The 115,343-nt window shown below is 40.5% G+C and carries 94 protein-coding genes (2 of these 94 only partly in view); 42 read left to right on the top strand and 52 right to left on the bottom strand.

Annotation, left to right across the window (positions count from 1 at the left end; all coding sequences use genetic code 11):
- Positions 1-1,710 carry the 5' portion of a RecQ family ATP-dependent DNA helicase gene (locus ACFI4Z_RS05025; protein WP_462669608.1) on the bottom strand. The gene continues 228 nt to the left of window position 1, outside the view, so 1,710 of the gene's 1,938 nt are visible here — the first part of the coding sequence; the start codon lies at positions 1,708-1,710; its stop codon lies off the left edge, out of view.
- Positions 1,711-1,933: 223 nt separating this feature from the next.
- Here ACFI4Z_RS05025 and ACFI4Z_RS05020 point away from each other — a divergent pair, with 223 nt between their 5' ends.
- The 3 genes from ACFI4Z_RS05020 (at position 1,934) to ACFI4Z_RS05010 (ending at position 5,840) form a co-directional block, all read left to right on the top strand.
- Complete coding sequence (locus ACFI4Z_RS05020) at positions 1,934-3,238, top strand: NAD(P)/FAD-dependent oxidoreductase (protein WP_462669607.1); 1,305 nt, start codon at positions 1,934-1,936, stop codon at positions 3,236-3,238.
- Positions 3,239-3,703: 465 nt separating this feature from the next.
- Complete coding sequence (locus ACFI4Z_RS05015) at positions 3,704-4,480, top strand: EAL domain-containing protein (RefSeq protein WP_462669606.1); 777 nt, start codon at positions 3,704-3,706, stop codon at positions 4,478-4,480.
- A gap of 469 nt (positions 4,481-4,949) precedes the next feature.
- Positions 4,950-5,840, top strand: coding sequence for a tetratricopeptide repeat protein (locus ACFI4Z_RS05010; RefSeq protein ID WP_462669605.1), 891 nt, complete (start codon positions 4,950-4,952; stop codon positions 5,838-5,840).
- Here ACFI4Z_RS05010 and ACFI4Z_RS05005 read toward each other — a convergent pair.
- The 3 genes from ACFI4Z_RS05005 to ACFI4Z_RS04995 form a co-directional block, all read right to left on the bottom strand.
- Positions 5,837-6,157, bottom strand: a complete 321-nt coding sequence (locus tag ACFI4Z_RS05005; protein ID WP_462669604.1) for a hypothetical protein — start codon at positions 6,155-6,157, stop codon at positions 5,837-5,839. The genes ACFI4Z_RS05010 and ACFI4Z_RS05005 overlap by 4 nt on opposite strands.
- A 160-nt stretch (positions 6,158-6,317) precedes the next feature.
- Positions 6,318-7,091 carry a nuclear transport factor 2 family protein gene (locus ACFI4Z_RS05000; RefSeq protein WP_462669603.1) on the bottom strand — a complete coding sequence of 258 codons (774 nt, stop codon included), beginning with the start codon at positions 7,089-7,091 and terminating at the stop codon, positions 6,318-6,320.
- Between the two features lie 80 nt (positions 7,092-7,171).
- On the bottom strand, positions 7,172-7,912 hold the full coding sequence (locus ACFI4Z_RS04995) for a ferredoxin--NADP reductase (protein WP_462669602.1): 741 nt from the start codon (positions 7,910-7,912) through the stop codon (positions 7,172-7,174).
- Positions 7,913-8,229: 317 nt separating this feature from the next.
- Here ACFI4Z_RS04995 and ACFI4Z_RS04990 point away from each other — a divergent pair, with 317 nt between their 5' ends.
- Genes ACFI4Z_RS04990 through ACFI4Z_RS04980 form a run of 3 tightly spaced genes read left to right on the top strand, consistent with a single transcriptional unit; the run spans position 8,230 to position 10,513 of the window.
- Positions 8,230-8,574, top strand: a complete 345-nt coding sequence (locus ACFI4Z_RS04990) for a hypothetical protein (protein WP_462669601.1) — start codon at positions 8,230-8,232, stop codon at positions 8,572-8,574.
- Positions 8,571-10,181, top strand: a complete 1,611-nt coding sequence (locus tag ACFI4Z_RS04985; RefSeq protein WP_462669600.1) for a PepSY-associated TM helix domain-containing protein — start codon at positions 8,571-8,573, stop codon at positions 10,179-10,181. The genes ACFI4Z_RS04990 and ACFI4Z_RS04985 overlap by 4 nt, the downstream gene beginning before the upstream one ends.
- Entirely contained in the window at positions 10,178-10,513 is a 336-nt protein-coding gene (locus tag ACFI4Z_RS04980) for a DUF3325 domain-containing protein (RefSeq protein ID WP_462669599.1), read from the top strand. Before ACFI4Z_RS04985 ends, ACFI4Z_RS04980 begins: the two co-directional genes overlap by 4 nt.
- A gap of 221 nt (positions 10,514-10,734) precedes the next feature.
- On the opposite strand, the gene ACFI4Z_RS04975 is transcribed toward ACFI4Z_RS04980, so the two are convergent.
- Positions 10,735-11,265 (bottom strand): lipocalin family protein, encoded by a 531-nt coding sequence (locus ACFI4Z_RS04975; protein ID WP_462669598.1) that lies wholly within the window; start codon positions 11,263-11,265, stop codon positions 10,735-10,737.
- A 151-nt stretch (positions 11,266-11,416) separates the two neighbouring features.
- Here ACFI4Z_RS04975 and ACFI4Z_RS04970 point away from each other — a divergent pair, with 151 nt between their 5' ends.
- The 4 genes from ACFI4Z_RS04970 (at position 11,417) to ACFI4Z_RS04955 (ending at position 13,757) form a co-directional block, all read left to right on the top strand.
- A complete protein-coding gene (locus tag ACFI4Z_RS04970) occupies positions 11,417-11,866 on the top strand; it encodes a YaiI/YqxD family protein (protein ID WP_099293062.1) in 450 nt (149 codons plus the stop codon).
- Positions 11,863-12,405, top strand: coding sequence for a DUF6942 family protein (locus ACFI4Z_RS04965; RefSeq protein ID WP_462669597.1), 543 nt, complete (start codon positions 11,863-11,865; stop codon positions 12,403-12,405). The genes ACFI4Z_RS04970 and ACFI4Z_RS04965 overlap by 4 nt, the downstream gene beginning before the upstream one ends.
- A gap of 35 nt (positions 12,406-12,440) precedes the next feature.
- Entirely contained in the window at positions 12,441-12,827 is a 387-nt protein-coding gene (locus ACFI4Z_RS04960) for a response regulator (protein WP_462669596.1), read from the top strand.
- A gap of 105 nt (positions 12,828-12,932) precedes the next feature.
- Positions 12,933-13,757, top strand: coding sequence for a substrate-binding periplasmic protein (locus ACFI4Z_RS04955; RefSeq protein WP_462669595.1), 825 nt, complete (start codon positions 12,933-12,935; stop codon positions 13,755-13,757).
- A gap of 4 nt (positions 13,758-13,761) precedes the next feature.
- Here ACFI4Z_RS04955 and ACFI4Z_RS04950 read toward each other — a convergent pair whose 3' ends face one another.
- The 4 genes from ACFI4Z_RS04950 to ACFI4Z_RS04935 form a co-directional block, all read right to left on the bottom strand.
- On the bottom strand, positions 13,762-14,850 hold the full coding sequence (locus ACFI4Z_RS04950; RefSeq protein WP_462669594.1) for a hypothetical protein: 1,089 nt from the start codon (positions 14,848-14,850) through the stop codon (positions 13,762-13,764).
- Between the two features lie 134 nt (positions 14,851-14,984).
- Positions 14,985-16,868: an AMP-binding protein gene (locus ACFI4Z_RS04945; protein ID WP_462669593.1), complete on the bottom strand. Its 1,884-nt coding sequence runs from the start codon at positions 16,866-16,868 to the stop codon at positions 14,985-14,987.
- A gap of 205 nt (positions 16,869-17,073) precedes the next feature.
- Complete coding sequence (locus tag ACFI4Z_RS04940; protein WP_462669592.1) at positions 17,074-17,922, bottom strand: MBL fold metallo-hydrolase; 849 nt, start codon at positions 17,920-17,922, stop codon at positions 17,074-17,076.
- A 99-nt stretch (positions 17,923-18,021) separates the two neighbouring features.
- A complete protein-coding gene (locus tag ACFI4Z_RS04935) occupies positions 18,022-18,759 on the bottom strand; it encodes a hypothetical protein (RefSeq protein ID WP_462669591.1) in 738 nt (245 codons plus the stop codon).
- Positions 18,760-20,050: 1,291 nt separating this feature from the next.
- Between ACFI4Z_RS04935 and ACFI4Z_RS04930 the strand changes: the two genes are divergently transcribed.
- On the top strand, positions 20,051-21,583 hold the full coding sequence (locus ACFI4Z_RS04930) for a DNA cytosine methyltransferase (RefSeq protein WP_462669590.1): 1,533 nt from the start codon (positions 20,051-20,053) through the stop codon (positions 21,581-21,583).
- Here the strand turns inward: ACFI4Z_RS04930 and ACFI4Z_RS04925 are convergent.
- The 8 genes from ACFI4Z_RS04925 to ACFI4Z_RS04890 form a co-directional block, all read right to left on the bottom strand.
- Positions 21,569-23,428: an ATP-binding protein gene (locus ACFI4Z_RS04925; RefSeq protein WP_462669589.1), complete on the bottom strand. Its 1,860-nt coding sequence runs from the start codon at positions 23,426-23,428 to the stop codon at positions 21,569-21,571. The two genes, ACFI4Z_RS04930 and ACFI4Z_RS04925, sit on opposite strands and share 15 nt — an antisense overlap.
- A gap of 440 nt (positions 23,429-23,868) precedes the next feature.
- Complete coding sequence (locus ACFI4Z_RS04920) at positions 23,869-25,008, bottom strand: HNH endonuclease (protein ID WP_462669588.1); 1,140 nt, start codon at positions 25,006-25,008, stop codon at positions 23,869-23,871.
- A complete protein-coding gene (locus tag ACFI4Z_RS04915) occupies positions 25,008-25,712 on the bottom strand; it encodes an OmpA family protein (protein ID WP_462669587.1) in 705 nt (234 codons plus the stop codon). Before ACFI4Z_RS04915 ends, ACFI4Z_RS04920 begins: the two co-directional genes overlap by 1 nt.
- On the bottom strand, positions 25,712-27,478 hold the full coding sequence (locus tag ACFI4Z_RS04910) for a hypothetical protein (RefSeq protein WP_462669586.1): 1,767 nt from the start codon (positions 27,476-27,478) through the stop codon (positions 25,712-25,714). Before ACFI4Z_RS04910 ends, ACFI4Z_RS04915 begins: the two co-directional genes overlap by 1 nt.
- Positions 27,479-28,052: 574 nt before the next feature.
- The gene (locus ACFI4Z_RS04905) at positions 28,053-29,150 is read right to left on the bottom strand and encodes an HNH endonuclease (protein WP_462669585.1); all 1,098 of its coding nucleotides are present in this window, start codon (positions 29,148-29,150) and stop codon (positions 28,053-28,055) included.
- The gene (locus tag ACFI4Z_RS04900; protein ID WP_462669584.1) at positions 29,147-29,746 is read right to left on the bottom strand and encodes a class I SAM-dependent methyltransferase; all 600 of its coding nucleotides are present in this window, start codon (positions 29,744-29,746) and stop codon (positions 29,147-29,149) included. Before ACFI4Z_RS04900 ends, ACFI4Z_RS04905 begins: the two co-directional genes overlap by 4 nt.
- 1,002 nt (positions 29,747-30,748) lie before the next feature.
- The gene (locus ACFI4Z_RS04895) at positions 30,749-31,240 is read right to left on the bottom strand and encodes a DUF417 family protein (protein ID WP_462669583.1); all 492 of its coding nucleotides are present in this window, start codon (positions 31,238-31,240) and stop codon (positions 30,749-30,751) included.
- 206 nt (positions 31,241-31,446) lie between these two features.
- A complete protein-coding gene (locus ACFI4Z_RS04890; RefSeq protein WP_462669582.1) occupies positions 31,447-32,004 on the bottom strand; it encodes a TetR/AcrR family transcriptional regulator in 558 nt (185 codons plus the stop codon).
- Positions 32,005-32,482: 478 nt separating this feature from the next.
- Here ACFI4Z_RS04890 and ACFI4Z_RS04885 point away from each other — a divergent pair, with 478 nt between their 5' ends.
- On the top strand, positions 32,483-33,988 hold the full coding sequence (locus ACFI4Z_RS04885) for a phospholipase effector Tle1 domain-containing protein (RefSeq protein WP_462669581.1): 1,506 nt from the start codon (positions 32,483-32,485) through the stop codon (positions 33,986-33,988).
- Positions 33,989-33,992: 4 nt separating this feature from the next.
- Here the strand turns inward: ACFI4Z_RS04885 and ACFI4Z_RS04880 are convergent, their stop codons facing one another.
- The 9 genes from ACFI4Z_RS04880 to ACFI4Z_RS04840 form a co-directional block, all read right to left on the bottom strand.
- Positions 33,993-34,709, bottom strand: a complete 717-nt coding sequence (locus ACFI4Z_RS04880; RefSeq protein WP_462669580.1) for a substrate-binding periplasmic protein — start codon at positions 34,707-34,709, stop codon at positions 33,993-33,995.
- Positions 34,710-34,877: 168 nt separating this feature from the next.
- On the bottom strand, positions 34,878-37,511 hold the full coding sequence (locus tag ACFI4Z_RS04875) for a glycosyl hydrolase family 18 protein (RefSeq protein WP_462669579.1): 2,634 nt from the start codon (positions 37,509-37,511) through the stop codon (positions 34,878-34,880).
- 65 nt (positions 37,512-37,576) lie between these two features.
- Positions 37,577-39,181, bottom strand: a complete 1,605-nt coding sequence (locus ACFI4Z_RS04870) for a lytic polysaccharide monooxygenase (RefSeq protein ID WP_462669578.1) — start codon at positions 39,179-39,181, stop codon at positions 37,577-37,579.
- 66 nt (positions 39,182-39,247) lie between these two features.
- Positions 39,248-42,424, bottom strand: a complete 3,177-nt coding sequence (locus ACFI4Z_RS04865) for a glycosyl hydrolase family 18 protein (RefSeq protein ID WP_462669577.1) — start codon at positions 42,422-42,424, stop codon at positions 39,248-39,250.
- Between the two features lie 422 nt (positions 42,425-42,846).
- Complete coding sequence (locus ACFI4Z_RS04860) at positions 42,847-43,035, bottom strand: alternative ribosome-rescue factor A (RefSeq protein ID WP_462669576.1); 189 nt, start codon at positions 43,033-43,035, stop codon at positions 42,847-42,849.
- Positions 43,036-43,199: 164 nt separating this feature from the next.
- Positions 43,200-45,737, bottom strand: coding sequence for a TonB-dependent receptor plug domain-containing protein (locus ACFI4Z_RS04855; RefSeq protein ID WP_462669575.1), 2,538 nt, complete (start codon positions 45,735-45,737; stop codon positions 43,200-43,202).
- Positions 45,738-46,022: 285 nt separating this feature from the next.
- A complete protein-coding gene (locus ACFI4Z_RS04850) occupies positions 46,023-46,673 on the bottom strand; it encodes a UPF0149 family protein (protein ID WP_462669574.1) in 651 nt (216 codons plus the stop codon).
- A gap of 115 nt (positions 46,674-46,788) precedes the next feature.
- A complete protein-coding gene (locus ACFI4Z_RS04845) occupies positions 46,789-47,742 on the bottom strand; it encodes a sensor histidine kinase (protein ID WP_462669573.1) in 954 nt (317 codons plus the stop codon).
- The gene (locus ACFI4Z_RS04840; protein ID WP_462669572.1) at positions 47,732-48,292 is read right to left on the bottom strand and encodes a heme NO-binding domain-containing protein; all 561 of its coding nucleotides are present in this window, start codon (positions 48,290-48,292) and stop codon (positions 47,732-47,734) included. The genes ACFI4Z_RS04845 and ACFI4Z_RS04840 overlap by 11 nt, the downstream gene beginning before the upstream one ends.
- A gap of 301 nt (positions 48,293-48,593) precedes the next feature.
- On the opposite strand from ACFI4Z_RS04840, the gene nosR reads away from it, so the two are divergent.
- Together nosR and hemH are read left to right on the top strand one after the other, a co-directional pair.
- Positions 48,594-49,871 (top strand): response regulator c-di-GMP phosphodiesterase, NosR family, encoded by a 1,278-nt coding sequence (gene nosR, locus ACFI4Z_RS04835; protein WP_462669755.1) that lies wholly within the window; start codon positions 48,594-48,596, stop codon positions 49,869-49,871.
- Between the two features lie 80 nt (positions 49,872-49,951).
- Positions 49,952-50,971: a ferrochelatase gene (gene hemH / locus ACFI4Z_RS04830; protein WP_462669571.1), complete on the top strand. Its 1,020-nt coding sequence runs from the start codon at positions 49,952-49,954 to the stop codon at positions 50,969-50,971.
- Positions 50,972-51,049: 78 nt separating this feature from the next.
- On the opposite strand, the gene arfB is transcribed toward hemH, so the two are convergent.
- Positions 51,050-51,463 carry an alternative ribosome rescue aminoacyl-tRNA hydrolase ArfB gene (gene arfB, locus ACFI4Z_RS04825; RefSeq protein WP_462669570.1) on the bottom strand — a complete coding sequence of 138 codons (414 nt, stop codon included), beginning with the start codon at positions 51,461-51,463 and terminating at the stop codon, positions 51,050-51,052.
- Between the two features lie 107 nt (positions 51,464-51,570).
- Here arfB and ACFI4Z_RS04820 point away from each other — a divergent pair, with 107 nt between their 5' ends.
- Positions 51,571-52,131 carry a short-chain dehydrogenase gene (locus ACFI4Z_RS04820; RefSeq protein WP_462669569.1) on the top strand — a complete coding sequence of 187 codons (561 nt, stop codon included), beginning with the start codon at positions 51,571-51,573 and terminating at the stop codon, positions 52,129-52,131.
- Between the two features lie 105 nt (positions 52,132-52,236).
- Positions 52,237-56,280 (top strand): DEAD/DEAH box helicase, encoded by a 4,044-nt coding sequence (locus tag ACFI4Z_RS04815; protein ID WP_462669568.1) that lies wholly within the window; start codon positions 52,237-52,239, stop codon positions 56,278-56,280.
- A gap of 3 nt (positions 56,281-56,283) precedes the next feature.
- On the opposite strand, the gene ACFI4Z_RS04810 is transcribed toward ACFI4Z_RS04815, so the two are convergent.
- The 3 genes from ACFI4Z_RS04810 to ACFI4Z_RS04800 form a co-directional block, all read right to left on the bottom strand.
- On the bottom strand, positions 56,284-57,036 hold the full coding sequence (locus tag ACFI4Z_RS04810; protein ID WP_462669567.1) for a phytanoyl-CoA dioxygenase family protein: 753 nt from the start codon (positions 57,034-57,036) through the stop codon (positions 56,284-56,286).
- Positions 57,033-57,587, bottom strand: coding sequence for a uracil-DNA glycosylase family protein (locus tag ACFI4Z_RS04805; protein WP_462669566.1), 555 nt, complete (start codon positions 57,585-57,587; stop codon positions 57,033-57,035). Before ACFI4Z_RS04805 ends, ACFI4Z_RS04810 begins: the two co-directional genes overlap by 4 nt.
- A 212-nt stretch (positions 57,588-57,799) precedes the next feature.
- Positions 57,800-58,162 (bottom strand): VOC family protein, encoded by a 363-nt coding sequence (locus ACFI4Z_RS04800; protein WP_462669565.1) that lies wholly within the window; start codon positions 58,160-58,162, stop codon positions 57,800-57,802.
- A 209-nt stretch (positions 58,163-58,371) separates the two neighbouring features.
- On the opposite strand from ACFI4Z_RS04800, the gene ACFI4Z_RS04795 reads away from it, so the two are divergent.
- From ACFI4Z_RS04795 to ACFI4Z_RS04760, 8 genes are all read left to right on the top strand, one after another.
- Entirely contained in the window at positions 58,372-58,992 is a 621-nt protein-coding gene (locus ACFI4Z_RS04795) for a fused MFS/spermidine synthase (protein ID WP_462669564.1), read from the top strand.
- The gene (locus tag ACFI4Z_RS04790) at positions 58,985-59,878 is read left to right on the top strand and encodes a spermidine synthase (protein ID WP_462669563.1); all 894 of its coding nucleotides are present in this window, start codon (positions 58,985-58,987) and stop codon (positions 59,876-59,878) included. Before ACFI4Z_RS04795 ends, ACFI4Z_RS04790 begins: the two co-directional genes overlap by 8 nt.
- A gap of 218 nt (positions 59,879-60,096) precedes the next feature.
- The gene (locus ACFI4Z_RS04785; protein WP_462669562.1) at positions 60,097-60,999 is read left to right on the top strand and encodes an ABC transporter ATP-binding protein; all 903 of its coding nucleotides are present in this window, start codon (positions 60,097-60,099) and stop codon (positions 60,997-60,999) included.
- Entirely contained in the window at positions 60,999-62,519 is a 1,521-nt protein-coding gene (locus tag ACFI4Z_RS04780; protein WP_462669561.1) for a hypothetical protein, read from the top strand. Before ACFI4Z_RS04785 ends, ACFI4Z_RS04780 begins: the two co-directional genes overlap by 1 nt.
- A 214-nt stretch (positions 62,520-62,733) precedes the next feature.
- Entirely contained in the window at positions 62,734-63,495 is a 762-nt protein-coding gene (locus tag ACFI4Z_RS04775; RefSeq protein WP_462669560.1) for an ABC transporter ATP-binding protein, read from the top strand.
- A 17-nt stretch (positions 63,496-63,512) separates the two neighbouring features.
- On the top strand, positions 63,513-65,513 hold the full coding sequence (locus ACFI4Z_RS04770) for a TonB-dependent receptor (protein WP_462669559.1): 2,001 nt from the start codon (positions 63,513-63,515) through the stop codon (positions 65,511-65,513).
- A 12-nt stretch (positions 65,514-65,525) separates the two neighbouring features.
- A complete protein-coding gene (locus tag ACFI4Z_RS04765; RefSeq protein WP_462669558.1) occupies positions 65,526-66,968 on the top strand; it encodes an ABC transporter permease in 1,443 nt (480 codons plus the stop codon).
- Positions 66,961-68,322, top strand: a complete 1,362-nt coding sequence (locus ACFI4Z_RS04760; RefSeq protein WP_462669557.1) for a DUF3526 domain-containing protein — start codon at positions 66,961-66,963, stop codon at positions 68,320-68,322. Before ACFI4Z_RS04765 ends, ACFI4Z_RS04760 begins: the two co-directional genes overlap by 8 nt.
- A gap of 53 nt (positions 68,323-68,375) precedes the next feature.
- Here ACFI4Z_RS04760 and ACFI4Z_RS04755 read toward each other — a convergent pair whose 3' ends face one another.
- Both ACFI4Z_RS04755 and ACFI4Z_RS04750 read right to left on the bottom strand, forming a co-directional pair.
- Positions 68,376-69,533: a benzoate/H(+) symporter BenE family transporter gene (locus ACFI4Z_RS04755; RefSeq protein ID WP_462669556.1), complete on the bottom strand. Its 1,158-nt coding sequence runs from the start codon at positions 69,531-69,533 to the stop codon at positions 68,376-68,378.
- A 204-nt stretch (positions 69,534-69,737) separates the two neighbouring features.
- Positions 69,738-70,943, bottom strand: a complete 1,206-nt coding sequence (locus ACFI4Z_RS04750; RefSeq protein WP_462669555.1) for an alkaline phosphatase family protein — start codon at positions 70,941-70,943, stop codon at positions 69,738-69,740.
- Between the two features lie 118 nt (positions 70,944-71,061).
- On the opposite strand from ACFI4Z_RS04750, the gene dgt reads away from it, so the two are divergent.
- Positions 71,062-72,528, top strand: coding sequence for a dGTPase (gene dgt, locus ACFI4Z_RS04745; protein ID WP_462669754.1), 1,467 nt, complete (start codon positions 71,062-71,064; stop codon positions 72,526-72,528).
- 117 nt (positions 72,529-72,645) lie between these two features.
- A complete protein-coding gene (locus tag ACFI4Z_RS04740; protein WP_462669554.1) occupies positions 72,646-74,217 on the top strand; it encodes a hypothetical protein in 1,572 nt (523 codons plus the stop codon).
- Between the two features lie 293 nt (positions 74,218-74,510).
- On the opposite strand, the gene deoD is transcribed toward ACFI4Z_RS04740, so the two are convergent.
- Both deoD and ACFI4Z_RS04730 read right to left on the bottom strand, forming a co-directional pair.
- Positions 74,511-75,218 (bottom strand): purine-nucleoside phosphorylase, encoded by a 708-nt coding sequence (gene deoD, locus ACFI4Z_RS04735; protein WP_462669553.1) that lies wholly within the window; start codon positions 75,216-75,218, stop codon positions 74,511-74,513.
- Complete coding sequence (locus ACFI4Z_RS04730) at positions 75,218-76,450, bottom strand: phosphopentomutase (RefSeq protein ID WP_462669552.1); 1,233 nt, start codon at positions 76,448-76,450, stop codon at positions 75,218-75,220. Before ACFI4Z_RS04730 ends, deoD begins: the two co-directional genes overlap by 1 nt.
- A gap of 191 nt (positions 76,451-76,641) precedes the next feature.
- On the opposite strand from ACFI4Z_RS04730, the gene udk reads away from it, so the two are divergent.
- From udk to ACFI4Z_RS04715, 3 genes are all read left to right on the top strand, one after another.
- Positions 76,642-77,271: a uridine kinase gene (gene udk, locus ACFI4Z_RS04725; RefSeq protein WP_099293154.1), complete on the top strand. Its 630-nt coding sequence runs from the start codon at positions 76,642-76,644 to the stop codon at positions 77,269-77,271.
- 19 nt (positions 77,272-77,290) lie between these two features.
- Positions 77,291-78,514, top strand: coding sequence for a NupC/NupG family nucleoside CNT transporter (locus ACFI4Z_RS04720; RefSeq protein WP_099293156.1), 1,224 nt, complete (start codon positions 77,291-77,293; stop codon positions 78,512-78,514).
- A 186-nt stretch (positions 78,515-78,700) separates the two neighbouring features.
- Entirely contained in the window at positions 78,701-79,420 is a 720-nt protein-coding gene (locus ACFI4Z_RS04715) for a substrate-binding periplasmic protein (protein WP_462669551.1), read from the top strand.
- Here the strand turns inward: ACFI4Z_RS04715 and ACFI4Z_RS04710 are convergent.
- The 7 genes from ACFI4Z_RS04710 to ACFI4Z_RS04680 form a co-directional block, all read right to left on the bottom strand.
- Positions 79,417-80,220 (bottom strand): substrate-binding periplasmic protein, encoded by an 804-nt coding sequence (locus ACFI4Z_RS04710; RefSeq protein WP_462669550.1) that lies wholly within the window; start codon positions 80,218-80,220, stop codon positions 79,417-79,419. The genes ACFI4Z_RS04715 and ACFI4Z_RS04710 overlap by 4 nt on opposite strands.
- Positions 80,221-80,298: 78 nt before the next feature.
- A complete protein-coding gene (locus ACFI4Z_RS04705; protein WP_058559473.1) occupies positions 80,299-80,508 on the bottom strand; it encodes a cold-shock protein in 210 nt (69 codons plus the stop codon).
- A gap of 333 nt (positions 80,509-80,841) precedes the next feature.
- Positions 80,842-81,897, bottom strand: a complete 1,056-nt coding sequence (locus tag ACFI4Z_RS04700; RefSeq protein WP_462669549.1) for a hemin-degrading factor — start codon at positions 81,895-81,897, stop codon at positions 80,842-80,844.
- A gap of 102 nt (positions 81,898-81,999) precedes the next feature.
- Complete coding sequence (locus tag ACFI4Z_RS04695) at positions 82,000-84,099, bottom strand: TonB-dependent receptor domain-containing protein (protein WP_462669548.1); 2,100 nt, start codon at positions 84,097-84,099, stop codon at positions 82,000-82,002.
- A gap of 123 nt (positions 84,100-84,222) precedes the next feature.
- Positions 84,223-84,639, bottom strand: a complete 417-nt coding sequence (locus ACFI4Z_RS04690; RefSeq protein ID WP_462669547.1) for a biopolymer transporter ExbD — start codon at positions 84,637-84,639, stop codon at positions 84,223-84,225.
- Entirely contained in the window at positions 84,632-85,177 is a 546-nt protein-coding gene (locus ACFI4Z_RS04685) for a MotA/TolQ/ExbB proton channel family protein (RefSeq protein ID WP_462669546.1), read from the bottom strand. Before ACFI4Z_RS04685 ends, ACFI4Z_RS04690 begins: the two co-directional genes overlap by 8 nt.
- A gap of 24 nt (positions 85,178-85,201) precedes the next feature.
- A complete protein-coding gene (locus ACFI4Z_RS04680; protein ID WP_462669545.1) occupies positions 85,202-85,933 on the bottom strand; it encodes an energy transducer TonB in 732 nt (243 codons plus the stop codon).
- Positions 85,934-85,997: 64 nt separating this feature from the next.
- On the opposite strand from ACFI4Z_RS04680, the gene ACFI4Z_RS04675 reads away from it, so the two are divergent.
- Genes ACFI4Z_RS04675 through ACFI4Z_RS04665 form a run of 3 tightly spaced genes read left to right on the top strand, consistent with a single transcriptional unit; the run spans position 85,998 to position 88,775 of the window.
- Entirely contained in the window at positions 85,998-86,924 is a 927-nt protein-coding gene (locus tag ACFI4Z_RS04675; protein ID WP_462669544.1) for a heme/hemin ABC transporter substrate-binding protein, read from the top strand.
- A 2-nt stretch (positions 86,925-86,926) separates the two neighbouring features.
- A complete protein-coding gene (locus ACFI4Z_RS04670; protein ID WP_462669543.1) occupies positions 86,927-87,979 on the top strand; it encodes a FecCD family ABC transporter permease in 1,053 nt (350 codons plus the stop codon).
- Between the two features lies 1 nt (position 87,980).
- The gene (locus ACFI4Z_RS04665; RefSeq protein ID WP_462669542.1) at positions 87,981-88,775 is read left to right on the top strand and encodes a heme ABC transporter ATP-binding protein; all 795 of its coding nucleotides are present in this window, start codon (positions 87,981-87,983) and stop codon (positions 88,773-88,775) included.
- A gap of 156 nt (positions 88,776-88,931) precedes the next feature.
- On the opposite strand, the gene ACFI4Z_RS04660 is transcribed toward ACFI4Z_RS04665, so the two are convergent.
- A complete protein-coding gene (locus ACFI4Z_RS04660; RefSeq protein WP_462669541.1) occupies positions 88,932-90,410 on the bottom strand; it encodes a diguanylate cyclase in 1,479 nt (492 codons plus the stop codon).
- 526 nt (positions 90,411-90,936) lie between these two features.
- On the opposite strand from ACFI4Z_RS04660, the gene ACFI4Z_RS04655 reads away from it, so the two are divergent.
- From ACFI4Z_RS04655 to ACFI4Z_RS04645, 3 genes are all read left to right on the top strand, one after another.
- Positions 90,937-92,742: a glycoside hydrolase family 3 protein gene (locus ACFI4Z_RS04655; RefSeq protein ID WP_462669753.1), complete on the top strand. Its 1,806-nt coding sequence runs from the start codon at positions 90,937-90,939 to the stop codon at positions 92,740-92,742.
- 8 nt (positions 92,743-92,750) lie between these two features.
- The gene (locus ACFI4Z_RS04650) at positions 92,751-93,548 is read left to right on the top strand and encodes a putative hydro-lyase (protein WP_462669540.1); all 798 of its coding nucleotides are present in this window, start codon (positions 92,751-92,753) and stop codon (positions 93,546-93,548) included.
- An 80-nt stretch (positions 93,549-93,628) separates the two neighbouring features.
- A complete protein-coding gene (locus ACFI4Z_RS04645) occupies positions 93,629-94,366 on the top strand; it encodes a 5-oxoprolinase subunit PxpA (protein ID WP_462669539.1) in 738 nt (245 codons plus the stop codon).
- A gap of 169 nt (positions 94,367-94,535) precedes the next feature.
- On the opposite strand, the gene ACFI4Z_RS04640 is transcribed toward ACFI4Z_RS04645, so the two are convergent.
- The 5 genes from ACFI4Z_RS04640 to ACFI4Z_RS04620 all read right to left on the bottom strand — a co-directional run bounded on the left by ACFI4Z_RS04640 (position 94,536) and on the right by ACFI4Z_RS04620 (position 97,558).
- Entirely contained in the window at positions 94,536-95,528 is a 993-nt protein-coding gene (locus ACFI4Z_RS04640) for a WD40 repeat domain-containing protein (protein WP_462669538.1), read from the bottom strand.
- Between the two features lie 47 nt (positions 95,529-95,575).
- The gene (locus ACFI4Z_RS04635) at positions 95,576-96,148 is read right to left on the bottom strand and encodes an NAD(P)H-dependent oxidoreductase (protein ID WP_462669537.1); all 573 of its coding nucleotides are present in this window, start codon (positions 96,146-96,148) and stop codon (positions 95,576-95,578) included.
- A 62-nt stretch (positions 96,149-96,210) separates the two neighbouring features.
- On the bottom strand, positions 96,211-96,570 hold the full coding sequence (locus ACFI4Z_RS04630; protein ID WP_462669536.1) for a MerR family DNA-binding transcriptional regulator: 360 nt from the start codon (positions 96,568-96,570) through the stop codon (positions 96,211-96,213).
- Positions 96,571-96,572: 2 nt separating this feature from the next.
- Positions 96,573-97,124 carry a polysaccharide deacetylase family protein gene (locus tag ACFI4Z_RS04625; RefSeq protein WP_462669535.1) on the bottom strand — a complete coding sequence of 184 codons (552 nt, stop codon included), beginning with the start codon at positions 97,122-97,124 and terminating at the stop codon, positions 96,573-96,575.
- A gap of 53 nt (positions 97,125-97,177) precedes the next feature.
- The gene (locus ACFI4Z_RS04620; RefSeq protein WP_462669534.1) at positions 97,178-97,558 is read right to left on the bottom strand and encodes a VOC family protein; all 381 of its coding nucleotides are present in this window, start codon (positions 97,556-97,558) and stop codon (positions 97,178-97,180) included.
- Positions 97,559-97,696: 138 nt separating this feature from the next.
- Here ACFI4Z_RS04620 and ACFI4Z_RS04615 point away from each other — a divergent pair, with 138 nt between their 5' ends.
- Positions 97,697-99,721, top strand: coding sequence for a S9 family peptidase (locus ACFI4Z_RS04615; protein WP_462669533.1), 2,025 nt, complete (start codon positions 97,697-97,699; stop codon positions 99,719-99,721).
- Between the two features lie 615 nt (positions 99,722-100,336).
- Here ACFI4Z_RS04615 and ACFI4Z_RS04610 read toward each other — a convergent pair.
- Positions 100,337-101,938, bottom strand: a complete 1,602-nt coding sequence (locus tag ACFI4Z_RS04610) for an isocitrate lyase (protein WP_462669532.1) — start codon at positions 101,936-101,938, stop codon at positions 100,337-100,339.
- A 238-nt stretch (positions 101,939-102,176) separates the two neighbouring features.
- On the opposite strand from ACFI4Z_RS04610, the gene ACFI4Z_RS04605 reads away from it, so the two are divergent.
- Positions 102,177-104,360 (top strand): malate synthase G, encoded by a 2,184-nt coding sequence (locus ACFI4Z_RS04605; RefSeq protein ID WP_462669531.1) that lies wholly within the window; start codon positions 102,177-102,179, stop codon positions 104,358-104,360.
- Between the two features lie 310 nt (positions 104,361-104,670).
- On the opposite strand, the gene ACFI4Z_RS04600 is transcribed toward ACFI4Z_RS04605, so the two are convergent.
- The 4 genes from ACFI4Z_RS04600 to ACFI4Z_RS04585 form a co-directional block, all read right to left on the bottom strand.
- Complete coding sequence (locus tag ACFI4Z_RS04600; RefSeq protein ID WP_462669530.1) at positions 104,671-105,396, bottom strand: YebC/PmpR family DNA-binding transcriptional regulator; 726 nt, start codon at positions 105,394-105,396, stop codon at positions 104,671-104,673.
- Between the two features lie 160 nt (positions 105,397-105,556).
- Entirely contained in the window at positions 105,557-106,180 is a 624-nt protein-coding gene (locus ACFI4Z_RS04595; protein ID WP_462669529.1) for an HAD family hydrolase, read from the bottom strand.
- Between the two features lie 167 nt (positions 106,181-106,347).
- Positions 106,348-106,866: a DUF6702 family protein gene (locus ACFI4Z_RS04590; RefSeq protein WP_462669528.1), complete on the bottom strand. Its 519-nt coding sequence runs from the start codon at positions 106,864-106,866 to the stop codon at positions 106,348-106,350.
- Positions 106,866-109,307, bottom strand: coding sequence for a M1 family metallopeptidase (locus ACFI4Z_RS04585; protein ID WP_462669527.1), 2,442 nt, complete (start codon positions 109,305-109,307; stop codon positions 106,866-106,868). Before ACFI4Z_RS04585 ends, ACFI4Z_RS04590 begins: the two co-directional genes overlap by 1 nt.
- A 438-nt stretch (positions 109,308-109,745) precedes the next feature.
- Between ACFI4Z_RS04585 and ACFI4Z_RS04580 the strand changes: the two genes are divergently transcribed.
- From ACFI4Z_RS04580 to ACFI4Z_RS04560, 5 genes are all read left to right on the top strand, one after another.
- The gene (locus ACFI4Z_RS04580) at positions 109,746-109,988 is read left to right on the top strand and encodes a hypothetical protein (RefSeq protein ID WP_462669526.1); all 243 of its coding nucleotides are present in this window, start codon (positions 109,746-109,748) and stop codon (positions 109,986-109,988) included.
- Between the two features lie 129 nt (positions 109,989-110,117).
- Entirely contained in the window at positions 110,118-110,357 is a 240-nt protein-coding gene (locus ACFI4Z_RS04575; RefSeq protein ID WP_394189484.1) for a hypothetical protein, read from the top strand.
- Between the two features lie 76 nt (positions 110,358-110,433).
- Positions 110,434-111,681, top strand: coding sequence for an exonuclease SbcCD subunit D C-terminal domain-containing protein (locus ACFI4Z_RS04570; protein ID WP_462669525.1), 1,248 nt, complete (start codon positions 110,434-110,436; stop codon positions 111,679-111,681).
- Positions 111,678-115,328: an SbcC/MukB-like Walker B domain-containing protein gene (locus tag ACFI4Z_RS04565; protein WP_462669524.1), complete on the top strand. Its 3,651-nt coding sequence runs from the start codon at positions 111,678-111,680 to the stop codon at positions 115,326-115,328. Before ACFI4Z_RS04570 ends, ACFI4Z_RS04565 begins: the two co-directional genes overlap by 4 nt.
- A gap of 12 nt (positions 115,329-115,340) precedes the next feature.
- Positions 115,341-115,343 carry the 5' end (the start) of a class I SAM-dependent methyltransferase gene (locus tag ACFI4Z_RS04560; RefSeq protein ID WP_462669523.1) on the top strand. 663 nt of this gene lie beyond the right edge of the window, so only the first 3 of its 666 coding nucleotides appear in the window; it begins with the start codon at positions 115,341-115,343; its stop codon lies beyond the right edge, outside the window.

Raw genomic sequence — 115,343 nt, 5'->3', positions numbered from 1 at the left:
TAATGAATACTCAAGTGTGACAGCTTGGCCTCGGCACACAGAGCAATGGCCGCATTGCTGCGGTGCTTGGTTGTCATCAAAGTAACGCGCAAGGTTATAGCTCAAACATGTTTTAAGCTCGAAAAAGCGGATAAGTGCTGCAATACGTTTAATTTCAGCCTGCTCTTTATCAACAAAGTAATCATGTAACTGCTGTGCTAATCCAGGGTTATTAATAACACCGCTATGTACTTGGTACACCTGGGTAATACGTTTGGTTTCGAGTGTAATTAAATTCTTTTCGGCTAAGTAATCCAACGCTGCCACAACCCGTTTACGGTCTACTTGTGCTGCTTGTGTTAAGCTATCGAAATTAAGCGTGCCCCATATTTTTTTAAACTGAGTATGGCTAAATATTTGGTTTAAAAAAGCTTGCCTATCGGCATCAAACTGCGAAAGTAACTGTGACTTTTCAACCAAAAATTTATATTTAAAGTCAGCATAATAGGCATAGAGCGGAGTTATCGCACCTTGCATTTCTAATTGCACTAATAAGGTTTTAAGTGCTAGCTGGCGAATATTACTATCACTAGAGAGGCTATATTCTTGCATTTCCCATTGCTGATTAGCACTAGTATGCTGGTGAATATCCTGTATTACATGTTCGATACCGCTAAGCTCTGGGGTATCGCCGTAAACAAAATTTTCAACCGTGTTTAAGCCATCTAAATTAGCTAAGGTATAGCATTGCGATGGTTGCCCGTCTCGCCCCGCACGGCCAATCTCTTGGCTGTAGTTTTCAATCGATTTAGGTAAGTCATAATGAATAACAAAGCGGATATCTGATTTATCAATACCCATACCAAAGGCAATCGTGGCCACGACCACATTGATTTTCCCTGCCATAAAATCATCTTGAATACCGTAGCGAAGAGTGTCTTCAAGCCCCGCATGATAAGCTACGGCACTTAAGCCTTGTTGGCTAAGTGTTTGAGCAACTTGCTCAGCACTGTGCTGCAAGGTTACATACACAATACCTGGGCCTTGTTGCTGCCTTACAATATCGCCCAGCATTGTGTCTTTATCGGCACTTTTAACACTGAGCACCGACAAATCTAAATTGCTACGATAAAACCCTGTTTGCACAATACACTCAGGGGCGATAGCAAAGCGTTCGCTCATATCGCGTTTTACTTTTTTTGTTGCCGTGGCTGTTAATAACAATACCAAAGGGATATTTAACTCTTCGCGGTAGCGCGGTAACTTTAAGTAATCAGGCCTAAAATTATGGCCCCACTCTGAAATACAGTGCGCTTCATCTACCACCAGCATCGAAATTGCCACTTGATTAATAAACTCTCGGAAACGCTCGTTTTTAAAGCGTTCAACCGACACCATCAATATTTTTACTTTACCGGTACGAACATCTGCCATAACCGTGTGACTTTGCTCACTGGTTTGGCTTGAGTCTAAACTTGCAGCGTAAATGCCTTTACTATTTAAAAAGCTGATTTGATCTTTCATCAAAGCCAATAATGGCGATACCACCAAAGTTAAATTAGGTAAATGCAAAGCGGTTAATTGATAACACAATGATTTGCCTGAGCCTGTTGGAAAGATAGCCAACGATGATTGATTATTTAACAACTGCTCTATGGTTTGCTGCTGACCAGGGCGAAAATGATTAAAACCAAAGTGCTGCTCAAGTGAGGAAAGTAACTGTTCACTCATAATATTCCCTTGCATTAAATTCCCTAATAAAGGAAATAGTAGTCGTAAATTTAATTACCTGCCATGTTACCTTTTTTGCCGCTTGTTTTCTTTGCCTTTATTACTGACAAAGCTGTTTAAAAGGCGCACAATAAAACCGTTGCCAAGGTATTGCCCTACTGGGCGCTATACCTAAGTAGTTTGCCCAGACTATTTAGGTATTCTACTTTTTGAGGGCAACGTAATGATAACAACACATCCTAAAATCGTGATTATCGGTGGGGGCGCTGGCGGCTTAGAGCTTGCAACCCAATTAGGACACAAACTAGGGAAGAAAAAACACGCAGATATTCTACTCATAGATAAAAACCGCACTCACATATGGAAGCCGTTACTTCATGAAGTAGCAACGGGCTCTATTGATGCGGATTTAGATGGTGTTGTTTATTCAGCCCATGCAGCAAAACACCATTACCAATTTCAACTAGGCAGTTTTTGCGGCCTAAATAATGCCACAAAAACCCTCACTTTAAGTCCACTACATGACGAGCTGGGCCATCAAATACTACCACAGCGCATCGTTCACTATGATTATTTGGTTATTGCCATCGGCAGCGTTAGTAACGATTTCAACACCCCTGGTATCAAAGAACATTGCTTTTACCTTGATTCAAACCAGCAAGCTGAACGCTTTCAACATGCCCTGCTCGATAATTTTACCCGCTTACACCAAGATGAAGACCCACAACATGCGTTAACCATCGCTATTGTAGGCGGCGGCGCAACGGGTGTCGAACTTTCAGCAGAGCTTTATCATGTATCAGATTTATTAAAAATCTATGGCCTAACCAACATGACAGCTAAACGATTACACATACATTTAATTGAAGCCGGGCCACGCATACTGCCAGCACTTTCTGAACGTATTGCAAATTCGGCAAAGCGAGAGTTACTAAAATTAGGCGTGACTGTTCGCGAAAATACCCAAGTTAAACAAGCGAATGAGCAAGGCTTTATTACCCAAGATGACCAGCAAATCAGTGCTGATATCATGCTCTGGGCTGCCGGTGTAAAAGCGCCTAACTTTATTAAAGAACTCGGTATATTTGAGCTAACCCGCAATAATCAAATTAAGGTCAATGATTACCTGCAAAGTAACGCTGATGAGCACATTTATGTATTAGGCGACTGCTGCGCGTTTACTCAACAAAACGGACAACAAGTACCACCGCGAGCCCAATCAGCTCACCAAATGGCGCAATGTATTGAGAAAAACCTTATCGCAACGCTACGCCAACAATCACTGAAAAAATTTGAATACAACGACCATGGTTCATTAGTAAACCTCTCACGTTACAGCACAGTCGGCAGCTTGATGGGCAACCTCACAAGTAACAGCTTTTTCATTGAAGGACGTATTGCACGGTTTATGTATATTTCGCTTTATCGTATGCATCAACGTGCTATACACGGCAGTGCCAAGACATTTGCTTTGTGGATCAGCGAAAAAGTATTGCGTGTAGTGAGGCCAAAAATGAAGCTGCATTGATGCTACGTTAACTTTTTATCCCTTTCGCCTTACTTACCGCAGCTAATTATGTGCGGTAAGTTAATTACAATAAAAGTACGTTCTGCAATATTTTGTTTCTAAATCAGTACTGTAACTATCAACTTTAATAAGCGAATAACAAGCATGACAGCTGTGTTTTTGATAGAGTATATACTTTAACAAATTTTAAATGTGTTTTTTGCATTTAAACACGCTTTTTAGAAAGCGCTAAAACACATTATTTAGCATTGATAATCAGCGCGTTAAATTAACTTAATTAAAAATAACGGTGTAGTAAAGAATCTACTTTTACCTTTTAAAAGTAAGCAACCTTGTCTACGCTTAAATATTTGGTGTAACAAACACTTATTAATAGATTTATATAAAATCTCTTTAAGTGCATGAAATGCTATCGAAACAATGGACTGTAATAAAAATACAATTTGAACACTTTAAGGTGAAATAATGAGTTCTAAACCAGCTAACTGTGAAAAGTTAACTTGTAACCAATGCGCAGATGAAGACCAATTAGATTTTGATTTCACTATGGCTTTTCAACCGATTGTAGATTGCGATAATCGTCGTGTATTTGGCTATGAAGCGCTGGTACGCGGCATTAATAACGAATCAGCTTTCAGTGTTATTTCTCAAGTGAATGAGCACAATAGATATACCTTTGACCAACAATGTCGTATTAGAGCCATCGCCTTAGCAGCAAAGCTTAAACTTGAGTCTGTATTAAGTATTAATTTTTTGCCAAATGCAATTTATAAGCCTGAGCGCTGTATTCGCACAACATTGGAAGCTGCAAAAAAGTATAATTTCCCCACTGAAAAAATCATGTTTGAATTCACCGAAGTCGAAAAAATTGACGACACCCAACATATAAAACGCGTTGTTGAATACTATCAATCTCTTGGTTTTACAACTGCCACTGATGACTTTGGTTCAGGGTATTCAGGGTTAAATTTATTGGCTGACTTTCAAACTGACATTGTTAAGTTTGACATGGAACTAGTTCGTAATATTCACCTAAACAAAGCACGCCAATTGATAGTAAAACATAATATTGCCATGCTAAAAGAAATGAATATTACACCGCTTGCTGAAGGCATCGAAACCGTCGAGGAATATCAATGGCTCCACAATGCAGGCATTAGCTTGATGCAGGGATATTTATTTGCAAAACCGGGGTTCGAGTCGCTACCCGAAGTAGATTTTACAGCGCTGGATTCTCTTTAGTCTTTTTTATATTCCTAGCACTTTTTATTCACAGTGACTAAAAAGTTAATCGTTTTTTAATAAAATTAGTAATCACATTGATCGATTCGTTTTTAACCCGCGTAATGATATGTGAAGGGTATGGAAGTGGGCACCGCGGTGTCGCACAATTTAGTCACCTTCACCATAATTGTATTTTTAGCACAGATATAAAAGCGTATTGTTAAGCCCAATACGCTTTTTTCTTTTTTCATTTCCTCACATCCTTACGATTAAGTAATTGTTCAGGTTAATTTCGTTAATGTACCCACTCACTCCTGTTGATACCCCTAACGACATATTTGTTGTTTAAGCAGTTTAACCAGCTCATCTTAGAGCTGGTTTTTTTTTGCCTAGTTACTCATAAGCAGTCATGTTAAAGTTCGCATAATTTGCTGGGTATCATCTTTTGTACCCATTGTTGGTTTGAATTTAATTACTAGGCAGCACTATGCGTCAACACTTTAAACTTATTACACTTCTTTTAGCGTTTGTTTGCTCATTGCATAGCAATGCAGAAGAATCACGCCCTGCCCCAACAGAGCAACAACAAGAGCAAGCTTTATCGCAAGTGCAAAAACCGATGTTTCAGCCATTGATGGAGCGCTACATTCTTGATGAACTCAAAGCCGTGCGTCAAGACCAACAAAAGCTTCGCGAAGATGTAACAAAACAAGTGACTCACGCGCAACTGGATACCGCAGATAGAGCGCTCACATACACAACAGATACAATTAACAACGTATTTTTTATTATTACCGCAACTGCATCCATCTTAGTACTCGTAGGTTGGAACTCATTGCGCGACGTTAAAAATAAAGTAGAAGATATCGTAAATACGCGTGTAAGCGTTATAACCAACGAGTATGAAGCGCGCTTAAATACCTTTGAAGAAAAGCTGCGTGAACGCTCTGAAGAAATACTGAAAAACCAAGAAAAAATATCAGTTACTAATGAGGTTCATTCATTATGGATGCGTGCGAATTTAGAAAGCGACGTATCAAATAAAATCGAAATATTTGATGAGATCCTTAATCGTAAACCAGAAGATGTTGAGGCAATTGCATACAAAGCAGATGCTTTATTAGAACTAAACGAAACCAAACAAGCGATTGAGTTGTGTAATCAAGCAATTGATATCGACAGTGACTACGGCTACGCCTATTGGCAACGAGCTTGTGCGTATGCGCTAACTCACAAACACGCTGATGCATTAGCAGACATTAAAATGGCGCTGGATTACTCACCAAATCTACGTAACGAACTATTACACGAAAGTGCATTTGCCAGCTTGCATGACAATACAAGCTTTAATATTATTTTATCAGGTGAAAACGTTTAACGGTTTAGAAATCGTTCAATAGTTTCAGTGAGCAGTTCATCGAGCTGCTCTTCAAAATCATTAATACTTGTTTTAAAGTGACCAAGATACGCTTGAGCTTGCTGCTCTGAAAGTGATCTTTGATTAATGCTGTACTGGCGTTCTGGCTTTGTTTTGTCAAAACGTGGCACAAAATGATAGCTGGCAAAATGGGGCGGAGCAATTTGCTCATTTGCGTATTCACAAAAACGCTCAATAGTGTCTGCACCTGTAGGGCCTAAACAACCCGGCTCAACACGATAAAGTAAATGCAGTTTTTTATCATCCGCTAATTCCATGCCCTTCCTCCTATACTTTTTAATTATGTAGTAAAGCCAAGTCTAAAAATCACAAATTTGGTTATAAAGCATTTAACTCATACATTTAAACATAACGTATATATTGAATTAGCACTGTGATGTAACGGCCACTAATTCAACATGCTTTATTTGGTTGGTATTATCTAAAAAATAATACTTTGGTTACTTTGCCATTTTCAACTTTGTAACTTGATACGAATTCAGAGCGCTTATCAACAATGCTTGGATCCGTTGAACAGGTCTCTGACAGTTCATGGTCAATAACAATATTGCCAGTCACAATACGTTTAATTGGTGACGATTTAACACACTTTAACTTTTTAAACATAATACCATAACGGGCAATCAGCTTTTCTTTACCTTTAAATAGCAGCTCATTTGGAAACACATAAAACTCAACATCCTCTGAGTACATATTGACAAATGCATCAATGTTACGGGCGTTATATGCCTTAATTAACTTTTCAACAACCGCTAATGCTTCTCGAGATTGTTTGGCTTTTTCTTGCTGCTTTTGAGTGAGGGTCTCTTTGGCTTTTTCAACAACTTGCGCAGCTTTTGCGATTGCTTGTTTTTTTTCTTGCTCGGTTTTTGGTGCATCAATTGGCTTAACTTTTTGCGTTCCTAACACCTTGCTGCTATCAACAACATCAACCATATTTGCCGTACTTGGGTCGCTTACAATAGGTTGCGTAGGTTCAATATCAGTTTCGGCTTCTACTGCTTTTTTCTCTGGCGTCAAGGTAATAACAGCAGGACTATCCTCTAACGATTTTTGCTGTTCAACTGTGTCGCTCTTTTTAATCTCAGTCTTTTTTTGAGGCGCTTTAGTAGGCTCTGTACTTTGCTCTGCCTCAACAGCTAATAGTGACCCTGAAGAGAATAAACTGATTGCAAAAAATAACGATTTCATACTGTTCCTGAATAATTGAAGAAACAATAAAATAGCAAAAATTGTGCCTTCAAGATAGTGGTTATCATTGTACGGCTCATTTACCAATATTGTTCAACTGTAATATTTCCAGGTTCTTTGCGGCGGTTTCGGCTGTAGCCTTGCTCAATCAGCAGCGCTGAAGTGTCTTTCACCATGTTAGGATTGCCGCAAATCATAAACTGCGCCGAGTCTGGCGTAGGTGTTAAATCAACATGCGAAAACAAAGACTGTGCTTTAATATGATCAGTGATCCGCCCGTGTAATCCCATATCGGGGTGTTCACGGCTCACCACTGGCACATACTTTAATCCTGAGAATTTTTGCTGTAAGGCAGCAATCGTATTTTGATAACTTAAATCGCTGTTCAACCGCACTCCATGCACTAGAATCACCTGCTCAAATTGCTGCCATACATCACCATGTTCAAGCATCGACAAGAAAGGGCCTATCGCAGTACCTGTACTGAGCATCCATAACTGTTCACTTTCTGGGACTTCATCCAAGGTAAAGAATCCACTTGCGCGGCGCTCTATCATCACCGTATCACCTGGCTGAAGCTTGGCTAATTGCTGCGACAGCAAACCATCTTGAACGTTAATTAAGTAAAACTCTAAATCAGCTGAACTCGGTGCATTTACATAAGAGTAGGCACGCGCAATACGTTTATCACCCTGCATTATCGACAACTTAGTAAATTGGCCAGCCTTAAAAGGCTCAACGTCAGCATTAACAACTAAGCTAAATAAAGTATCACTGTACCAAACAACATCTTTGACGCATGCATCAACCCAGTTAGACATAACAAACCCCTTTGGCATAGAATTCAAAAAGTTTTACGTTATGTAACAGTGGCAAGGGAATAGAATGGTGTCAATTTTAACCAACCAGAACTTAAAACAAATAAATTCACCCTCGTCATTAATAACCCAGATACAAACCTAATGCTGCCAACAACCCTCAGATCACTATTTTACTAAGTTGTAAAAAACGTCTAATTTAAGGCTTGTAGTCTTTTACAATACATAAAGTAACACAAATGCGAATCACTCACTTTTACGTACCTTAATAATGTAGTATCCTATGCCTCCATTCTTTCACTCGGGTCAAAGGATTACCTATGTATGCCCAACAAGTAAATAAAGTGCCAACTCGTAACCCATTACTTAAGCTTAAAATGGCCTGCAAAGCCAATGTTTATGCATTGTGTGTAGTTGCTCGCTTTAGCGCGGCCATTGTTGGTGGCTATATTTTCACTGCTGTATTTACTTCATTATTGAGCCTCATTTTACCGCTAACAAAATCCGATGCAGTTCTTTTGAGCATTAGCCTGACAATTTTAGTTTATAGCTGTGTGTTTATTTGGGCGTTTGCGGTTAAGTCTTTAAAAACCGTTTGGATCACTATTTTACTAACATCATCAGCATGCGGATTGAGCATTGCCTTATTAAAGGGTTGGTTATGAAAGAGAGTTTTTTCCGCTCCATGACATGGATGCATACTTGGGTTGGCTTGCTAGTATGCTGGTTACTGTATTTAATATTTTTTGCTGGCACTATAAGCTTTTTTCGTGACGAAGTTACCTTATGGAATCAACCCGCATTGCACAGCCTACAAGCACCCGCAGAGCGTGTTGCACTACAACGAGAGCAAATTATTGCAGGTGTTGATTACTTAAAAGCAACCGCACCAGAATCAGGCCGTTGGGGGATTTATTTACCTACAGAGCGTGAGCCACAACTCAATTATGCCTACGAAAAGCCACGCCCAGAAGGAAAACGCTTTGGGGGTTGGCAAGACCATTATATAAATCCAAAAACTGGTGAATCATTACAACAACCCAGAGAAACCAAAGGCGGTAACTTTTTTTATCGGCTGCATTTTGACCTACATTATATCGATGTACGAACAGCACGGTGGATAGTCTGCTTTGCTAGCTTATTTATGTTGGTGGCGCTGATTTCGGGTGTTGTTATTCACAAGCGTATTTTTAAAGATATGTTTAGCTTTAGAAAAAACAAAGGCAGCCGCAGTTGGCTTGATGGCCACAATGTGTCGTCAGTATTAGCGTTACCTTTTCATATCATGATAACGTATACAGGATTAATCACTTTAATATTTATGTTATTTCCATACCCTGCTATGACCGCTTATGATGACGGAGTTCGGGGCTTATTTAACGACGTTACTCCAACAAACGTGCGTACTAAATCAAGTGATGTAGCAGCCCCATTAACGGCAATTGATAGTGTGTTAGATCAAATTTATACTAACTGGCCTAATGCAGACCTCACCCGATTTTCAATTAAAGACCCAAATAAAGCGTCTGCAACAATAACCGTACGTGCCTCAACAGGCACACTCGTTCGCGACCAAACCCTGACCATGCTTTTTAATGGTGTTGATGGCAGTTTAATTGCAAAAAGCGCTGATGAATATAGCAGTACAGAAGTGTTTTATGATTCACTCACAGCTTTGCATACCGGACGTTTAGCAAACCCATTACTGCGTTGGCTATACTTTTTATGCGGCGTTGCTGGCTGCATTATGATAGCAACAGGCTGCATTATGTGGGCGAAACGTATTCGCGAGCGAATGAAAAAAGACCAAAAAGCATCGTTTGGGCTCAAGCTTGTTGAAGGCTTAAACCTTACCACTCTCATGGGTTTACCATTAGCAACTTGTGCCTTTTTTATTGCTAACCGATTGCTACCCGTTGGCATAACTCAACGAGCCGACAAAGAAATACTGGCGTTCTTTATTACGTGGCTAGCTATTGCTTTGTTTAGTCTTTTTAAACGAGCAAAAATGCAGTGGTACTTGTTAGCGTGGGTCAATGCAGTAGCTTGTATTAGCGTGCCGCTGATCAACGCACTCACCACCAAAGGCAACATTGTTAGTTATTTACTTAACTCACAATGGGCATTGTTTAGTTTTGATTTAGTGTGCTTAGTGTGCGCCCTGCTATTTGCACTACAAGCCAAAAAAATACGTACTCAACTGCACACACCCACGCCAACAACACGTTCAAATCGCGTAATTAAAAACAGCCTTGTGGAGCAAAAAGCATGACCGAACTTTTGCAATTTAGCCTGTGTTTGCTGGCATTTAACTGTTTTGCGCTAGCAAAATTTAATCATTACCGTGACGTATTTAAAACACGACCAAGCCAAAAGCAAAGTAAGCAGTTTTTGATCGCTGCATGGATCAGTATTTTACTAAGTTTATTGCTGTGTGTGATAAAGCATCAAGGATATGGTGGACTACTATTTTGCGGCTATATGGCCTTAAGTGTTTTATTATTAATGATTTTTTATAGCTTTAAGCCTTCATGGGTAAAACACATGAGTGTACTCAATGTTGTTTTACTACTGCTAAGTGGCAGCTATTTTGTCGTTTATTAGGCTTAGTTAGTAAAAATGTGATCTGAACAAAACAGAGGTCTTTATTACCACTAATCTAGCAAAAAAAAAGGCAAGCTAAAAAGCTTGCCTGAAATTACTAATAAAGGGGATACGCATGTCAACATCAAGGTAATTAGACCTTAAATGGTAGGGTTAGCATGATAAACCTTAACCATTACAGTTTTATGACAACCTACAAGTACATAACATAAAACCCTTTTTTAGCGTGTATGCGCAACCCAAATAAGTGAATTGGTATCAAAACCATGCTTTTTAGCCGTGGCAACAAAATCATCTTTAACAGCTTGGCTAACCGTAGGCGTACGCGATAACAACCACAAATAATCAGTATTAAAACCCGATACAAACGCATACTGATAATCTTGCTGATCCATTTTAAACACCACATAAGAGCTATAAAACGGGCCAAAAAATGACACCTCCAAGTGCCCCACATCACTGGCACCGACAAACTTGGCTTTACCCTCAGCTTCGCTCCACTGGCCTTCTTCGTCATTAAAGCCTTTATTTATCACTTTCACAGAGCCATCATCATTTAAGCTGTAAGTGGCCGTTACATTTGATAAGCCACGCTCAAAAGAGTGGTCTAATCGGGCAACTTCATACCAGGTTCCTTGGTAACGCGTGAGAGAAAAATCATCAACAGGTTTTACGCCGTCAGGCAAGCCACTGCAACCAACAAAAAACACACTACACAGCGTGATAAGCGCGGCCAAAAAGTATTTATTCATTAAGCTATATCCTTATCATTAAAAGAACCATTATCTTAGCGGCTTTTAAGCAAAGTTTAACGTAATTTAATGGTAAAAAAATCAGTAAACACTGGTTGTTGATGAACGGGTAGGTTAGGATCAATTTTTTACTAACAAGATGTATAAATAAATGAAGATTTGGGTTGATGCTGACGCCTGTCCTGTGGTGATCAAAGACATTTTATTTCGCGCCGCCGATCGCACACACACCGACACTATTTTAGTCGCTAACCACGCTATGCGCATACCGCCTTCTAAATACATTAGCCGGGTGCAAGTATCATCTGGATTTGATGTAGCTGATGATGAAATAGTAAAGCGTGTATCAGCCAACGATTTAGTAATCACCGGTGACATTCCTCTTGCTGCTGAAGTCATTGAAAAAGGCGCACAAGCACTGAATCCTCGAGGTGAGTTATACACGTCAGAAAACATCCGCTCATTACTTAATGTACGTGACTTTATGGATACCATGCGCTCAAGTGGCGTAGAAATGAACGGCGGTCCACCGCCACTTAGTCAAACTGACCGACAAAACTTTGCCAACAACCTTGACCGCATTTTAGCGCAAAATAAATGATAAACACTGCGACTAACCAAGGCATAGGTGATACTCACTTTAACGTGGCGGTGTACATTGCTAAAGCGCCACCTATGCCAGAATACCAAGATTTAACAAACCTCACCCCACTAAACAAAGGCCAAATAAATACCATAAACCAAACCTGTGGCAATGGTTGGCGCAAAGTGTTTAATGTGTATGCCAAAGTATTATTTGCACTGCCCAGCGAGCACTATCGTTTTGCCAAACAAGCCGCTACGTGGCAAATCTATCGCGATGAATTGCTATTACAAAAAGACAGTAAAACGGCTTTATTGTTTAGCCCACCCAAATTAAACGATAAAAACACTTTGCATATCATTGCCGGGCGCACCCATGCTAAAAACCTCATAAACCAAGGTTTGCTCGATATAACTTTAGATTGGCTCGATGACGAGTTTGCTATTAATGAGCAATATAAGCTAATTGTATGCCCATACTTTGATTACCGACAATTAAGTAATATGAAAATAGCCCGATTAAGCCAATTAATAGCTAATTGTTCGAAAAGTAGCTAGTCTTAGAATTAACTAATTTTTATACTGCGTATAATATGAAAGTACTTGTTGTCGATGATATGCCACTTATGCGTCACGTGTTAATTAACATGTTGCGCAAACTTAATTTTCAGCAGATTACTGAGGCCACGGATGGAAAACAAGCCTTAGCGTTAATGCAAAAGCAAGCGTTTGATTTAGTAATAACCGACTTACACATGCCTAAAATGGATGGTAAAACGTTATTAACACGAATTCGCGAAGACCTAATTTTAAGTGATACCCCGGTGTTAATGGTCACCTGCGAAGACAACAAAAAATCAATTAAAGAAATCATCGCGGCTAAAGTTACTGGGTTTATCATTAAACCGTTTAATTTAAACACACTTGAAAACCAATTAAAAAAAATAAACAAAGTACCAGAGCCTAAACCAGATTGTTGATATAACGCACTGCAATAAAAGCCTCATAATCATATTATCGGTATATAACATAAAAAAAATAATGTATGCTATTTTTTAAGCATTCAATGAGGGAACGAGTTTCTGTTGGTCAAATTACGCCAGTATTTAGCAAACTTATGCGCTGTGATATTACTTTTTATAAGCTACAGTGGCGATGCCGTGCCTTCTTTTGCAGCGAGCAAAGTAAACACCATTGAAATTTGCGCAGGCGAATGGCCTCCTTTTTTAAGTGAATCACTGCCTGAGCAAGGTGTAATTGCCCACCTTATTCGCGATGTATTTGCACAAGCCAATATCAAAGTTAACTTTACCTTTTTACCGTGGGGACGTGCCTACCACGATACACAAAAACAAAAATACGCCGCCACAGCCGTGTGGATGTTTGAACAAGAACGTACCAACCATTTTTTGTTCAGTGACGCTGTACTCAATGAGCGGTTTGTGTTTTTTCACCTTAAAAAACGCCCTTTTGATTGGCAATCAGTTAATGATTTAAAAGGCCTTATACTTGGTGGTGGCCTTGCCTATAGCTATGGCGCTGAATTTGATAACGCACTCAATAATGGGTTATTTGAAATCTCACGCGTAAACAGTAGCGTGCAAAACTTTAAGCGCCTCTCTATGAACAGAATCGACGTTTTCGCAGAAGAGCAAAGCGTTGGTTATCATATTCTAAACAACGATCTTGCTGATATCGCAAATACAATAACTCACCACCCAAAGCCGCTATTGATCAATCAAAGCTTTTTACTATTCCCTAAAGAAGGGGGAAAAAGCCAACAGCTATTAAAAATTTTTAACCAGCAATTAGCACAGTTTAAAAAAGATGGCCGCTACCAAAGCTACTTTAATGGCCTCGACAGAGGAGACTATCGCCCCGCCCAAACTCAGAGTAATGACGAGTCCTAAACACTTAAAAAATAGGCACAAATTCAGCTTTGGTATGAAAGTAAGTTTTACTCCAATTATTAAACGCTTCTTCGTACCGTGGGTAGTAATCTATTAGCGTATGAATAACCTGTTCAGCGCTCAATTTCTCACACACATTCGTCGCTTCGTGTTGCAGTAATGCTTTTAACACCTGCTTACCACGGTTACTTTGCATTAAAAACCCAACCCACAACGCCGAGTTTCTATACATTCGTAATGTATCTGCGCCCTGCCAGCTGCCTTCTGAATCAATTAATACCGACAACATAAACAGGCGCTCTTTAAAATATCGGCTGGGTACATTAATGACTTTCTCACTGTCAAAATAAAGCGTATTTTCAAACACTTCGGCCAATCCCTCGTTTAACCACTTTGGCATATTACCAATCAGGCGATAATTAAATACATGCATTGCCTCATGCACTGCGGTAGTTAAACTTTGCTCAGGGTAACTGCTGTTATATTTAACAAAGGCCGTGTTACTCGCGCCAAAATAAACACCGATATTGGTGGAGGAGGAAGAACCAAACTGCGATATGTAATCCCGATAATAACGCGGTGGCAACACCACTAAGTTAATTTTATAGGGCACAGGCGCACTCACTTGAAAGAAACGCCGATATTGAGTGTAAGCAGTACTTAAACGCGTTTTTAAAGTTTGATGATAATCATCGCTCAATTTAGGTGTAATTAAATTAACCGTCGCATAATTACTTAGCCTAAATTGTGACTTTTCAAATTCGAGGTTGTCATCCAACAACGATAAACGCTCTTTAGCATCAGCCACCGCCTCTTTATCATGCCAATTTAATTGGCATGAGTCTTCTACTTTGGACTCTGTAGGTTTTGCTTTTTTATATGTGGGAGCTGCACGTACTTGCCGTTCGGGCGGGCGCTGCTCTTTTACACGCTTAACGGGTTGATCGGCTGGTTTTTCGACCACTTGAAATGGGGCTTGTACAGGGTTAAGCCACTGCATTACAGCATCAACCCAACCTAAACGAAAAGCAATAAAGCCTAACAACACAACTAAAATAATCAGGGTTGGAAACGACGATGGCTTTTGCTGCATTACTCACCTCAAAAATTAAAGGATCAGTGTAGCGACTTTAGCTACAATAAAGAATAATTATGAGGTCTAAACAGTTTATAAAACATAAAAATATGGTTAAAGCCAGCCAAGCTATGGCTGGCTAAACTTGCAGGTTAGCTTGCCACTAAAGTGGACTTTATCTCGTCAAAAATACTGGCATCGTCAACCGTTGAAGGTACGTTAAGCTCTTCGCCATCCACCAGCTGACGAAGGTTTTTGCGTAAGATTTTGCCTGAGCGAGTTTTTGGCAAACGCGCAACATGTACGATGGTTTTTAAGCAGGCAATCGCCCCTATTTGCTCTCTTACCAGCTTAACGAGCTGCTGCTCAACAAGGCAGGCTTCATCGGTGTAATCGTCTTTTAATACAATCATCGCCATGGGTAGCTGGCCTTTGAGTGAGTCGTTTACACCAAATACCGCGCATTCAGCAACGGCATCGTGAGAGGCAACAATTTCTTCCATTTCGCCAGTTGATAAACGATGCCCAGCCACATTAATTACATCGTCTGTGCGGCCCATAATAAACAAGTAGCCATCGTCGTCGATATAACCGCCATCACCTGACAAGTAGTAACCGGGGTATTCGTTTAAGTAACCCGCTTTAAAACGTTCGTTATTTTGCCAAATAGTAGGTAAGCAACCCGGCGGCAGTGGCAGTTTAATCACCACGGCTCCACTTTCGTTGGGGGCACATTGCTCACCTTCCATATTTAATATTTGCACATCAAACCCCGGCGTTGGCACTGTGGCGCTGCCAGGTTTTGTTTCAAGAGTTTCTATTCCAATAGGGTTACACGCAATAGCCCAGCCGGTTTCGGTTTGCCACCAATGATCAAGTACTGGCAACTGCGTATGCTCTTTAAGCCAGTTGTAAGTAGGAGGATCTAATCGTTCACCTGCCAAAAATAACCGTTTTAGTGATGAAGTATCGTATTGCTTAAAGCCCAGCGCTTTTGGGTCTTCTTTTTTGATGGCTCTAAATGCGGTGGGCGCGCTAAACAAGGCATTTACTTTATGCTCAGCCACGACCCGCCAAAAGGCACTGGCATCAGGCGTGCGCACTGGTTTTCCTTCATACAACACCGTTGTGCAGCGATAAATAAGCGGGGCATACACAATATACGAATGCCCAACAACCCAGCCAATATCAGAGGCCGCCCAAAATACTTCACCGGGCTTCATACCGTATACTGTTTCCATGCTGTAATGCATAGCCACTGCATGACCGGCATTTTCTCTTACTACTCCTTTTGGCGTGCCCGTGGTGCCCGAGGTATACAAAATGTATAACGGGTGATCTCCTTGCAAGGCAACAGGGGCAACGGGCTGGGCTGTTTGCATTGCCTCTGCCCAATTAATATCACGCCCAGGTATAAGCTTTGCCGTAACGTATTCACGTTGATGAATAACACAGTGGTCTATTTTATGGCTTGCAAGCGCAATCGCATTATCAATCAGCGACTTGTATTCAATAACCGTATTTACCTCAACCCCACAAGATGCACTGAGCAATAACTTAGGTTTTGCATCGTCAATTCTGACCGCCAGTTCATGCGCTGCAAAGCCACCAAATACCACAGAGTGAACAGCACCAATGCGCGCACACGCTAACATACCAATCACCGCTTCTGGGATCATGGGCATATAAATTACTACACAATCGCCTTGCTCTACCCCTAAATCGCGCATAGCACCTGCAAACTTAGCCACTTCCTGTTGTAGCTCAAAGTAGCTATATTGCTTTTGAGTATTGGTAACAGGCGAGTCGTAAATAAGCGCCGTTTGTTCACCAAAGCCCGCATCAACATGCTGATCAAGCGCTAAATAACAGGTATTGAGTTGCCCATCGGCAAACCAATGGTGAAAATCATTTTCATCTTGAGTATACGCCGTTGAAGGAGGTGTAAACCAAGGGATTCGTTTACTTTGCGCTAACCAGAATTGAGCCGGATCATTTAAAAACTGTTTATATTGTTGTTGGTATTGGCCTGACATAAAGGGCTCCAAAACTATAAATGTGTGAGAGACCCTATAAAATGTAGGTGCTTTGTTGAACAATTTATATGCGACCTTGGTCGGCATACTATGGCAAAAAACGCGATAATCCTTTAATGCATGGCTTGTGGTTGAACGCGTGCAATAAAAAAGCTGAGCAATTGCTCAGCTTTTATCAATACAGACCACACTTAGCATGGGTTAATTACTTTAAACTACGATAAAACAAGGTGGTTACTTTTTCTTTTGGTAACCAATTAGCATATTTAAGACCCAGCTGTGAGAGTGGATCCGCCTCTAGTACTTGCTCAAGCGTAGCGTTGTTTTGCATGGCTGTGAGCATTAAATCTTTCGCTTTTTGCACCAGTTCGCGGTATTTCATCAACCCTGTTCGGTCGCTCATAGGGCCGTGGCCTGGGATGATTTGGGTATTGGCATCGCTCTTTTTAATAACATCGTCAACGGCTGCTAGTACCCCATCAACACTGCCACCACTATCTACATCTACAAAAGGTAAGCTACCAAAGTTAAAGTAAATATCGCCCATATGTACAATATTGTCGTTGCTGAAAAAGATCACTGAATCGCCATCTGTGTGCGCGTGTGCGTAATGCAGCACATGAGCGTGCTCATCATTAAAATGCAACTTTAAATCATGTCCAAAGCTAATACGCGGTAAATAATCAGACCCTTCACCGTGCTTTTCTTTTAAGCGTTTATGTACGTTGTCGTGGGCAATCACATGCGCCCCCGCTTTGGCAAAGTTTTCGTTGCCGCCAGTATGATCCCCATGATGGTGCGTATTAATAACAAACTCAGCACTGCCAGGTTTTAAATCGCTGATGGTTTTTTTAATGTCATCGGAGAGCTTAGCAAACTGATCGTCAATAATATAAATGCCATCTTCACCCACGCTTGCTGCAATATTGCCACCTTGACCATACAACACATACACACTGTCGCTCAGTTTAGTGGCCGTAACCGGGTTTTTATCAGCCATGGCGTGGTTACTTAAAAATAAACTGGTGATGACTACGGTTAATATTTTTTTCATTATTGTTATCGCTCTTATAAATAAATTATGATTATTGAACGTGATGACTCATATTTTAGTTCACTCTTTAAATAAGGCTAATTAACCCGAACGCACGGTTTAATTTTTAAACCAGCGATACAAACCAAAGACAAGCAAAAGAGCAAAACAGGCCACAGCCAATAAACGCCAAGCACTATAACTTTGCTCTTCTTTGTTTGGCGCAATAGCGACTAATCGGGTATCTGCTTTTGATACTGGAGTTAACGTCATCGAATTTGCTTTACCTATAGTAGCTGGCGGAAACGCTACGGATGGTGTTCTACTTTGTAGCTTTTGCGCTGTTATAGCCACTGATTTATTAGCCCGCTTATTTAATTCGACTTTTGATTGCCACTGCGCTTCAAATGTTGCTCTTTGCTCCGCCCTATTTTCACTACACCAGACAAAGTCAGTTTGTTCCATATGTTTAGCACGACAACGCCCAGGAAGCTGATAAAAACGCCCCCATTCAAGTCGTTTATCATCACTGTTATAGGTTTTACCAAATACTGTTGAGTCATGAACTTTTTTATTTAATAACTCATTAGTAGGAGGAGGCACGTAGGTATCTGCATAAACACGTCGGCTGTAGCCCTTAGTTGGACGTTTGCAATGATTACCTAGCTTTTTAAATAACTCAGTAGCACGCCGACGTAACCGCTCACCTTGCTGTGATGTATAGCTGGAGCGCATTCTGTCTCTAATTTTTTCTCGCTCTGCTTCTATTTGATTACATCGGGTTTGTGAGTATTGCTCTGCAGCCACCATGTCAGCGCTAAAAACCAAGCACGCAGCTAATAAAGTCCTTTTAATCATGTTTACACCACTTACGTTAAATTAGTATTAGCGTATCATTTTTTACACTCACAGTAAGGCGATCTATTAGAGATTTTCGAGGCTATTATTAGCCTCATTGAGATATGTTAAATTTGGAAAGTGAATTTACGAGTTAAAACAAAAAACGTAGCAGCGATTTTATATCGCGTTAGATTTTATATCGCGTTAGATTTTATATCGCGTTCATAAACGCGATTCATTTGTGATTATTGCAACTAATTTTACTACCGACTACACCAAGAAGAAGAGTTATGGCTTCGTGCGGCGGGCGATGAGCTGCGGATTGGTCCTAGCACATAGTCATTTCCCTAGAGCCTAGGCCCTTTTTATTGCCTCTAAAGCGCAGCGTCTCTTAATCTCTTTGTAAATAAATCACTTAAAAACCATTTTGCACAAAGAGAAGACAATGAGGGTAAATGAGTTAACAAAAGCAGCGGGCCACGAGTCGCGGGCTTCGGCTTATACACCGTAGGCGTTAAGCTTGCTGACGCGTTTTACTTGATCACACCTTGTAGGTCGTCATTTATGACGACAATGGCTAATACTGAAAATTGACGCGCTAAAGCACGACCTACTTTAGAGCCTTAGTGTTTTTCCTCTAAAGCGCAGCGCCTCTCAACCTCTTTGTGAATAAATCACTTAAAACCTTTTTGCACAAAGAGAAAACAATGAGGGTAAATGAGGTAACAAAGCAGCGGGCCACGAGTCGCGGGCTTCGGCTTATACACCGTAGGCGTTAAGCTTGCTGACGCGAAAAGCGCAGCTTTTAAATGTAGGCGGAAGTTTATCTCGCGCTTTGGTTTTTAATTGCAAATTTTAGTTGTGTCGCGTTGGGGGCGGCAACCAAGGGGCGTACGGTTTTCAAAGTTGACTCTGCTGCAAGTAATTCATCCCTGAAGCTGGGTTCCTGTCAGCATCCATGCTTCCACTTCCTCGCGCTGCGAAACTTCGTTTCGGTCACTCGTCACCCACGGCGCCCCGAGGATCACACTACTTCCTCAATTCAGTTTAATGATATGAACGTAACCAGCATAGATAAGCCATCCGCGGCTAAGCTACGTTTTTTAATAGCATCCATGCTGTAAATTACTCATCGTTAATTTAATTTCGGGCGTGATCACGGGGGAATTGTCTTAGCATTGGCCTTTAATTCATAATTGTTAGCTGTTATTTTGGGCAGTTGTTCAACTTTTCCTATATAAAACTTTATAGGAAATAGAAGGCCTGGTATGATTCTCTGTCTTTTTATTTTGTAGTTGCTTAGTTAGTTATGGAAAACGGTGAAATTCTTGTTATTGATTTATTTGCAGGCCCAGGTGGGCTTGGCGAAGGAATTTCCGCGGCTAAAACAGAAGATGGCAAATCACCTTTTCAAATAGGTATCTCTGTTGAGAAAGATGTAAATGCACATCAAACCTTAACTACTCGTGCCTTTTTCAGATTACTTAAAACTAAGTCCCAACCATTAGATAATTACTACGATTACCTACATGGGAAAATTACACGTAATGAGCTATTTGATCTTCATCCTGATATTGCAACAGAAGCCAACCAAGAAACTTTAAATGGCGCTAAAGAACTGGGCAAAGACAATAAGCTTATTCATAAGCGCATAAAAGAACTCGTAAAACAACACAAAGGTCCGAAAGTTTTAATCGGTGGCCCTCCTTGCCAAGCATATTCATTAGCTGGCCGCTCACGTAATGCCGGAAATAAAAGCTATATTGCAGAAGATGATGCTCGTCACTTTTTATACAAAGAATACTTACAGGTAATAAGCCTAGCTAAACCAGATATTTTTGTAATGGAGAATGTTCGCGGAATCCTCACAGCAAAAGTAAACGGCCAAGTCATGTTTCCACAAATATTAGAAGACTTGCGTAATCCAGGCTCCGTAACTAAACAAAAAAAGATTCCAAAATATAAAATTTATTCATTAGTGGTTGATGCCGAGAACCCAAAAGACCCGCAATACAAGGACTCTGCCGATTTCTTAATTCGCTGTGAGCAATACGGTATACCTCAAGCAAGGCATCGTGTGATTTTACTTGGTGTGCATGAGGATATTAAAGCCATTCCAGAAACTTTAAGCATATGCGAACATCAAGTTACTGTAAAACAAGCTATTGATGATTTACCTAATTTACGCAGTGGCTTTTCAAAACAAAAAGACAATACAAAAGATTGGGAATCAGCTGTTACTAAAAATGCAGCTAAATTAAAGCGGATTCTGAAAAAACAATTTAATGCAGAATCAGCCAATTCATTAAGCCTTAAGCCAAAAATCGGTTTGTCTAGAATAGAAACTGCATTAAGCGACAAAACCCCAGCTATGACAGAGCCACTAAAAGCTTGGTATCTAGACCCTAATTTAGACGTAGTGCTAAACCATGAAACCAGAGGGCATATGGTTGATGATTTACTTCGCTACGCTTACTGTGCCGCTTATGCGCAAATAGAAGGCTCATCGCCTAAGTCTCGTCACTTTCCAAAAGAGTTAGCTCCAGCCCATGCAAATTGGAATACAGGAACACACGCAGACCGTTTTAGAGTTCAAGTAGCAGATAAGTACGCTACTACCGTAACAAGCCATATTTCAAAAGATGGCCACTATTTCGTACATTACGATCCGCAACAATGTAGAAGTTTGAGTGTTCGAGAAGCTGCACGCTTACAAACGTTTCCTGATAACTATATTTTTGAAGGAACTAGAACGAATCAATATGTGCAGGTAGGAAATGCTGTGCCACCGTATTTAGCACAGCAGATTGGGAAAGTATTAATCAGACTACTTATTATGTAAGTCATATGTCTCAATAAACTCTTTATGATACTCTTTTGATTGCTCCAGTAATTCTCTATAAGTTTTTACAAAAACCTCACCTGTTTCGGAATATGTTTTCTCTTTCGATTTAAAACGCCTCTCAGCGGATTTTTGACCCCCAACCACATAACATACCACTCTCGAAAAACCAGTAGCTGAAGCATATTTTGCTTCTAAGAAAGATGCATAATCGTAGGCTTGCTCTAATGCATTATAGTCAACCGTATAAGTACTTCTTTTAATTTCTATAACATATAGAATTTCTCCTAATGCGTTGCTGCATAAAAAATCAATCCTTCTATCTGTTTCATTGAGTTTATCTTCAGGATAGCTTTCTTTTAGGAGATTTGAATATGTGACCTCATCTCTAAACTCTAAAATTCTTGGGTCAAGTAACCAAGAGAATTTTTTTAAAAAGTTATGGAGAGTTGGTACTTCTTTTGTGTTTGTTTCAAGGTAATGTTCAAATTGCTTGATGACCTCAACGCGAGAAGTTGCTAGATCTCGATATTGTTTAGATTCGATAGCTTTCCAGTCATCCATCAGCTCTAGTAATTTAGGAATATCTTCATCACTTGTAGATATCTGTGCAATTTTATCTGCATACTCTTTATAAGCTTGATTATTAAACTTACCAATTACACTATCTATTATTCTCGCAGACTCAGCTATATCAATATTAGAATTTTCTAAAATCGGATTTATTATTTTATCACTCAAGTCTCTTTCAAAGGTTGGTAAATTTGATTTCCAATTGTCTATTCCAATATTATGAGAAGTTTCAACTAACCTTTTCTTTTCAAGACCCCTCTTTTTCTTCCATTCAACACCAACTTTTCGAATGATTTTTTGTAAGTACTCTTGGAGTAAGCGGGTTTCCTCGTGCTCCCAGTTGAGTGAATGCCTATCTGTTGATATCACGTCATCATCAAAATCATCTATAAAATCTACTTGAAGATACCCTGTAACATAACTATGAAACTGATCGTTATCACGTGCACCATAAAAGCTGGCAACATTGACAATCTTCCCTCTAGATGTGAGGTATATTCCCCTCATTTCAGTATCTTTAACCGGTGTTTTCAAGGTAATTATAGAACCCTGTACTTGTTCCCAATGAATATATTTTTCATCATATTTTTTATTTGGGAAGTTCCACTCAAACTCTGTATTTAAAGTGTTAAATTTAAGTTCATCTGTAATTTCTACCTGAGAATCGCCATCACTGTTTCTTGTTAAACTTGCCTTCATTTCACTAAAGATAATAAACTTCTTCGATAGACTAAGTGCTATTTCATTTAAATCGAAATTACTTTTTCTTCTAATTTTCTTAAGTTTGATAACCGTACCTGAAGCTGCTGTAGTAGTTTCATTGTGAGATATCAAATCAGGTGAGTACTCATTGTCACGACTTTTTTTTATTGCTTCTAAGTTCATCGTAAAATGGTTTTTTAAGCCATTCTTTATAGATGTCACTTCTATTTCGTCACAAATACCAAATACAGATAACTTTCCAAGCCCTTTTTTACCAATTACAGGGCGGCCCTTAGCGCTTTTTTGTCTTTGTGTATCTTCTCTTCTATTGCGGCCAATGACTAAGTATTTATCGTTTAACTCATCAAACGTCATTCCTTCGCCATCATCTTCATAAGTAATTTCTTTATTATCACCATTTTCAATAAAATCAATTTCAACATTATCTGCATCTGCATCCCAAGAGTTACTAATTAGCTCTGAAAGTACACTTGGAAGTTTTGAATACAATGAAACACCTAAGTGCTCTATTGTATTTGGATCAAACTTCAATACCAAAGATTCACTCATATTTAATCCTTTATTCTTTAATTTATATTGTTGATTTATTACATTAACTTAATTAGCCCGAAATAGGACGAAAGCGTAAAGTAACGACACCAATCTACCAACACACTCCAGCTCCCCGTGATCACACCCGAAAGTTATAAATTGATGAGTAATCACTTGCATGGAGGCAAGTTAAGCCGTGACTGGCACATGGATGTGCCTTAAACGGCGCTTACGTTCACATCAATTTTTAACTTGAGGATACATTGTGATCCTCGGGGCGCCGTGGGGTTCCAAGGGGCGGTCGGCGGCAGCCGCCCTTTGGTTGCCATCGCCAACGCGATAAAACCTCGAATAGAGGTTATTAAATCCCGCTCCCAAAACCATGTAAAAATCACGGCTAAAGTCAGTTCCTTCAAAAAAAATTTAAAAGCTTCACGCTAAACAAACCTATATATTATTTAGCGTATCATTTGTTGCATACTGGCAAAATTATTAAGGCAATCACTCGCTAAATAAGCCGTCCAGCCCTGTGTCCTCAGAAGTTGTATTTGATCTTTTTCAATAACTACTGCGAACTTTTTTCTCGGCCATGCTAAGTCAATAGAAACAAAGTTGTCTCCATTCCTTACACTGATACCTAACTCGGGAGAAGGTAAATTGTACTTTTTGCATTTGAGTAACAAACCTTCGAGTGCTGAGTCTGCGTAAAGCAATACCTCTTGATAATCACTACAATCGAATTTGCCTTGCTCTTTTCTAAGTTGATTAATGAGCAGGCGATCATCATGAAGGACATGCATATGGTCGTGATTAGGTTGCTTAGAATGGCAATCTGCGCATAAAGCTTTTAAGTTATTTAATGAATTATCTGTTTTTACGCAATTAATATGATGGGTGTGTAACAGTTTTTTATACCTTGTTAGCACTACACCACATTGCTCACAAGTATAGTTTTGCTGCTGCCGATACCTTTCAGATATTTTGTTCCAATCTTGAGTATAACTACCAATCGTTTTTGATCGCATGGGGTAGTGTTTAAAATAAGAGCTATAAGTACTAAACAGCTCTGAAAGTTTAAGTTCTAAAAACACCTTTTGCTTGGCATCACCTTTGAGATCAGCGTAACCTTTGTAATTTAAAACCCTTAGGCAGTTTTTGCATACACCGAGCTCTGCTTTACTTTCAATCCACTCTCCTCGATAATGCTGTCGACCGGCTACCGGATAGCTACCGCTAATATCGTTAGTTACTTGGTAACGATCAAAGAAACCCTTATTTCTCATATCTTCAATTGTACCGCACTCTGCAACGTGTAAACGACGAGCTTCTTTTATCTTGCCATTTTTTATGACTTCTTCTATGTTACTCCTTTGCTCTGGGATATAGAGCATTATTTGTCGTCCTTTATAAGACAAAAGACTATTAATATTCTCAATTTCAGAAAGCTGTAAATCTTCACCTAATACCAAGCCTTCGCCTAACCCGCTGTCTATTGCGCTTAATTGACTAAGGGTAGAGTCGAGCTTAGTTTGCTTATTCGACGCCCCCATTTTTATGGCTGCAGATTGCAGAGTATTGAAATCTATTTCAAGTTTCATTACTCTTGTGCCTCTAAAATACGCTTAATCTGTATGTGGGCGTTTGTAATAGCTCTGAAACTTACACGTCTTGATCTCTCTGTATCTTCAATGCCTTGCTCAGTCATAATTAAGCGTGATGATGAAAATCCAACCGCTGCGATATTACGTTTTATCCATGGTGTTTCTTCTGGCACAAGTGAATATAAATAAGAAAGTACAGAACGAGTTCTGCCTTGTGAAAGTCTCATATTTTTGAAGTAAGCTTCTTCATCGCTACTATCCTTATTCCACTCACTGCTGGTATGCCCTTCAATTCGAACTTCGTCAATAGAACTTCTAAATGGTTTAAGTACCTTTAAATAACGCGGGAAAAAATCATCTAGAATACCTGCAAAAGCAGGTTTAATATCAATATCACCATTATCAAATAAAACATCTGGTGATTTAAAATTAAAAGCCAAAGTTTCCCTATCTATTTCAGCACCCCACTTTTCTAAATCTTCATCAAACTCTTTTATCAAAGACTCATATATAGCGACTTGTTTCTCTTGGTAGGCAACAGCTATACTTTTAATTTTTTCATTTTCTTTCATTGTGTGGCGCATAAAAACAATGGCAATAAATAAAAACACCATCATCAGACCAGCCATTAAATCTGAAATAGATAACCAATGCTCACCACCTTCCTCTGGCTGATTACGTTTACCAAAAATATGCTCCATTAAACCGTTGCTCCTTGTTCAACGACTTTTCTCATTTGTTGTGTTAGCACTTGATAATCTTCAGCAAATTTACCTGAAATTTGGCCTAATGAATTAGCCATAAGCTGTAGTGCACGAGTTAGCTCTTCTTGCATTGATTGGTCAATCATTTTTAATTGGTGCTCTACAGTTTCATGTGTTTTAGTTAATTGTTGTTTAGCCGACTCTTCAATAGCTACAAAAGTACGCTGTGTTTGCTGCATTTGTTCTTGGGAAGCTTGCTCAATTACCCGCTTTATTTGGTCTCTTACTTCTGAATTTGTTGACAAGAAAAGATCTCTAGCTTGTTTAGTACCTTGAGATAATTCACTATTTGCATCCCTAAAAGTAGTGCTCATTGTGCGCGCTTCGGCAACAACCTTCTCTATAAGATCTCTCATATTGTTATTTAAATCTGAAACAGTATCTGATACGTGCTGTTTCATCTTATCACTACCATCCGCTAAATAATCTGAGCTTGATTGCAAACTTTCATTTGTTCTAGAAGCATTATTAGTAAACTCAGTACTAGCTAAATCTAATGCTTTACCCATGTTTTCAGAGCTATTTATTAACTTATTACCTACTGCATCAATACCTTGCTCAGTAGTATTCACAAATTTATCCAACAAAGCTTCTGAGCTTGCAATATACTTGTTAATGTACTCATCAGAGTCGGTTAATAAAGACGTGTAATGTGTACTTGCAGCTTCTACTGCAGCACCTATATCTTTTACTGTATTCTCAACATGTTGTTGTATTTGAGGTACTGCTTCAACAGCTTTATCCCGCATTTGTTCGAATGCTTCTAAATGTCGTTCAAGCTCTGCTAATTGATGTTGGTTAACTTCCATAACTTCAGTTAAGGTATCCATTGACTGTGGAATAGACTTAGCATGCTCATTAATACTTGCCACTGACCCTTCAGTTTTAATAATAGCTTCTACACCATGACTATATTGAGCTTTCATTTCCTCTAGTTGAATGCGGTAGTTTTCTTGCCACTCTACTAATTTAAAAACTGCCTCATTTAGGTCTTCAAAGTTTTTGCCAAATTGTTCGGTAAGCTTTTGATTAAAATCAGCTATTACATTATTTAAGGCTGCAATAATTTCTTCGGTTGCGGATTTAGATAACGTATCGGCAAAGTCTTGTAATTTAATCCAAAGTTTGTCAGCAAATTCATCTTGTTTTTCAAGCTTCTTGTTGAACTGTTCTACACTAAGGTTATGTGCTTTTTTTGAATTAGTATTAATGTCTGAACGTAATAATTTTAACTGGCTTAGGAGTGTATTGTCCCCATCACCAACAATCGCAACTTGTAGCTCACTAGTAGCATTCGCCTGAGCCTTTATTGCAGCTAAAATGTTTTCAGGTGATGCATCCTCATTACTAATTACTTCTTCACATATAAAAGTAGTTGTTTGTAATATCTTAAATACAATTGATAGCATCAAGCCAATAAGACTAGTTATAAATGCTGTTTTCAAACCTAGTAATAATTCAGTGATACTTTCATCTATCTTTGTATGATCAAAATAGAATAAGCCAATCACAATGCCTAAAAATGTACCAAATATACCTGCCGTCGTTAAAAGTGTCGGCACATAATTGACAAAAGGAGTATTATTATTTTTTATCGCTTGCTTGTAACCAATACCGAAAATAAGTAACAAAACGCCTATAAAAATTAAAGTTAATATTCCCGTAGAAGACGAAGTAAAAAATGGCAGTACATTTGATAACACGATGTTTAATCCTTTTTAGTCAAGTTCTATAATTTTAATACTAAAACACATTCAAATATTTTTATGTTTTTGAAAAATATATTTATTTACCAATTCTCAGTCTACCAACACACTCCAACTCCCCGTGATCACACCCGAAAGTTATAAATTGGTGAGTAATCACTTGCATGGCGGAATTTTGTTCCCGACAAATTCCAAGTACCTAAATCCCTTTAGGCAATTTAAGTTAAGCCGTGACTTCGCCATGGATGGCGAATACACGGCGCTTACGTTCACATCAATTTTTAATTTGAGGACATAGTGTGATCCTCGGGTGCGCCGTGGGATTCCAAAGGGCGGTCGGCGGCAGCCGCCCTTTGGTTGCCATCGCCAACGCGATAAAACCTCGAATAGAGGTTTTTAATCCCTTTTCCCAAAACCATATAAAATCACGGCTGAAGCCTGTTCCCACATAACCAGTAAATTACATTGATGCGCTAAAGCATGACCTACAATTAAAAGCTGCGCTTTTCGCGCGAGCAAGCTCTGCGCCTACGAGTTAAAGCGCGATTTAAAATCGCGCCTACGCCGCGATCTACGCGTCATACCTCGGTTTACCTTCCGCCACTAAACTAAGCTTTGTATCTCTATTAAGATATAACCTCACACCAGCGGCTTGTTCAAAGCTGTCTTTCGCTAACCACAACTTAGCGCTGTTTGCCTGCGCCACCTGATAAGCCCAATCACTTACCGAGCGTGACTTATCTGCATCACAATTAAAATAATCACTCAGCTCACGGGTTATTTGCTGGCTATTCAAAACCAAATTTTGTTCTTGCCAGCGTTCGCGGTGCAACTGCGCGGCTAAAAAGTCGCGTTTGCTGTTATTACACGTACTGTGCGCCGCCACGAAATTGTGGCCTAAATCGTTTGCGTAGCGGGCGTACGGAATAAAATGATCAACCTCGGTTTTATTATTCAACGGCTTTTGGCAATAAAAGCAATTGCCGTGTTGCAGCTCAATTAACACCGGTTTGGCTTTGCTAAGTACGTTACGGTCAAAGCCGAATAAAAAATCGTACAGTTGGCTTTGCGGGCCAATTAACGTTTGGTTATGTTTAATATTTTGAATTTTTTGCAGCCACGCATTTTTTGCTAAATACACCACCAAATCATAAAAGCGCCGAAAACAACTGGCGATGCCCGCATTGAGGGTAATGTATTGTGTGCTATTGGTATGCAGGTATAAAAAGCATTCGGCTTGTTTTGCTAATATTTGCAAACGCCACAACGGCCCAGTTTTAAGTGTGGCCATAGCGGCGTTAAAAGTTGGCTTATAGAGCGAGCTTTGTTTTAACGCGCGTAAATTGCGTATATTGTTTTGTTGGCATTCATACAGCACTGAAATCACTTTAGATTGCGCGCCGCTGTTTTGCTTTAATAACGCACTTTCGCCTGTTTGCTCTGAGGCAAACGGCACTGCATGATGCCAATATAAAACAATGAGTTTATCGGCCAAGGTAGCTAAGTCAATTTTCAGCTCTGCTTGGTCTGATACCAGGGGTTGCTCAACACATACATCAGCCAACGCATGTAACAACGCAAACTTGTACGTTGCACTAAAATCACCTTCCACCAGCATGCGCTGAATGTAGGCGATAAAGTCGAGTTGCTGCTGCATTGCACCAATCATAAAACGGGCACTGCTTTAATTAGCGCATTGAGCCACACTTCACTTTCGCGCTCTGGCCGTTGGTCAACACTTTGCCATTGTTTTATTATTTTAAGCTCGGTGTGCTGAGTAATAAGCGCGGTTAAGCCATCTTCATTTAAATCGGTAAACTCACGACCATTGTGTTCCCGCTCACTGTCGCCGTATTTAAACGACACATATAAAACACCGTTTGGTTTGAGCGCATTTTGCAGGTTTAAAAATACCTGTGGTAACTCTACTTTTGGCACGTGCAATAAGCTGGCGCAACACCAAATACCATCGTATTGGTTGCTGCACTCAAGCTGCTGAAAGGTGTTAACTTGAACGGGTTGTTGTAAGTAATCACTTGCTAACCTTGCAAGTTCTGCGCTTGCATCAAATGCACTAACAGTAAAACCTTGCTGCTTAAAATACGCGGCATCGCGGGCACTGCCGCAGCCAGCATCTAAAATATGGCCGTGTTTAGGGATAAGCGGTAAAAACTCACTATAAAGCGTCGACATATCAACATGAAGCGTTGAGTCGCTAAAGCTTTGTGCGTGTTGGTTATAGTAACTGAGTGTTTTATTTGGCACTAAATCTACCGCTCCGTGGTTAATTTTGGTACTTAATGATTAAAGCATTAAGCTCTTATTAAGTTTAACCCTAACCTAACATAAAAATGTATTAAAAACATAGAGTTTTACGATGGGTAGCAAGTACATAGCTACTAATTAGCAAAATTAAGAATTTAGTCTTGGTGAGATTTAGGCACTAGGTTCTAGGGAAGTGACTAGGTGCTAGGATCATACGAAGCCCGCCGCTTTTGTCTTCGCTTTGTGCAAATGGTTTAAGTGATTTATTCACAAAGAGGCTAAGAGGCGCTGCGCTGAATAAGTTACAAACAGGGATTAGGTGCTAGGATTAGCCTGCAGCCCGTCGCTCGTAGCTCAAAACCCGTGGCTTTATTGTCTTCTCTGTGTAGCGCAGCGCCTCTGTGCCCTCGGTGGTAAAACTGGTTTAAAGCAATCACAGCTAAAGCTTGTTCCTACGTGAAATATTAAGCCAGCAGCTCGAAACCCGTGACTTTTGTCTTCTCATTTACCCTCATTCTTTGCTCTTTGTGAAAATGCCTTTAAGTGATTTATTTACCACAGAGGCTAAGAGGCACTGTGCTGAAATAACGAAAAGGGGCTAGGTTTTAGGGAAGTGACTAGGTTCTAAATGTGTTCGCAGCTCGCAGCCCACCGCACGAAGCCATAACTTTTCTTCTCGGTGAGCTCGGTGGTAAATTTGGTTTTAAACAATCACAGCTAAAGCTCGTTCCTACGGTTGAAAAGGCACTAGGTTCTAGGGTTAATTCGAAGCCCGAAGCCCGCGGCTTTCTTTTCTCTTTGTGCAAAATGGTTTTAAGTGATTTATTCACCACAACACAAAGAGGCTAAGAGGCGCTGTGCTGAAGAGGAAAAACACAAGTACTCTAATGTAGATCGTGCTTTAGCGCGTCAATTTTTAACACTTCACATTGTTAGTTTAATTTTACACGCCTATAAAAAAAGGCCCCGTGGGGCCTTTAGGTAACATCACTTACCTTTAACTTAAGCTGATTTAGCAACCAATGCCTTTAAGCTGTTGCCTGCTACAAATAATGACGCTGCAAATAAGCCTATGTCTTTTAGTAAAAACTCACCCACAAAGCTCAGTACTGGGAAGCCCGCATCGCTTGTGATGCCTGGTAAAAATACCATCATACTGATTGTGACTGTAAATAATGCCATCGACAGTACACCGCCAATCACTGACAACGCAGGATTCACAAAGCGGCCAATAAATAATAAACCAATGATGATCTCAAGACTGCCTAGAAAGTTGACCATGCCCTGCTTTGAAAAAATAGCGTACATCCACGATACCAGTGGGTTATTAGCAATCATGCCATACATGCCCTCGGCTTGTCCGGCACTAAACTTAATGCCGCCAAACCAAATATAAATAACGCCAAGGGAAATATAGATTAACGGTAAGCCTGCTTTTTCAAGTTTGTTACCTAGGGTTGCTAATGTGTTTAATTGTGTTGTTGTTAGGCTCATAACGGGCTCCGGTGTATTTTGCAATTACAAACCTACTAGTAGGTAGGTTTATTGGTTAAAATTTTTAGTACTTCTTTGTACCCGGTTAGTTTTGCTGTTAGCGCAACTAACCGAGAGTGTATTAACAACACCTGTTTTAGCTTACTGTACTTTACAGGTATTTATAATCTGTTTGCTGGCACAATTAATGGCTTTTTTACTCAGCGTTAAGCCACGAGCATGCTTATACTTGCCTCGCAAGTTTGCTCAAATAACCCGTGATGTTGCCCTCGGTTAAGCATAAGTGCCCCTTTTATGGCACAACAAATAATGACGGCTTGTTGGTAAGGTGTTGCCTTAAACAAAAACTCACCGTTTTGCTTACCTTGTTCTAAAATACGTGAAAGTATTTGTAACTCTATACCTGCCAATTTATTTACTTGCTTTTGCAGTGGCTCGCTCATCAATTGTAAATCTGTTTGCATGGCGTAAATACCACACATTTGCTGTTGCTCTGCGCAGCTTTCAAAAATCGCAAAGTAACCTTTTAGTTGGTCTACCGCGTGCTGCTTAGTTTTAAGTTGTGAGTCTAGCTGCGCCAGTGCATCACATTTTTGTTGGCAATACGCTAAACCCAAATCAGCTTTTGCAGGAAAGTGATGATGAATACTGGCTTTGGTAATGCCCAATGTTTTTGATAAATCTGCATAGCTAAAACCGTTAAAGCCCTTGAGTTGAATTAACTCGTTCGCATGATGCAAGATAGTGTTGTATGTTGTGTTCATGCAGCTATATTACCTACCAGTAGGTAGGCTGGCAAGTTATTTTTTAACCTTAGGCAAAAAAAAGATCTCCTTAATCGTTTAAGATCTTGTTATTTATCGTTAAATTAATAAGCGTATCGTCACGTAGCAAATGCCTTTCGCTACCCTGTCATCAGATTTTTAATGCATCACTTTGCCTGTTTTATATAAACACTTTGTTTATAAACTGCACTTTATCTGCCATATATGGCCTTTTGCGCGTTAACGCTGCGTTGCTACAGCTAGTGTTTGTTTGTAAAGTGCGGCGGGCGGTTTGTATCTATTAATCGGTCGTGATCTGCATTTTGTAATGACGTTAGGCGTTTTATACGCTTATTTTTGGCTCGCCATGACGCGCAGTACTGAGACAAAAAAATAATTCATCACAGTGTTTAAAAAATGTCTTCAAAGCTTAATAAAAAGGCTATATTTTGTATCAAACCACTTAAGGACTGATGCTATGACGGTTAAAACGCTGATTTTCAATTTTGATGGGACAGGGAACGAACCCCGTGATGCGGAGCAGTTTAGTTCTGAACACTTTAAAGAAGATGCCAGTATTTCTAATATCCTCAAGCTGCATTTACTACTAGGTGGCACACTTAATAACGAACCCACAACTCAATTAGATAACCAACTTAGCTTTTACTACCAAGGTATAGGCACACAAGGCAGTCGTTTAAAGCGCTTATTAAATCAAACATTAGCCCCGCGTGATGATGATGTTGCCAGTATTTTAAACCACGCCATGGGTGACTTTAAAGCGTATTATCAACCAGGTGATTGTGTTTTATTAACCGGCTTTAGCCGTGGTGCAGCGCTGGCTCGTCGGTTTGCCAAATGCCTTGAACCCTTTATAACCGATCAGGTTTATCTGTGTGTGTTTGATACCGTGGCCTCCATTGGCCTATCTAAAGTCACCAAGGCAACCCGTGGTGCCGAACATGTTATTTTTGAAAACCATACTCTTGCTAACAATGTAAATGCTGCCTTGCATTGCGTGTCACTTGATGAAAAACGCCGTGCATTTGAGCCTACTCTTATTAATCATCAAGCTAATGTTGATGAAGTGTGGTTTGCCGGGGCACACTCCGATGTAGGTGGCGGGTATTACCGTGATGGCCTTGCCGATATTTGTTTGCGTTTTGCTATTGAGTGGTTGCTTGAAAAATCCTTGCCTGTGAGCTTTATTACCAGCCATGACATTGATTATGAGTTGCTCTTTCCAAGCGTTAAAAATGCATTGATCGCCCAAGACGATATGACCGTGACACCAGACCCATTAGCGCTTAGCCACCAGCAAAATTACTTTTGGTTTAACCCATTTTTTAAACTTGTTGATCGGGAGTGCTGTGTATTGGTAAATGAACAACAAAGTGATTTACCGCCTTTAGTTCATCACAGTGTGGCAAAACGAATTCATCATTTAACCAGCTATCGGCCTGAATCATTAAAAAGCTTAAGCTACCAACTTTTATACAGCGATAACACGACACTTAAATTTACCGGGTTAAGTGCCCATATTGGACTGATGAATCAAAATATGGCGGTGTTAAAAATAGACCAAAGTCACGATGTGTTGGTGTTTGCGTCTGAGCAATATAATGCGACGGGCTTAATGCTTGAGCAAGGCGCAACTTATCGCTTTACTCCCTACCCTGATCAATACTGGTTTGATGATGGCGTAAAATGTACTGCTGCTGGCTGGCACCGTGATAACGTTAAACTAGGGGTGAAAGAAATTCCTATGGCGCTGCTCGAACCCTTTAGACGTTTGCCACAATCGCCTTGGTTTGCTCTTGTTGGCGCAATTGATTTCACCGATGACGACGCTTTCGAGGTTGCGGTTGGCGGCGAGTTTAAAATGCTGCATTCAGGAGAGTTTACGCCTTTTGCCAATGACTTAATGCGTTTTTATGGTGCTAATGCAGGTAAAATAAAAGTAAAAGTAACGCGTTTAGGGTAAGCCTTTACTGCGTGTAGTTATCAATAATTTCTGTAATAGGTGTTTCGAGCTGCTTAATTGCATCATCAATTTTTTGGCTTTGTGCAGTGTTAACCGTTTTATTGCTAAACATAAAGTGAATGGGGTTGTCGTTTACAATATAGGGGTGCAGTGAAATGCCCGTAATATTTTTTTCCGCCATTAAATATAAGCCGGATACTTCGTCGTCTATCATAAAGTCGACTCGTTTTGCTTTAAGCATTAAGAGCCGTTGGTTAATCATTTTTACTGGCACGATGAGGTTTTTATAGTTTGTTTGTTGGCTTAACTGTGCAAACTCCTCGCCGTAAAATCCTCCGCTGTTAATCACAAAGGTTTTGCTACTTTGCATTAAGTGTTGCAGGTCATGTTTTATAAAAGCGCTATTTTCATACCAAAACAGGCGCATGCGTTCTCGCCTATAGGGCAGTGAAAAGTGGCTGTACTTTGCTCTTTCGTCGCTATAACTGGCTGCAGGTAACACATCAACTGTGCCTTTTTTTAGTTCGACTAACCCTCTGATTGATGAAGGTAAAAGTACAAACTGACTACAAAAGCCCGCCTTTTTTAACACTAACCGGGTTATGTCTATATCAATACCACTGAGCGTTCTCTCCCCTTTGAATACATAAGGAGGCCACGGTTGACCTATACCCACTTTGAGTGTTTGTTCACACGCAAAGCTTGCATTGGCAACTAACATAATAATAAGGCATAGGTATTTAATAACGAACTCTCTGCATTGCGTCGTCTATTGTATAAGTATGCAGCAATCTGAAGGAAACACAAAAAAAGCAGCTAAAAAGCTGCTTCGAATGAGTGAGTCACTTAAATTGCCACCTGAGAGTAGGTCAGGTGGCGTTTGTTTAAATTAAAGTAACTTCCATACGTCAGCTGAGCCTGGCTCATTTCCTTGAGTCCACCACTTAGCTTGGTATTTGTTGCCGTTGTGAGACACTTCATCACCACTGTTATACACAGCTGATGATTGCCAAACAACACTGCCAGAACCATCTACAGGTTGCGTTGTTGCTTCCCATACACCGCCTAAATCAGGACGATTACCTTGAGTCCACCATTTTGCTTTATATTCAACGCCGTTATAAGTCACTAAATCGCCACCTACGTAAATCGCAGCCGCATCCCAGCTACCTGTTGGTGGTACTGTTGTATCAGTGTTTGTTACTGTAACTGTAAAGCTTTGTGTTGTGCTTAGCTCACCATCGCTCACAGCGACCGATACGGTTAGATTTGTATCAGCATCAACATTACCTGCCTCTAAACTAACGTTTGCGCCGCTGCCTACAAGGGTTAAACCTGCTGGCACTGTCCATGTGTATGAAAGTGCATCGTTTTGCGCATCAGTTGCAACAACTGATACGTTAGCAGATGCGCCTTCTTCTACACTTACATTGGCAATTGCATCAACACTTGGTGCGGTGTTATCACCACCACCTGTGGTAGGTGCAATAACGTTTACAGTTACGTCACGGCTTACTGTTGCTTCGCCATCAGATACACTAACTGTCACTACGTATTGCGTGTCAACCGTAACAGCAGGTGCGGTGATCACAAGTGAAGCACTGTTTTGGCCTGATACAGCTAGGGCGCTGTCTGCTGTCCAGCTAAAGCTTAGTGGGTCATTGTCAGCATCGGTTGCAGATGCGGCTACAGTTACACTTTCACCTGCGTTTACAGACACTGTTGAAGACACTGAAAGCACTGGTTTTTTGTTACTTGGTGGATTAACTACACCGCCTAAACCATCGTGCATAGCGTTAAGGATATCGCCATTATCGGCATCGATTTCCCATGCAAATAAACCACCTAGGTTGTACTGCTTAACATACGCACCTTTAGCAAGTACCGAGCGGCGGTTATCATAGGTGATCAACTTACCACTACTACGGTTCCATACATAAGCGGCTTCTGCCATTTCGTCGTAACCCGCTTCAAAACCATTAACGCCTTGCTCATCAGCACCTAGCATATAAGTTTTAATGCCTTTGTAGTCAATTACGCCGTCTTCCCATACACCCTGAGCAGTAGAGCCTTTTAGCTTACCATTACCTGGTGCGGTCATTGGGTTACCATCAATAGTAGTATTTTGTGGGTAAACACCTTCCCAACCACGGCCGTACATGGCTGCGCCTACTACAATTTTTTTCGACGGTACATTTTGCGCTAGTAATAGCTGTATTGCATTGTCTGTGGTGTACGCAGGGCCTTTACGTGGCTCGCCATTTTCATCTAATCCCGTACCATTACATTGGCCTACACTCATGTGTTCACCACAGTAAAGTGCCGTTTGGTGACCTGTTACGCCGCTCCATGCACCGTAAAAATCGTATGTCATGGCGAAAATATAGTCCATGTGCTGGCTAGCTGCTTGGTAGTCAACGTCTTCAATTTTGTCGTAACCTGCACCAATAGCCGACGTTAGCTCATATGTACGGCCTGTTTCTGCTTCAAGTTTATCAAGCATGGCACGTAACTCTTGCATTAGCGCCACATAAGCTGGACCGTCGTTTACTGGGTCGCCAATGTCTGGGTTAGGGCCGTCACCACCTGGGAATTCCCAATCGATATCAACACCGTCGTAGAATTTCCATGTTCTTAAAAACTCTTCCATTGAGGCAATAAACGTGTCGCGGTTAGCTTTATTGGTAAAGCCACCAAATGGGTCTGATAATGTCCAACCACCTACAGATGGTAAAATTTTCAAATCTGGGTAGCGTTGTTTAAGTGCCATTAATTGTGAGTAAGTACCACGAATCGGGTCTTTTGCATCAACGCCTGGCAACGCTTTTTGTACTGCCGCCCATGGGTCGTGAATTACCACTTCGTAATCTGAAGAGCCCGCACAAGCAGTATCTAGTGCACGCTTTGGACCACCTGTTAATGAGTCATTAGGGCCACAAATTGGAATAAAGCCGTATAGAATGTGGCTTAAGTTTTGTGCTGGCATATTAGTTACATCGTAATCGCGGCCATAAATACCCCACTCAACAAAGTAAGCGCCTGTTACTAGGCCTTCTTTGGTGCCAATGTCGCGGTTATTTGGATCTACATCCATCGGCAATGGCGCTAAGTGGCCACCGTCAGTATCAGCAATAACAATGGGTTTGCCTGCACTGCGTGCACACGTTGTGCCGCCTTCACATAGCTCAACATACATTGTATGACGGCCTGCTTTATTATATGGGAATGTGATAGTGCCTTTTTTGCTGCCTGCTGCAAGTGCGCCTTCATTTACTAGCATCTCATCAAAATAGACTTTGTAGCTGTCGCCACCGTCGCCACTCCAGGCACTCCACTCAATATTGATAGTTACTTCATCAACGCGCGAAACAAGTTGCTTATATGAGCCTGTGCCCTCTAAATCAACTTGTACAAATGAGTACTGTTGTGGTTCCCAGTTAATGCTTGGTGTAGAGGGTGCTGCCGCTGCGGTACTTGCAAATAAAGCAACACCAATGGCTGCGCTTAGTTGTTTGATATTCATAGGTCTCTCTTATCCATTATTTATGTAATTATTTAATAAGTTTGAACTGCAAAACTTAGGCTTTATTAAAGTTTGGTCCATACATTGGCTTGCCCTGGCGTATCGCCCTGGGTCCACCATTTAGCGCGATAGCGCTGTCCTTGATACGTTACTTCTGCGCCAGCTTGGTAGGCTTTGCTGGTATTCCAAGTAGCCGTTGTGCCAGCTTGTGAGGTTGATTCCCATGCCGCTGAGCTATCTGGTTGTTGGCCTTTGTTCCACCATTTAGCGGTGTAAATAACGTTAGCAAAACGGGCTTTGTCGTTTGCTTGATAGATCTGAGTGCTGTCCCATTCAGGGACTGTTGGATCAACAGGATCTACAACAGGTACATCGTTAACCGTGACACTAAAACTGGTTTGGGTACTTAATTGACCATCCGATACAGATACTGCAATGGTATAATCGGTGTTTGCTGATACCTCTGCAGTGGTTAAGTTGATGTTGGCACCAGAGCCTGTAAAGCTTAGCGGTGTAGGCACTGTCCAGCTGTAAGTTAGCTCACTTTGCTCATCATCAAAGGCGTGTAAATGAATTGCAGTTGTGGTGTTTTCATCAACTACGAGGTTATCTGGAGTATGTACAATGGGTGCTGTGTTTGTTGGCGCACCTTGCACACTCAAGGCGTACGTATAATTTGCATCGCTGCTGTACACTTGGTTAATCAACACATCGGTTGCATCAAATGTAATGTCGCCCGCTTGGTTTTGCACCCCAATTTGCACTAAGTGTGCGTAATCAAGGTTAAGCTGCTCTGCCAATGCTTGTTGCCAATTTGCTTGGTTGTCGGCATTGATTTTAAGCTGTTGATTGATCACCTCTTGGCCTGTTTCGTCAAATAAACGCACCCATACGGTGTCGCCTGCAATGGCGTTTTGTCCTTGGCGAACAAAGTAACCGACGCTAGTCCATGCATTTGGATCCGTCGGGCCTGCGTCATTTACTATGTTGATGTCGCTACAGTTATAAAAACCTTCACCAACCACATCATTACGTTGCCAACGGCTATATAGAATGGCCTCGCCGCTGCGGTCTTGTGGAATTGCAACATTCATTTCGTAGTAACGTTTACCGTCGGGGTCTTTAACAACCTCAATATTGTCGTGCTCTTGCACTAGCTGTAAGTCTTGCCAAGTTAGTACATCAGTTGCGCTATTGAAGCTTGGCTTGGTGATGTAAAACTGCCAAAAGCTTGGGTTGTGCGGGGTTGATGCAAGGTAACGTATTTGAATATCACCATTGGCGTTGGGCACTACATCGCTACGCTGAAAGTGTGGTGAGGGTAAATCCATACCGCGTTTTGCGTTATCACCACCTGCACATAAAAGCCCATTCGGTACTTTTACCTCGACGGCGGCTTGGTTTAGGTAATCAGGAGTATTCACTGAAAACTCAATTTCTTGTACAAACTGTACGGTGCCTGATTCTAAATAAGCAGCACGACATGCTAAGTTTGGAATACTGCTGCCATCTACTGGCCACCAATAACCGCCATCTGCTTGGCAAAATGCTTGGCGGGCTTTGGGGCTGTCCATGTAACCATGCGCATTAACATGTGCAGGCGCTATGCTCAGTAGCACAGTACTGGCAATTGCCGAGAGCGACAATGTGTTTAATTTGATTGATGTCATTGTGTTGTCCTCAAAAAGACTATATTTAAGGGTGAGTGAATGCTCACCCTCTTTTATTGTTATTGTTTACAGGCTACAGCTTTTGCTCCAATCGGCAGTGCCTGGCTCTGAGCTGGTCCACCATTTGGCTTTATACACTGCATTGTTATGCACCATTAGATCGCCGCCAGCAGCATGGCTAGGGTTGCCTGCCCAGTCGGTTTGGGGGAAGTTTGGATAAACCGCAATATCAGCAATTGCTACACCCTCACATGTACCTGATGTGTCACCGCCTCCATTACCGCCGCCTGTGTCACCACCGCCATTGCCTAAAGTGGCATCAGGGAGCATTGGGTACTCAGCTTTGAATGCGTAAGTTTTGCCATCTTTTTCAATGGTGAAGTTGCTAGGCCCTGTGATTGGCATGTAGTACATCACTTGCGCATTAACAGTTGCACCAGCACTAAAGTCTTTTGGTTGACCGCCCCATTCATTGTTCAGTGTGATTGAGAAACGGTGGAACTCGTTCTCAAAACCGCCAATATTATTACCCGCTGCGTTCGATCCATTTACTTCTACTGCCATGCCCAATTTTTCTTGCGCATTCCAGTTAGATTTAAAAATAGCTGAGGTTGATACCGGCACATCAAATGAGATTTTTGCACCACTTAAATCAAGGCTTGAGTTGTTAGTAAATGCAAATGTTGGGCTGATTGGGTAGTTATCATCGCCAATTGGGAAGTCTTTTGCAGTAAATGTTACATCTACTGCTTCAGCAGGCACTGTGAAGTTTGGATTTCCACCATGTACATCATATGCAACGCCGCTTTGATTAAACTTATCGTATGCAAGTGAAGTTAGCGTTGACCCCATGAAGTACTCGCCTTTGGCTGAGTCATAGTCAAAGTCACCAGCCAGCTCCCAGAACATAATACCGCCAAGGCCATTGTTGATAACGTAATCAACTTTTGTTGCCATCGACTCTTCATCTTCAATTGAAAGGAATACTTTTTTATCTGCGTTCCATAACCACGGTGCAACGGCAACGCTGTCATAGTGACGAGTATAAGTACCTGTTAAGCGGTCATCGGCGTCGGTATCAGGTGTTAAGCCATACACGCCTAAATACGAACCAACAATCCCATTTTCAAGGTTTTTAACATGCCATAATGGGTTTGAACCTGCTGGCATTTCCTGACCTGCATCGTTCTTATCATGCCAAAGGTTATCAATGCCTAACGCACCATTACCGCATTTGTTTTTCTCACCTACGCCAGTACCTTTAGCGCAATCAGCTTGGTTTGGTAATGCCGCTTGGCCCCATAAACCGTTTGTTCCGCCTGATACATCTTTGAAGCCACGGGTATAATAAGGTAAACCAATATTGATACGACCCGCTGACATCGCACCACGGAAGTAACGCACTGCCCAATCAGTATTTAAATAACCAATGCCTTCAAACTCTTTGGTGCCGTATACATTCCATTGCGCAAGCTCTGAGTCTAAGCCAGTATCAAATAATGCCGCGTTATGGCCTACGTGTGAGTTCCATGCGCCGTGTAAGTCGTACGACATGATGTTAACGTAATCAAGGTATTTAACAGTTTGGAATGTTTCCATACCGCGTAGCAAATAACCTGAAGATGGCGATGCAATCGTGAGTAAATAATGTTTACCCGCAGCCTCACCTGCACGGTCTAACGCCTCACGTACTTTTTTCATTAGCACTTGGTATGAGGCATTTAAACCACCACGACGTGCGTTTGAAATTGGGAAGTCATCAGGATGGCCTGAGTCATTCATTGATGATGGATATTCGTAATCGATATCAACCCCATCAAAACCATATTTTTCAATAAACTCAACTGCACTTTGCGCAAATGCATTGATACCTGCATGGTTAACTGAACCATCAGCATTGGTGGTCATGGTGTAAAAACCACCGCTTGCAACACGGCCTGTTTCATCAAAGTAACCGCCGGTTTCAGCCCAACCGCCCACAGATATGAGTGTTTTTACATCTGGGTGTTGTTTTTTGTATTTGTTTAACAGGTTAAAGTGACCTTTGTAGTTAAACTCTGGGTCCATTTCTGCGCCAACTACGCCCGGCCATTCCATATTAGTGGCAGGGTTATTTACTGACGCAGGATCGCCAATTGATACTTTGTTGTTTGCATCAACATGGGCAAATGCATAGTTGATGTGGGTGATTTTATCCCACGGAATATCGTTCACTAAATAGCTGGGTTGACCATTAGCGCCATTACGCCAGCTAGTAAAGTATCCAATTACACGGCGTGGATGATCTGGGCCCATGATCTCACGACCATCTGCATCATAGATTGTACAGTAAGGCGTATTTACACCGGGTGTTTGATACAAACCTTGGGGACGACAATCACTGCCCGTAACTGGGCCGGTATTTTCGTCAACAACCGTTAATACTTTTGTTACTTGCGCTGTTGCACCGTCGTTATCGGTCACCGTTAGAGTAAAAGTTGCCTGACCAAGTGCCGTTGCTTGCCATGCAAAACTGCTCTGTGGTGAGTTTGATTGATGAACATCCACCCCGTTTGCTGCAAAGCTTAGACCCGTTACTTGGCCATCACTATCAGTACCAGAAAGTGCAAACACCACCTGCGAACCAACAACCAGTTGATCCGGTAGCGTGCTAAATGAAATAGCGGCAACGGGTGCTTGATTTACAGGGTCAACTACAACGGCATCGCTCACACTAATTGTTTGTGTAATTTGTGGTGATTTTGCGCCTTGATCATCTGTTGCAACCGCACTAATTTGATGTGAACCAGGGGTAGCCTGCCAATTTGCACTAAACGGTGCAGTGGTATCAACCAGTACTGACGTACCATCAACAAAAAACTCAACATTGGCGACTGTGCCATCAGCATCTGTTGCTGATGCCAAAATGACAACGCTGTCTTTATCGGCAAATTGAGATCCATCAGCTGGGCTTAAGCTTGAAATCGATGGGCTTTCATTTTCAGTGACAGCGCTGTCACATTGACCCAACAATTTCCATTCTTGCCAGTCACCTGCATTCTCCACAGGGTTAGACTGCGTCCACCACTTGGCTTCATACGCGCTTCCTTGTGACTGCACTTGACTTGCGCCTGTGTGTGTTTGACCTGATTGCCATGAAGTTAGCGCACTACAGTCAACTGCTGCATGCGCACTTAGACCAATAACGCTAAGTGATAGGGCACTTAACTTAAAGGCATTTATTAATATATTACGTGAGCTCATCTGCTCCTCCGCCCAGGGGTTAAAAATAACATTTACTTTACAACTGAACTCAAAATTAACACAGTTTACACATACGTCAACTTAATTTTCGAAAATAAAGGTACAAATACAGACCAAAAACAAATAAAAAAGGACTTACAACTTTTTATTTTATAATCTTAAAGTATTAATTAAGTGATTAATTAACTTATATTTGAGGTAATGTGACATACCTTAACTGAACACAAAATTAACATTAAATTAACCTAACTTCATGAGTATTTGCGCGGGCTTGAGCTGAGGTTTACGCTAACGTAAAAAGAACATTCCGGGGATAAATTGTGCTTTATATAACCAAAAAGCCCCACATTAGAAAAAAGTTATCTAAGCGGGGCTTCATTTTATTATAATTTGGCAAAAAGCCTTATTTGATTACTGCTTCTTTAAGCAGCCATTAAATAAGACTCTCGTCCTACGTGTTTGTTGTTGCGGCTGTAAGAACCTTTGCCTTTTTTAGCTTTTACAACTTGTGGCTTAAACACTTTTGATGTGACCAATGCTGCTAACGCGTTGTCACGAATAACGCCACGACCGGTGTCTAGTTTACTGTTTGTTTTTACCTTTTTGCTCATATCTGACCTTTAAATTTAGAAAGTATTTTGTGCATATGCACATAAATTGAAATGGCGATTGTATGCGTAAATTTCAACAGCGCAAGCATTTTAAATACATTTTAGCGGTTTATGTTCGAAAAAAAGCGCAGTAGACACTGCGCTTAAAAATATGTAGTGAGCGATTAAAAGCTAAAACTCATTTTTGCATAATAGGTCATGCCATCAAAACCATAAGGCAAAGCTCTTACAGGGTATTTGAACGCTTGGTTAGTTATAAAATCAAGTACTTCATCTTGACCTAACTCATCAGGCGTTACATCAAATAAGTTATCTATTCCCATGTTTATGGTGAGTGACTCACTTAACTCATAGCCAACATTTACATCAACTAACACCGCCGATTCCACAATACTGGTGGCTTTAAACTCACCCGTAGGTGATAACTCATTAGGTAAACCAATGTGATCATTACCAAAGTACTTCACATCAGTCTCACCATAGTAGTTGAAACGCAACATGGCACTTGCTGCATCTCGCTCATAATCAAATGTTAAAGTGCCTCGTTCACCTGGCTGACCATCCGTTAAAAAACTACGTTGAATATCATCTAAGGCAATACTTTGTGGTATGCCAGTAGGCGCATTAACATTATCGATTTCAGTTGTGTTTAAGTTACCTGCGAACGTTACTGAAAAATTACCGTCGTATAAATCTGTACGGTATGAGGCAATAATATCAACCCCTTTGGTGGTTGAGTCTACTGAGTTTGAGAAGTAAGCAGCTTGATCGGCACCTGTTTTAGCTAATGCAGCTACAGCCGCAGGGCTAAAGGCAACATCGCTTGCTGATAAGAAGCTACCCAATGTAATACGGTCTTGTATAGCGGTGTGGTAAAAATCAACGGTTAATGACAACTCGCTGCTTACATCATAAACAAAACCAAAGCTGATATTTTCAGAGCTTTCTAACGCTAAACTCTCCACCCCTAATGCTGCTGGAAATTCAGAGCCAGCAGTGGCAATAAACGATTGCTCAAGTACCCCGCCAGCACCTAAATTCGTGGTGTAAGCGGTGTATGCACTTTGCTGCAATGACGGTGCTCTAAAGCCAGTCGAAAGCGCGCCACGCACGGCAAAGTCATCTGAAAATTCATAGCGTGAGGCTATTTTACCAATTAAGTCATCACCCGCATCTGAAAAGTCTTCATAGCGTAATGCTGCACTGATATTCCACTCATCTGTTAGCATTGTTTCAGCATCAATATAGATGGCATAACTTTCACGCCCTTGCTTATTTGATGCTTCAGGACGAAGCCCGTTGTATGCTTGGAAGCCACACTCTGCAAATTGACTTGAATCGTTTACCGCAGGGTATGAAGTGTCCATGTTTGCCAAACCACAGGCATAGGATGCTTCAGCCCCAGGCACTATTTGGTAGTTCTCTTCTCGGTATTCTGCACCTACAGCTAAATATATTGGCTCGCTTGTGCCAATATCAATAACGCCAGTAAGGTCTGCATTGATAGTGGTTTGATCAAACCTAAAGCCACCTGAATACCCTCCATTTGGGCCTGAATTTGCAGCGATATCTGCATCACTTGCATTGGGGTTGTTAAATAGGTATTCAGCCGCGTAAGAGGCATTTAATGTATTACGTGATGTAAAATCGTATTGGTTTTCACCATACACAGCGGATACGTCGTAGCTGTAATCCGTATTTAAGTCGCCTTTGACCCCTAGCGCAACTGACATATCCTGCGCTTCATTATAAATGCGTGGTAAAAACCCATCGCTGTAGACTTGAGTTACGTTTTTAGCTGCGGCATCAAAATTACGGTAAAAACCATTGCCTAATGCGGTGCGCTCGGAGTAACCACCAAATGAATAAAGTTCAACATCGCCCATTGGTAGCGCCATGTTATAAAACAATGATGTGAATTCACTATCAGCATTACCTTGCCCCCAGCGTACATCATCGGATAAGGTTCCGTATGGCACATCTGATGAACCGCCAATGTCACGTTGTGCGCGGTTAGTACCGTCAGCATCACGATATTCTGCGGAGAAGTTGATGAAACCACCTGCATCTGAAATATCAAAACCACGGTTCAAACCAATGGTTAACGTATCACCATCACCTTCTTTGGTGCTGCCCATTTGGACATAACCTTTGGTAATACCTGTTGAATCATTTAATGAGAGGTTTATTACCCCTGCAATGGCGTCAGAGCCATACTGAGCTGCAGCCCCATCACGTAAAACCTCAACTCCTTTTAATGCGGATAATGGAATCGCGTTCATGTCTGTTCCGGCTGCACCTGCTCCTACGGTGCCAACCAATCCAAATATTGATTGGTTATGGCGACGTTTTCCATTAACTAAAACAAGGGTTTGATCAGGCTGCAAACCGCGAAGTGTTGCAGGACGAAATAGATCCGAGCCATCCGATACCTGCGTACGTGAAAAGTTAAACGAAGGCGCCGTAGCTTGTAAGCTTTGACCTAACTCTGTGAATCCACCTTTGTTTAGCGTATCCGCATCGATTAAATCAATTGGCGAAGAAGACTCGGTAACTGTGCGGTTTGATACACGAGAACCCAATACGGAGATTTGTTCTATATTTTTTTCTGCTTGAACTGGCTGTTCTTGCGCTATTACAGCCGGGGCGCTCATTGCAAAGGCAACTGCCACTGCTAGTGAGCTAAAACGAAATGTTGTCATACTGTGTTCGACCCTGTAATTCACTAACTCATGGATTGCGGCACGAGTGAGCTAATTTAAATTATTGGTTTAGTTCATCATTTAGTCACGCTAAATGCGTAACTTAAAAAATGCCTTACCAAGCATCCTAGCAATATCTGTCTCTAAAAAGAAACACATTTAGCTACGACAATGGTCGAAATATGCAATTTTTATCTAAATTTTATAATAAAAAATTAATTTGATTGAATTTCACTCAAAAAAAAGCATGATTATTCAAATCATGCTTTATTCAACTGTTAAAAATTAACCTTCTTCTTCTAACAAGGCTAGTTTTTCGTCTTCGAGCATTAAGGCCATTGAGGCAATTGAGACTAAACTTTCATCTAAACCTGCAAACAGAGTGGTAAACCCAGCGCTAAGAGTTGTTGGATCTGTGTGCTCTGCTAATGCTTTATCCCACATTGCAAAAGTAGCGAGTAAATTTAGGCTTGCTTGAAAATTATCAACAAACAGCTGGCCATCTTCTTTTGGCTTGGCTTGCTGCTTATCTACATTAAGTAAGAAATTAAAATCTTGCTGCCATACTTCTTGGTTGAGCATGTATGCTGCTAAATACCCTGTACACCAATTTTGTAATGCAACACTGGGAGCTTGTGTATTCTCTGCTGGGGCATAAAGTATTTTTAAAATATGTTTTTGGGCAATTTGCGCTTCAGTCAAGCCGTCTAGCAAACTGTTCATTGCGTCGCGCTCTTTTGAATCGTTCATCAATGTATTGAACACAGCTTCATTATCACCTGCAATATAACTGGCTATTTCTGATTCACCATAAAACTCTGAACACGCAAGTAATCCACTGATAAAACCCACTACATGGTCAGTGCTTAATTTATTTGACTCAGAATGTTGTTGCAATAAACTTGCAAGCAGATTCAAGCTGTCTTCGTTGATCATAATTTTCCCTAAAATTTTACGGCACTCAATACTATTTATAAATACAGTAGAGGGTTAAGCTAATTTATTCAAATATTTTAACAAATTAACAGAGGTTAGATTTTATATAGTCACCCTATAGGTTGACCACTGGGAAGAAACAACTCACTTTTGTCCCTTGATTCTCTGTACTGTCTATTTCAATTGTTCCTAAGTGGTCCGTCACCATGGTATACACTAATGACATACCCATTCCAGTTCCTGTTCCAACTGCTTTTGTGGTGAAAAAAGGATTAAAAATTTGCGCCTTTACATCATCGCTCATTCCACAGCCATTATCAGTCACTGATATGACTATTTTTTCATTCTCAAAACCAGTATGTACATGAATATGCCCATCTCGCTCGCCCACTGCATCACACGCATGCTTGGCATTAATCAATAAGTTAACTACAACTTGGTTAATAGTTGATAAGTTGCACATGCTCAGTGGTAACGTATTAATACTCGTGGTGATGTTGTAATTATTAAGCTGATTTTTTAATAACTTTAAAGCGTTTTTGACACCATCAGCCATATCAGAAAGTTCTTTTTCATTATTTGATGGCCGTGAAAAGTCCAGCAAATTGCTCACAATAGTATTGATTCGTCTAAGACCTTCGTCACAGTCTTCAATGAGTTCTTTGATCTCTGTGCCTATTTCAATAAACGACTGTGATGTTCGTAATTTTTTTAATGCGCTTTTGAATGTCTCTTGCTCTAGTTTTCCAGATACGAACTGTTCATTTAATAGAAGTATTTTATCTATTGTTAAGCGTGTTTGTAGTAGGTACTCATTATTACTCATTACATATGCAAGTGGGTTGTTTATTTCATGTGCAACACCTGCCGCTAAGGTGCCAAGCGTAGACATTTTTTCTGCTTGAATAAATAATTGCTGCTGAACCTCAAGATCAGCCACTTTTTTTATTAACTCTTGATTAAGCGCATGCAGAACTTGGCTTTTGTCTTCAATTAATTGCTCAGCTTTAATTCGAGCCGCTCGCTCTTGATAATATGCTTGCTCAAAATCGTTGCTTTTAGCCGTCATTTTCTTCCAATCGTGTGTAATAAACATTTAAAATACATGATTCAGCGCCTCGGTGTTGGCACAGCGGATGTGTTATTTTGACCGACATATCAAAATGATCACCAGCTCCATAAATTAAGCCTTCTGCTAAGATGCATAATTTGCGCGGTGAATTGTAATGGATTTCAATATGCCCAGATGTGATCATTATACAACGCATGGTGGGTAAATTAGCTCCACGATGCAGCTTGTTTACTTCTTTGTGGATCACATTGTTTATGTTTAAAATAAGGGCTTCAAAATGGGCAAAGCGACTAACAACGACTTCATAATGCTGCATTAAATGCGCGAATAAATGACGCCCAAATAAGGCCAACACTTCATCACGAACGATTTGCAGTGTCTCGCAAATATCTGCAACCATTGCATAGAGCTCTGTATCGGGGTAATCATTCACAGCAACGTAACAGCGCCCTTCAGCCGCATATTTATCTTGTAGCTTATCCCAATAAGACTCATCTGTATGCTGTACAACCATCGTTTTTAAAGCACAAAAAATACTCCCCTTCATCGTACTTTACAGCCACAGTGACGCATATGTACTGTTGATGGCCTAGAATAAATGTCCTTTATTGCCACAGCTAAAAATATTAAATAAATAATAGTGAATCATCTCCAATGAGTTAAATAAATGAGTGAGGTTCACTTACTATAATAGTGGCACAATACATTTTGATGTCTTTGCATTACTTATATTTATAAAATTAGCACAATTTATTTTTTTCACACGTTTATAAACTGGGTTTCACGCGCTATGTTTAAAGTGTATAAAAATAAAGGAGTTGTTTGTGGAGACGTCAGCTATTCAAATAATGTGTGTAGACGATGATGAAATCGTGCTGCGGTCTTTATCAAGGCTGTTGAAAAGTCAGCACGAAAATGTGTTAACTTTTACAAATCCACTTTTAGCGCTAGAGCAAATCAAACAGCACGAGTTTGCAGTAATCATCAGTGACATGCGTATGCCGCAGATAAACGGCGCTGATCTGTTTAATCAGGCTCAGGCGATTTCCCCAGATTCTCAACGAATCTTGGTGACTGGCTTTACCGATATAGATACCACCCTAGATGCTGTAAATAAGGGCAAAATACATGGGTTTATTCAAAAACCTTGGCAAAATAGCTTGCTGTTGAGCACAGTGGCTGACAGCGTCGAAAAATATAAATTAAAAAAACAAAACCAACGACTGCAACAAAAAATAACAGAGCAGAATAAGCAACTTAAAGAGCTTAACAATTCGCTAGAGCAACGTGTTGAGAAGCGCACTAAACAAATTAAGCTGGTTTTAAAAAAGTTAGAAATCGCCAATGCGCACGAGGTTGACGAGCATCAGAGCACTGTTGAGGTTTTGTATAACTTTATTAACGCCAACCCATACCTAGATGGTACTAAAGCGCAAAATATTTCTAATACCTGCACTGAAATCGCCAAACAGTTAAAACTCCAGCCAAAAAATATTGAAATGGCATCAATGGCGGGTTATTTAGCACAAATAGGCTTGCTTGCTATGGACCCTGATCTGTATAAAAAACCTGTCAATGAATTAACGGATCAACAACGTAAAAACTTTTACACGCACCCAAGTACTGCACAATTAATGCTCATGCCCGCAACTCATTTACATGAGGTTTCTGAGGCTATTTATCATCAATATGAATATTATAACGGCAATGGCATTCCCAAAGGTATAAAAGGAAATGAAATCCCCCTCAGTGCAATGATTTTGGCTGTTGCTCGAGATTATTGGAACGCTTACGAAAACAACAACTTAGAACTTAGCAAGCGCCACCAGCATGCAATTGATGTGATAACTCGCTACAGTGGAAATTTTTATCATCCTAAAATTGTATCTGCGCTTGAACAATGCCAGCTAACATTTATAAAACAGCAGTCTCAAGTGGGCTCAATGAAAATAATAAGCGCAAAGGAATTACAAGTAGGTATGGTTTTAGGTCATGCGTTGCAAAGTCATGCTGGTATCATGCTTTTACCAAAAGATCATACGTTTAGTGCTAAGTCCATTGAGAAGTTACAACAACTAGAAGCTAAAAAACCATCACCATTTAGGATCATGATCAAATCATCGTGATTTAGTGATCTTTATTAGCCTTTTCTTCGTTACAATAGCATAATAATATATCTAATTACTGTCTATTTTAGGAGCAGTGCGTGTCGCGATTTTCAGCCGTTACCGATAACCCTCATGATCAGCGTTTTAATCAAAAAACCGGAATTTTACTCACCAATTTAGGTAGCCCAGATGCCCCCACAGCGAAAGCTTTGCGTATTTATTTAAGAGAGTTTTTATCTGACCCTCGTATCGTTGAGATCCCTAGGCTTATTTGGATGATTATCCTCCACGGTATTATTTTACGTATTAGACCTAAGCGCTCTGCAAAGCTATACGAAAGTATTTGGACGGAAAATGGCTCGCCATTAACACATATTACTCGCCAGCAACGCGATAAGCTTGATGCCTACATTAAAGCTCAAGGTTACACCAATACTGAAGTAGTGATGGCAATGCGTTATGGTAACCCATCTATTGAAGCGGGCCTTGAGCAACTTAGAGACAAAGGCCTAACGCGTATTGTGGTTTTTCCTTTGTATCCTCAATACTCAAGCCCAACAACAGGCTCAACTTTTGATGCTGTTGCCAAAGTACTACAAAAGTGGCGCTGGGTACCTGAACTTCATTTTATTAATGGTTACCACAAAAACGAACGGTACATAGAATCTCTTGCCAATAGCGTAAGTGAAGACTTACAAGCCAACGGTATTCCACAGAAGTTAGTTTTTTCGTACCACGGTATGCCGAAGCAGTTTTTAGATAATGGTGACCCTTATCATTGCTTGTGCTTGCAAACCACGCGTCTTGTTGTTGAAAAACTAGGCCTTGATAAAGACTTAGTAATTAGCACTTTTCAAAGCCGATTTGGTAAAGCTGAATGGTTAAAACCATACACTGACGCCACTCTTGAATCGTTACCGGGTGAAGGTATTAAAGACATCGCTATTATCAGCCCTGCATTTAGTGCTGATTGCCTTGAAACGCTCGAGGAGTTGGAAAGCGAAAATCGTGAAATATTTGAGCATGCAGGCGGTGAAAAGTATCGTTACATTGCAGCGCTGAACGACAGAGATGATCACATTAATGCATTATTTAATGTACTAAAACCTATGCTTTAACTAAAGCAGCTATTTTCAAGGCTGAGTTTTCACCCACATATAGAACTTAGTATGTGGGCGCTCCCCAATAAAAAGGCTCTAAAGCTTTATATTGCCGCGCAGCGCTTTGGTTTGTCCGTGCTTGGTTTTTTTATCCATGCGCTTGCGCTGCGAACTTCTGCTTGGTTTTGTTGCACGGCGAGCGCGTTGTAGTTTAGTAGCTGACACAATCAAATCTTTTAAGCGCTTTAATGCATCTTCTCTGTTGAGTTCTTGTGTTCGATGGCTTTGCGCTTTTAAAACAATCACTCCCTCTTTTGTTATCCTATTGTCATTAAGTTGCAGCAGTCGCTGCTTGTAAAAGTCAGGCAGTTTAGAGCGTTTAATATCAAAGCGAAGGTGAATAGCACTGGCCACTTTATTCACATTTTGCCCGCCAGCCCCTTGCGCTCTAATTGCAGTAAGTTCTACTTCCCACTCATCGATTGTTACTGTATTTGAGATAATTAACATTAGGTTCAGATAGTTTTGTCAAAATGAAAGTGTAACATTTGTTAGTAGTTGAGCCCACATATTGGCGCTTTGCTTAATCAAGTAGACTATTTTATAAGGAATTTAACATGAAAAAACTAGTGATGGCACTGAGCTTAATGGCAATGAGTTTTTCAAGCTATGCTAAAGATATGACTGAAAATGAGCTAAAAAGTTACATCCAAGCCCTTCCCGCAGTTGTTGACTGGTCAAATGAGCAAGATGCACTTAAAAGTGCTAATTTAAAAAGCTTACTTAGCAGTTCAGATAGCAATAACAATGCGTTAGCATTAAGCGCACTGGGTACGATTAAAGATAATGATTTATATAAAGAATTTGCGACACTTACCAACCAGTATGGTTTTACACCAGAGCAGTTGCTTAGCGTAGGCACTGAAGTATCAATGGCCTATTTTGAGACTATTAAAAGTGATTTATCACCCAAGAATAAAGAAAAAGTGAATCAGCTTATGGGTGGACTACAAAGTATGGGTGCGACTAAAGATAAAGGCGCAACTTCAATGATGGGCATGGTAGGTAACTCTGCAAGTGCAAACAGTAGTGAGGCACCTTTAGTAAGTGCTCATAACCTTGAGCTTGTTAAAGAATATATGCCGCAATTAAAACGATTATATGCTGCTTTGCAATAAGCATTATATAAAAATAAACAAGCGACCTTAGTGTCGCTTTTTTATTGCTTGTTAGAATGGCATCTTTATACTGAACACAATCTATGATCGGACTTTAATAAATTTATGCCGCGGAATATTCTACCAAGCGTACAAACACCAGACGAACAAAAATCCCTCTGCGCTTTACTTGCGCACCTGTTAAGCGCCTCGTCGTATGGTTTTCAACATTCAGTTCAGCAAATCACTCAGCGGCTATTTCGTCAAATAAAACCCGGCTATTCATTTTCTAAAACTGAGCTAGACACACTAACAACTCAGTTGGTAGAACAAAATTTACTGTTGAAGCTCCCTTTTGGCCCTCATTATAAAGTAACTACAGATGCAGTCCCCTTTATAGTCATTAATCTCAAGCAACACCAAACAAGCTTAATTGCGCCATTATTGACTGAAATCAGCCATGTTTATCATCAGCAAGACAAAGCACTAAACTTTATTACCTTATTACTACTGCATTTTGATAACCCAAAAAAACACTTTGTTGTTAATGCTGAATTTGATCTAGGCGAACAGTTTGTACATTTACTTGGCCAATCTCAATTTGCTAATCAGCTTTGGGAAATACTACCAAAACAATGGCAGCAAGAATGCCTGATTCACTTCGCTCACGCACAATTTTTTAATTTAATGGCACCAAAACCTTGGCCTGCATTAGTAAACTCGTGTGATGGGATGAGTGAGCACACGCGTTATTATTTTAATGAAAACCTTGCAGTATTATTACAAGACAATCAATACGATGAGTTACTCGATAGCCAAGCAGATTGGCAACACGCATTTTTTTTAGAGGCAAATACCCTTGCTATTAAGGGCGATGCACCAGAAACAGCAATAACTCACTACAAAAGTGCACTCACCCGTTTTAGAAAAAGATTTGGTAAGGGCTATTATCCCGCACAAATGACAGGGCTGCTTTACACGCTCTGTTTGCTAATTAATGGCAGTGCTGCTGATATAAAGCAATTAACCACGTGTAAAAATTGGTACTACAAACACTTTGGTGAAGACGCTTACACCAGTATGGCCGTTGATTATTTGCTTGATAATGATCCTATTTCACAGTTTCCTAGTTATCGGCTCATCAACAGATTAAACAACTTGATGATTAACCCTAACGCAGTTGCGGCTTTATTTTGTTTTTTAATTGCATTGGTGAAATATGCCAACGATGAACAAATAGATGAATTACGGGGTCAATCGGCGCTACTTAAACAGTTATTAGATACGCTTGCTGATCATTCACATTGGTTAGGCGAACAGTGTTTACACTTAGCCAAGTGGCTCAGCAATGATACAGCACTGCCTAACGAAGGTATTTTGCAATACTTTTCGCGAGTACCGCAATGGCAACGATGGCTCGATGAAGTTAGCCAAATCAACGAGCAAAAAAACACTATGCGTGTAATTTGGCAACTTGATCTTACCCACCTTGACTTGCCGCTTGTACAAGCAAAAGTACAACAACTTAATGCAAAAAATGAGTGGACTAAAGGCCGTAAAGTGGCCATTCACGATCTTGAAAATGAGCAATATCAGCCAGCCTTAACTGGAGCCGATATCAATTTAATACACGTTATTTATAATCATGCCGGCTTTGGTTATCAAGAAGTACAAGCAACTGCGAAAGTGCTGCAAGCCTTGATTGACTTTAATAGCTTAGAAGATCATCGTGGCGATCCACTTACCTTAATACAAGGTGAGTTTATTATTGAAATAGCCAAAGATAAAAACGACTGTTATAAGCTGGTATTAAAGCCAACAATCGATGATTATGATGGTGATTTTTTACTCACTCATAGCCATGGCAATAGCTACCAAGTATTCGCAGTAGGTGAAAAACAACAAAAATTACAGCAGTTATTTGAGCAGCAACCTAATAACCTGACCGAAGAGCGCCTACCGCAACTTAACGCAGCACTTAAAGCCTTAGCCAATGATCATCATATAAGTAGCCAACGCAGTGAGTTTGCCGAAGTGAATAATGTGCGCCTAGGTGATTGCGAGTTCAGTGCCGTCATTAAGCTCACGCATATGGGTATAGACGTCAACTTTTATGTTATGCCCTATACTGTTGATGGTCCGTGGTTAGAGCCTGGTGAAGGAGCAACCAGTATAGTTTATAACGACGATACTCAGAGCAATAGTGTTGTAGTTAAGCGTGATCTGAAAGCAGAAAAACGCACATTCAAAAAACTGCTAAAAAATCTTAACGGTGTGTTTGTAGATAAAAATCATCAGCTCAACTCATCGCTGCAGCAATTTTTTATACCAGAAGATATAAGCCAAGCAATAGAAACCCTCGAACAGGCCAACAAAAGTAAAGCCTTGGTACTTAGCTGGGATGAAAGCAGTCAGGGTATGAAGCTTGCGAGCAGTAAACACCTCTCACTAAATCTTAATGACGATAGCGATTGGCTAAGTGTTAGTGGTGATGTTTCACTACCTAGTGGCGATATTTACACACTACAAACACTACTCAAAGCGCCGCGCCGTGGCAGTATTATCAATTTAGATAATGAGCAATCGCTGATCCTAGATCAGCGTTTGACTAACTTACTCAATCGTCTAGAAGGCATGCAACACGATAACGAAGATATTGAACAGTTGCGTATCGCTAACGCACGCGCGTTGCCATTGCATCAAACACTGGCTGATTTAGGGGATGTTACATTTGGTGAAAACTGGAAAACACGATTAGCTCAATTTAATCAAACAGTCGAGCCAGTTTTACCTGCTCATTTGGTTAACGTGTTACGTGATTATCAAATCATAGGCGTTAAATGGTTAATGCAACTTGCTAATTGGGGGCTCAATGCCTGTTTAGCCGATGACATGGGCTTAGGTAAAACACTTCAAACACTCAGTGTATTACAAATGCGTAGCCACCTTGGCGCAAGCTTAGTGGTTGCACCTAAATCGGTGTGCCATAACTGGCAAGCAGAAGTCGAACGCTTTGCCCCTACATTAAATATAAAAACCATTGCTAACGCCACTATCTGTGAGGAAGTATTAAGCACTGCAAGCGCAAATGATTTAGTTATTGTCAGTTATGGGTTATTACCATTAATTGGGGAGCAACTTAGTGAGTTTGAATTTTCTAATATTGTGTTTGATGAAGCACAAGCAATTAAAAATCCATTAAGTTTGCGTTCAAAAGCCGCATTCGCCCTCAACGGACACTTTAAAATTGCCCTTTCTGGCACGCCTATCGAAAACCATTTAGGAGAGCTTTGGAGCTTATTCAACTTTTTAATGCCTGGTTTTTTACACACGTTGCCGATGTTTAAAAAACGTTTTGGTAATGCCGATAAAAACCAACAGCAAGCTGATACCCTTAAAACCTTAATTGCCCCGTTTATATTGCGCCGTACTAAGCAAACAGTGCTTACTGAACTGCCAGAAAAAACCGAAATAAACTTAACCTTTGCATTGTCTGAAAAAGAACAAGCACTTTACGAAGCAACGCGTTTAAATGCTTTAGAACAAGCCAATCAAGAAGATAGTCAGTATATTACCATTTTGGCATCATTAACTAAGTTACGCCGCGCTTGTATAGCACCACAGTTATTGCTTGAAAACAGTAAAATGCCTTCAAGTAAACTCGATACCGCCGAAGCAATTATTACCGAACTGCTTGAGAATAATCATCAGGCCCTCATTTTCAGCCAATTTGTAGATGTACTGAAACTCGTAGAGCAACGATTACAAAAACGAGGCGTTGATTACTGCTATTTAGATGGCAGCATGAGCACCAACAAACGTAAGCAACAAGTTGAAAAGTTTCAAGCAGGTAAGGCCCCGCTGTTTTTGATAAGTCTAAAAGCCGGCGGAACAGGGCTTAATTTAACCGCCGCAGATTATGTATTGCACCTTGACCCATGGTGGAATCCTGCTGTTGAACAACAAGCATCAGATAGAGCGCATAGGCTTGGCCAAACTCGCCCTGTTACTGTATATCGATTGATAGCTAAAAATACAATTGAAGAAAAAATTCTTCAATTGCATGAGCATAAACAAGCGTTAGCTGACAAACTGTTGGCTGGTAGTGGTGACGTTGGTCAATTATCAAAAGACCAATTACTGGCTCTTTTAGCTCATCAGGCAGAGTAAAGGCTACTGGTGTGCCAGTGTTACTGTAAAGGGGCTGGCATCTTCTAACTCGTCAAGCATTTCAGGGCTAGGTAGGCAAATATCCTGAACAAAATGCAGTACATCTGGCTGTGGCTCACCAAATAGTATGTCGAGCGCTAAACGATCTTTTCCGTAAAGGCCGCGGTGAATCATGTTGGCTGAAAAGATAAGTAAATCACCCGCCTGCATTTCTATCGTGTGCCCCGTGGCAAGGTCGTCGTGTGTATTGCTATCATCTGTAGCTAGACGTGTTGCCAACTCTTGGGGTGTATCCCAGCGTCGATGTGTGCCAGGGACAAGTTCAATACCGGGCTCATCTTCCAAGGCGACACGACAATGAATAACTTCAGGTCCAGTTAACGCAGCTTGCTGTTCTTTTATATCTAAGTGATATTGCATATCCCGGTGCCAATAATTCTCTTGCTCTGGGTTCACCGGATTAAAGAACAATTGGGTATTCATAAAAGCAGCACGCGTTAAAATAGAATCAACCTGAGCCATTAATTTAAAGCTGGCAATAAATTTAAATAACACCATTCGCTGCGCGTCATTTAGATAAGTATTTGCCGTTAAGTAGGCGCTATTAACCGCCTTGCTTTTGTAAAAGTAGTGGTTGTCGGGGATCCATTGCTGATGAAAACACTTTACAACATCGCGCACTTCGCAAAGCTCTGCTTCAGTATAAAAACCGGGAATATGAAAAAAACCAGTGCTACAAAATTGTGTGTTGATCATTTATCACCTTGGGACTGTAAAATAGTACCAACCTGCTGCTGAAGTGCGGGTAATACATCCGCTTCAAACCAACGATTCTTACTCAACCAACTATTATTTCGTGGGCTTGGGTGCGGTAACACTATTTTACTAGGCCAATGCTCACGCCATGATTTTACTAACTCAGTTAGCGGTGTGTTCTTATGTTGCGGCAAATGATATGCCTGTGCGTACTTACCCAAAACAATCGTTAACTTTATGTCAGGTAATGCATTTAATAAAGCTTCACGCCACGCAGGAGCGCATTCCTTTCGTGGAGGTAAATCACCTGAACGGCCTTTGCCTGGGTAACAAAAGCCCATTGGCAATATCGCTATTTTAGTTGCATCATAAAACGCTTGTTTATTTATACCCAACCATTGACGTAATCGTTCACCGCTCGCGTCATCAAACGGTTTACCTGTTTGATGCACTTTAAGCCCAGGTGCTTGACCAGCAATTAAAATGCGCGCTTTTGCATTAAATTGAATCACTGGGCGCACGCCTAATGGCAGTTTAGATTCGCAGATCATGCAATTACTAACTTGTTCGACTAAATTACCTTGCCTCACTGGATTGCTCAATTTACTAATGCACAGTTAATAAGCAAACTCCACTAACAGCCCTATTACAAAGCAATGCTTCAATCTGGGCTTTATACATAGTGGCTGCGTTAAATACTTTACTGCGTGCTTTTGTCATAAAAATTGCTCTAGTTAGTAAAAAAATGATCTATCACATATCGTTATACTTTTTCAGACCACACAGCAAACTCATTGCCACACGGGTCTGAAAAATGAAATCGGCAGCCACCAGGAAAGTTAAAAACAGGTTTGGTTATTTCTCCCCCATGTTGTTGAACTTTAGCCTGCGTTGCCGTTATATCATTACTGTAAAACACCAACAGTGGAGCACCATTTAACGCGTTCGCAGACAAAGGAGCTTGGTAAAAACCGCCATCAAGCCCTGCATGCTCTTTGCTAAAAGCGGTGTACTCAGGGCCATAGTCCGTAAACTGCCAATTAAATACAGCACTGAAGAACGCTTTTGTTTGTTCTAAATCTTTTGCTGCAAACTCAACATAATTGAGTTGTTCATGATTTGCCAAAATCTAATCCTTAATAACTAGTTAACGTTGGTTGACCTGTGCTTTTTTCTGTATTAAGAATACAAGCAGTTAAAAAAAATAGCGAATTATTCGATAAGATCATTCTGATTAAAAAAATAAGTTGCGTAAATAAACATATATAACTGTGTAGCGAAGCTATGCTCATCACGTTAAGATGGGTTAAATATAACAACAATAAGAAACTACAAATGTTTAATAAAACGAACGCATTAATTTACTTTTTAGCCTTCAGTAGTGGCTTTAGTATTATGGGAATCGAGTTGCTAGGCGGGCGGATTTTGGCGCCATTTTTTGGTAGTAGCGTACATATTTGGGGCAGTATTATTACCGTGTTTATGCTGAGCCTGTCATTTGGGTATTTACTTGGCGGTAAAATGTCGATTCGCAATCCATCGTTAACAAAATATGGACTGATTTTTTTAGTCGCAAGTATCATGGTGCTACCAATCGCATTGTTTGCACAGCCTATAATGGCGTTTATTTTCAGTCATATAGAAGATAGCCGTTATGGCTCTTTACTCGCCTCTACCGCATTATTTTTCATTCCAACCATTATCCTCGGCATGATTTCACCCTACTCTGTTAGATTACTCGTGACTGACCGTGAAAGAAGCGGCCAAGTTGCTGGCGGGTTGTACTTTGTAAGCACCTTGGGAAGCGCTTTAGGCACTATAATTACCTCTTTTTATATGGTGCTCGCATTTGATGTTAATAGCATCATCATTGGCTTTGCGACTTTAATAGGCAGCCTTGGGTTACTGGCGATAGTCGTTGATTCGTTAGCAAAAAAAGAGGTGGTTTATGCATAAACTCGCTGCTTTATATTTAGTTGCAATAGCCTTATTTACCTCCCAAACAAGCGCAGAAGTCATCCATAGTGAGCGCTCTTTATACAGAAATATATTAGTAGAAGAAAACGGCGATTTACGGTGTTTAAAGTTTGACGAAAAAACCCGTATGAGTAGTCAAAGCTGTATGTACATAAGTAAACCGAAGCAACTTGTTTTTAACTACACAAAACTCACTTTTGCGAGTTTATTAATGATTGACGACCCTAAAAATGTGCTCATTATTGGTTTAGGTGGAGGAACACTGTCTAATGTAATACACGAACTCTACCCTAAAGCCACAATTGAAAACGTAGAAATTGACCCAGCCGTGATTAAAGTAGCCAGAGATTACTTTGCTTTTGTAGAAAACGATAAAGTTACATCAAAAGTACAAGATGGCCGTATTTTTATTAAACGTGCCGCGATAAAAAAACAACAATATGATTGGGTTATTCTTGATGCTTTTAATGGCGATTATATTCCTGAGCATTTGTTAACTAAAGAGTTTTTCGAAGAAATTAAAAGTGTGCTTGCACCCAATGGAATTGTGGCTGCAAATACATTTTCATCAAGTAAATTATACCAGCATGAATCAGCGACATATCATGCGGTGTTTGGCGATTTTATTAATGTCTCTACCACTGAAAATAGTAATCGCATCATACTTGCAGGGTTTAAGCACATGCCCACACAGCAGCAACTTGCCAGTCGAATAAAAAAACTAAGCCCACAACTATCACCTTATGGTATCGACTTGACTGCAATCAGTGAAGGAATGGCCTCGACCAAAGACAATCAAGATTGGCCTGCAAATACTAAGGTATTAACCGACCAATACTCGCCAGCGAACCTACTTAACTTTTAGCCCGCTTTATCGCCGACCAACGTCGGCGACAGCACAACACTTACCCCTTACTATTGAGTAGGTATTTGATTGACGCTTTTCACTATTATTTAGCGAAAGTGGTGATTAACTGCGTTTTAAACAATCAAGCTTAACATTAAGTTATTGATAATTATAAGTTATAAAAACGGCCCAATCATTGCTGAGTAAATAAACTTCATAACAAGAGACATTCACCAATGTTAGATATTCAATCATTGAGCCATCAATATAAAAAAGGTAAAGACAAACAACGGGCTATTAATGATCTGTCTTTGCACGTTAAACCAGGCATTTTAGCGTTGCTTGGCCCTAACGGAGCGGGTAAATCGAGTTTAATGAGAATTCTAGCCACCATCACAAAACCTACACAAGGGACTATTTTGTATAAAGGCCAGGATATTGTTAAAGCGCCCCAATTATTACGTAAAGAGCTGGGCTATTTGCCTCAATATTTTGGCGTGTATGACCAGCTCTCTGGTGTTGAGTTTTTGCAATATATGGCAGGATTAAAAGGGCTTGGCAACGCCCAAAGCAAAAACGTTATTGACGACTTACTTAATAAGCTAAATTTAACCCACGCAGCAAACAAACCTTTAAAAGGGTATTCCGGCGGTATGAAGCAGCGAATAGGTATTGCTCAAGCTTTATTAAACGATCCCCAATTACTTATTATTGACGAACCTACCGTAGGCCTTGACCCACATGAACGTTCGAATTTCAGGCAATTGTTAACAGAGCTCTCTACTGACCGTTGTATTATATTCTCAACGCATATTGTCTCTGATGTTGAATCAATTGCTGACCATGTTGCGATTATGAAAAATAGCCATCTTATTCGCTCATCCACCGCTGCACAATTGCAACAAGAAATAGCGGATAAGTGTTGGACACTGAGCGTTGAGCACAACGAATTTAAGCGCTTTCAGGATGAGTTTATTGTTAGCCATAGTGTAAAACGAGCAAACAAACTGGCGCTTAATATTGTTTCCCCATCTAGCCCTAGTGAAAAAGCAACACTTAGAGAAGCCACGTTAGAAGATGCATATTTGTATTTTACCCGTGATCACGTTGCGCCTACGTGTAAGCAAAGAGCAAGCTAATGAAACAAATATGGCAATGTATTATCGCTGACTTTAAGCAGCGCACACGACAACAGCGCTTTATTGTAACTTTGCTATTAATGTCGGTATTAACGTTATTGTACTTTCCACCACCTGATGCGCAATATCAAACGCTGGTCATTAATGGCTATCGCGGTGTTTACAATAGCGCCTGGATTGGGCTTTGTCTTGCCATGCTCAATGTGATGTTTTTACCTATTATTTGTTTTTATTTAGTTAAAAATGCGCTTGAATTAGACCGACAATCAAACACCTGTGAGTTAATTGCTGCCACCCCCATCAACACACACGCATTTGTATTTGCTAAGTGGACGGTCAATCTATTTATTTTGCTGATTATCGTTTTGGTTATGTTACTCACGAGTCTCTTTATTCAAATGTATTACGGTGAGAGCTATCAATTGAATATATGGCCTTTTGTATGGCCGCAGCTGGTGTTTGTGCTCCCTTTGTTGTTCGCTATTTCATCCATCGCTATTTTGTTCGAATCAATAAAATGGCTGCGAGGCGGTTTGGGTAATGTTATTTATTTTTTCTTATGGATTGGCTTCTTAACTCAAAATATCGAGGGAATGTCGGGGATCGGTGCAATACTTGAAAACCTAGAAACTGAAGTAGCAACCCGTTTTCCTGCTCAACAAGGTATGTCTAACATCGGTATCACAACCAGCAATTCTGTAAACACCTTTTTATGGGATGGATTTACGCCAAGCTCACCTTACCTTGTTGGAATGCTGCCTTTATTGGCAATCAGTTTGGTAGGTTTGATACTGGCTTTTTGGTGCTTTGACCGTTTTAGCCATGCCTCAACAACACCGATAAAAGGAAATTCGGTCCTTGCAAGCTACCTTGAAAAAGTCGCAATCATGCTTGATACCTTATTTATAGCCGCAACAAAGTCATTTTCGTTCACACGCTTTGTTAGGCTAGAGCTTAAACTAATGCTCAAGGGACAAACTAATGGTTGGTTTATTGGTTTGTTTGTTTTAAATGTGTGTCAGCTATTTGTAAGCCAGGAGTTATTAATAAGTGCTTTAATACCACTTTCATTGCTGTGGTGTGTGCTCGTGATTTCGCCGTTGGGGCAACTAGAAAAGCAAACCAATACCCTTGAAATAATGACCTACAGTAAACGCACCCCCATATTACAAAATACAGCCAGTTTAATTGCAGGGTGTACTGTGCTTTTAATCGCTTGCTTTGGTGCTTTTGCCCGACTGACTATAATGGCTCAATGGTTATTGATGATACAGCTATGCATTGGCATTGTGTTTATGGTTTCGCTTGCTTATTTTTGTGGTGCATTTACCCAAACAAAACGCATGTTTGAAGTACTTTTTCCGGCTATTTGGTACTTGGGCCCAATTCAAACTGGGTTATACCTTGATTTTATAGGTGTTGATAGCCAAGCCAGTTGGCATGCTGGAATGCCTTACTACTTTTTAGCCTGTGCGGCCACCATGGTTACACTAACAATGAGTGTAAAACAAACACGCTAGTTAGCAAATTAATCTACCTATACTCCTCCTAAACGAGTGTAGGTAGATACATACTCGCCTGCACCACTTTGCAAAAACCATTGCTCTGACTACAAGCTAGCCAGTCATACTCTTAAGTAAGATTATTTTCTTGAGAATTATTCTTATTGTTGTCCCCAAACAAAAACTGTTATAACATAACAAATGTTACGATATAACAAAATAAAGGATTCTCATGATTGAAATAAGTCACCTGAGTAAATCGTTTGGTGATAACAATGCCTTAAACGATTTATGCTTATCTATTCCTGCGGGGCAAGTCACCTGCTTACTCGGTGCTAACGGCGCGGGTAAAAGTACCACGCTAAATTTACTGCTAAACTTTATTACCCCTGACTCTGGTCGAATAACCATTGATAATATTGATGTGCAAATGGAGCCAGAAAAAAGTAAACAAAAACTTGTTTACCTCCCAGAGCAAGTAAATTTATTTGAAGAATTCAACGCGATTGAAAACCTGCAATACTTAGCCTCACTTACAAAACAAGTTACTAGTACCGAACAAGTTGAAGATGCACTGATTCAAACAGGTCTGCAAAAAAGTGCGTGGTTAAAGCCTTTGAGCAGCTATTCAAAAGGTATGCGACAAAAAGTAGGCATTGCATTTGCTATTTTGCGACAAGCAAAAGTGCTGTTACTTGATGAGCCAACATCAGGGCTTGATCCAAGTGCGACCCGTGAATTTATCAAAATTATAGAGTTGCTAGCACACCGTGGTGCTGCAATTTTAATGGTGACACATGATCTGTATTGCGCGCATAGCCTGGCAAAGCAAATAGGCATTATGAAACAAGGAAAACTGTGTACCTTACTCGATAATAACACCCTGACTCTTGATGAACTTGAAGCACATTACCATCACATCATCTCAGGTGATCCATTACCTAAGCTTAACGTGCTAACTAATACTGACTCTTTAAAACCAGAACTTGTATAAAGAATAGGAAAATCAACATGTGTAGTACCCGCCTTTCGCCAATTAGTCTTGCGCTATTAACTTGCTTGAGCATTTCAACAGCTGCGTACGCTGACGATGAGCAAAACAAAGATTCAACCTTATTTATTGGTGAAGTGATTGAAGTTATAAACCAAAATAATGCTGCAAAAGAGGCACAATTAGTCGGCTCTGTAGACATTATTAACCGAGATCAATTACAAAATGAACACGTGAATGTCACTGTGGATTTATTAAAAAAGGTTCCTGGTGTTTATTTTTCACGTTTTAACCAAGGTATTATCTCCACTGATGTGGCTATTCGTGGCTTTAATGCTGAAGGTTCAATGCCACACACCAAGTTACTGATTGATGGCGTACCCAGTAATTTGCACTTGGGCTTGGGCGAAATGGATGCGCTGTTCCCCATGGAAGTGGAATCAATCGAAGTTGTAAAAGGCAATCATGATGCGCGCTACGGTTTACATAACCTAGCAGGAAACCTCAACTTACGTAGTCGCCGCGATGATGCCAAAGAAATAGAAGTGCTCGTGGGCAGCTTTGATACTTATGAAGCACAGGGCTACTTTGGTGACGTAAATAACACCTTCTCACAGCATTACTTTGTTGGTGTACGTGAAACTCAAGGGTATCGTGATCACAGTAACTTGGAAAAACATACTTTTTCAGGAAAATGGTTTTATCAACCCACTAATCAAACCGAAGTAGGTGTCGTTGCGCGTTATTTTGATTATGAAGCCGATGCACCAGGGTACCTTACTGAGGAAGCCGCAAAACGCGATGCAACCCAATCAGCTGATTACGCTAAACATGACAGTGGTGATAAACAAACTCAACATCTCAGTGTTCATGTGGATCATGCATTTGATAAGCAGTGGCAGCTGAGTGTAAAAACCTATGTTCAACAATTTGATCGCCACCGCTACATTCAATATACCGCATCATCTACTCAACAAGAACGATTAGAAAAAGATCGCCAATACGGTGCGATTGCAACATTAAGTGCTGTATTGAACCCATCTTGGTTGTTAACGATGGGCCTTGATTATCAAGCGCAAGAAAATACTAATGAACGTTTTAGAACCAGTGAAAAAACCCGTCAATTGCAATTTCGTGATTGGGATTTTGATTACAATAATGCCGGTGGATTTACGCAACTTCAGTACCGAGGTGAGCGACTATTGTTAAGCGGTGGTCTTCGCCTCGATAGCTTTTCCGGCGACTTAGTTGATGGTATCAACCAACAAACCAAAGCAATCAACGATGATGGGGTGATTTTACAACCCAAATTTAATGTTTTGTATGAACTCACCGATTCACTAAATATTTTTGCGAACTATGGCGTTAGTTTTCAAGCACCCACAGGCAGTAAAGCCTACCTTAGTGAGAACAACCCTGGCTTTGAGTTTTCTAAAAACTATGGCTATGAAACCGGTGCAAAATGGCAGTTATTTGAGTGGTTAAATACGCGAGTGTCTATCTGGCAGCAAGATGCTAAAGATGAACTAACACCAAAAACAGATGGCTCGGGCGGCTTTGATAATATTGGCGAAACTAAACGACGAGGTTGGGACCTCGCCTTTAGTGCGGATATAAGTTCAAACTGGTCTAGCTTTGCATCGTATACCCGCCAAGAAGCTAAACTGGTTGAACCCGGTGAAGCTAAAATTGCGCAAAAAGGTAATTGGTTGTTAGGCGTGCCGGAGTTTACGGCTACCGCAGGTGTTATTTATCGCCCAATAGAGAAGCTGAAAATGGCGGTCTATGGGCATTTTCAAGGTGATTATTACGTAAGTAACGTCGTTCAAGATAAGCAATACGGCGATTATAAGCTCGTTGATTTAGCCTTTAATTATGATTTAGGTTGGGGTAATGCAGGCTTTAGAGTCAACAACCTATTTGATAGTTACTCTGATTATGTTTACTTGATTGGCGATGAAACAATCCATTCTCCTAGTGATGGTCGTTCAGTCAATTTAAGTCTGTCATATAGATTTTAAAAGGAATGCTACATGTCTAATGGAATAAGTTGGCGCGTGTGTAAACACGAGCTAAAACAAAAAACAAAAAATAACACGCTTTGGTTGTTGTTTGCCTTGATGCAACTGTTACTCGCCGTTGCTTTATTTACCAGTTGGCAGCAGTACCAGCAAAGCCGCGCGCTGCAAATTAGCTCACAACAATTAGTCGAGCAACAGTGGCTAGCACAACCAGACAGGCACCCACACAGGGTGGCTCACTTTGGTCATTTTGCTTTTCGCCCTCCTAGTGCATTGAGTTATTTTGATATTGGCGTGAATAACTGGGTCGGTAACAGCGTATTCTTAGAGGCCCACAAACAAAACAGTGCAAACTTTGCTAAAGATGATCAGGCTGCAACCTTACTTAGGTTCTCTGAATTATCCGTGGCTAATTTGCTTTTATTTGTTTGGCCTTTAGTGTTAATTGGATTGGGGTTTTCTACAATAAGTGGCGATCAAGAGCGCGGTACGCTTAAACAAATGTTGGCTGTGGGTGTCAAGTTTTCGCATTTATTATGCGGAAAAGGCTTGGCTTATACACTATTAAGCTGTGCATTTTTATTACCTGTTTTTATTGTGTCTATCGTGTTGTCATTGGCCAGCGAAGCTGTATTTACTAATGATGTGTTTTATAGAATTGGGCTGTTGTTTGTACTGTACTTAGCCTATTGCGTATTTTGGATAAGTGTTGTACTTTTAGTATCAAGCCTCACACGATTGCCAAAACACAGTTTAACCGCATTAGTAACGTTATGGTTTGTATTGCTCGTGCTGACCCCTCGCACGTTGGCTGATATAGCACAGCAGTTACACCCCCATAAAAGCCGTAACATGCTGTCATTAGCAGTACAAACTGACATTCGCAAAGTGGGTAATAGTCATAATCCAAACGATCCTCATTTTAATGCATTTAAACAACAGATTTTAAAAAAGTATGCCGTTGATACAGTGGAAGATTTACCTGTTAACTACCGAGGTCTCATCATGCAAGAAGGTGAGCGTATCAGCGCTGAAATTTATCAACGTCATTATCAAAACCAGCTTGATCAGTTTAATGCTCAACAGGCATTTATTGGCAAGTTTTATTGGCTTAACCCCTATTTAGCGGTTAGAGACTTGTCGATGGCAATTAGTGGTGTAGACAGCCGGCACTTTTTTAATTTTGAGCAGCAAGCGGAACAGCATCGGTTTGAACGAATTCAAGGGTTAAATAAGATACATACCAACGAGATTGATCACCACAACGACCGCGAACAACGCGTATCGTCATCAATGTGGCAGAACTTTCCTAAGTTTGATTATCAGCCAGCTTCACTTAGTTGGTCTTTAAAGCACAGTTTTGTGGCGATTAGCTCATTTGGACTTATCACTTTAATACTGCTGGTTGTGTTGATCACACCACGCATCCAACGTAAGGCGTTTATTCATGCTTAAATTTGAACTTAAACGGTTACTTTCGCCGCGTGCCAATCAAATTAGTTTATTGGTGTTTTTACTTAGTGCGTTGCTAGCGATTTTTTTAGGGGCCAACGCGTATAAGAATATACGTAAAGACCAAGTCGTTGCGAATATTGTGTTTGACAAAGAACGCGCTCATTTAAAAGAAAGCGGAAAGCTGCCCGAAATGGGATCGCTCGCTTACTATGCTAAAGCACCTACACAATGGCAATTGTCGCCTTGGGCCGCGCTGTTTACTGGGCAAAGTCAAAATAACTTAGCGGCAATGAAAATAAATGCACTGGCCTTGCAGGGTCAAATTTATAACAAAGAGGTGATCAACCCCAGTAAGCATCGTGCTGGAGGGTTTGATTTAGGCTTTGTACTTGCTTATATTCTGCCCATTCTAATTGGTGTGCTGTGCGTTAACTTGCTCAGTGATGAGCGTCAATCAGGGCGGTTTAGATTGCTTAGTGCGTTTGCTGGCAATGCAGCAAAAAAAATCCTTATACGTGCGCTGCTGTTACGCTTTTATATGGTATCAGGGCTAATTGTTATTTTATTTATCGTGGCTGCAGTGTTACTTTCTTTACCGCTCAATGGAGTGTTTTTATCGGTAGTTGGGCTGAGCATTGCGTATTGCGCTCTGTGGTTTCTAATTGCGGGCGTTATTGTGAGTTTAAACCTAACAGGCTTATTTAACAGCCTTGCTTTTATCAGCGTTTGGCTTGTTTTTGCCGTACTGATCCCCGGAGCCATTCATTTAGTTTTAAACCAACAATACACGCAACAACCGGCATTACAAGCCAGTGTTGAGCAACGTTTAATCTTAAATGATGGCTGGGATCAAGACATGCAAGCGGCGCTGACGCGCTTTAGTAAGCAGTATCCTCAGTTTAGTGAAAAGCTTAGCTTTGAAGGGCGATTCCATTGGAAATGGTACTATGCCATGCATCAACTTAGTGATTTAGCTGTGCAAGAGCATTGGCAGGCGCATCTTGCTGTACAGCAAGCCCGTGATAATAGTTTATCGCGCATTGATTGGTTGTCACCAAGCTTAGTGTATCAACGCGCCCTCAATTCGTTTTCAGGAACAGATACTCTCGCTTATCAACGCTATCTGTTGCAAGTGAGCGCATACCATAAACAGGTCAGTGAATTTATCTACCCCTATTTATTTAATGATACCCCGGTGACAAATGCTGATCTTGATCTGTTTCCAGCGTTTGAGCCAAGTATAAGCCCTGTCAGAAGCAATGAATTATATTATGGCATTGTATTATTTGTGATTCTGTGCGGCTTGTTCACGGCTATTATTCGCGTACGCTTTAGGCACCTCGCGGTTACCTAAGCCTTTAACATTCAAGTGATAACGTGCTTTGCCAGCATGTTATCACTTTAAATTCACCGCCTAGGTATTAACCATAGCGTGAGCGCTCCCGCCAAAATCCCCCAAAATGCAGAACCGATTGAGTAAAAACTTAAATCTGAAGCAGTTACTAAAAATGTGATTATTGCAGCTTCTGTGTAATAACTATCAGACAATGCTTGCTGTAAGCTAGACGCTATTGTGGTGAACAATGCAATGCCTGCCAAAGCGAGAATAAGCGCCTGCGGCAAACTGGCTACTAACCCGACTAAAGTTGCCGCACCTATTGCCATTAAAATATAAAAGCCACCGCCTGCAATACTGGCCCAATAGCGCTTATTGGGGTCTTTATCTGCATCTTCACTCATACATATTGCGGCCGTAATCGCTGCAAGATTTATTGCATAACCGCCAAATGGGGCAATTAAAATATTCGTAAAACCTGTCACATTTAGAGATGCTGAAACTGGCGCGGGGTAGTTATGTGCTTTTAAAACGGCAATACCAGGAAGGTTTTGCGAGGTCATAGTGACAATATACAATGGAATACCAATGCTGATCATGGCTTGTAGGTCAAATTCTGGCGCAATAAAAGTAAATTCACTCACTTTCCATTGCCAACTACTGGTATCAATCTGCCCTGTAGCACCTGCCATAACAAAACCTGCAGTAAGCACCATGAGCATAGCGAACCTAGGCATTAGTCGTTTACACAGTAAATAGGTTAAAACCATTGCACCAATTATAAGCGGCTTATCGCCCATAAAATTAAATACATTAATTCCAAACGTGACTAACACACCGGCTAACATGGCACAGGCTATTTGACTTGGGATCCGTTGCATTACTTTTTCAAACCAACCCGTAACCCCTGAAATGAATACCAAAAAAGCGCTCAACATAAACGCTCCCACTGCCTGATTTAAGCTGTAACCTTGTGCGCTGGTTATCAACAATGCCGCCCCGGTTGTCGACCATGCAATAAGAATAGGCAGTTTATAATAATAGGACAAAGCAATGGAGGTGCCGCCCATTGCAAGACCGAGCATCAGCACCCAGCTAGCCACTAGATCAGGCGTGCCTCCGAGCACTATGACGACTTGATAAATCAATGCTATCGAACTGGTGAAACCGATTATCACCGCAACTAACCCTGCCGTTATTCGGTTTAATAGTTGATCGGATAGCCCCATAAAGCACCTTAGGTTAAGGAGTGTTTAACGCTTATTTATACACAAATCAACTTACGGTGCTAGGAACAAAGTTAAAACTATGACTAAGGTCTAAACCCAAACCACCTCAAGATGCAAAATTCAGCGTGTTGGTTTAAAAGCGATGCTCGCATCTTGGGGTGACTTTGTTGTGATTCAATGAAACCGTATGAACAAATAAAATGTTTATTGTTCAACCAAGGCGGGAAAAAGTGTTTGTCCGTCACTGTCTATTTCATTGAGTACTTTTAGTCCTAGGACATTTGCAATAAGCGGATAAATATCAAGGTTATTAACCTCTTTAAGAACTAGGTTCTGCTTAAATGCAGGGCCTTGCGCAACGAACGTTGCCGCCATATCCTCACTATAAGCATAACCATGGGTGCCTAAATAATTAATATGTGCCTTGTGTGTAAATGCTTTAGGTGCAACAGTTTGTAAAATTATATCGCCCGTGCGGCCATTATTTTTGTAGTGATAAGCCTCTCTCTGACTATCGGTTAACACGATATAGCGCCCTTTTGCAGCTTTAACTAACCGTTGCTTATAAGCTGATATTTGTGCTCGTGTAGTACCTTGATTGGCATAAATCAGTACCCGAGGACCAGTATTTTTAACCATAAATGCCTCATCTTTTGGCAAGGTTTTTAACGCAATACTTTGCTCAGGATCGACTTGGCTCATGCCATGATCTGATACCAATACTAGATTGGCATTAATCGATAATTCATTGATTCGAGTATGTAGCTGCCCCATTAAATTATCCAGCTGCTGAACAGCGTCTCGAGTTTGCATTGCATCAGGACCAAATTCATGGCCCATTGTGTCTACTAAAGAAAAGTAGCTGATCACTAAGCGGGGTCGCTGTGCTGCTGGTAATGTTAACCACTGCAAGATTTGATCAACTCTTTTTTGATAATCGCTGTGTTTTGAATAATGGTAATAATAATCCGGTAGCATGCCGTTAAAGCGAGCATCAGATTCGGGCCAAAAATAGGTTGCCGACTTTAGCCCTTGCATTGACGCTAAATTCCAAAGTGGAATGCCACTTAACCACGTGCTGTCGTCTTTTCCTTTACCCATGCTGTAACAGTCACTTCGTATTGTGTCGCAAAAACGATTTTCAACAACACCATGATTTATTGGTAATAAGCCCGTAACTATCGATATATGGTTGGGAAATGTTTTTGTTGGGTAGACGGGCCGCATTTTTTGGCCTCTTACTCCTTGCTTTGCAATATTCGCTATATTTTTAGCGCCGTGCTTTTCAATGTAATCCCAACGAAAACCATCGAGAGAAATAAGCACAACGGTTTGCTCCTCATTGGCCTTGGTTGGCAGGCTCAGTAATAAAAGAACAATAATAGATAAATTTAAAAGTAGCTGGCGCATTAAAGTGCTCCTAAAGTTTAGCGCTAACATCATAGAAAAATTTACGTAGAAATAAAATAGCTTTACCTATTATTTCAAGCTGTTAGATTTAAGGCATAGACCACACATGAATGGATTTATTATGATCGACTTTCAAAAGAAAATAACACCTGCTAGAGCCGAGCGCAGCACAGCTAACCTAAACATGGCATTGGAAAGCGATCGTGGTCGAATAATCAACAGCGCGGCCATAAGGCGCTTACAACAAAAAACGCAAGTATTTCCATTAGAGCGCAACGCAGCCGTTCGCTCAAGGCTTACACACTCACTAGAAGTTCAGCAAGTGGGTCGATTCATCGTGCAGCGTATTTTTCATTTTTTAACTCAACAGCAAATTATTAATTATGGCTTATCGGATTTGGAGCGACCATTAGAAAGCTTAGTTGAAATGGCCTGCCTAATGCACGATATTGGCAACCCACCGTTTGGTCATTTTGGTGAGGCAGCTATAAATAAGTGGTTTCGCACTCATTTATCCAGTGTCACACCTGAGCGCTGCCAAACCCCAAATACCGGTATTAATGTTATTTTTAAGCACTTAATTGAAGACATTCAAAACTTTGAGGGCAATGCACAAGGCATTCGTATTGTACACTCTTTACTCAGCTTAAACTTAACCTACAGTCAAACGGCAGGGATTCTAAAATATACCCGCCCAGCGAGTATGGCAAAACAAGACAGTCCAAAAGATAAAAGCTACCTAATGAAAAAAGTAGGATACTACTTCAGCGAGAAGCCGTTTATTGACGCACTGCAAAATGAGCTTGAAATCAACCAATACTGTCGTCATCCAGCAAGCTATATTATGGAAGCTGCAGATGATATCTCTTATTGCTTAGCAGATATAGAAGATGCAGTAGAAAAAGGCATAATCAGTGTTGAGTTATTATGCGATAAATTAAAACACCAATATAAACGCACCCTTATTAATCTAACTATTGATGATACTGAACATTTAAATTTCGTTGAGAAAGCAATTGATTACGCGCTCAATAAGGCCGCCGCTCAACCTTATAACTTTAATAGTGAGTTTTTTATTTACTTGAGGGTGTCGTTACTGCATCCACTTGTGAACCATGCAGCAAATCGCTTTATTGAACATATTGAGGCTATTTATCATGGCGATTTTAACCATGCTCTTCTTGAAGACAATAGCCATTTACATGCAGTCACTAAAACATTAAAGCAAGTGGCACTTGAACATGTATTCAATCATCAAGAAGTGGGTAAACTAGAGTTGCAAGGCTATCGTATTATTACTGGATTGCTTGACTGCTATAAACCCTTATTAGCACTTAACTGCGATGAATTTAAACGAGTAATAAAAGGGGATACAACATTTTTGATTGAGTCTAGGTTAATAAAAAAGCTTTCTAATAAACACCTTAATAGTTATCAAAAAGCAATTAATGATTTAACGCACGAGCCGGACCACTTTTGCGCCTATGAGTTTTACTATCGTTGTCGCCTTATTCAAGATTACATAAGTGGTATGACAGACCAGTTTGCCTATGATGAATACCGTTCATTAATGGCCATTGACTGATCTCAGATCTGTTAAATAAACGGATTCGCACATGGGCGGTACTAATTGCTTGCTAGATAATTTGCCAGAGTAATATTAAACTAAGACTATTGTTTATTTATCATTAAATGTGCGCCAATGATTTTATTTTTACGCCTTTTCTTTTTGACGTTGCTTACCTGTAGTTTTAACACTACAGCAAAATACAATGAAGCGATGTGTATTTTGTATAAGCAACAGATGCAGCAATTTAGTGATGATAAAAGCAGTCGTAGTTATCGAAACGCAAGAAGAGACTTTAATAAAAACTGCAGTAATCCACCACCAGTTGAAAATAAACCTCAGCAAACGGTTAATGAGCCAGCACCGATTATAAACAGTCAAAGTGCTGAACAAGATAACGATGCGCGTAATGACCTTAATAACATTATTGATCAAAGTATTGTAGAAGATACGCTATCTATAAACAAAACTGTAAACCCCCTTGACGCAAATGACACGCCAAAACAATCTGAGATTAAATTATCTGAATCAGATTTAGAAAAAACAAATACAAAGGTTGATCAAAACCCACTTATTGAGGCTGAAAACAAGCAAGAAATAGAGTATAACGCTCAGAATACTCCCACTGAGTCGCAACCTAAGCCAGCTATAAAAGCAGCTAAGGTGCAAATCAATAAAGCCGCAGCACCAGCTATTACATCACCTGTCATAGCTGCAAGTGGACAATCAACATCATTGACCACACCGATTCTTATTATCGTGTTAGTGTTACTGATTGCTGGATTAGTGATTTATAAACTTCGCATTAAAAAACAATCAGCCGATTCATCCACAACGCTTACCAGTAACGCAGTGGTAACGCCTGCCACAATGCCGACTCAGCAAGACTCGCAGCCAACGCCACTATCGGATTCAAAAACAGACATGGGTGCATTAAACACAGATGCAGCTGCACCTGAAAAGAAATTGTCCATTAATCAGGACATAGGTGAGCCCAACGCACACAGGGTTAAACCTGAGGTTGTAAATACGCCCTCAGTAGACTCTACAGAACAACTCGAAGCCGACACAGCAGATGATGAGCTGAATGAATATAGCGAACGCGAGATAGAGCCTATTGCACCGGTAACGCACGACGAACCAAACCATAAGCCTGCCGATGAGTCAGCAACGTCACGTATTAAAAACGAACATGACTTTAAAGAGCCTGAAGTACGTACATTTGACCCTAATGCGCCATTGCCTGGGCAGAAAAAAGAATCGTCCCCACAAGCTCAAGTTAAAGAGACTCCTATTGATACTCTAAAGCAAGACTCTCCCGCTGATTTAGCTGATGCTACGACAGAACATTCAAGTGAGCATAGTAGCCATCAAGATACTTTAAATAAGCAGCTACCTGAGCAAACAATTGACCCAGCAGATAAAAGTGAACAACCACAAAACATCAGCACTGAAGAACATGAGATTGAACAAGCGCTCAATACATTAAATACACAGATTACTGAGCAAGATAGTTCTTCAGAAAGAGTAGATGAAACATCTGACAAACAAGTTAAAGCCAATCCGTTTGCAAACCTGTCGTTAGACCCAACATGGGATCCAAACACTAAAGAAAAGCCAACCATAGAACCCAAAAAAGCGGTTCCAAAGTCAGCTGAACTCATTGCAGCAGAAGAGCGCGCTAAGCAGTTGAAGACCGATGAATAATACCAATCCGTAATAATACTTAATCATTTTTTCGGGGCTATACGTGTCGCTAACTGCGTTAAAAAATTCTCTTTTAGAACAACTAAATAGCGAATTTTTTGCCTTGCTATCAACACGTTTTCACCCTCAAAATAGATCACTTAATTAAGCGAATTGGTATAAAACGAGGCTAGCCTTTTTTGCTCTGACGGAGGTATAAAAAAAGCCGCATAAATGCGGCTTTGGGAGGTTAGTCTCACTGTGTTTGGGCGTGTCTCCAAACGAGTGAATACGTTACCAAGGAACTTTGCTGATTACGCTTTTACTGACTCAAGCGCAATTTTAACCATTTCATTAAATGTACTTTGACGCTCATCGCTCGGTGTAGCTTCACCAGTAATTACGTGGTCGCTAACAGTGAATAACGCCATAGCTTTTGCACCGTACTCGGCTGCAACGCCATACATACCTGCTGTTTCCATATCGACGGCTAACATGCCTAACTTATCAAGCTCTTGATAAAAAGTGTTGTCCGCTTGATAGAAAGTGTCAGTGGTAAAAACGTTACCTACTTTTGCTTTGATACCTAGCTCTTTAGCGGCATTAACACCGTTTAAAAGTAAGTCAAAGTCTGCAATAGCAGAGAAGTCATAGCCACGTACGCGAGCACGGTTTACATTTGAATCTGTGCTGGCACCTTGTGCAAAGATAACATCACGAATTTTAATGTCGCTACCAATACCGCCGCATGTGCCTATACGAATAAGGTTTTCAACGCCGTAACTAACTATCAATTCACGGGCATAAATTGACATAGATGGAATACCCATCCCAGACCCCATAATACTGACTGGCTTATCTTTGTAGGTACCGGTAAAGCCATACATATTACGAACGCCTGTTACTTTAACTGCGTTATCAAGAAAGTTTTCTGCAATATATTGCGCGCGTAGTGGATCGCCTGGCATTAAAACCGTTTTTGCGAAATCACCGTTGTTCGCTTCGATATGCGGAGTACTCATTATTCGTTTCCTTTTACAATTGGCGCTTTTAGCTTGTCGATAAAGCCTTCACCATAGTCAAGTGCAGGTAAGTTAAACCACTGGGCAAGGGTTTGACCTATGTCTGCAAAACTAGCACGTTCACCAAGGGCCGTATTTTCAAGACCTGGTTGGTACGCAATTACAGGTACATATTCACGGGTGTGCTCACTGCCCGGGAATGTTGGGTCACAACCGTGATCCGCTGTAATTATTAAAATATCATCATCATTAAGCTGCTTAAGTATAGTCGGTAAAAAATCATCAAACTCTTTAAGTGCTTTGGCATACCCAACAGGGTTGCGACGATGGCCAAACTTTTCGTCAAAATCAACGAGGTTTGTAAAAATCAAACTATGATCAGGCGCTGACGCCATTACTTCAGTTGTTTTTTCGAGTAAATTTTGTAAGCCTGGGGCTTTGTGTTTTTGGGTAATACCTTGGTGTGCATAAATGTCTGCAATTTTACCAATGCTAATTACTTGGCCGCCGTCATCTGCTAATTTATCTAGCAATGTTGGTGCTGGCGGTAATACTGAATAATCACGACGATTGCCCGTTCTAGCAAAGTCTTGATTAGTCGAACCCAAAAATGGCCGCGCAATCACTCGTCCTATGTTCATTTCATCAAGCAGCGCCCGTGTGATTTCGCAGACCTGATAAAGTTTTTCTAGACCGAAAGTTTGTTCATGCGCGGCTATTTGAAACACGCTATCAGCTGAGGTGTAACAAATTGGCATACCTGTTTTGATATGCTCTTCACCTAGCTGTTCTAAAATAGTGGTTCCTGATGCATGGCAGTTACCTAAAATGCCAGGAATACCGGTACGAGCAATTAACTCGTCAATAAATTCTTGTGGAAAACAAGGCTGTGTATTCGGGAAGTAACCCCAATCGAATAACACAGGTACACCCGCCATTTCCCAATGACCTGATGGTGTATCTTTACCGCTTGAGAGTTCTTTAGCATAACCCCATGCTGCAATTGGTGTTTGACGGTCGCTAATTAAGCAAGGCTCTTTACCTGCCGCTTCACATGCATCAACCAACCCTAATAGCGATAAGTTAGGCAGAGAAAGGGCTTCGCCCGTTTCCTCTGAGTAAGCTTTCAGCAGATGTGCAAATGTGTTTGCGCCTAAATCACCAAATTTATCAGCGTCAGGAGCAGCACCTATGCCTAAGCTATCTGCCATCAATATAATTGCTCTTGCCATACTCACCTCGTTAATCCAATGTGGCTACTTTATCTGCTGTTGCTTTTTACCGTACAGGACATAAGTCCTGTTTCATAAAACCTAAACATTATAAATTTCACATCTTAGAGCGAAGCAAGAGAGATTAATCGTGTCTTTTTTGCTATTGTGATCTACCAACAATGTATCCTTATGTGTGGATGAGAACTTTAGTGACACGAACAATAATAGCTATTGCTGGCGCTTCTGCGTCGGGCAAATCTCTTTTTAGCCAAACTATTTACAATGAGTTGGTTAATGAGCTTGAACCAGGCGCTATCGCCGTGATCGAAGAAGATGCGTATTACAACGATCAATCGCATTTACCGTTTGACCATCGTACGCAAACGAACTACGACCACCCTGATGCGTTTGAACATGAGTTAATGTGTAAACACCTGACTCAATTACGCAATGGAGAAGCAGTAGAAGTTCCGACTTATGATTACGCCCAGCACACGCGTAGCGACAAAACGCGAACAGTGATGCCAGCAGAGATTCTCATAGTTGAAGGGATTTTATTGCTTAGCGATAACGCGCTAAATAAAGAATTTGATATCAAAGTGTTTATTGATACACCGCTTGATATTTGCCTAATGCGCCGTATGCAACGTGATATGGAGCAACGAGGCAGAACATTACAGTCCGTTGTTGAACAATATCAAGCGACGGTGAGACCGATGTTTTATCAGTTCATTGAGCCCTCAAAGCACAAGGCTGATTTAGTGGTCACACGTGGCGGCATGAATCGTGTTGCGATTGATATAATTAAAAGTAAAATAAAATATTTACTGCAAAAATAACAACGGGAAATAACTAAACATGACAACATTTATGAGCTTAGTCGGCATGTGTGTGCTGCTAGGCATTGCTTTTGCGGCATCAACCAACCGCAAAGCAATTAGTTTAAGAACGGTGGGTATTGCGTTTGCCATGCAGTTCATTATTGGTGGGTTTGTGCTGTTTTTCGAAGCAGGTAAAAACGCCTTAGTAAGCATGTCAAAAGCCGTATCATCGGTAATTGGTTTTGCCAATGACGGAATATCATTTTTATTCGGTCCCCTTGCAAGCCAAGATACCTTAGGGTTTATTTTTGCGGTACAAGTTTTGCCAGTTATTGTGTTTTTCTCTGCGCTAGTTGCAGTACTTTACCACATAGGCATTATGGACTGGATTATTAGAATCCTCGGCGGTGGTTTACAAAAACTATTAAAAACATCGCGTACTGAATCGCTTTCAGCGACCGCCAACATTTTTGTTGGTCAAACTGAAGCACCGTTAATAGTGAAACCATTTATTGCAACAATGACAAAGTCGGAATTGTTTGCAGTGATGGTGGGTGGCCTAGCCACTGTAGCAGGCTCTGTGATGGCCGGTTACGTAATTATTGGCGTAGAGCTTAAGTATTTAATTGCTGCCAGCTTTATGGCCGCACCAGGTGGTTTTTTAATGGCCAAGATGATCGTGCCAGAGACAGAAACCCCCAAAGACACATTGGCCGATCTTGATGATAATGAAGATAAGCCAGTAAATGTGATTGATGCAGCTGCATCAGGCGCAGCAAACGGTATGCATTTAGCACTTAATGTAGGTGCCATGTTATTAGCATTCGTTGCTTTAATCGCGCTTTTAAACGGTTTATTAGGTGGTATTGGTGGCTGGTTTGATTACCCTACACTGACACTACAAGAAATTTTAGGTTATATATTTGCCCCAGTCGCTTGGTTACTTGGTGTACCTTGGAGTGAAGCAATTATAGCCGGCAGTTTTATTGGTCAAAAGTTAGTAGTGAATGAGTTTGTTGCTTACTTAGACTTTATAAATTATCGCGATACGTTAAGTGCGCACACACAAGCGATTGTCACATTCGCGTTATGTGGGTTTGCTAACTTATCATCGATAGCCATTTTACTAGGTGGATTAGGCGGTATGGCGCCTAGTCGGCGAAAGGATATCGCACGCTTAGGGCTCAGAGCAGTGTTAGCAGGATCTATGGCTAACCTTATGAGCGCCGCAATTGCAGGTTTTTTCCTCTCGCTAGCTTAGAAACTTTGAGATGAGCCTTAGTTGCAAAACAATAGGATAACGCTTTAAGGGGTTAAAGCATTATCTGACTTGAACGATACTTCACCAAGGGCCGCAAGGCCCTTTTATCGTTTTAATACCTTTAACTTTTCATATTCTGATCTTTGCTACTATACTGATTTTATTAAGGCAAATTAAGGTCAATCAATGCGAACACTGCTTTACGCTTTGCTAATGCTATTTCCACTATTTGGTTTCAGCCAACCTCAAATTCAGGTTGTGACTGAACTTTCACCGCCTAATCAAACTCGAATAAATGATGAAGTTGCAGGTACCAGCACCAACATTGTAAAAAAGATATTAGAAACTGCTGCTGTAGACGCTTCTTTCTCAATTTATCCTTGGGCCCGAGCATACAAGCTTGCCAGCAAAATAGACAATACACTCATATACAGCCTAGCTAGAACCCCTGAAAGGGAGAAGCTATTTCACTGGATTGGCCCTGTAGCGCAATTTAAATTAGGTTTTGTGAAGCTCTCAGAGCGAAGGAATATTAAAATAACAAGTCTAGAACAGGCAAAAAAGTACAAAGTAGCGGTTCAACGACATGACTTGGCTTTTCAAGTTTTATCAAAGCATGGCTTTGATCTACTTATAACTTCGGATATCAAGAAGTCTTACAACTTATTACTTGCTAACAAAGTAGACCTAATAATAGATGACGAAAATTTCATACCTGACATGGCAGACCAGTTAGCCATCGATCACAATAAATTCAGCTTCACATACCCAATAGATGCGCTTCAAGTCAAAGGCTATCTAGCAGCAAATATAAATTTAGAGCATCAAATTATAGATGCATTAAAAAAAGCGTTTAGTGAAGTGAAAGAAACACCTGAGTATAAAAAGCTAATGAATAACAATTAGTCTGTCTTAATCATGCTTTTTAAATAAGGCAGCCTAAATTGCTCAAGATCATCCGCCTGTTTTAATGCAGCTAACTCGTTATTAAATTTATCAACAATTTCTTTGGGCACAGATTTATTAAACGCAAGGTAGTTTCCTTTTAGTTTATCAACGGGTAATTCAATTAACCTAACTACGTCAGCGCTATTGTGGCCATATTGTTGTAATTGATAATCAAGCAACGATTCTGAACCGAGAATAAGATCGATCTTATTTTTAAAAAATAAATTAATGTACTCGTAATGGTGGGCAAAGTTTAAGAGGTTTTTATCTTTCACAAAACCAATGTCATGCACTAATGGCGCGTACACATCATCGCGAACTAACCCTAAGGTGTAGGTACTTAATTGACTCAGCTCAGTAGGGTTTATGTGGTCATTACTCGCGAGTCGATAAAAAAATGTACGTGAAGAGGCTAAAGGGCCGACCCATTGAAACAACGACTCCCGCTCTAGAGAACGTGCTGTCGACACTAACCCTGAAGCTTTATTTTTTTGAGCCAAATAATACGCCCGTGTCCAAGGTAATAACTCAAACTGACAATCAACGTTAACGCGTTTGCATAAAGCGCGAGTGATATCAAGGTTAATACCTTGCAACTGACCTTTATTTGAAAAGTTGTACGGCGGGAAGTGCTCTGTATATATAGTAATTAAAGGCTTGGCATAACCTATAGCCGAAAAATTTAAGCAACAAAGAAGTACAAAAATGTTACGGATAACTTTCTCCGACAACCACTGATAATCACTAATAATAGGCATTCAGCGTGATATCGTCAATTTTTAAGCACAAAAAAAGCGCTATATAAGCGCTTTTTGGATTTTACCTAAAAGGTAAAATTATACAGCAGTGATATTTTCTGCTTGAGGACCTTTTTGACCTTGTGAAAGAGTGAACTCTACACGTTGGCCTTCAGCAAGAGTTTTAAAACCTTCGCTTTTGATTGCTGAGAAATGTGCGAAAACGTCTGGACCATTTTCTTGCTCGATGAAACCAAAACCTTTAGACTCGTTGAACCACTTAACTGTACCTGATACGATGTTAGACATAGTAATATCCTGATATAAAAATAAAAAATTGCCCATGTGGGCGGGTGTAGCAAAAAATGAGATGGTACTTAAAAAAACTTCAGGACGGTACTACAAGTATTACTTATACAACAACGAAATGGAGATTTATAAATTACATGCTTTCTTTCTAGCTGCGGCCTACTATATAGAGTTGGCAGTTTATGTCAAACCTTTTGTGATTTTATTTTTAATTTAACGCTGAAAGCACCTTGTTTATTTTACCTGCTTTAGCCATTAAACACGTTTACGCAATGAAGTTATTTTAAAAATAGCGCTGACTTTATTTCCAGCGCTGTTACTTATCCAACGCTTTTAAGCTGTTACGGCTTGCTCTCGGATGTTATTGCATAGCTCAACCCAATCTGCTGATTGCACTTTGCCTTCGATTCTACGTCCAAACAAAGTCATGACTGTGCTGCCATGAGCATCAAAAAATTCGATCGAATGAACGAAAGTATCACCATTGTCAGTTGGCTTTTTAACGACAAATGCACGAGAGAACTGCTGACTTTTTACATGCAAGTTAAAATTGTTATCTAGGACGTTATACCACGATCCAACCTGTTTAAGATTGGTTAATGTTCCAGAATAAATTTGCACGGCTGCGTGGTTGTTGACAAAAATCATTAATTCGCTTTGTTGTTCTCGCACAGCTTCAAAAACATCGGTTAAACAATCAGGCGAGACTTCTTGTGCCCATTGCTCACCTGCAATTTCAAGCCCTTGAGTACGGCTAACTGCAAACTTAGTTAATAATGCAGGAAAGTGGTGAACATCTTGTAAGCTCTTCCAGCCCTCTCTAAAACCTTGAATATCGATTTCAGCCAATGCTTTTTTTTCATCAACCACTATTGCAGGTGCGGTTATATTGAGCGGTGCGTCTTGTTGTTGCACCTTAAATCTTTCAACTAATTGTTCAAATGCAGTAAAGTCAGTTTGGGTAGTGGTAAATACCTTGTGTATAGCAACTCCGTATTTATCAAAAAATTGAATACTGCCCTGGTTTTTTTTGGTATGAAGCGCAAATACGCTATGCCATTTTGAGATAAACAGGCGTAAATCGATACCTCCAGGGTTAATTGCAATAGCCGTTTTAGTATCATTGCGCTCTGAGCAGTAAATTTTTTCATAACAACCTGAAATTTCACTCACCACGTGCTCGTTACGCGTTAATGCCATAACATGATTCAACTTTTTAAATGCTTTCAATATCGCTTCTATATTAGTGTTATCAAGCTTGGTTACACCTTCACCTACCTGAGCTGCAATAAGTTGCGCTTCTTTTATATTTAATTGCTGCGCAGCGTCTATGGCTCTTATATTTGGTTGCTGTTCACATAACTGGCGATAACGTTGTAAAATAGTCATTTTTTCGTACCTTCATGCTTATCTAAAGCTCGAGCCGACATCGCAAGCTGAGCTTTAGATTCAACCACCTCAAGCAACTTTTTACCTTGAGGAGGTTGAGTATTAAAATTTAAAGCTAACTTGAGTTTTAATATTACGGCCTACGCCATAATCACCAATAGCACCGCCAGTACCGGCCATCACTTGGTATTCCTTATCCAATAAATTATCCACCGCAACACGTACATTCCAGTCATCACTAAAATCCCAGTTGGCATTGAGCCCTACTAAGGTATAGCTATCTTGCTGTGTCTGTTTGTATGATCGGGTTGCAACGTCATAGGCTTGAACCGTTCGCGCAGCAATATCCTGAACGCTAATCCCTGTGCGTAGGCTTGAGTCGAAGAAAAATAAACCTGCCGTGAGCGCCAGTTTATCTGCAGGTAAATACCATAAAGGTTCACCATCTTGGTCTTCACCTGATATTTCGCTGTAAGCAAGGTTTGCATAGCCTATTGAGTGGGCGTAATTCACTTCAAGTTCGAAACCATCACGATCATTATTACCGCTGTTGTTGTAGCGAGGTGCAGGAACTGGGTTGGTCACAGAGCTAGTGTTTGACTGAATTTCGTCATCAACCTGAGTGTCAAAATACACAATGCGCCCAGTTAATGAATCTCGATCAGAGAACACATTATCTGTTTGATAGCTCATGCCTATTTCTTGGTTTTGGCTATTTTCGGTTTCGAGTGCTAAATTAGGGTTACGACCACCATATAAATCATATAGCTCATCAATTAACGGCGCCCTAAAGCCTTCTTGATAACTGGCAAACAAAGCAAATTCATCAGTGAACTGATAATTTACAGTGAGCGCTGGGACTACTTTTGAATGCTCAACCTTGGTGTCTAACTCTGCGTATTTGCTAGCAAACAGCGATGTTGGTTTACTACTGTATTTTTCATATCTAACACCACCGGTTAATGTAAATGCCTGCCAAGTAAATTCATCTTGAATATACACACCAATACGTTTTTGTTCGCCACCTGGTTGCGACGTCATTTGGCTATAGGTTAATTCGGGGCTGTACTTAATGCAGGCGTATGTCTGCATATTGTATTCTAAGCATGGATAACTTTGCTTATCACCTACACGCTCTTTGTCTGAGTACTGTACACCGTAAGTAAGTGCATGCATACCTATTACACTGGTGTTCATAATATCGAGCGTATTTATATTATATTCATAATGAGATTCAACGCCGATATAATCTTCTAACATACCTTTGCCATCGCTTTCTGTAACATGGCTTTGGCTATTTCCAAAACGTATAGCTAAATCAAGGTATTTGTTATTAACCGGGTTTAACTCATAACTAAAATTAGTAACCGATTGCTTTACTCTGCGGTAAACTGTGCCCCAAGCGCCCGGATCTGTGGTATTAAACTCTGTTCTTTGGGCATCTTCACTTTGACTATACGAAAGCCCAACTAATGAGTCATCCGTTAAGTAATACTCACCTTTAAGCAATAAAGACTCGGCTTCGATTGCAGAGTTATCAAGTGCTTCACCATTCGATAACTCAAAATCATCACTTTGTCGCCGAATATACGCGGCTAAAATATCCAGTGAATCGGTGGGGCGAGCGTACGCATAAACGCTGCCATTGTTCTCGTTATTATTGCTGTGATGCCCGAGTTTAATTTTTGCGCCCGCTGTTTGATTGGGTTCTAAAAAATCACTAGCATCTTTAAGCTCCATTTCTACCACGCCACCAAGCGCACCACCACCATGCAATACGGTACTTGGACCACGTTTAATACTAACAGTCCGATATAAATCAGCGTCACCAAAAAAGCTGCCCATTCGGTACTTTTCAAAAGTTTGAATGGCGCCGTCAACACTCACAAGCACATCTTCGGCATCACTAAAGCCGCGCACACTAAACTTTTGCCCTGCGGATCTCGGCCCCCCAGTGGCTGTTACATTGGGTACAGCAATCAAGCTATCAAATACGGTTGTTGCCAACACATCTTCAATATCTTCAGCACTTATAACATTCACAGCTTGCGAAGAGTTCAACACCGTTTTTTCTGTTCGGGTCGCAGTAACCGTTACAGCATCAAGCGTTGTTGTGAGTTTTGGTTGTTCTGATGGGTTTGTTTGTGCAATCACAGGTAGTGAAACACTGGCAATGCATAAAGCCAGTTTTGAAAGGCGCATGTTGTCGCTCCATAAAGTTTGTAGTTATTAGGCAGTGAGCTTGATTAGCCCCCTAATCACCAAACTCATACTGGTTTAAAACATGAGTATTATACTAGAATAAACACTAAATGATAATTGTTTTCATTCGTTTTTAATGAGTATATTTGCAATTTTATGATCTTCTTTTGATAGTGCTGCTAAAAGCTTAACTAACTCACCGCTTGGTACCTGCTGATCAATTGCTAGATAAACGCCCCGTTTTTGCTCGTTATGCTGTCGTAAAGCCTCAATAACCTCGCCCAAAGACTGATAAGGTAGTTTAGCCAAAGCATACATAAGCTTTTTATCAGCGTAATTTACACTTAATACAATTGCTTTTTGTTGCTCAAGTGGCGCTTGATTATCACTGCCAACCTCAGGCAACGTGACATCAAGCATGTCGAGTTTTACTGCAGCAGTGAGCAATAAAAACACAAGCAAGATAAAAAGAACGTCAATCAATGCAGTTAAATCAGGCATCAGATTGCTATTATTCGGTTTTTCTGGAAGCTCAAGCATGTGGTAACTCACCAAAACTGAGTTGATAATTTAAGTGGTTAATAACACGGGTTAAGTCTGTTTGTAAGCGCTCTAATAGTGCATTAAAAACACCACTTAAAAACAAACAAGGTATGGCAATAATAAGTCCGGCCATAGTTGAATACATCGCCTCCCATAAGCCATCTGCAAGTAACGCGGGAGTCACAGCTTGATGTGTTTGCGCTATTTTTTTAAACATCAGTACTAATCCCCATACAGTACCCAGCAGCCCCATTAATGGGGTTAACGTACCGCATAGCGATAGTATATTTAATCGTTGCCGCCAGCTGCTCACACAATCCTGTAAATATAATTGGCACCACTGCTGACGTTGCTCAGCCTGCGGCTTTTGTTTTAATAGTTGTATAAACTCACCATTTGGCTGTTTTAGTTTTTGCATTTTCAACCAACTTTGTATAAACGCCAAGCTGCGCTCTAATACTATTGCTAACGCAATAATTGAAACCAAAAATAACGGCCAAGCCATAATACCAACAGCATAAAAAACATCGTGCATAATTACTTCTCTTACTTAAATGCGCTAAGAGCGCAAGGAAAATTTAATAGGTACACTAAAGCGCGCCTTTATTTTATGTTGTTCACGTATCACCGGGTGAAACTGCCATTGCGATACGTTATTTAAAGCCGCTTTATCAAGCTCACTAAAGCCACTGCTTTTTAATACTGAAAGCTGTGCAATGCTGCCATCTTCGGCTAATTCTATTTGCACAATTGCAACCCCTTGATAGCCGCGGCGCTTAGCTTTTAGTGGATAATTTAAAGTAGGCCTAGGTGATTTAAAAAGAGGTAATGTGTTTAAGTCGATAACTTGATTTTTTAACGAGTGCTGCTTTGCTATTACAGGCGCACTTGAAGCGGGAGCTGCTTGACTGGGTTTTGACTCATTTTTTGCAGGTTCACTAACGTGTTTCGCTTTGGCAATTGCAGTGTCAGGTTCAATGATGGTTTTTTTTATAGTTGGCTTTATTTTATTTGGTACAGCTGTTTTTGCGCTTTGTTTTACCGTTGAGTGTTTTGCTAGACGCTTAACCTTTGAATGAAATAGCGTGTTTGGCGCTTGTTCATTAACAACTTTTGGCTTTTTCATTCGTTCTTTTTTTGCCTTAAAAGGCTTTGAAACAATGATTTTAACCGCAATTTTATCAGCAGGCTGGGCATCACTAAATCGCACCATATTTAGTTTTGTTGGCTGAGAGTACAGCCAGCCTAAATGACACACTGCGGAAACAATAAAAAAAATAATAAATTTCATAACTTTTAAACGCAAATGCAAACTGTTATTATTTGCATTAGATATTATCAACAATGGAATCGTTATGAAACCCCTACTCTCTTATTTAATTTTTATAACCCTTGCAGTAACCAGCCAAACTGTTTTTGCAAACCAATTAACAGCTCCTCAAAGAATTGTGGTGTCAGGCGGCTCAATTACAGAAGTTATTTACGCGCTTGATGAACAGCAACGAATCATTGGGGTCGATAGTACAAGCGTCTTCCCTGCTCAAGCAAAAGAAAAGCCACAAATAGGTTATGTTAGAAGGATAAGTGCAGAAGGTATTTTATCGTTAAACCCTGATTTAGTGATTGGTGAAGCAGACACTGGGCCGAAAAAAGTAGTCGAGCAATTAAAGCAAACCGGTATCAATTTAGTCATCCTTGATAAAAATGACAATTTAGACGGCATAGAAGATAAAATTAAAAAAGTTGCTAAATTACTAAATGTTGATCATAAAGGCGATGCTTTAGCCCAATCTCTGCAAGTAGACCGCGATGCACTGAGCTATATATTACGACAAACGACGATTAAACCTCGGGTGTTATTTGTTCTCAGTGTTCGTAATAGTCAGCCTATTGTTGCCGGTGCGGGCACCTCAGCTGATGAGCTTATCAGCGCAGCTGGAGGCGTTAATGTTGCCGCAAGTACAATTAATAACTGGAAACCACTATCAACCGAAGCCGCACTCGCTATAAACCCAGATGTAATTATTACAATGGGTCGCCATGGTGATGATCCGCTTGTAAAGCTAGAAAAGCTGGCACACTTTAAATTCTCAAATGCTGTTAAAAATGGCCAGGTTCACAGCTTCGACGGCAGTTATTTACTTGGAATGGGACCGCGTACACCACAAGCAGTGGTTGAGCTTGCCCATACTTTCCACCCAGACACTCAATTACCATCAGGTTACAAATACCGCTATGCAACTAGCGCCAGCAATGTGACTGCCCAATTAAGTGAGCACTGATCATGCTTGCATTGGGTAGTACTATAATTTCACAAAATCAGCACCGTCGTATGGCGATCCCCGCTTTATTTATAGCATGCGTGATTGTTTTTTTTATTGCCCTCAGCAAAGGGGGCGTTGTAATCAGTATTAGTGAAATAATTTCGATTATAAATCAAACCGCCGACGATGAGCTCAAGCATGCCATTATTTGGCAAATACGCTTACCTCGCTTAATACTCGCTATGATTGTAGGTGCGGGTTTAGCTGCATGCGGCGCCGCGATGCAGGCTATATTTAGAAATCCTTTAGCTGACCCTGGTTTAATTGGCGTTTCAAGCGGTGCAGCATTAGGTGCCGTCGCAACTATTGTATTAGGCACCAGCTTATTTGCTAATTTTAGCGACAGTTTGGGTATTTATGCTGTGCCTGTTGGCGCATTTTTAGGTTGCCTTAGTGTATGTGTATTTATTTATCGGCTCAGCGCTCATAGTGGGCAGTTTACTATTATTAGTTTGCTACTGGCAGGGATTGCAGTCAATGCGATTGTTGGTTCACTCATTGGGGTATTAACTTTAATTAGTAACGATCAACAACTACGAGATTTAACCTTTTGGAGCATGGGCTCACTGGCGGGTAATCATTTTGCAATGATGCTGCCAACAATTACTCTGATTATTTTTAGCTGCGTGGCATTACTTCGCTTGGGTAAACCACTTAATTTATATTTATTAGGTGAAGCACAAGCAAAACACTTGGGTATTAATGTTACTAAGCTTAAAAAACAAGTATTTATATACACGGCTTTATGTACTGGTGCTGCTGTTGCGATCACAGGGATCATTGGTTTTGTCGGTTTCATCGTGCCGCATATCGTACGTTTAGTACTGGGTCCTGATCACCGTTATTTAATACCCACAAGTATGCTCGGCGGTGCGCTATTGCTGAGCTTGGCAGATCTATTCGCCCGTACAGTGATGCTACCAGCAGAACTTCCTATTGGACTTATCACCAGTGCGATTGGCGGCCCATTCTTTTTAATCATGTTATTAAAAACTTATCAACGACGAGGGTAAAATGCTTTTAGGAACTAATTTAACCGCTAAGATTGGGTGTAAAACGCTTTTAGAGAACGTTGATTTTATGGTCAAACCCCATGAAGTAGTCGTGATCATTGGGCCAAATGGTGCGGGTAAATCGTCTTTACTTAAGGCTCTTTGTGGCGATATTGCTTTAACGGATGGTGCAGTCAGTATTAATCAGCAAAATTTAGATGATTATAGTATTGCAGAGTTGGCACAATTAAGGGCGGTACTCACGCAAAACTATGAACTGGACTTTCCGTTTACCGTTAATGAAGTGGTTGATATGGCGCATGTTGCGCATCAAGAGCAGTTCAGTAATGCAGCGCTTAAACGATTTTCAAACAATGCGATGCAAGCTTTAGGTGTTTATCATTTAGCACAGCAATGTTTTACTCGGTTGTCAGGAGGAGAAAAACAACGGGCGCAACTTGCTCGTGTTCTTTGCCAATTACAACCGAGTTTAGCTAAAAAACAAAGTGCGTATTTGCTGATTGATGAACCAACATCAAGTTTAGACCTTTACCATCAATATGAAGTTATGACTCAAGCGCGTGACATTGCTAAGCAAGGTGCTGGCGTAGTTGCTGTGGTACATGACCTATCACTCGCAGCGAGTTTTGCTGATCGTATTTATATGATGGATAAAGGAGGAGTAGTTGCCAGCGGCACTCCTGAAGAAGTATTGAGCCAAGCTAGGCTCAATGAGGTCTATAAAATTAATGCTAAATTGCAAATTGGCTTAAGCGATACACTCCCACATATCTTAATTAATAAAAAGGCGTGCTAAACAAAATAAATGAGGCATAACCGATGGAAAATAGTAAAGCGTATTATCTTCCGTCGGTTTTATAAATACCCAAGTGATGCAATAACAACTCATTCTGTGACATTACACAAAAGTGGTTTTTAAAATGTATTACTCCATCAAGCCGACAGCTTCTATTTATACAGTCTCATCACCAAACTGTGGATCTAAAATACATCGGTTACGTCCTGTATTTTTAGCTTTATAAAGCGCTTGGTCGGCACATTTCAATATAGATTCCATTGATAATTCATCTATGGGCCAGCCAGCTATACCGATTGAAATATTAATATACCCTACTGGAGATATCTCAGTTTGTGCAACACTTAAACGAATGCGCTCACCTAACGCATAGGCTGTATTTGCATCAGCATTAGGTGAAATAACAATAAACTCTTCTCCACCTGTGCGCGCAACAAAATCACTACTGCGAGTTACATCCGAAATAATTCCTGCTAACGATTGGAGAACAATATCTCCAATGTCATGACCATATTGATCATTAACTCGTTTAAAGTAATCAATATCGAGTGCTAGCACAGCAAAAGGGGTGCCAGTGTCTATTAATTGCGCCAAAATAGTGTCTAGACTGCGTCGGTTATTGAGCCCAGTTAGAGGGTCAGTATGGGCCTCTTGGTGTAACGCACCAATTCGGCTGTGTAGCACTGCAACACCTTTGAGCATCGCTTTGCGTAACTCTGCACTTTCAAAGTACCATGATTTCACATTTTTAAGCGCTGAAGATGCAGCGGGATCATCTAACATATTTGCAGTGTGAGCTAAATCGCGCAAAGGGTGTGCTATAAAACGGGCAAGCAGTAAAATAAAAACAAAAGTGGCTAACCCTATTGGGATAGTGCGGTAAAGTACACTCACCATTAACCCATCAAGCGGCTCGAGTGTTTTTGCTAACGGGCGCTGAGTAATAATCCCCCAAGGAGCTTGTGCTAAAGGAGCATAACCGGCTAACACCTCTAAGCCTTGGCTATTTGTTAACTCTTGTGTGCCCTTTTCACCTTTTAGCACTGCTTCAATAATATTGTTATTGTACACACGCTCGCCAATACGCGACTTATTTGGGTGATAGAGTAATCGTCTATTTTTATCAACGACATACAAATATGAGCCATCTTCATGAAAGTGAACTTGTAGCAAACTATGCAAAATGCTGGCTTCTTTTAAATAAATACTGCCACCAACATACCCAAGGTATTCATTGTCTTTGTTAAAAAGTGGGTGTGAAATAAAGATAATTAAATTATCAGCCGCAGAAATATAAGGTTCGCTTATCATGGGCTTTTTGACTAACCGCGCTTGTTTTGCTCCTTGGCTTTGCAGTTGATGACCCTTTAACTGCAAACTCGCTGGTGATACGTCAAGCACTTTGCCTTTTGCCTCAACAATCACCGTCGAATTAAAACTGTTAGTTTGTAGTCTTAAACGCTCGACCTCTTGCTGGTAGGTTGTAACATTATAGAAATCATCAGCAATAACCTTGGCTGAGTAGGCAAGTTGTTGTTGTGCAGCTTGTAAAAATCGATCCGTTGCTAGCCCCAACTTTGCGGCATAAGCACTTTGGCTTTTAAGGGTTTGTAGCTGCAACTGTTGCTTTTGCACTTGATAGCTAGAATAAAAGCTATTCAAAAATGTAACAATAGTGGCGGAGATAGCTAAAAAAAGGATTAACTTTTTTAAGTCTAAGTTAACTGTTAAATGTTTCTTGAAGCGATGCAAAATAATACTCAACTTTTACAGTAATTCGCCTTAACACTCCTTGGCTACAAAGTAGAAAAATCTTAGCAAAATGTATTATTAAAAGCTATGACAAGCATACCTACAGTTGATTTAGAACAAAAACTCAAGTAATTACTCCCACTTTGTTTAAGATATACTTTTTATATTTTAATCTTACTCTACGCTATGATTCGTTAGTTTTTAAGCTAGGTTTTAGGATAGAATTAATGAGCTATTGCTTTATTTATTTACAGCTAATTATCAGAACAGCTAAAGTTGTAGCAACGTAAACCATTCAATTTTAAAGTTCTTCAGTCAAGCAACTTTAAACTAGATAGCTTTGGAGCTAACAGTGTTAACTAAGCTTGCCATTACATCAATTACCTTTGGATTAGGGTGCATTATTTCAATGAAATCGACCATCGCAGCAACAAACTTAACGCTTGAACAACAAATTGGTCAAAAGCTGATGCTTGATTTTCGTTACTACTGTGAAAAAAGTAGCAAAAAAAAATGTCGCCAGCCAATGACCGAACTTCCTCAAGATTTAGCGCAAACGATCGCCCAACACAATATAGGTGGCGTTATTCTTTTTGCTGAAAATATTGATAATGTTGCACAAATTGTAAAGCTCAACAATCAAATGCAACAAGCTGCAGCCAAATCAACCTTAGGTGTCCCGTTATTTATATCAATAGATCAAGAGGGTGGACGTGTTGCTAGGATACCGCGTCATATAGGCACTTCATTTACCGGTAACATGTCTATCGGCGCCACTTCCCCTACGCACGGTACAAAGTTTGCGACACAATCAGCACGTGTAATTGCTGATGAGCTAAAGGCAATTGGTGTCAACGTTAATTACGCGCCTACAATCGATGTTAATATTAATCCTGATAACCCTGTTATCAATGTGCGTTCATACAGCGAAGATCCAACTTTAGTTGGTATACTTGGTGGTGCGCAAGTAGCTGCTTTTGAAGATAACGGTGTGATCACGTCGCTAAAACATTTCCCAGGTCATGGGGATACAAACGTAGACAGTCATACAGGTCTGCCTAGAGTCGAGCACGATAAAAACACAATTTGGCAGCAAGACTTGCCACCATTCAAGGGTATTATTAAAAGCCAAAATCCTGGCATGATCATGACAGCACATATTCAATATCCCGCGCTTGATGACAGCACTTTTATAAGTAAAGACGGTAAAACCATGATAAAGCCGGCCACAATGTCACGTAAAATCATAACTGACCTTTTACGGGGGGAATTAAACTATCAAGGAGTCGTTATAACTGATGCGCTTGACATGGCCGGGATCAGCCACTTTTTTGAACCCGTTGAAGCCGTCGTAAATACATTTTCGGCAGGTGTTGATATCGCTTTAATGCCAATCGAAATTCGCCAACCTGATGACTTAATCGAGCTGAAAGAACTAATAGAACGCCTTGTTAAAGAGGTAGAAAAGGGTAACTTAGATGCTCAGGAAGTCGCTTTATCAGCACAAAGGATTTTACGCCTAAAAGAAAAGTTTAAACTAACCACTGTGCTCGATGAATCTAGTGCCATTAAAGCAGCGCAACATACTCTAGGTAAGCCAACGCATCGGGCGGTTGAAGCTCAACTAGCCTTAGCGGCTATTACTGAGGTTAAAAATGAAAACCAAACACTTCCTTTAAAACTAGCTAACAATCTCAAAATACACCTTATTATGCCTGACACGCGAAAGTGTATGGCCCTTGAGCAGGCTATCAAAGAGCATGCCGATTACCGTTTTCAATTCTCTTGCACAAGCTTGCAGGGCTTCGATCCTAAATCCACTCTTAAAGCAATCAATCAAGCAGATGTCATCATAGCTGCAAATGCATCGCCTGCGCAAAGTGCTGTTGAAATTGGCGGTATGGATGACTTAGCTGACGACCCTGAGTTTATGGTTGCTAAGTCAGAGCAAAGCGCTGTGCTCGAAAAGCTGTTACACCAATCACAACTGGCGAATAAAAAAACGGTGTTTGTCAGTCTAAGAGCGCCTTACGATATTGCAAAATTCAGCCAATATGCTGATGCAATTCTAGCAACTTATGCGTATAACATAGATGTAGATAATAATGTTAAAGTAGCAGGCCCTGCTTTTACGGCTCTTGCTAAAGTATTAGTTGGTAAACACATTGCAACAGGTATATTGCCTGTCACGGTAAATGGCTTTAATCGTAATTAGAGGACTCTATGCAACATAACGCTTCACTAACCACCCCTTACGCTATCCGCAACATGATCCGTAATGAAGATTATACAGGCAGCACATCAGGCTTCGTGCCCGGCTTTGTGCAAGCAAATTTAGTGATTTTACCTAAGCGTTATGCATTTGATTTTCTACAGTTCTGCCAAGCCAATAAAAAGTCGTGCCCTATCATCGCGAGTAGCCAGCAACCTGGCGCCGTTAGTATCTCTAATGTTGCACATGATTTAGATATCAGAACTGATCTTCCTCGCTACCGAATTTATAAAAAAGGTCAGCTTGTTGATGAGGTGACAAATATCAAAGAGTACTGGCAAGATGACTTAGTCAGCTTTTTGATAGGCAGCTCATTTTCATTTGAGGACTCTTTAAAAGATGCCGGCATTGAAATACGTAATGTTACTGAACATAAAAGCGTGCCTATGTATATCACCAATATTCAGAGCGAAAGTGCCGGTATTTTTCATGGTAATATGGTGGTTAGTATGCGGCCAATGAAACCCGCCGATGCTATTCGTGCAATTCAAATTTGCAGCCGGTTTAGTGATGTTCATGGCGCCCCCATTCATTTTGGCGACCCTGCGGCTATTGGTATTAAAAATATAAATCGGCCGAACTATGGTGAGTCTGTTAGCATTAAAGAGGGTGAAGTACCTGTTTTTTGGGCGTGTGGTGTGACTGCACAAGTCGCTATTGCACAGGCAGCACCTGATTTCTGCATTACACATAGCCCAGGGCACATGTTAATTACCGATATTCAAAATGCACATATAGCATCCTTTTAATGATACACAAATGAAGTGCCACACTGCTATATGTGAGTATTAGCTATGTTTTTATAAATTGATAGAGTTAAGCGAAAATTATGAAGCTCAATTGTGATTTAGGTGAAAGTTTTGGTGCATGGCAAATGGGGCTTGATGATCAAGTTATGCCACACATTGATATGGCCAATATAGCCTGTGGCTTTCATGCGGGTGATAGTGACGTGATTGCAAAAACATTAATACTTGCAAAACAGAACGCTGTAGAGATTGGTGCACACCCAAGCTACCCAGATAAACAAGGGTTTGGTAGACGTTCAATGGTACTTTCAAAAGAAGAGTTAACCAACTGCCTTCACTATCAAATCGCAGCCTTAGAAGGTATGGCAAAAGTACACGGCCTTACATTGGGTTATGTTAAGCCTCATGGTGCACTTTATAATGATATGATGTTTAATGAGGCTATTTTACACACAGTTATGGGTGCAATAGCTCGCTACTCGCCCTCACTAAAGTTAATGATTTTAGCAACCAACGAATCAAAACATCATAAACAACTAGCAAAACAACATGGCATCACGCTTATTTTAGAAGCTTTTGCAGATCGACAATACACAGACAAAGGCCGGCTAGTATCGCGGAATGTAGCGGGTAGCGTACATAATAAAGCAGCCATGCTGGCTCAAGTAAATCAGCTACTTAGTGAGGGAACGGTCACAACGAATAGCGGTAAAAAAGTGCCTTTAAACGCAGATAGCTTGTGTGTTCATGGCGATAATGCCGATGGCATCGCTTTAATACAGGAAATTAAAACACTTTGTATAAACGCAAAACGTTAATCAGTTAACGGCTTTTTATGCAGTCTGTTTGGCATTTGGAAACCCCCTTTACAACTTACTAAAACAAACAAAAACCGTTTTTCATTTTTGCGAATAGATGTGCCGCACTAAATAAGTAAACAGCACCACACCCTAATGAATATTAGGGTGATTATACCTCAAGACCACATTAGTCTTTTGTGCTTTGACTTTGATAAGGCCATACTTCAAGCATACCACTGCTGTTATGTGTGAAGATGCGCTGACTGACTTTGTTAAACCCGACGGCTAAAATTGAACTACGCTGGCCTTTTTCCGCCGCACCGTATTCAGCCAATAAATTACCACTGGCAACCTGCCATAAATAAACTTTGCTCTTAGGCGAGCCAGTTAAAAACCATTTATCATTATTAATGAACTGTGAGTCGTTAAACTCAATAAAGTTAGCAAAGATATTTAGTTGTGATAGTTCTTCACCTGACTTTAAATCAAGAAAAATGCGATCATCCACAGAATCAATCGCAAAACCTATGCTACCTCGTTCATTCATACTGACATGGTTAACGCGTGTCGCAAGTTTATATTCTTGCAATATTTTACCATTTGCGGTTGACCACAAATAAGCATGTTTATCACTTGAGCCACTCAGCGCTGTGCCCCCATCGGCTGATAGCGCTACTGAATTGATATCAAGTCGATGGATTTTAAATACGGTATTATGTTTAGTTTGTGTATTGATCACACCCGCTTCGCCAGTGCGATAACCAACGAGTAATAAATGTCCATCAGCAGATATAGCAATGTCGCGCGCTATATTTTGGCCTGTAGACCAACTGCCAATTAATTGCCCTGTTTGCACTGAAAAAACATGTATCGCCATTCTATTTGAAATATAGAATGTGGTTTTGTCGTCACTCAACCCGACTAACTCAACATAATTAGCGTCATCACCTGTGATACATTCAAAGATAAGTGTATTGTTGGTATTGTCCCATACACACACTTTACCGTGCTCTGATACAACACTCAGCTGCCCATCACTGGACACTGCTGCGGATTCTACGGTTTCGCCTGTATGTTGAAACTGTGATATAGGTGGAGATTCAAAAACAGTCTCGCCTAAGCAGGCCGTAAGTGTTAGTAGGCTCCCTGCGAAAATTAGTTTTGCAATACGTAACAGCACGCTTATCCTCTTTTATTATTGTTATTCATTTATTTATATCAATATTCTCATTTCATTGCTTTTTTTGCTATCTGCTTTAGCCACTTTTTACGTCGCTCAGGGGATGACTTTATAATCGGCCCAAGATATATGGTTGAGATAACTTTAATGCCACAAAACTCTAAAATAGCGTGTTTGAGCTGCTTTTGAACCGGATTTCCTTGGATAAAGCGATAATACCAAGCTGGCGTATCAAGCGTTAAAATAATCTCTGCTGTACGCCCTTTCAGTAGCTTGTCGGGAATAGTTTTATTTAGTTGATACTCAAAGGCAAATCCAGGTAAAAACGTACGATCAATTAAGCCTTTGAACTTTGCTGGCAAACCGCCCCACCAAACGGGAATAAACAACACAATATGTTCAGCCCATTGCAACTGCGCTTGAAAGTCAATTAAATTAGCCTCTAGCGGTTGCTCATTGTCATAGCCATTAGTTAAATCGGGGTCAAAACTCATCGCACTAAGAGAGAGCGTGTGTACTTCACTTTCACTATTGCAGCTTTGACTATAACTCTTTGCTAATGCGTTGCAAAAGCTGGCTTGCTTTGGGTTTGCATCAATCACTAAAATACGTTTCTTCATACTAACTACTCCTTTAAAAGAAGTAGCATACACCCTACCCTATAGGGCAGAGTCAAGCACCGTTAGCTTAATACTTGGTTATCCAAACACACTTTTATATCGCGGTGATAAAGATCTAGCAGCTCTTTTTGTTGTTTAAGTGCAGTAATATCTATCAATATTTGCCGCTTCTTGTCCTCAAGTAAAGCCACAACCGCAGGCCAATTCAAATCATAGCGAGCAATTTTAAGCTGCTTAAGTTGAGCTAAGCTTAGCCCTAGTAACTGCGCTCGTTTTATTAGCGTGACAAATTCTACATCAGCGTTTTCATAAATACGGTAACTTCCTTGACGCTTAATGCCACTTAACAAACCAATTTTTTCATAATGCCGAATGGTTTTTACGGATACACCACAACGCCTTGCAATCTCGCCAATATACACGTTCACTCCTTTGTCTGTTTTTTCATAATATTGATATAAGAATCAACATAGTACTTTTCTTTATTTGCAGCTAAGAAAGCTAATAACTGCGAGTGAGCCTTGACTGAAATACTTAAATGATCACCACCTACGCCGTGAAAAAGAAGATTAATCAGCTTAATCTCGGGCGGCATCCCTTTTACATAATCAATAAGCTGTTGCCTACTCGCTCCTACTGGGGCCCATAATACAGAGTGTCCATTATCATTACCGACCCCTTTTATTGCTACAAAATGGTCTCTAAGCGGCTCTAAAAACTCGTTACCAGCGGCTTGAGTATCAAAACAAGGCGGCGTTAAAGTGCGCTGCGTTTTGCCATCAAGTGCTTGTAAAAACACATTAGCAGTGAGCACTTCGCGTATCGCACGCTCAACAGTGTAATTATCTAGGTTTTGCTCTTCGCTCACCCATTCACGGTTTTTTTTAGATGCGCTACATGGGTGAAATAAGCTGTGATTTCCCAGTTCATGTTCTTGCTCAGCCAATGCTTTGTAATCATTCAGCTGAGCCTTCATCGACGGCGAGTAATAGTAATATCGCACCCACTTTCATCATGCGACTTTATACTTTAAGTTGTCTGTGTGAAACAAAAAACATTGAGTTTATTGCCGTCTAAATCACGAAAATAACCCGCATAAAACCCCGGCATTTCACGTGGTCCCGGCGCACCTTCATCTTTAGCACCAAGCTCAATAGCTTTAGCATAAAAGGCATCAACTTGGGCCGGGTTTGAAGCAGCTATGGCAATCATAGTGCCATTACCAACCGTTGCAGCTTCACCATTATGCGGTAACGTTACTGAAAATCCTGGTTGCTCCGCGCTTGTGCTCCATGCCACAAAGCGGTCATTTTCTAAAAAACGCTGCGCACCTAACTGAGCTAAAAGCTGATCATAAAAAGCTACTGCTTTTTCTAAATTATTTGTTCCTAACATCGTATAGCCAATCATATGATTATTCCTTTTTAAATATGAATCATTAAATTATGCGTTCTACAGGACTTTGTCCACTTCTTATCGCATTAAGGTATATTTTTCACTATTGTTACTTTATAACTTCAAAAACACTGTTTATAACAAGGAATAAAAATGAAATTACTCTCCCCTCTTGCGCTGCTGGCTACAGTGAGCTTTTGTGGCGTCGCGGCCCAAACTGATAATACCTTACAATTAGAAAATGTATTTGACCTTGAATATGCCAACCAAATTGAAATGACTGGTGATGGCGATATTGTTTATTTTGTTCGTAACCGCATGGATATTAAAAGTGACCGTAAAGTAAGTAATATTTGGTCGGTTAATAGCAGTTCAAAACAACTCCAACCGCTTACCTCTGGCGTGCATATGGACTATTCACCGGTATTATCACCCGATGAAACCCGCTTAGCATTTATTTCAACACGTGATGGCAGTAGCCAAATTTATGTAAAATGGCTAAATACCGGGGCTGTTGCCAAGATAAGTAATTTAACCCAGAGCCCGGGTAATCTAACCTGGTCTGCGAATGGTGAAAAACTTGTATTTAGTCAGTTTGTGCCTGCTGCTAGTGCTAGCCCCGTGTCTTTACCAGGAAAACCAAAGGGCGCTAACTGGGCCGAGCCGGCAAAGTATATTGATGATGTTTATTACCGTGCTGATGGCGGCGGTTACACTCAAAAAGGCTTTCGTCATCTGTTTGAAATTAGCGCCAATGGCGGGAATGCCAATCAGTTAACTACAGGGAACTTTGATCATGGCGGCCCTGTAAGTTTTAGCAAAGACGGTGACAGCTTATATTTTTCAGCCAATCGCCATGCTGATTACTTATTTAAGCCAACCAACTCTGAAATCTACAAGTTGGATTTACAATCTGCTGAGATCATTCAAATAACCGATAGACTTGGCCCAGATGGACAACCTATGGTGTCACCCAACGGTCGTTATTTAGCGTATACCGGGTATGATGATAAAAAGACCAATTATGAAAATACGCGTTTGTATATTCGCGACCTAAAAACAGGAGAAACACGCAACTTAACAACTGATTTAGACCGCAGTGTAGAAAAGATAAAATGGGCTGATGATTCAAAAGGTGTTTATTTTGCTTATGACAGCAAAGGGCAAACCACCCTTGCTTATCAACCTCGCAGCGGTAAACGTAAAATTTTAACTAAAGATGTAGGAAGCGTCGCTTTTGGTCGCCCCTACTCCGGTGGTGATTTTGACGTAAGTGAAGATGGTGAAGTGGCATTTACACTTGCAAATACTCAGCGTCCTGCTGATGTTGCCTTATTAAAACGAGGAAAAACACAGCATTTAACTAAGCTAAACGAGGATGCGCTAGCAAACAAAAATCTCGCTAAGGTTGAAGAAATTTGGGTTAAGTCGAATCATGATGGTTTAGCTGTTCAGGGTTGGGTTGCATACCCTCCAGGTTTTGATAAATCCAAAAAATACCCATTAGTGCTTGAAATCCATGGTGGACCGGTGGCCAATTACGGCCCTCACTTTAGCCCAGAAGTACAATTGTTTGCCGCCAAAGGCAATGTGGTGCTTTATATGAACCCTCGTGGCAGTGACTCATATGGAAAGGAGTTTGCACAAACAATTCATCACAATTACCCAAGTAATGACTTTGATGACTTAATGACTGGCGTAGATGCATTAATTGCAAAAGGATTTATTGATGAATCTAAGTTATTTGTCACTGGCGGCTCTGGCGGTGGTACATTAACAGCATGGGTTGTAGGTCATACTGACCGCTTTGCAGCAGCTGTTGTGGCAAAACCTGTTATCAATTGGATCAGCTTTGTACTAACTGCCGATTACTACCCATTTTTTGCTGACTACTGGTTTCCTGGTAAACCGTGGGATAATATTGAGCACTATATGCAGCGCTCACCTATCAGCTATGTGGGTAATGTTAAAACACCAACCATGCTATTAACCGGCGAAGCTGATTACCGTACGCCGATTTCTGAAACTGAGCAATACTACCAAGCTTTGAAACTACAAGGTGTAGACACGGCGATGGTTCGTATTCCTGGGGCATCACATGGCATAACTAAACGCCCTTCTAATTTAATGACTAAAGTCGCTTATATCCAATGGTGGTTTGATAAACACAGTAAATAACCTTTAAGCTACGAGTTTCGGGCTACGGGCACTGTGCTGATACTCGTAGCTCGTAGCTCGTAGCCAATATACTGTAAACCCCCTTTACAGTAATAATGTAAGTAACTCCTCACATACTCAAAAAAAGTATCGGACTTGACCAGTCAATTGAGTTAGTAAAATTTCGGTTTATAACATTATTAGGTCGTTAAGTTAGTAAAAAATCGGTTTGAGTCACTGATTACGGCGTTTGAGTTGGTAAAAAAGTGGTTTATCCTCGCTTAGAGTTGGTAAAAAATCGGTTTATATTTTTAATTTAAAGGGCAATTACAGGTATTTTCTCTCAAAATAGTCCTGTTAACCTGCCAAAAAAGCTATTTAACCACACGTTTGATTAAAAAATAACGAACAAAAGCGCAGCTGATTAAATTCTGATCCAAAAGTTTAGGTGCAAATCAGCAGCTAGTTAAACTCTGATCCAAATAGTAACTGTCGCACTGCCAGCTAGTTAAATCGTGATCTGAGTAAAGTTAAGCTTTGCATAATCAGCCTTTTTACTTTTTATTTTTGTTTTGCTATCAACGAAAAAAGGGCCTTACGGCCCTTGTAACATTGTTGACTAGGAAATAAAGACTTTTAGAACTGGTTCATGGTGTTTGCTTCACCACCGGCTTTAAGTGCATTGTCACCTGAGAAATACTCTTTGTGCGTATCGCCTATATTTGAGCCGGCTAAATCTTGGTGCTTAACAGACGCTTGCTCACGACGAATTTCTTGACGTTGAACATCACGTACATAAGCCAACATGCCTAGGTCACCAAAGTAACCCTCAGATAAAATATCAGTGCTTAGCGCCGCAGTATGGTAAGTAGGTAATGTAATTAGGTGATGGAAAATCCCCGCTTCTCTTGCGCCATCACGCTGGAAGTTTTGTACTAGCTCGTCTGCTGCTAGAGCAAGCTCTGTGCCGTCCATTTCTGGAGCCATAAGCGCTTTATTGTCGTCAATGCTTGGGTAAGCAGATAAGTCGCGACCCGCTTCTTGCCATTCTTGATACACTTGTTCACGGAATTTTAGTGTCCAGTTGAACGAAGGAGAGTTGTTATAAACGAGTTTTGCATCAGGCACTTGCTCTTTAACTCGATTTACCAGCTCCGCAATTTGTTTAACATGTGGTTTTTCAGTTTCAATCCATAATAGATCCGCACCTGATTGTAAGCTTGTTACACAGTCTAATACTACGCGGTCTTTTTCGGTGCCTTCACGGAATTGGTATAATCCATTTTCAAGTCGTGTTGGTTTACAAAGTTGACCGTTTAGCTTCATCGCAGTATCGCCTTCATTTAAGTCTTCAACTGCGTTAATTGGCGTTGTTTCTAAAAATGCATTGTACTGGCTCGCTAAATCACCCGGTGTTTGTGATACTGGCACTTTTTGCGTCAAACTTGCACCAAGTGAGTCGGTACGAGCAACAATAACACCGTTATCAATACCCAATTCTAAAAAGGCATAACGAACAGCGTTAATTTTTGCTAAAAAGTCTTCATGTGGCACTGTTACTTTACCCGCTTGGTGACCGCATTGCTTTGCATCAGATACTTGGTTTTCGATTTGAATAGCACACGCACCGGCCTCAATCATCTTTTTAGCCAGTAAATATGTTGCTTCTTCATTACCAAAGCCTGCATCGATGTCTGCGATGATTGGTACTACATGGCTTTCAAAGTTATTAATTTTATCAATTACAGCCTGAACATCACCACCATTTGCTTTTGCAGCATCAAGGTCTTTAAATAAATGGTCAAGCTCACGGGCATCGGCTTGTTTTAAAAAGGTATAAATCTCTTCAATCAACGCAGGAACTGACGTTTTTTCGTGCATACTTTGGTCTGGTAACGGGCCAAACTCCGAACGAAGAGCTGCAACCATCCAACCACTTAGGTATACATAACTGCGCTTAGTCGTTTTTTGGTGACGTTTAATAGCCATCATCATTTGTTGTGCAGTAAAACCATGCCAACAACCAAGTGATTGAGTATATTGGCTTGTGTCTGCATCATAAGCAGCCATGTCTTCACGCATAATGTCAGCAGTGAATTGTGCAATATCAAGCCCGGTACGAAAGCGATTTTGTAAGCGCATGCGACTTGCGTACTCAGGGTTAATAGCCTGCCATGTTTTGCCCTGTGTTTCGCAAAGTGTTGCTAGGGTGTCTGTGTGCTGTTGATATGTACTCATAATAAAAATCCTTTGAACGGGTTAAGCTAATATTTATTTTGTGTGAGAGTGGCTAGGAGTGGTTTGCTCCTTAGCGGTTAATTAAACATTAGGCGGATTTTTATGATTTAGTAAATTTATAGTTGTTATGCTGAGTATATTTTTTGTGAATGGCTTAAGGGCACCTATATCGCTATTTTTACGTTATGGTTAGCACATAAGAAATTTATGCAGTTCGACCGTTTAAAGGATAGCAACTATGACAACTCACTCTCACAGTCAATTTGGCTTAACTGTAAATACTCAATTAGCCGACTTTATTAATAATCAACTGTTACCAGGTACTGACGTCAGCGAGCAACAGTTTTGGCAAGGCTTTGCAAATATAATTGACGAATTAACTCCAACTAACCGTGCATTGCTTGCTAAGCGAGATGCTTTACAAGCAAAAATTGATGATTATCATCAACGCAATCCGCAATGGAACGCACAGCAATATCATACATTTTTGAGTGAAATTGGCTATTTAGTTCCTCAGCCAAAAGATTTTAAAATCGAAACCCAAAATGTAGAGCCTGAAATAGCACAATGCGCAGGCCCACAACTTGTGGTGCCTGTAAGTAATGCACGTTTTGCACTAAATGCGGCAAACGCTCGCTGGGGTTCGCTTTACGATGCACTTTATGGCACGGATGTACTTACAGAGGATGACGGCGCAGAAAAAGGGTCTACTTATAACCCTGTACGCGGCTTTAAAGTTATGGCCTATGCAAGGCAGTTTTTAGATAAGTCCCTGCCTTTAGAGTGTGGCTCGCATATTGAAAGCACCAATTATTCTATCGTCAATGGTCAGCTAATCATTACATTACGTGACAGTTCACAAACGTGCTTAAAACAGCCAGAACAGCTAGTTGGCTTTATCGGTGAAGCGCAAAATCCGAGTGCCATTTTGCTTAAAAATAATGGACTCCATATTGAACTGCAAATTGACCATCAGCACCCAATAGGCAAAGCAGATAAAGCGGGTTTAAAAGATGTTGTATTAGAAGCTGCATTAACCACCATTATGGACTGTGAAGACTCTGTCGCTGCCGTTGACGCAGAAGATAAAGTGCAAGTGTATCAAAATTGGCTTGGCCTTATGAATGGCAGTTTAGTTGAGTCGTTTACAAAAGGCGGACAAACGGTAGAACGTTCATTATCTAGCGATCGACACTTCACCGGGCTTGATGGTGAGCAGTTGACGCTAAAAGGTCGTAGTATGATGTTTGTCCGAAATGTAGGCCACCTTATGACTAACCCTGCAATCAAAGATAGCAAAGGAGACGATGTATTTGAAGGTATCATGGATGCGATGATCACCGTAACCGCAGCACTCCACGACTTAAATGGTAAAAGTGCAGTTAAAAACTCATCTGCAACAAGCATTAATATTGTAAAACCTAAAATGCATGGCCCTGAAGAAGTCGCATTTACTAATACTTTATTTTCACGCGTTGAAGAAGTATTAAATCTTCCCCAAAACACCATTAAAATGGGTATTATGGATGAAGAACGCCGTACATCAGTAAACTTAAAAGCGTGTATTGAAGCAGCGAAGAGCCGTGTAGTCTTCATTAATACCGGATTTTTAGACCGAACTGGTGATGAAATACACACTTCAATGCTAGCAGGTGTAGTCCTACCAAAAGCGGCTATCAAGCAACAACCTTGGATCAGCGCGTATGAAGATAGAAATGTTGATATTGGTTTACAAACAGGATTAAGTGGCCGAGCTCAAATAGGTAAAGGGATGTGGCCAATGCCTGATAAAATGGCATTAATGATGGAACAAAAATTGGGCCACCCACAATCTGGTGCAAATACCGCCTGGGTGCCCTCTCCCACGGCTGCGACACTTCATGCAATGCATTATCATGATATCGATGTATTTGCCTGTCAAAAGCACATTGCAGAGCGTAAAGAAGCAAGCTTGAGTGATTTACTTACCCCGCCTTTGATGGACGACCCAAGCGCACTAAGTAAAGAAGATATTCAAGCAGAGCTTGATAACAATGCACAAGGGATTTTAGGGTATGTTGTGCGCTGGATTGACCAAGGTATTGGCTGCTCAAAAGTGCCTGACATTAACCACATCGGATTAATGGAAGACCGCGCTACACTGAGGATTTCAAGCCAGCACATGGCTAATTGGTTAGCTCATGGCGTATGTACTCAAGACCAAGTTGAAAGCACAATGGCAAAAATGGCAAAAGTGGTTGATGGCCAAAATGCGCATGACTCAGCGTATAATAATATGGCTGATTCGTCTCAAAGCCTACGCAATAGCATTGCCTATCAAGCTGCTTTAGCCCTTGTTATTGAAGGTACTAAACAGCCTAGTGGATATACTGAACCTTTATTGCATTCTTTTCGTATAAAATATAAAGAAATGCAGAATTAACTCCCCCTTCGAGTTTATTTGTGTCATGTAGCCAGCCGCTAGGTTGGCTTTTTTTTGCTTTATTCATAGTCTTCATATCGACCTCACACAGATCTTCTGCACTCGCAATAACGTGATCGCCCTCCCCTTTTCTATTTTCATATTTGAGGGGCTGTGGAGTGGCAAAGCGCCAGCTAGTTCCTCTTCTTTTTATCAAAAAGGCAAATGAATACTGTCTCCCCATAAGTAGTGTGAATAGCAAACATTCAGCATAAAGCCATATACAAAAAAAGCGCACTTATGTGCGCTTTTTAGCTAGCTAGATACTGTACTAGTTTACAACAGTCGCATTGTGATAAACGTTTTGTACATCGTCACAATCTTCAAGCATATTAATAAATTTATCAAAGTTAGCAATATCATCTTCATCGGTGATATCTACGTGCACCTGTGGCACAAAGGTAATTTCGTCTACTTCAAAATTAATGCCTTCAAACGCTTCTTCTAACGCTGTTTTAGCTTTGTAGTATTCAGTATGAGGAGCAAACACAGAAACCTTTCCGTTTTCAACTTCAACATCAGTGACATCAACATCAGCCATCATTAGCGCTTCAAGTACAACTTCATCATCATCCCCACTAAACCCTAGTACGGCTAAATGGTCAAACATATGCGCAACACAACCTGGTGTACCTATTTTTGAGTCTGTTTTTGTGAAAGGTAAACGTACATCTTTGATGGTACGATTTGGGTTGTCGGTCAAGCAGTCAACAATTACCATACAGTTACCAGGGCCATATCCTTCATAACGGGCTGTTGAGTAATCTTCTCCTGCACCACCTGCTGCTTTTTTTATTGCATTGTCAATAACGTGGGCTGGAACTTGATCACGTTTAGCACGGTCAATAATGCGTTTTAGCGCTTGGTTAACCTCAGGGTCGGGCTCACCGTTTTTAGCGACAACGTAAATTTCTTTACCGTATTTAGAATTAACTTTAGTCTTTGCATTGGCTGTTTTAGCCATTGAACTTTTGCGGACTTCAAATGCTCTGCCCATCTTGTGCCTCTGGTTTAATATCGGTATAAGTTATATTTTAACAACTCAGGTAGGGTTGAGCTAGTAGCTAAAATCACAATTATTCAAATTCATCTCAAATAGATGAGTTACCAATCAAACTAAAGACAAAAGGCAATTTAACATAATAATGATTACAGCTTTAGTTATGATTTAGTGCGGGTGTTTTTGCTAAATCATCAACTAATTCAGCAAGCTCACGAAAGTGATGCAAAATATAATCCGCCTGCTTTGCATAATCAGGAATTACATCAGGCGCATAAAGGCAAGAGCGCATTTTTGCATTTTTAGCAGCTTGTATATCATACAAATAATCCCCAACATAAATTAACTTGTGTTGCTCTAACTCCCACAACGTGGCTATTGCATTTAAAGCGCTAGGGTTTGGCTTTGGTGGGGCGTCACTGCGTGTTAGTACTGTTTTAATAGGTAACGGGTTGTTCTTGAGTTTGAGCGCAGCTGCTTGGTCATAGTTTCGTGTCACTATAGCCATTGGAATACCCATTTTATTCAGGTAATCCACAGTTTGAGCAACACCTGGCAGTAAGGTCGCATGTTGTGCATCAATAAGTTCATGGTGATGCACAATGTTCATCGCTTCTTCACGCATATAAGGAGAGGGGAGTGCTGCAATGAAACTCAGAAGGTCATGATCCGCAGGGCAATTAAGCTGTGCCTTAATAAGCGTAAAGTCCAACTCGGAAGATACTAAGGTACCGTCAAGGTCAAAGATTACGCCTTCAATGCAGTGGTTATCAATATCCATACTAATCCTTGTATATGATTGGTTTTTCATGGTATCTCTCACGTTACTTTAAGATAGTTTACGCACTTGAATATGCAAACGATCATGCATATTTTTTAGAGGTTTAAAAACGCGCGCAAAACTACTGCGCGCGAAAGTTGGGATTCATAGAATTTAATGAAGAGCAATTACTGTGATGTTGAGCCGTTGTCTTCTTTAGCCTCAAAACGTGCCTCTAGCCATGTGTCACTTTGCGTAAAGTGTAACGTTTTCACTTTACCTCTCCCTTCAACATTCACCATATTAACTTGTGCCGGCCAAAGATCTCTTAGCGCACCGTGACTCATTCTAATTCCTTTAAGACCTTTAGGAATTGGCGCTTCTTGATACACCCAGAAGAATTTGCCATCCACTTGCGCTCCAACTTCGATAAGCGTTAAAGGCTCACCATTGAGGGTTTGGAGGGCAACATGCGACTCAACATAGTTAACAAAGCGTTGTTGATCGGCCTTATTGCTAATAATATCAGCGCCTCCTGAAAACAAATGTTCCACAGCATGCTCAGTATCATGTAAATAAAAGCGATGCATAAGCTCAATATTGCTCGTTCTCTTATTGAATAATACTGTTGTGACAGATGCTTTAAGTTGGTGCGCCATAGACGGCGCAGCAATCAGCAAAGCTAAAAAAATGAGCATTATGCGCATTAATTTTGCTCCTTGGTATCATCTTTTTCATCATCTTTTTTAAGCTCTGTTTTGATATCTTGCATGATATCGCGACGTACTTTAGCTGTGCTCTTTTTACGCTTATATACTTCAATACGCGAAGGGATAATTTGACGTGGATAATGATTATTTTCAACATCAACATCGGCCGTTTCCCAGCGAGGGTCAACCGACACAGACACAAGATTCTTGTCTTTATCGGTGATAATTAGCTTTTGCACATGTTTATGGTTACGGCGCCAGATTTCAGCAGGAATATGTTGCATCTCTTTGCTGCCATCTTCATAGGTTAGTTCAAGCAAAATAGGCATAACTAAACCACCTACATTTGAAAACTCAAAAACATAATAGTTTTTATCTTCTTCTATGGCGCGATCAAACACTTTACGCTCCCAAGGCTTAAGCCCCTTCAAGAACTTGTTATACGCGTTACGCTCTTTGTTAGTCACAGTAAAACGATCATTGGCATCGTAGAAATCTGTCACATCTGGGTTTTCATCAACCCATAGTTTTTTACCTTCGGCTTTATTGCGTTCAACAAAAAGCGGCATAGGCTTATCTGCTTCAATATCACGTAAACGGCTAAAGTCTATATCAGGATTTTTAGTATCAAGCTGTAGTTTATAAACTTTATCTAAAGAGATATCGACATGGTCAGTGGTATAGAACCAACCACGCCAGAACCAATCTAAATCAACACCAGAGGCTTCTTCCATGGTACGGAAGAAATCAGCGGGAGTAGGGCGCTTGTATTTCCAACGTTGCGCGTACTCTTTAAATGCAAAATCAAACAACTCACGGCCCAGCACTACTTCGCGTAAAATATTAAGTGCTGCTGCCGGTTTGGTATAAGCATTAGGTCCTAAACGTAATACACTGTCAGACTGTGTCATTACAGGCACTTGGTTTTCTGATTTCATGTAGGCAACGATATCACGCGGCTCTACACCCCATGGGATAGTGTGATCCCACTCTCGGCCTGCCACACCATCTAAGAAGCTATTTAAACCTTCATCCATCCATGTCCATTGGCGCTCGTCTGAGTTGACAATCATAGGGAAGTAGATGTGACCTACTTCATGGATTACCACACCAATCAAAAAACGTTTCTCAGCTTGTGAATAAGTACGAGTACCGTCATCTTGTAATTCCGTACGAGGACCATTGAAGGTAATCATAGGATATTCCATGCCACCCACAGGGCCATTTACTGATTGTGCAACAGGGTATGGGTAGTCAAATGAAAAGCGCGAATACACTTCCATGGTATGAACCACAGATTCTGTAGAGTACTTTTTCCACAAGTCCCCCCCTTCTTTAGGGAAGAATGACATGGCCATAACCAATGGCTGCTCATCACCACCTTGTTGGTAGCCTTTGGCATCCCACATAAACTTGCGCGAAGACGCCCATGCAAAATCACGCACGTTTTCAGCTTTAAAGTGCCATGTTTTGGTTTTATCGGTGCCTTGTTTTTCATTCTCTAAGGCTTCTTCTTCAGTTACGATAAAAACAGGGCGCTTAGCATTTTCAGCGTCTTTAAGACGCTTACGTTGAGTACGTGTAAGTACTGAGCTTGCGTTATCAAGCTTACCCGTGGCAGATACAATGTGGTCAGCTGGCACAGTTAACTCAACGTCATAATCACCAAACTCTAGCGTAAATTCACCGCTGCCTAAAAAAGCTTTATTGGTCCACGCTTCGTAATCAGTATAAGCAGCTAGACGAGGGAACCACTGTGCAAGCAAGAAGATATCATTGCCATCATCCTCAAAATGCTCATAACCAGAGCGTGCACCTACTGCATCTTCTTCGACAATATTGAACGCAAAGTCCATGCTAAATTCAACGTCTTTACCAGGCTTTAATGGTTCATTTAAATCAATGCGCATTAAGGTATCTACAACCGTTACCTTAAGCTCATCACCGCTATCATCTTTAACATTCGCAATTGTGAAGCCAAGTTCATTGTCATTCATAAATTGCTGACGGCGTAATTGACCTAAGCTTAGTTTTGCAGGTTTGGCATCAGGGCGGCCTTGTAACGCAGCTCCTTTAAAGGTCGCTGTTCGTTCTGCAATTGAATCGCTTTTGAATATGTTTTGGTCTAACTGTAACCAGAGATATTTTAATGTATGCGGCGAGTTATTTTTATATTCTATTGTTTGACTCGCACTAAGACGGCGTTGTTTTTCATCTAATTTAGCGTCAATCTCGTAGTTAACTTCTTGTTGCCAATATTTTTCGCCTGGCTCACCCGCAGCACTTCTATATACATTTGGAGTAGGCAACGCTTCATCTAATTGACGAAACTTATCAACAAACGACCCTTTTGTTTGCTCTACAGATGACGCAGACACTGTACTTGAGAACGCAAGAGGCGCAAGCAGTAAACCTAAAGTAACAACCGCCTTTTTCATAATTAATCCTGTTAAATATTCGTAAGCGTACTGTGTCAAACTAGTCAAAAAGATTCAATTGAATCGCGACCAAACACCGCATTAATAGGGTAAACAATTTATTATTGCCAATAAACCTGAACTCTGGATAATAAATCTATCTCCAGCGGCTACTTTCAACGCTAACTGCGTTGAATTTACTTGCTATAGGCTAGCTATTGACGCGTAAATTCGCCTTGTTATCGCTAAAAGTCTCCGGCTGGAGACTAATAAATATATTTGTGATTTAATATCAATTCATTAGTACACCTCTTAACCAGAGTTCAGGTTAATAATAAAATGTAAAGGGGGTTTACATTTACAGTCAGGTCAACGCTAGGCTCTATTTTGAGTGTAGTTCAGCTTTAATTCAGATGATTACTCTAAGCTATGACTAAGTGAATCAGGTAGGAGTAAAGCGTGAAATTTTATATCATTAAAAAAGAACAAAGTGTTGCTGCCATTCCCGCTCAAGAATCTTTATTGAATGAATACAAAAAGAAAGGCTTCAAGTTTGTTGAAGTTATTGCCGCAAGGGATGAAAATGACGCATTAAATCGCCATCCAGAAAGTGAAAATAACTATAAAAAGTGGCGTGTTTTATGCGCAGTTATACTGCTTTTTACGATAATTTTAAGTATTTACACTTTTATCGGTGAATAATTAATTTTTTAGTTGATCTTTACCCTCTTTTGTATTTAAAATCGCCCACTTTTTTGATTTGAGTGAACTATAAAACGCTTTAGTTTACTCAAATGCATTCAGAAACAAAGCAGCAAACACGGTGGCCATATGGATTTTTATATCCTAAAAAAACAACAAGAACTTATTGCAATCCCTGCAGACGAACAAAGTTGTAAGCAATACCTTGATTCTGGTTATTTTTATATTGATAAAGTAGCTGCTTGTAATGAAACCAATGCCATTAAGGCACTCCAAGCAAAGCAAACTAAAGCGATTAAAATCCCTTTAGCAATGGCTTTATTAGCACTGCCTATGATTATTTTTGCATGGTACAGTTTAAGCACTTAAAGATTTAAACTCGCCTCTTGCATCTTCATTTAGCTTGGGTATATTGGCGCTCTTAACCTACTATTAAGAGCGTGACATGAAAGTCTTACATACCTCTGATTGGCACCTTGGCCAACAATTCTATGAACACTCAAGATTCAATGAACATCAGCAGTTTTTTACTTGGCTAATTGACACGCTCGCCAATGAACACATTGATTTACTACTTGTAGCGGGTGATATTTATCACACAGCAACCCCTGCTGCGAGCGCTGAAAATCAGCTTTACCAATTTGTAAAAGATGCCAAACAACGATGCCCTGCATTACACATTGTTTTAATTGCAGGAAATCATGATTCTGCAAATCGCATTTTAGCAGCAAAGCCGTTGCTCGCCCAATTTGATACACACGTAGTAGGGCGGTTTGATATACAAAACCCAGCTGATGTTGTAATAAAAATAAACACACCCACTATAGCTGCTCATATTGTAGCAATGCCCTTTTTGCGGGCTAGTGATGTTAGCACGCTAAGTGGCACAAATGATGGTAATAGTTACGTTCAAGGCGTTGCACAGGCTTATAAGCTTAGCGCTGAGCTTGCATTGATTGATAAACCAGATACCACACCTCTTATTGTAATGGGCCACTTGCATGCCAAAGGTGGCGATATTTCAAGTGACTCTGAACGCAACTTAGTAATAGGTGGTGAAGAAGCCATAACAGCAAAGGTATTTAGCGAGCAGGCTGATTACGTGGCACTTGGTCATTTACACAAAGCACAAAAGGTAGCTAAATCAAGCACCATTCGTTATTGCGGCACACCTATGCCGATGTCATTTTCAGAACGAAACTATACCCATCAAGTGAACCTTGTAGAATTTAATAACGATGACAAGCAGCAAATAGTAACCACTGTAAACCCCCTTTACATTCCTCGCTCTGCTGATGTATTGATATTACCCGAAGGGGAGTGTGTACCATTAGCCGCATTATGCGAGCAAATTAATGCATTGAAAACAGATGAAAATGCCGTCGCACCATATTTAAGAGTTAAATTAAAATCCAGTGATACAGATACAACGTTCAGGGAACAAATTGAGCAAGCGTTAGATGGTAAAAACATTCGTTTTTGTGGAATCGAACGTGTACGTGAAAACAATCAAACTCAATCAGATAACACTGTATTTGAAGACTTAAACCAGGTTGAAATGCTTAATCCTATTAATTTACTTGAGCAAGCCTTTGCCAACGATAAAGACATGGCAGGGCAAGATGTGCCAAAGGAAATAAAAGCGTTATTAAATTCCGTAATAAATGAACTGGCGGAGCAAGAGCAATTATGAAAATAACCGCGGTACGGATCCATAACTTAGCCTCGATTGTTGACGCCGAAATTGACTTCACCAAGACACCATTAAAAGAAGCAGGTCTGTTTGCGATAACCGGAGATACAGGCGCAGGAAAGAGCACATTTTTAGATGCTATTTGTTTAGCGCTTTATACTAAAACAGCGCGTTTAAGAGGGGATAAAGGTAACCTTATTGACTTTAATGGCGACAGTATAAAACTAAATGATCCACGCAATCTATTACGTAAAGGAAAATGGCAAGGCTATGCTGAGGTTGAGTTTGTTGGCCAAGATAAACAGCTATACCGTGCGCGCTATTCAATTCAGAGAACACATAAAAAAGTAACAGGTAAACTAAAAACAGCAGAACATACCCTATACACCTTACCTGACGAAACACTTATTGCAGACAAAAGCACAACAATAAAAGAAGTAGAACACAAAATAGGACTAAACTTTGAGCAGTTCTCACGCGCCGTGCTATTAGCGCAACATGAGTTTGCCGCTTTTTTAAAAGCCACCGGTGATGAGCGAGCCCAATTGTTAGAGTGCTTAACCGGCACCGATAAGTTTAGCTTAATTGGTAAGCGTATTTTTGAGCGTCATAAAGAACAAAAAGATAAGCTTGAGTTATTAAAAGCCAGTCTTGTCAGTTATACCTTGCTCAGTGACGAAGAGCTGGCGGCAAAAACTACGCAATTGGCAGAGCTAGATCAGCAAATAAAGCAAAACAAAAAAGGCCTTACTTTAACAGAGCAAGGCGTTAGCTGGTTTAAACAGGCTAATACTTTAGCGCAAAACGTTCAGCAAGCAATTCAACAGCAACAGCAGGCCAGTGAGGCTGTTAGCGCTATTGCTCAACTGAGCGAACAAGCAAAACAAGCCCAAAGCGCGTTAGAGATCAAAGACAACCGCAACCGAGTTGCAAGTATCAACAGCCAAAATGATGACTTAACAAATAAAATCCGTGATTTGAACAATACAGATCACAAAGCGATTATAGCTGACCTAGATCAGGCACGACAAAAACATAGCGATGCTTTACAAAGCGCTAAGCAAAAAAAGCAAGAGGCTGAACCTATTATTGCTAAAGCCCGCGAGCTTGATAATCAATTAGCAATGTTTAGCCAAAGTAAAACAAGTACCAGCCAACAAATTGCCAAACAACAAAGTCAATTAAACGATACACAGCAGCAGCTAAAACAAAGTCAAACCAGTTATAACGACGCTGAGAAGCTTAAAAAAGAACTGCAGAGCTGGTTAACACAGCAAAACCAGCTACAAGCTCTAGCCAGTGACTGGGCTTACCACCAACACAATTTTAAGCAGTTTATAAGCATTACCGAGCAAATACATACCAGCACAGCGCAACAGAAAAAAATAGCTACCGAGCTGGCAAATTACACTGAGCAACTCGCACTACATACGGCCAAGGTAGCAGATAGCCAGCAGCTATTGCAAAATGAGCATACAGCATTGACTCAGCTCAATGCACAGCAAGAGCAATTTAATATGGCAGATTGTGACGCTCAAATTAAAAATATTGATTATTTAAAAGAACAACGTAGGCACTACAAACAATTTAACATTGAAATAAAACACAGTGCTCAGCAACAAACTCATATAGCTTTAAAGCTCAAAGAAAGCGAACAGAGCGAAGTGGCTCTAAAGCAGCAATTACTCAATTCGCAGCAAACATTAAAACACACTGAAGATACCCTAAATAAAGCACGACTGCGCGCAAGTGAGAATGTAGAGCATTTACGAAGTCAACTAGTACCCAACGAACCATGTCTTGTTTGTGGCGCCACCGAGCACCCTTATATTGCTGATCAAAACCCTCAGCTGAATAACTTAATAGCCGACTTTGAAAGCGATTATACAAACGCAAAAAAGCATCATGAATTGGCACAAACACAACTTCATGAACAGCAAACTCAGCACGCTGTTTTAGTCTCTGAGCATACTCAGCTGGGGCAAGTTATAAACAGTGCCAAAGCTAAACAGCAAGAAATAAAACACACTATGCAAGGCACACGCACTGAGCTTAATGACTTAACGAGTGAGCAATTAGACGCACGTTACCAACAATTAAGTGAGCAAAAAGCCCAAAGTTTTGAACTGCAAAAACAGCAGCGTAATATGCAAGAAAAGCTAAAGCAGTTGCAAAATACGCTCCATTCAGAGCAACAAACCGAACAACAAATACGCAGCAAACATGCTGATTTAACATATCAACATGGTCAACTTAATCACAAACACAGTGAGCTAAGTGAGCAATTAACTAAGCTGACAGCAAGCTTAAACACGCAATTTGCTGACACTGAGTTTTGGCAGCAACTACAAAACCAGTCTCTTGACTTAGCAGATTTAAACACACAGGTTGAGCATTACCAGCAAACCCAACAGCAGCTTGAACAAAATCAAAAGCACCTTGAGAGTGCAGAACAAAAAATACAGCATCTTACTCCGCTTATTAGTCATGCCCAAAGCACGTTAGCGGCCTTAAATGATGAATTAACTAAGCTAGAACAACAACACAATAGCGTGCAATCAGAGCGCCTTGCGCTATTTAACAATCAAGAAATAAGCGCAGATCAATACCAAGCAAACCTGAGTACGCACCTCGAACAATGCCAAGCACAGCTTACCAAAGGCCAGCAAGCTTATGATCACGCCGTTAAGCAACGTGATGAACAAACAATCACAGTGAAAAATTACCAGCAACGCCTACTTGAGAATGATCAAGAACAAGCGAGTCTAGATGAGCGTTATAACCATTGGTTTGCTGATTTTAAGCGCCAATATAGTGATGCGACTGAAGAACGGATCACATTTTTACTAACTCTAAGTAATAACGAAATCAAAGCCCAGTTAAAACAACATGAGCAATTAACCCAAGCATTAGTGGATGCAAATGCTTTACTAAAACAGCAACAAAATGCCGAAAAGCAACATCAAACTAGTGATAAACCAGCACAAACAGAGCAGGCACTATTAACGCAATTAACTGACCTCACACAAGCGCAAACAGCACTGCATAAAACGCAGCTTGAAACCAATACCGTGCTTGAGCAACACCATCAAAACGCTAAAGCACTGCACACCAAACAGAGCGAGTTGAGCTCTTTACAACAGCAAGTTGAACAGTGGAATTTGTTAAATAAAGTTCTTGGCGATGCTACGGGTAAAACTATGCGTAACTTAGCGCAAACGCAAACGCTAAAAATTCTCCTGCATTATGCTAATAGCCACCTAAAAACGCTCAACAAACGTTATGAGCTAACAGCCATCGCACAAACTCTCGACATTGCTATTATCGACCGTGATATGGCTGACGAACAACGCTCTGTTAATACCCTCTCTGGTGGTGAGTCATTTTTAGTGTCGTTGGCACTTGCATTAGGGCTTGCCTCACTTTCATCAAACAAAGTAAGTATTAACTCTTTGTTTATTGACGAAGGGTTTGGTACGTTAGACAGTGAAACCCTCAGTATTGCAATGGATGCACTTGATTCATTGCAAGCGCAAGGGCGAAAAGTAGGGGTGATATCTCATGTATCACAGCTAACCGAACGCGTTTCCACTGTGGTTCACGTAGCGAAGAAACCAGGTGGTTTTTCTACCATTTCTATCATTTAAAGGATTGAAACTGTG

Source organism: Pseudoalteromonas sp. RWi3 (assembly GCF_054960735.1).
Note: the sequence above shows the minus strand (reverse complement) of the source record. Positions and strands in the feature narration are given on the sequence as shown.

Coding starts and splice junctions, on each gene's coding strand:
- ACFI4Z_RS05020 (WP_462669607.1), top strand. CDS start 1,934: ATGATAACAACACATCCTAAAATCGTGATTATCGGTGGGGGCGCTGGC.
- ACFI4Z_RS05015 (WP_462669606.1), top strand. CDS start 3,704: ATGAGTTCTAAACCAGCTAACTGTGAAAAGTTAACTTGTAACCAATGC.
- ACFI4Z_RS05010 (WP_462669605.1), top strand. CDS start 4,950: ATGCGTCAACACTTTAAACTTATTACACTTCTTTTAGCGTTTGTTTGC.
- ACFI4Z_RS05005 (WP_462669604.1), bottom strand. CDS start 6,157: ATGGAATTAGCGGATGATAAAAAACTGCATTTACTTTATCGTGTTGAG.
- ACFI4Z_RS05000 (WP_462669603.1), bottom strand. CDS start 7,091: ATGAAATCGTTATTTTTTGCAATCAGTTTATTCTCTTCAGGGTCACTA.
- ACFI4Z_RS04995 (WP_462669602.1), bottom strand. CDS start 7,912: ATGTCTAACTGGGTTGATGCATGCGTCAAAGATGTTGTTTGGTACAGT.
- ACFI4Z_RS04990 (WP_462669601.1), top strand. CDS start 8,230: ATGTATGCCCAACAAGTAAATAAAGTGCCAACTCGTAACCCATTACTT.
- ACFI4Z_RS04985 (WP_462669600.1), top strand. CDS start 8,571: ATGAAAGAGAGTTTTTTCCGCTCCATGACATGGATGCATACTTGGGTT.
- ACFI4Z_RS04980 (WP_462669599.1), top strand. CDS start 10,178: ATGACCGAACTTTTGCAATTTAGCCTGTGTTTGCTGGCATTTAACTGT.
- ACFI4Z_RS04975 (WP_462669598.1), bottom strand. CDS start 11,265: ATGAATAAATACTTTTTGGCCGCGCTTATCACGCTGTGTAGTGTGTTT.
- ACFI4Z_RS04970 (WP_099293062.1), top strand. CDS start 11,417: ATGAAGATTTGGGTTGATGCTGACGCCTGTCCTGTGGTGATCAAAGAC.
- ACFI4Z_RS04965 (WP_462669597.1), top strand. CDS start 11,863: ATGATAAACACTGCGACTAACCAAGGCATAGGTGATACTCACTTTAAC.
- ACFI4Z_RS04960 (WP_462669596.1), top strand. CDS start 12,441: ATGAAAGTACTTGTTGTCGATGATATGCCACTTATGCGTCACGTGTTA.
- ACFI4Z_RS04950 (WP_462669594.1), bottom strand. CDS start 14,850: ATGCAGCAAAAGCCATCGTCGTTTCCAACCCTGATTATTTTAGTTGTG.
- ACFI4Z_RS04945 (WP_462669593.1), bottom strand. CDS start 16,868: ATGTCAGGCCAATACCAACAACAATATAAACAGTTTTTAAATGATCCG.
- ACFI4Z_RS04940 (WP_462669592.1), bottom strand. CDS start 17,922: ATGAAAAAAATATTAACCGTAGTCATCACCAGTTTATTTTTAAGTAAC.
- ACFI4Z_RS04935 (WP_462669591.1), bottom strand. CDS start 18,759: ATGATTAAAAGGACTTTATTAGCTGCGTGCTTGGTTTTTAGCGCTGAC.
- ACFI4Z_RS04930 (WP_462669590.1), top strand. CDS start 20,051: ATGGAAAACGGTGAAATTCTTGTTATTGATTTATTTGCAGGCCCAGGT.
- ACFI4Z_RS04925 (WP_462669589.1), bottom strand. CDS start 23,428: ATGAGTGAATCTTTGGTATTGAAGTTTGATCCAAATACAATAGAGCAC.
- ACFI4Z_RS04920 (WP_462669588.1), bottom strand. CDS start 25,008: ATGAAACTTGAAATAGATTTCAATACTCTGCAATCTGCAGCCATAAAA.
- ACFI4Z_RS04915 (WP_462669587.1), bottom strand. CDS start 25,712: ATGGAGCATATTTTTGGTAAACGTAATCAGCCAGAGGAAGGTGGTGAG.
- ACFI4Z_RS04905 (WP_462669585.1), bottom strand. CDS start 29,150: ATGATTGGTGCAATGCAGCAGCAACTCGACTTTATCGCCTACATTCAG.
- ACFI4Z_RS04895 (WP_462669583.1), bottom strand. CDS start 31,240: ATGAGCCTAACAACAACACAATTAAACACATTAGCAACCCTAGGTAAC.
- ACFI4Z_RS04890 (WP_462669582.1), bottom strand. CDS start 32,004: ATGAACACAACATACAACACTATCTTGCATCATGCGAACGAGTTAATT.
- ACFI4Z_RS04885 (WP_462669581.1), top strand. CDS start 32,483: ATGACGGTTAAAACGCTGATTTTCAATTTTGATGGGACAGGGAACGAA.
- ACFI4Z_RS04880 (WP_462669580.1), bottom strand. CDS start 34,709: ATGTTAGTTGCCAATGCAAGCTTTGCGTGTGAACAAACACTCAAAGTG.
- ACFI4Z_RS04875 (WP_462669579.1), bottom strand. CDS start 37,511: ATGAATATCAAACAACTAAGCGCAGCCATTGGTGTTGCTTTATTTGCA.
- ACFI4Z_RS04870 (WP_462669578.1), bottom strand. CDS start 39,181: ATGACATCAATCAAATTAAACACATTGTCGCTCTCGGCAATTGCCAGT.
- ACFI4Z_RS04865 (WP_462669577.1), bottom strand. CDS start 42,424: ATGAGCTCACGTAATATATTAATAAATGCCTTTAAGTTAAGTGCCCTA.
- ACFI4Z_RS04860 (WP_462669576.1), bottom strand. CDS start 43,035: ATGAGCAAAAAGGTAAAAACAAACAGTAAACTAGACACCGGTCGTGGC.
- ACFI4Z_RS04855 (WP_462669575.1), bottom strand. CDS start 45,737: ATGACAACATTTCGTTTTAGCTCACTAGCAGTGGCAGTTGCCTTTGCA.
- ACFI4Z_RS04850 (WP_462669574.1), bottom strand. CDS start 46,673: ATGATCAACGAAGACAGCTTGAATCTGCTTGCAAGTTTATTGCAACAA.
- ACFI4Z_RS04845 (WP_462669573.1), bottom strand. CDS start 47,742: ATGACGGCTAAAAGCAACGATTTTGAGCAAGCATATTATCAAGAGCGA.
- ACFI4Z_RS04840 (WP_462669572.1), bottom strand. CDS start 48,292: ATGAAGGGGAGTATTTTTTGTGCTTTAAAAACGATGGTTGTACAGCAT.
- nosR (WP_462669755.1), top strand. CDS start 48,594: ATGTGTGTAGACGATGATGAAATCGTGCTGCGGTCTTTATCAAGGCTG.
- arfB (WP_462669570.1), bottom strand. CDS start 51,463: ATGTTAATTATCTCAAATACAGTAACAATCGATGAGTGGGAAGTAGAA.
- ACFI4Z_RS04820 (WP_462669569.1), top strand. CDS start 51,571: ATGAAAAAACTAGTGATGGCACTGAGCTTAATGGCAATGAGTTTTTCA.
- ACFI4Z_RS04815 (WP_462669568.1), top strand. CDS start 52,237: ATGCCGCGGAATATTCTACCAAGCGTACAAACACCAGACGAACAAAAA.
- ACFI4Z_RS04810 (WP_462669567.1), bottom strand. CDS start 57,036: ATGATCAACACACAATTTTGTAGCACTGGTTTTTTTCATATTCCCGGT.
- ACFI4Z_RS04805 (WP_462669566.1), bottom strand. CDS start 57,587: ATGATCTGCGAATCTAAACTGCCATTAGGCGTGCGCCCAGTGATTCAA.
- ACFI4Z_RS04795 (WP_462669564.1), top strand. CDS start 58,372: ATGTTTAATAAAACGAACGCATTAATTTACTTTTTAGCCTTCAGTAGT.
- ACFI4Z_RS04790 (WP_462669563.1), top strand. CDS start 58,985: ATGCATAAACTCGCTGCTTTATATTTAGTTGCAATAGCCTTATTTACC.
- ACFI4Z_RS04785 (WP_462669562.1), top strand. CDS start 60,097: ATGTTAGATATTCAATCATTGAGCCATCAATATAAAAAAGGTAAAGAC.
- ACFI4Z_RS04780 (WP_462669561.1), top strand. CDS start 60,999: ATGAAACAAATATGGCAATGTATTATCGCTGACTTTAAGCAGCGCACA.
- ACFI4Z_RS04775 (WP_462669560.1), top strand. CDS start 62,734: ATGATTGAAATAAGTCACCTGAGTAAATCGTTTGGTGATAACAATGCC.
- ACFI4Z_RS04770 (WP_462669559.1), top strand. CDS start 63,513: ATGTGTAGTACCCGCCTTTCGCCAATTAGTCTTGCGCTATTAACTTGC.
- ACFI4Z_RS04765 (WP_462669558.1), top strand. CDS start 65,526: ATGTCTAATGGAATAAGTTGGCGCGTGTGTAAACACGAGCTAAAACAA.
- ACFI4Z_RS04760 (WP_462669557.1), top strand. CDS start 66,961: ATGCTTAAATTTGAACTTAAACGGTTACTTTCGCCGCGTGCCAATCAA.
- ACFI4Z_RS04755 (WP_462669556.1), bottom strand. CDS start 69,533: ATGGGGCTATCCGATCAACTATTAAACCGAATAACGGCAGGGTTAGTT.
- ACFI4Z_RS04750 (WP_462669555.1), bottom strand. CDS start 70,943: ATGCGCCAGCTACTTTTAAATTTATCTATTATTGTTCTTTTATTACTG.
- ACFI4Z_RS04740 (WP_462669554.1), top strand. CDS start 72,646: ATGATTTTATTTTTACGCCTTTTCTTTTTGACGTTGCTTACCTGTAGT.
- deoD (WP_462669553.1), bottom strand. CDS start 75,218: ATGAGTACTCCGCATATCGAAGCGAACAACGGTGATTTCGCAAAAACG.
- ACFI4Z_RS04730 (WP_462669552.1), bottom strand. CDS start 76,450: ATGGCAAGAGCAATTATATTGATGGCAGATAGCTTAGGCATAGGTGCT.
- ACFI4Z_RS04720 (WP_099293156.1), top strand. CDS start 77,291: ATGACAACATTTATGAGCTTAGTCGGCATGTGTGTGCTGCTAGGCATT.
- ACFI4Z_RS04715 (WP_462669551.1), top strand. CDS start 78,701: ATGCGAACACTGCTTTACGCTTTGCTAATGCTATTTCCACTATTTGGT.
- ACFI4Z_RS04710 (WP_462669550.1), bottom strand. CDS start 80,220: ATGCCTATTATTAGTGATTATCAGTGGTTGTCGGAGAAAGTTATCCGT.
- ACFI4Z_RS04705 (WP_058559473.1), bottom strand. CDS start 80,508: ATGTCTAACATCGTATCAGGTACAGTTAAGTGGTTCAACGAGTCTAAA.
- ACFI4Z_RS04700 (WP_462669549.1), bottom strand. CDS start 81,897: ATGACTATTTTACAACGTTATCGCCAGTTATGTGAACAGCAACCAAAT.
- ACFI4Z_RS04695 (WP_462669548.1), bottom strand. CDS start 84,099: ATGCGCCTTTCAAAACTGGCTTTATGCATTGCCAGTGTTTCACTACCT.
- ACFI4Z_RS04690 (WP_462669547.1), bottom strand. CDS start 84,639: ATGCTTGAGCTTCCAGAAAAACCGAATAATAGCAATCTGATGCCTGAT.
- ACFI4Z_RS04685 (WP_462669546.1), bottom strand. CDS start 85,177: ATGCACGATGTTTTTTATGCTGTTGGTATTATGGCTTGGCCGTTATTT.
- ACFI4Z_RS04680 (WP_462669545.1), bottom strand. CDS start 85,933: ATGAAATTTATTATTTTTTTTATTGTTTCCGCAGTGTGTCATTTAGGC.
- ACFI4Z_RS04675 (WP_462669544.1), top strand. CDS start 85,998: ATGAAACCCCTACTCTCTTATTTAATTTTTATAACCCTTGCAGTAACC.
- ACFI4Z_RS04670 (WP_462669543.1), top strand. CDS start 86,927: ATGCTTGCATTGGGTAGTACTATAATTTCACAAAATCAGCACCGTCGT.
- ACFI4Z_RS04665 (WP_462669542.1), top strand. CDS start 87,981: ATGCTTTTAGGAACTAATTTAACCGCTAAGATTGGGTGTAAAACGCTT.
- ACFI4Z_RS04655 (WP_462669753.1), top strand. CDS start 90,937: ATGAAATCGACCATCGCAGCAACAAACTTAACGCTTGAACAACAAATT.
- ACFI4Z_RS04650 (WP_462669540.1), top strand. CDS start 92,751: ATGCAACATAACGCTTCACTAACCACCCCTTACGCTATCCGCAACATG.
- ACFI4Z_RS04645 (WP_462669539.1), top strand. CDS start 93,629: ATGAAGCTCAATTGTGATTTAGGTGAAAGTTTTGGTGCATGGCAAATG.
- ACFI4Z_RS04635 (WP_462669537.1), bottom strand. CDS start 96,148: ATGAAGAAACGTATTTTAGTGATTGATGCAAACCCAAAGCAAGCCAGC.
- ACFI4Z_RS04625 (WP_462669535.1), bottom strand. CDS start 97,124: ATGAAGGCTCAGCTGAATGATTACAAAGCATTGGCTGAGCAAGAACAT.
- ACFI4Z_RS04620 (WP_462669534.1), bottom strand. CDS start 97,558: ATGATTGGCTATACGATGTTAGGAACAAATAATTTAGAAAAAGCAGTA.
- ACFI4Z_RS04615 (WP_462669533.1), top strand. CDS start 97,697: ATGAAATTACTCTCCCCTCTTGCGCTGCTGGCTACAGTGAGCTTTTGT.
- ACFI4Z_RS04610 (WP_462669532.1), bottom strand. CDS start 101,938: ATGAGTACATATCAACAGCACACAGACACCCTAGCAACACTTTGCGAA.
- ACFI4Z_RS04605 (WP_462669531.1), top strand. CDS start 102,177: ATGACAACTCACTCTCACAGTCAATTTGGCTTAACTGTAAATACTCAA.
- ACFI4Z_RS04600 (WP_462669530.1), bottom strand. CDS start 105,396: ATGGGCAGAGCATTTGAAGTCCGCAAAAGTTCAATGGCTAAAACAGCC.
- ACFI4Z_RS04595 (WP_462669529.1), bottom strand. CDS start 106,180: ATGGATATTGATAACCACTGCATTGAAGGCGTAATCTTTGACCTTGAC.
- ACFI4Z_RS04590 (WP_462669528.1), bottom strand. CDS start 106,866: ATGCGCATAATGCTCATTTTTTTAGCTTTGCTGATTGCTGCGCCGTCT.
- ACFI4Z_RS04585 (WP_462669527.1), bottom strand. CDS start 109,307: ATGAAAAAGGCGGTTGTTACTTTAGGTTTACTGCTTGCGCCTCTTGCG.
- ACFI4Z_RS04575 (WP_394189484.1), top strand. CDS start 110,118: ATGGATTTTTATATCCTAAAAAAACAACAAGAACTTATTGCAATCCCT.
- ACFI4Z_RS04570 (WP_462669525.1), top strand. CDS start 110,434: ATGAAAGTCTTACATACCTCTGATTGGCACCTTGGCCAACAATTCTAT.
- ACFI4Z_RS04565 (WP_462669524.1), top strand. CDS start 111,678: ATGAAAATAACCGCGGTACGGATCCATAACTTAGCCTCGATTGTTGAC.